Here is a 115343-nt window from a genome sequence, read left to right as displayed (position 1 = left end):
GATCACACCAATTTTGTTTAGAGTTGCGACAAATATTGTTTTAAGTAATCAATCTTTTTTGAAATTGGTATAAGTACCCTTTAAGAGGCAATCTTCAGTATTCCCACTCCTGGAAAGTGGGGATACTGGAGACTAACATTAGCAAAGTCTCAGACCTTGATACTTGTTAATTGCAAACTCTATCTGTAGCAACAATCGCTCTTTCTCAGTAGGAATACTGCCTTTGTGAAAACAGCAAGTGTCTCCTACAAATCCCAAACCAGCAGTTCCGCAAACAGTTACCTCATTTTCTGGTCCGTAATTATCCAAAATATTTTGGTCGCCCAGACCAGCACAGCGTTGACCCAGTAGCTGATGTAGTAACTTCTTATTTTTGTGTGTGCTGCGAATGTAAGCATGCGGCCCGCTTGAGAGATCTACATCTGTCAAGTAAAAGAAGAACTTAATTGAGCGATAATCATCCAGGTCATAGTGATATACCTGAGCTGCTTTCATTTGCTCAAACCAGCTCGCTTGAACTGGAAAACTCCAGGCAATTTCACTCTCTATACACTGAGGATTAGTGCCGAGATACTTAGCAGCTATTGCTAATAAAGTTGGGTCGTTTGCTAGTTTCCGAAAAGCTGACCAGTTTCTGCTGTAGTTCAGATAACTACCCAGCATGATTTTTTTGCCAATCTTCTCTTCTAGCTTTTCTTTTTCATTGTAATGAAAGCTAAAATTATGGTTTCTATCACCATAGCAAATTTCTGATTTAGTAAGTTTCCTTAGCTCCTGCACGAGATCTTGCGGTAGCTGAAGCCCTACATAATAGCCATCTTTTTTCATGGTCGAAACTACCTGATCTGCATTGATGTTTTGAAACATCGAAGCCTGATTTTCGCTAATTTCTGGTGATTTGTAGGATAGTTGGGAAAAACTTCTCACCAAGTCACGTATCAGCTCAAAACGACCAATTTTGCGCATCACAAATAAACCAAAATCTCGGCTGAGACATTGATAACTTTTGTGGCAATAATCAAAAAATCTTGAAATAAAGTCTTGGGGTTTTCTAGCTAAAGTTACCATTACTCAAAGTCTTCCTTTGAATTATTTTTGTTCGTTGCTTTGTGCCTAATTAAGAACTGAGTGATTCAACACAAATCTACCTATCTAGTCAACAGTCTGTAGTTAACTTCGGTCGATACAACCTCAACAAAGCTATAACTCACTGAACAACTATCAAAGTTATTCTTCTTCTCGATAAGAGCCGAGCCAAATTAAAAATTTTGATAGTTGTTTTTAGCTAAATCTACTTAACAGGCTTCGATGGACAATATCTCACTGCCAGCGATTGAAATAAAAATAATTTCAGAAAAATGCTGAGTTGCTACAGGGGATAAGACTTAACCAGGTCATTATTCACTTCTTCTGGCTGAACTGAAATGGTTTCTTTGCCGAGGAATTGAATTATCTAGGCTCCTTGTTGATTATGAAGCTCAACAAATTAAAGAAATTTACAATCTTTATTCTACTATTCAAGAATATCACAAAAATGAATTTACATTCAGTTATTTTCTGAGTTTTTAGCTGAACTTCATAAGATCTTTACAAAGTATCAGCTTGTGTACGAATAATTTCTTGATTTAATATATTTTTCACTAATTCCATAGTTCGTATTAATTCAAGAACTGATAAATTTCTGAACAAACTGTGTTTAACAATTATTGCTAATGTTGGTTGATGGTATGTTGAATTGCATAATTAATGCTAACACTAGTTTAGTCTTGCGATAAAAATTTGTTATATTAGTATTTATCAATATTCGTCAGTAAAGCGCCCAGCCTCATAGAAGACAATGAATTAGTGGTGAAACTTTGCTAACACTATTCTGGTTTCCTGTATAAGGAGAAAAATAACCAGAATAAGTTAGTTTTGACGACACTCAGGGTTAATCAGCGTGCCAAGTACTAGATCACATAAACCTAAAAACAACGTCCCTAGGAGTTACGCATCCTCCTCTGGTTTTAAAACCAAAAATCAGCCACCATTAGTATCTCCCCTCAAACGCCTAATCAATTACGGACATAACTATCGTACTCAAATCTGGCAGGCTACTGCTTGCTCGATCTTGAATAAAATTTTTGATCTGGCTCCACCAGCTTTAATCGGCGTTGCGGTGGATGTCGTCGTAGAGCAACAGAATTCATTCATTGCCAAGTTAGGGATAAAGAATGTATTCAACCAACTTGTGATAATAACTTTTCTGAGTTTAATTATCTGGGGGTTGGAATCAATTTTTGAGTATGCATACGATCGTTTATGGCGTAACTTAGCACAGCAGATTCAGCATGATTTGCGCTTAGATGCCTATGAACATTTGCAATCTTTAGAACTCGCTTATTTTGAAGATAGCAATATTGGCAACTTAATGTCCATTCTGAGTGACGATATTAACCAATTGGAACGCTTTCTGGATGTGGGAGCCAATGAAATTATCCAAGTAACCACAACTGCAGTAATTATTGGTGCTGCTTTCTTTATTTTAGCTCCCAGCGTAGCTTGGATGGCTATCTTGCCGATGCCTTTTATTCTTTGGGGTTCAATTGCCTTTCAGCACCGCCTTGCTCCTCGCTACGGAGCTGTTCGAGAAAAAGTGAGTCTACTTAATGGACAATTAGCGAACAATCTGACGGGTATTACTACTATTAAGAGCTTCACCTCAGAAGAATACGAAATATCAAGGATTGAAGCCCAAAGTGAAGCTTATCAGCAAAGTAACCGTCGAGCGATCGCTCTTTCTGCGGCATTTGTACCTTTAATCCGTATCATTATTTTGTTTGGTTTTATCGGTATCTTGCTCTATGGCGGGATGGAAGCTGTTAACGGGCAATTATCAGTAGGTACATACAGCGTCTTAGTCTTCCTAACACAGCGTTTGCTTTGGCCTTTAACGCGATTGGGAAATACTCTTGATCTCTATCAAAGAGCAATGGCTTCTACAGCACGGGTGCTGAATTTGCTGGATACTCCCATAGAGATACACCCAGGAGACATACTATTGCCCGTAGAACAGGTGAAAGGAAGTTTGGAGTTAAAGAACGTTACATTTGCTTACCGGGAGCGCTCTCCTATAATTGAAAATCTTTCTTTAAAGATCCCCGCCGGCAAAACCATTGCCATCGTTGGTTCAACTGGTTCCGGTAAAAGTACCCTAGTAAAACTATTATTGCGGCTATATGAAGTAAACTCAGGAAGTATCACCCTCGATGGCATTGAAATCCAAAAATTGCAGTTACAGGATTTGCGGCGTGCCATTGGTTTAGTGAGCCAGGATGTGTTTTTATTTCATGGCACAGTGCGGGAGAATATTGCCTACGGCAGTTTTGATGCTACTTTAGCAGAGGTGATGACAGCAGCAGAGATTGCCGAAGCTCACGAGTTTATCAGTAAACTACCCCAAGGTTATGAGACGATTGTTGGTGAACGGGGTCAGAAATTGTCAGGAGGGCAACAGCAGCGCGTGGCGATCGCTCGCGCCGTCTTGAAGAATCCCCCCATTCTTATTCTCGATGAAGCGACATCGGCGGTGGATAATGAAACGGAAGCAGCAATTCAACGCTCACTGGAGAAAATTACCAAAAACCGCACAACGATCGCGATCGCTCATCGTCTTTCTACTGTACGCAATGCTGATTGCATCTATGTAATGGAAGAAGGTAAATTAGCCGAGCAAGGGCAGCACGAACAATTACTAGAGCAACGGGGGATTTATGCCAGCCTCTGGCGCGTACAGTCTGGTTTAAGGTGATATTAGCAGAAGACGGAATGCACAGATGATTAGACTGGGTACGACTGAGCCACAAAAGCCAGAAAATAACTGGCAACGTCAGCTAGATGAATTTGTCAAGGCAAATCGACAAGAACTAGCTGCACTATCTTGGGGGCTTTATTTGGCAAAAGGAGAGAGTAAGGATACTTTAGGAATTGATTTGAAGCCGAAGCCGCATTTTGTCTATTGTCCTAAAGAAGCGATTGAGAAACTTAATCATAAGGTTAAAAACCAACTTCAGGAAATTTTAGGAGTTGTCGATGCTCATCAACCTGACAAGGAAGTTTTGATTATCGGCATTGGTACAGGAGAGCTAAAGCTGATTCAGTTTGAACCGCAACCAGCACCCCCGGATTGTTTTGAGCAAGTTGGCGAGGAAGTCGATACCTTACTAGACAGGCTGGAACAAGGCTTAAGTGAGCAGATTGAGGTCTAATGAAGCTGAGGCAATAATGCTGGTTAAACCCAAACTAGTTGTCTTAATAGGACTACCATCATTATTGTCTACGAACAGCAATTGTATAGGAAGGTCGCTGTTTAGCTTCTCGTCGAGTCTTCACCAGACGAAAGTCATGATCTATGTATAAGTGCTGGAACTCAGGAGTGGCTAAAAAGGTTTTTTTGAATCTTTTGGCAGTAATACTATCCACATTTTCCAGTTGAGGTGCTTTAGTAGAATCTATTATCTGAGAAGATTTGTTTAAGGTAGATTGAACAGCCGTGTTAAACCAATCCCCTGCTTTCTCAATATTTAGGGGTATTGCTCTGATTCTCCAAGCTTGTTTGATGCCAATATTCTGAATCAACCATTGACCATTTTGTACTTCAAATTTTTGAAGTATCATAAAATCATAAGCTAGCAGAAATGCTGATAACTTTTGCAAAAAAGGAAGCTTCTGCCCAGGTGCATAGCGCGCAATATTGGCATAGTAACCGTCATCGTGAAAAATTTGGTAAGACTGTTCACGAGAACGCCCTGGCAGGATGTCGTGAAAAGGTATTGTAGACCAGACAGGTGACCAAATGCCCATTACCAGTGGTATTTGTTCTTCAGCCTCAGGAAAAGGATTGCGCCTACTTAACTCCTCGAAAAAAGGTGCCAATTCATTTTTATAAAACAGCACTTTTTTATTGAGAGGTTCTGCGTCTCGGTTTTGGGTAATAACCAAAAGTTTACTTTTCAGTTCTTCTGTACTCCAATGACTCAGATTATCAGAACTTAATACTTGATTAATTGCCATTGTTTATAGCCACCTTGTGGGGAAATGAAATGGTCTAATTATCAGAATTACACTCAAAGATAAGTATAGCAAAACTAATTTTTGTACACGTCAGTCTAAGGAGGGGTTTGAGAAACTGATGACTTAGCTTCTGCTAAAAAATAGCCACCTTTAAATTGAAAAAAATTACGATCGTATACTCTCGGCAAACATAGCGAAAACACGATTAAAAGCATGGGTTTCTGAAACTGGAGTTATCAACTTCAGGGACTTAAGCCAATGTTTGCAGCAGATCAGAAACAAAATCAACCAACAACGCAAGAGCAAGAAATGCTCGAACTTATCAACCGGATGCGGATCAATCCGGTTGACGAACTTAACAACTTAGTTAACTCATCAAATAGCGAAGTCAACTCTGCACTAGACTTCTTTAATGTCAATCTTGATCTCTTAAAAACTCAGTGGAGTACTCTCACACCAGTACAGCCAGTAGCATGGTCTAATGAGCTATACAACGCCGCTATAGGTCATAGCTTATCGATGATTCAGGAGGATACGCAATCGCACCAGTTGTTTGGTAAGCCGGATCTGAGTCAGCGGATTACAGAGACTGGATATAACTGGTCTAACATTGGTGAGAATGTCTATGCCTATGCCGAATCAGTCTTTCAAGGTCAGGCAGGCTTTGCCATTGATTGGGGTAACAACCCTGATGGCTCAGGGATACAAGCCAATTCTGGTCACCGCAACAATATCATGAATGACCAGTTTCGGGAAGTCGGTATTGCCATTATTACCGAAAGTGATCCGAATACAAAGGTTGGCCCTTTTGTGATCACCCAGAACTTTGCCAACAGTCAAAACTTAGCTTGGTATGGTGGTAACTCTTGGCTCTTGGGAGTGACCTTCAACGACAAAGTTGTTGATGATAACTTCTATACTGCTGGTGAAGGACTTGCGGGCATAAGTATTACAGCAGTCAATACTACAACCCAAGAGTCTTTCACCACAACCACCTGGAACTCTGGTGGATATCAGATGCAGCTATCTCAAGGTACTTACAATCTCACCTTTTCCGGTGACTGGAACAATGATGGGCAAACTGATATTGAAACACGTCAGGTAACAATTGGCTTAGAAAACGTCAAACTGGATCTGATTACTGATCAATTAAGCAAATCTTCTTACTCTGAGATACTGACAAATTCTCCACAATCTTTGCTCAATCCCACTGGGGAAAATGACAAACTTATAGACACTACTTACACTCAAACCATCACAGAGGACAGTAGCAATGACCCAATTAATACTGTTGATACTGATATTTTTGAAGGCAGCACTAGCAACGAACAAATCCTTAGTGAGCAGGACAATAACACACTTGTAGGTGGTAGTAGTAACGAGACTCTTACCGAGAATAACCCAATTAATACTATTAATAATAATACTTTTGGCGGCAGCACCAGCAATGAGCAACTCCTTAGTGAGCAAGGCAAAAACACATTTTTAGGTGGCAGTGGTAACGACACTCTCAGAGGCGGTACAGACAACGAACAATTTATTGGTGGCAAGGGTAAGGATAAAATTTTCGGCGGTAGTGGCAATGACACTCTTGAAGGCAACGAACAAAATGACAAGCTATTTGGCAATGACGGCGATGATCAACTAATCGGCGGTGAAGGAAATGACAAACTCTACGGTGGCCAGGGTAACGACACCTTAATTGGTGTAAACTCAACTCTGGTTAATCCAGGATCTGGTGAAGTTGATCGCCTTGGTGGTAACACTGGAGCAGATACTTTTGTTTTAGGAGATGCTAACAGTGCTTTCTACGTTGATGGCGAAACGAGCTACATGTTAATTACTGATTTTAGCCTCGGTGAGGATGTCATCCAGCTACACGGCAGTGCTGATAACTATCGGTTAGTAGATACATGTTCCAATCTCCAGATATTTTACGGAGAAACTGGCTCAATTCAAGATGATCTGATCGGTATTGTTAAAGGAAATGTCTCTAGTTTGGAACTATCAGGGACTGAGTTTAACTACGTTTAGGCTATTTCTGATCAAAGGTTACTCTAGCTGGTAAGTAAGAGATTTGCTGAAAAGTGAGATCTTTCTCTAGAGTGAAGGCTTAAAAGTGAAAACCGCTATAAGATAGAATCTACAGCTAAAAAAATTGCTTAAGCAATCATTCAGAAGATAGATGTGCCTCATCTACGTTGTTTTCGGACTAAGCACAGAGAATGGGTAACTGTGCCAATGTTCGATAAACATCAACAAATAAAGCTAGACTCCAATTATCTGAATATTTGACTACTTTACTGCTTCTTGTTAAGAGGAGCTAAAGGATTTTTCAGGGGAATTGCGTTCAGGCTATATGGAGTCAAAAGTCAAGTTTGCTTAAGTTTGAAATTTAATTGCATTTACTAGTATTTAGGGTGTCTTTACCAGACGGGTGCGCTGATACCGATTTGAGTTTAGACATTTTCTAAGGAGCAACAATTATGGCTCAGCCTACTGCACAAGAGCAGTATATGCTCGAGTTGATTAATCGGTCTCGTGAAGAGCCCAACGCTGAGGCAAATCGCTACAATATCAGCCTCAACCAAGGACTATCCCCAAACACAATCTCCAGTAATGCTAAGCAACCTCTGGCTTTTAACTTCAAGTTGATTGATGCAGCAAGAAGTCATAGCCAATGGATGCTGGATAACGATACCTTCTCTCATACTGGAGCTGGGGGTAGTGATGCAGGTGAGCGGATCGCAGATGCTGGATATCAGTTTACTGGCAGTTGGGCATGGGGGGAAAATATTGCATGGCGAGGGACAACTGGTACACCTAACTTAACCAACTTTGTCGCTATGCAGCATGAGGACTTGTTCCTCAGTCCCAGCCATCGTACCAATACCATGGCAGAGGAGTTCCGCCAGATTGGGATTGGCATCTTAAGCGGCGACTTTCTGGGCTACAATGCGGTGATGACTACCCAGAACTTTGCCAAGTCGGGTAACTCTGTGTTTTTGACGGGGGTGGCTTTCGATGACAACATCCTGGATGATGATTTTTATACTGTAGGCGAAGGACTTGGCGGCATCTCAATCAAAGCGGTTCGTCAGTCAGACAACAAGGAATTTACTACCAAGACTTGGAACGCTGGCGGCTATCAAATAGCCCTAGATAAAGGAACTTACGATGTTACCTTCTCCGGTGACTGGGATAAAGATGGGCAAAACGATACTAAAACCCATCAGGTAACTATTGGGTCGAAAAACATCAAACTTGACTTGGTTGCCGATGACTCAGGAAATACAGATAACTCTACACCTCAATCTAATCTTGAGCCTGCTGTAGCGAGCGACGAATTGAGCAGTAACTCTACTGCTGATAACAGCTACCTGGTTGAGGGTACACAGGGAGACGACATTCTGATTGGCGGTGCTAGTAATCAAACCCTCAAAGGCTACAGCGGCAATGACATGATCGAGGCTGCTGCTGGTAATGATACCCTCAGAGGTGGTCAGGGCAATGATCAACTGATAGGCGATGAGGGCAATGATCTACTTATTGGTGGCAGTGGGAACGACATTTTGATTGGTGTCAATCCTACTCTGACTAATCCAGGAGTCGCAGAGGTGGATAGGCTGCGGGGTAATGCGGGAACTGATACTTTTGTACTGGGGAATGCTAGTGGTGCTTTCTACGTCGATGGCAGTACAGGCTACGCAGTAATTAGTGACTATAGTTTTGGCGAAGATCTGATCCAGCTACACGGCAGTGCTGATAAGTATCAGCTAGTGGAGTCAGGTTCGCAAACCCAGCTACTCTACACAGAAGCAGGATTAGCCCAAAATGAACTGATTGGCATTATCAAAGGAGATTTTGCCGGATTAGAGCTTTCGGGAGCTGATTTTACCTACGCTTGATCTATCAGTTTGAGAGCCTCGTAAATTCCTTAGTCCACGAAGTTACGAGGCTCTTGACCAACTACTGTAAAGGTTAGTAGAAATTAGTAGTGCCAGAAAACGCTGATCTTTCAGCCTTGTTATCTCTTAAAATTAGAAACTCCCCAGGCCGGATTCGAACCAGCGACCAATCGGTTAACAGCCGACCGCTCTACCACTGAGCTACTGAGGATTACTTAGCCAACCTTTGTCAGCCTTATCAATTATAAGTACAAAAGGAAGAATCTAGCAAGTATTATCTCAAATTTTCATGAACATAAGTTTTCTGGGCCCATCTTGGCAAGAGTAGCGAAGATATACTACCTAAGTTCCTTCCTCTCTTGATGCTCTATGCTAACAAATCACAGCTTGTCCGTTCGTCTTTCCTTTATTTCCGTCGATCTACCGATTTGGTCTACTATCGAAACTAGCGCCACACTATACCAAAAGGATCAAGAGCGGTTTCACCTACTTTTGACAGAACCAAATCTTCGGGGGGACGAACCAGAACTGTCTGATAGTAAGGACTCTCAGCAAGAGAATTCGGAAAATTTTCGCCTTCTGTGGTTAGAAATCTCGCCTTACCGAGTGATGCTGACAATGCAGAGACACGGTAGATTAAGCTATCGCCATATCTGGGAGCAAGGAATCTACGGTATAAGTCGCTATTGGTTGCAAAGTGACTCTCTAGAAGGACATCAGCTATTACAACTGCGGAATTACACTCGGAGTTTACAGCTAACAGGTCGCCCCTTTCCCCAAAATCTGCGCTTGGAATACGAATTGTGGTCAGAAAAAGTCCCACTCGGTCGCTATGTATTAAATCTAGAAATTGATCACTAAGAAGGTTTTGTAGTATATTGTAATTTCAAGTGTTACAAAAACTGACTGGTAGAGACTCTCCTTGAGATCATGCCAGTCCTGTTTTGGTCAGGGTTATCATGGCAACATTTCAGGATATTCTCAACTACTACCGCCCCTACCGGGCAATATCTGTTTTTAGTATCACAGCAGCCAGCGCCTTTGAAATTATCGATCTAGTTGTACCTTACACGATTGGGCAGATTCTCAATGTTCTGTCTGATCAACCCTTGGATCAACCAATCCAAAACCTAGTAGAGAGTCTTGGCCTTATTACTCAGACTCAGGCTAGTCAATCCTTGTCCTTAGCAGTACTCATGGGGATTATTTTCCTGGTTACTGTAGTCAGAGCACCAATTCAACCCTGGTTGGGGACTTGGTTTCACTGGGATATTGCCCTGCGTTCTCGTCGTGACCAGTCCCAAAAAGCCATTGAAAAAATCCTTACCCTGCCTCTAGAATTTTATGACGAAAACAATCCTGGACGGATTGCCGGACGAATTGCCAAAGGTATTGCTAATCATACCTGGACTTACCCAGAAATTGCGGGACAACTGATGCCAAAACTGGCACGGGTGTTGGGTATTTTTGTAATCATCTGGTTCATCGAATGGCGCATTGCCATTTTGTTCTTAATTTCCTTTGTGTTTATCTTAGGTTTCAGCCTCAAAGATTTGAGAGAACTGATTGCCGAGGAAGAACTATTAGATAAGCATCAAGAAAATACGGAAAGTCGATCTTCAGAAATTGTCACCAACATCAAAACTGTCAAAGCTTTTGCCACCGAAGCGGCAGAACTGAAGCGACAACAACAGCGCTTAAACCGTGAACTCAAGTTTGTTTTGTATCGCATCCACTTAGGCTACATTAAGCTTGCTACCTGGCAAAGAGCGGTCATTCAAACTTGTGTTTTTTCGGTGCTGGGTTTAAGTTTGCTCGCTACCTTACAAGGGCAGATTTCCTTAGGACATTTTGTGACAACTCTAACTGTTTCCAGCATTGCTTACTCAGAACTGGAACCAATTAGCGAGTTAGCTGAAACTTTTGCCCGTCGTTATGCCTCAATGATTAGATTTCATGAGTTTATGCAGCTTCCCATCGGTAGGGATGCGGCGGGGATTTTGCTTAATGCTGCCGATACCGCGAAGTCTTACCAATTTACGGGCAAAGTAGAATTTTCTCATATGAGTTTTAGCTACGACTCTAGACGCCCAGTATTACAAGACGTTCAGCTATTAATAGAACCCTACGAAACTGTAGCACTCGTGGGTCGTTCTGGTTCCGGTAAGTCTACTCTGGTAAAACTCTTGTTCCGGTATTTTGAACCGAATCAAGGTTGCATTCTAATGGATGGCAAAGACATTCGCCATTTGGATATTACTGGCTATCGCCAGCGTCTAGCAATTGTTCACCAGGAAGTAGATGTTTTTAACGGTACTCTTTTAGATAATCTTACCTACGGTAACCGCAAGGTTAGCTTTAAAAAAGTTCAAGAAGCCTGCCGTATTGCCAGAGTAGATGATGTGATTGAGCAACTACCCCAAGGCTACCAAACCGTCGTTGGTGAGAGAGGTGTAAGATTATCCGGTGGACAAAGGCAGCGTCTGGGAATTGCCAGAGCACTATTAGTAGAACCAGATGTACTGATTTTTGATGAAGCAACTTCCAGCTTGGATTACGAGTCTGAGCGCTCAATTCAATTAGCAATGAAGAGTATCCAGGGTACTCGCACCACGATTGTTATTGCTCACCGACTTAGTACAGTGCGAGACGCCGATAAGATAGTAGTTCTTGATCAAGGTCAAATTGTTGAAGTGGGTAACCATTGGGAATTACTAAATCGCCAAGGGATTTATCAGCGTTTGCATTCGTTGCAAGAAACTGGTGAGCTGCTGTAAGTGATTTTTTGCCCAAGTGGTGAGTACAGTAAATCTAATAGCGATCGCATTTGCAAAGCGTCTCTTATCTTGCGATTAGATGACCAAGTTTTGGGATGCAATCGCTTTTTTCTTTAGCTTGTCTTGTCACTAATCCTTATGGGATTGGCTGAAGACGCAGCAAGGTAAAACTCTGCCAAACCCAGGTAACGAATCCCAACTGGGGTAATTTCAAAACGGCAGGGCAATACCTCAACTCCTTGAGCAACTGCCTTACGTAATAATTGACCGTATTCTGCGTCATAGGCATCGCCAGGGCTAAATTGAGTGCAGTCACCACGGTTAATAAAATACAGCATCACCGCCCGCGCCCGGGGAATTAGTGCCATCATTTCCCGTAGGTGTTTTTGTCCGCGAGTTGTTACCGTGTCGGGAAACAACACCATGTCTGAGTCAGCTAAGGTTGCACTTTTGATTTCCAGATATGTCGGAGGTAAAGATTCGTGACCAGTGAGTAAAAAATCTACACGGCTTTTTAGTTCCTTGCCATAGGGAACCTCGCGGCGAATTTCGCTGTAGGTACTGGTTAATTCAGGAATTAGTTGTTGCTCCAATGCTAATTTGATCACCCGATTTGGTAGAGCAGTGTTAATACCAACCCAGGTTGGTTGGTTTTCCTTCACCTGAATCATTTCCCAGGTATAGAGTAACTTCCGCTTCGGGTTATTACTCCGAGAAACCTTTACTAGGGAACCGGGAGTGCAAACACTAATCATGGGACCTGTGTTGGGGCAGTGGGCGGTGATCACTTCCCCAGAAAGCAGTTCGATATCAGCAAAAAAACGTTTGTAGCGCTTGAGTAAAATCCCAGTTTCTAGGGTTGGGTAATAATAAATTAGATCTGGCATTATCGCCTTATTCGCTTACCCACGGAGTTGAGCCGCTTGCTTGAGTTTCATCGACAAGATAATCACTGTGATTATTGCCAGGTTCTGTGAACACTTCTGGTGAAAACATACTCATTAAAGCTAGTAAATAGGGCTGAAAGATTTCTAAGTTTTCTCGACCTAAAACACCACGAATTTCCTGATTTAGCAGCGAAAGCATCAATCGCACCAATTCCCAGCTTACTTTTAAACTGGGGTAAATCATCAGGCATAAGGGAAATAATTCTTGCTGAATAGCCAGTGTGTTTTTTTCCAGAATGCACACCCAGAGGTAAACCTGGAACATCTCTATATCTCGGATACTGGAGACTTGAACAGCAGGATTGCTCAACAGCCCACTGTAAGATCGATAACGAGGATATAGTTCGGTGACTCGTTGGTGGATTGTTTTGGCAAGCTCACTACTAACTGGTAACAATTTACGTACCGCCTTTAGGTTAGGCGAGTCGTAATCATGTTTTGCTGCTGCTTCGTAAGCTCGTTGTAGTGGCATGTAGAGATGATCATCAATTACTTTAAAGTAGCCACTGACGAGAGAATTTTCTAATACAGGCAGAGGCTCTAGCAGCAGTTTTCCTGTGTAGTGAAACTGCATACTGACAAAGCTAATTAGTCTAGGATCTTGCTTAGTGTATTTCTGTCGAATGCGACCGAGATCAGAGGCAATTGAGACACTCAAACGTCGTGGTTTTACATTATCTGCATAGGCAGATAGTGCTTTTTTATATATTTCGTAAGCATCTCTAGAAATTTCCCAGGGGTCAATCAGCCTGTAGTCTATGTCGTGCCGTTTAACTTCACTGGCTAAGAAACTTTCTGTTCTGATCCAAGCATGGGCGCTTAGGGAACGAAGAGAACTCAGCATCTTTTGAGCTGTGGCTAGTCTCCCATCCTTAGTTTTATCTAATTCTACAAGGTTTTGAATATATTTTTTTGCCCATAATTTGGACAAATTGTCAATAGATACTGCTGTCGGTTCTTCCAGTTTCTGAAGTAGTTTTTGGTAACCATCGTCATTGTTATTCATAACTTGGTCTTTTTTTGGGGGGAAAGTTGCCAGAGAGATTGTAGAACGAATTCAGTTGGTTATTTAATATTTTTTGGTTATTTTAAAGATATTTGATTAAGGAATTAAGGGAAAAACACAGTTTTTTTATTAATTATTGTCTTTTAATGACTGCAATATATATGGATATATAGAATAGCACTTCAGGTATTTAACTGTTATTTTATGTGCTAGAAATTACTATCGGTAAATTTTTTGCGTGATTTATTTTTGATTAAACTAACATTAAAGTATTAAAGTACACCCTACTGTTTTTTATTGTGACAAATTCATTACACTCAAGTGATACGTATCACAGACTAGCAGTACTCTTTGGTTATCAAAAGGCTTAATTAAGCTAGTTACCCAAATAGTTTAGAGATTACTATTAATCAGACTACACACAGAAGTAAAAGAGAGTACTCCGTCAATAGTTCACCTGTTTGCTTTTAATTCTTTGCTTAAGTTCTTTAGCTGCGGCTGCGTAGCCTCCATCAGCACCATCAACAAAATGCACTTGTCTGCCATGACGCTCAAATATCAGACAAGTGATCAATGTCCGATCCGAGGTATGTAATCCATAAACTAACTTACCTTCTTGATAGCTTCTTTCTAAGAAGCGAGTCAGTTTTTTTGTTTGCACAAAATTACCATCAATGATCATCCGTAACGTATCATCAAATTTTTGATAATCCGTAGTGGCAACCACCATTTTTTTATAAATTTTCCAATCACCATCTGGCAGTTTAACTTCAAATGTCATTAAGAACCATCCCAAGAGATTCTCGATCCAGATTTTGCAAAAGTAGAGTAATTTATGAAGAAAACTGCCAGATTTAGCCCGTAAGCGAGTTTCTGATTTTAAATACTTATAACTAAAAGCGAGTTTTAGGTGTTCCTTAGCAATAGGTTTAAAGTAGTCTTCACTGCCGTAAATAGATTTAATTAGCAAGATCACGGCTCGGTAAATATTACTATCTTTTTCTCTATTGCCCGTTGTAGCACTGACAATCAGACTAACAGACTCTCCGTTTTTGGTGGGTATTTCTTGCCAACGGCATTCTAAACCAGAAAAATTCGCTTGTACACCATCAGCAGCGATTCCATAACTGTAGAGATGAGCACTTTCTGGGTTTTTAATCAATTCAGTGGCATAGTTCACACCACCACCAGCAAAAGCCGCCTGGTAATATTGTTCCGAAACCTTGAACTTTGCTACCTTAACCTCATGGTTAGTTTCTATAATATCGGAAACCGGAACCGCTCCCACCCGCAAATCTAGGTTAAACTCTTTTCTGGCTCGCTGACTAGTTCCTAAGAGTGCTTGCCTAGTTTTGGCAAACAGAGAAGGAGGAATTAAAATCGACGCACCATCACCGCCAAAAACAAAGGGAATTTCTAGATTACCAGCTATATTGAGTACAGCAGCAATTGAACAAGCTCCTAAAAGATTGACATCTTTGTAGAGTCCTGATTCTATAGCCTTCGTTGAACCGATAATGTCAGTAATTACAATGTACCAGTCACTAGGTACAGCATGAAAGTTTGTTGGGTCAGTAACATCTAAGAAATTGTCTAAAATCGGTAAATCTGCATAAAAGTATTCTGTACTCATAGTTGGTAAACTGACTTTCAGTCGAACTGATTTCTATGACTGGAATACACTATATTTCAGACTATAAGCAAAAATAAAATTGAAAAGCAGCTTTTAGTTTGCCTTTTTTGGCTTTATTTTCACCAAGTAATTAGATGAATATAGCAACTCAACTCTTAAAGCAACAATTTCATAGCACTCCTGAATGCTTCATGGGAAAAATAAACCACAGATAGACATAGATAAAATATGCGGTTCTCACAATTCAGCCAAGATTGCTAGAGACTATGTATATCGATTGCCAATCTGTAGTTTCAAACTGCTAAATACAAAGCAAACAATTTCCACACTTTGGTGCAGAATCTTAGTTTTACTAAAAATTTTTCTCGAATTGACTTAGCAGATCTACCCTAATGCTTCAATGGCAGCGTCACAGTAAATGTCGTGCCTTCTCCCATAAGACTAACAAAAGTAATCTTACCTTGGTGTAAATCAACGCAATGCTTGACTATAGCTAGCCCTAATCCCGTTCCTCTGATAGTTCCCACATTCCTAGCGCGATGGAAAGCCTCAAACAAGCGGGGTTGGTCTTCAGGAGGAATCCCCATTCCCTGGTCTTTAACTTTAAATACTACCTGATCTGCGAAATATGTGAAGCTTAACTCAACTCTACTACCCCTGGTAGAATACTTTAGGGCGTTTGAGAGTAAATTACTCAAAATTTGTTGTAGTAATTTACTATCTAGTGAAGCGATGTGCGCAGATAGACAAGGGTTGAGTTCTAAATTGTCTATTGCCAAAAATTCTTGATGGCTGCTTGATATTGCTTTGGTGTCGTTGCCTTGAGGGAAGAAAAGTATCTGATGCTGGTTGTCGTCGGCTAATTGCAGTGTTTCTACCAACTCCCTACAGAATTTCATCAAGTCTAAAGGTTTTGGGTTGAATTGCCGTTTGCCAGCTTCCGCTTCTGCAATAGTCAGGATATCGTTTAACATCTGGTTCATCTCGTCAACAACCCGTTGAATGCGCCACAGATGAGTCAGCTGTTTCTCCTCTGACAATCTCTGGCGGTAACGTTCCAAAATGCCCGCAGAAGACAGAATAATTGTTAAGGGAGTGCGGAATTCGTGGGAAGTCACGGCAACAAAGCGAGACTTAAGTTCATTGAGTTCTCTTTCCGCTTGCAGCGCCTTAAGTATTTCGGCTTCCACCTGTTGCCGTTCGGTGATGTCGCGCAATAACCAACGTAAACCAACTAACTTGTCTTCCCCACTAAAGATAGTCGCCACCTTAACAGCATTAGCGATTGGTGCTTGGTTCGGCGGCTGGAACCTAACTTCCCACTCCTGCAACTTTTCTTCTTGCCTTTGGGATAGCTTATTTAATTGACTGTAAAAAGCAGAACAATCTTCGAGTACCACATAACTGATTAATGATTTGCCGACCAATAACTCCTGCGGAGTATTGAGTAAACTAGCAGCAGCGCAGTTAGCTTCCTGAATTACCCCATGAGGATCGGTTACCAGGTAACCATCTGGCGCAAACTCGAAAAGTTCCTGGTAGCGCTGGCTTTCTGCTGCTACCGCCTGGTAAGCAACTAACAAATTCTCATTCTGCTGGTGCAGTTCTTCATTAGCGACTTCCAGTTCTTCTAAGGCAATGCTGATTTCCTCAAAAGCGATTTCCGTCAACTCCGGCTGTTGTCGCTGGGTAAGTGTGGGAGATTCCTTCGCTTGTCCTTCGAGTTGAACCACCCGCTGGCGCATCTGTTGTATTTGCTGGGCAAAGTTGTCTAAATTCATTTCAGTTGCTTTCCTGTAAAGACTTTTTTGACGAGGCTTATCTGAAATCGCACACTTTAAATCTTCATAACTTGATTAGCCTTAAGGCTGAACTTTGCACCAATGGCTTGCGGATTATCTGTCTAACGAACCGGATTAAATGTTATGACTTACTAGAGTAAATATTAACGACTTGTGTCTGAAAACCAGAAACCTTCTCGCTCCCTAGTTAAAATTGCTGGGATTGTGGCAGTTGCTACCTTAATTAGTAAACTGTTTGGCTTAGTGCGTCAGCAGGCGATCGCTGCTGCCTTTGGTGTTGGACCCGTTGCCAATGCCTACTTCTACGCTTACATTATTCCTGGTTTTTTGTTTGTGCTGCTAGGAGGTATTAATGGGCCCTTTCACAGTGCCTTAGTTAGTGTCCTCGCCAAGCGCGACAAATCAGAAGCCCCACGGTTAGTAGAAACGGTAACTACTTTAGTTGGTGGTATTTTGTTGGTGGTGGCAATCGTCCTGATACTGTTTGCCGGAGTCTTTATCGACATCGTGGCACCAGGTTTTCAGGATACACCAGAAGGTTTACAAACCCGTCTCATCGCCATTAGACAGTTGCAAATTATGGCCCCAATGGCAGTACTGGGGGGGTTAATTGGTATTGGTTTTGGCACCCTTAACGCTGCTGATCGCTACTCAATACCTGCCCTTAGTCCTTTATTTTCTAACATCACAGTCATCGGCGGCTTGGCAGTTTTGGCACTGCACCTAGGTAATCAAATTAGCGCTCCCCGATATGCCCTTTTGGGTGGATTAGTCTTAGCAATTGGCACCACGGCAGGGGCAATTCTTCAGTGGGTAGTGCAGTTGGGAGTACAATGGCGCATTGGTATGGGCAAGTTACGCCTCAGATTTGACTGGCGGATACCAGGAGTAAAAGAGGTGATGCAAGTCATGGCACCAGCAACCCTCTCTTCGGGGATGCTGCATATTAACGTCTATACCGACTTATTTTTTGCTTCTTATATTCCCGGTGCTGGTGCTAGTTTAAACTTCGCTAATCTTCTGGTTAATACGCCACTGGGAATTATTTCCAATATGATTTTGGTGCCATTATTGCCAGTATTTTCACGCTTAGCAGCCCCGGAAAATTGGCCAGAACTTAAGCAAAGAATTCGTCAGGGAATGATGCTTACCGCCCTAACAATGTTGCCTTTGAGTGCTTTGATGATGACGTTGGCAATGCCTATTGTACGGGTGGTTTATCAGCGCCAAGCCTTTGATGCGGAAGCCTCCGGACAGGTTGCCCCCGTACTGATGGCTTACAGTATTGGTATGTTTGTCTACTTAGGGCGGGACGTGTTGGTGCGAGTATTTTACGCCCTAGGAGATGGACAAACACCGTTTCGCCTCAGTGTACTTAATATCTTCCTTAATGCTGTACTCGATTATTTCTTAGTTCGAGCCTTTGCTACACCGGGTTTGGTATTAGCAACGGTTGGTGTCAATATCACTTCAACTATAGCGCTGTTGTGGATCTTGAACCGTCGGCTCAATGGTTTGCCTTGGCGGGAGTGGATTGTGCCGTTTTTTGGTTTAACTGGTAGCAGTATTGTAGCTGGTTGCGCCAGTTGGGGAGTTAGTTGGGGCTGTGAGCAAATTCTCAATACTAATAATCTTCTATTCGGGCTGTTGCAATTGAGCTTAGCAGGGATAGTTGGTTTGGGAATTTTTGCCTTGTTAGCAACACGCCTGAATTTGCCAGAGGTGGATATTTTTGTTGCCCGTCTCCGTCAGAAGTTTGGTAGGTAGACGCACTTTTTGATCTAACTGATGGACAAAGAAGATAAGTAGGGGAAAAACTTCCCCCAGTTTTTGCTAATTAATCATCTAGAGTTGTCATCTAAGTTTTTCACCTATCAGCCTAAATCCCTTCTGAAGCGCGTTCAGCCATTTTCGCCCTAGTTACCGGACCAACAATTCCGTCTTCCGTAATGCCATAGTCCTTTTGAAAACGAATCACAGCAGCTTTGGTTTTGGAACCAAATATGCCGTCGATTGCTCCAGGGTTATATCCTGTTGTGGTCAGGAATCCCTGTAGTTTTTTCACTTCTTCACCTTGGGAACCCTCTTTTAATACATTATTCATTGGATGGCTTTTTTCAATGAAAGTTTGCTACTCAATTATATGTATTTGACTAGATTGGTGCGGTAAATTGGCAAGGAAATATAATTTTCTTCAATAATTTTTAATAGAAACTAAACACAGATAGATTTTGTAAATGCTTGCTATCTTAAAAAATACCTTATAAAGCTCTATATATAGTTATTAAAATTATTTACTAATAATAATGTAATCTAAGACTCGGAATTTAGATTTAGTTTTTTAGATCAACATTAAATACTTTCCCCATAACCGTAATTTCTCGGATAATTCTTTTCCGTAGAAGCTCTGATTACGCCAAAGCTAAGGGAAAGTTAGGCTGAGCAGATTAAATTTCAAATCGGCTCAATATAACTATGGTTACTCCTACTGCGGCGGGGGCTTTTTCGCATGTCTCTTTATTTGGTAGCAACTATATTGATAGCCTACTTGCAGGAACTAAATGGGGAAGTATTACGGGAATTCCTGCTAATTTGACCTATAGCTTTGGTAGCGCTAACTCAAATTATAAAAACAACTATTACAGTGGCGAACCTTTGTCTAACTTTGCTCCCTTCACAACTATCCAAGAAAATGCTGCCAGAAAAGCTCTCGCAGCATGGGGCGAAGTTGCTAATATTCAGTTTACGGAAGTCATTGATTCTCCTTCCCTAGTCGGTGACATTCGCTTTGCCAAATCTAATAAACCTTCTACAGGTTGGGCTTATAATCCCTCAGGTTCGCCTGAAGGTGGAGATGTCTGGTTCAGCCACCGCGATATTTACAACACAGACATAAAAGGAAGCTATGGTTATTCTGTATTTCTGCACGAAATTGGACACGCTTTGGGACTAAAGGAGCCTCATGATCCTAACTTTGGTGGTGTTGCTGACATCAACATAGACACTACTGCTTATTCAGTAATGAGCTACAAATCTTACGTTGGTTCACAACTCAACCATCTAAGTCAGGCATTTTACTCCAGCACACCAATGTTGCACGACATCGCCGCTATCCAGTATCTTTATGGTGCTAATCTAAACACTCGCAGCGGCAATACAATTTATTCCTGGGAACCAGGACAACAGCTACTAGAGACAATTTGGGATGGGGGTGGAGTAGATACAATTAGCTGGGCAAATCAATCCTCAGCTGCCAAAATTAATCTGGGCACTGGTCAATGGAGTGAACTAGGGCCGGCATATTGGAACGGAGTAAAATGGGAAAACCAAACGTTAGCGATCGCTTATAACGTAACGATTGAAAATGCGATTGGTGGCTCTGGAAACGACACACTTACTGGTAATAATGTTGCCAACACTCTCCAGGGTGGTGCTGGCAATGACATCCTGGTGGGAGGCTTTGATAGCGACATACTAATTGGTGGCGGTGGTGCAGACTCGTTTGTCTTCAATTCCCCAGCTGAAGGAACTGACACAATCGCAGATTTCCAGACATACGAGGGCGATCAAATCCTGGTTTGGGCCAGTGGTTTCGGCGCTGGATTGCCAATAGGTACGCTAGGGGCCAGTCAATTTACCATGGGTGCTGCTGCTACTGACGCCAGCGATCGCTTTATCTATAATCCCTCAAGTGGCGAGCTTTTCTTTGATGCAGATGGTACTGGTGCTTTAGGGGAAGTGAAATTTGCCAGTTTAGCAACCGGTCTTAATCTTAACAGCAATGACATTTCGGTATTTGCTTAGAGGAAACTACTGAGCGACATGTCGTTGTCAGTGATGAGGAGGTATCAACTTAAAGATAAAATAGGAAACAAACTCAAATCACCTTGAGCGCGATGAAAACATCAGCATTTCAGCAAGCCATTGAATCAGTAGAAAGTTTACCCTTAGAAGATCAAGAAATTTTGCTCGATATCCTGCAAAAACGATTACGAGAACGGCGAAGAACTAACTTATACCTAGAGGTTAGCGAAATTAAACAAGAATTTGCTGAAGGAAACGTAAAATTTGGTTCAGTAGATCAATTCTTAGCAGAATTAGATCAACCATGAAAATTGGTTGGACACCAAAATCTCTTCGTGCTTTTAAAAGCGATCGCACTAACTTTCAACGATCAATAGAAAAACAGGAATGTGTGCTTGAAAACTCTGAAAGTCTTTGTCAGTGGTGAGGATGCTGTAGCTTCGACGATGGGCAACCGCACAAATCAGAAAACAGTATTTGAGCCTTGGATGCCATTGCTGCGACAGGTGTTGAAAAACTCTGCGGCGAGTTCGTAGTCTTCAGGGACGAGTTCTAAGTCTGTAAAGGCTCGAAGGTAATCCCGCAGACGGGTAAACTGTTCCGAACTGCGAATTCCAGACAGCATTTCTTGGCGAATTGCGCCTAGCATTGCAACTTGGTCATCAGTGATTAAATCCCGCAACAGTGTAACGACAGGGGGAGAATCGGGTGGCGTTCTCCGACGCAGAGCCAGTGACCAAACAGAGGTATCAACAATGACGCTCATGTCTGCTGACGTTGCTGCTTGTAGTCGTAGTCTTCATGATAATCAATGGTGCCAAAGAGGTCTAATACTTTGAGCCGCTTGCGACGTTGAATATATTCACGAAGCGCTGTTTCAACCAGAGCATCAATGGTTATCTGGTCATCAAGTGCGAGTGCTTCTTGCAGCAAGGCTTCGTTTATGTTGAGTGGTATAGCCACAATCGCTCCTGACCCAACGACTGACTAAATTAATGTTATCTCACTTTCTCTTCCTTACTTCTTCCCAAAATCAGGAGCGTCAGCGCTGAGGCTATCGCACTCTTGTAATCGTGAGAGAATAGAATAAAAAGCAAAAGCAACTAATCATGAAGCGAGAATTTAATGTGATTATCGAGCGAGATGCAGATGGCTACTTTGTCGCTTCCGTACCCAATCTAGCTGGATGTCATACACAAGCCAAATCTTTAGATGAGTTGATGGAACGTATCCGAGAAGCGATCAAACTCTGTTTGGAATTTGAGGAAGAACAGGATTTATTGGATTTTGTGGGCGTCCAACGAGTTGCGGTTGAAGTATGAGCCAACTGCCAAGTTTAACAGGACGCGAGGTCATAGCAGCACTTGGTAAAATAGGTTTTGAAGTTGCGAGGGTGCGCGGAAGTCATCATATTTTGATACATGATGACGGGCGTCGAACAGTGGTTCCAATACATTCTGGTGAAACAATTGGTCGGGGTTTGCTAGCACAAATACTGCGTGATTGCCAGATAACCCGTGAAGAGTTTAAGTCCCTGTTATGATATGAAGCGATCGCATTCCTTTTAAGACTACCTCTACAAAATTGGCGATCTGCTTGCAGTAGTGCTGACGCTATAGCACTCTTGAGAACAGACATCGCATGCTCATCGACTTCATACATGGGTGATCGCCTGTAGAGTCATCCTTAAATCCATAACGGACTTCTCATCTGCAAAATGAAAGCTTAAAAAGCGATCGCACTCCTGAGAACAGACGTGAAGCGAGCGCACTCTTGTAATCGTGAGAGAATGGAATAAAAATCAAAAGCAACTAATCATGAAGCGAGAATTTAATGTGGTTATCGAGCGAGATGCAGATGGCTACTTTGTCGCTTCCGTACCCAATCTAGCTGGATGTCATACACAAGCCAAATCTTTAGATGAGTTGATGGAACGTATCCGAGAAGCGATCAAACTCTGTTTGGAATTTGAGGAAGAACAGGATTTATTGGATTTTGTGGGCGTCCAACGAGTTGCGGTTGAAGTATGAGCCAACTGCCAAGTTTAACAGGACGCGAAGTCATAAAAAAATATTATTAAACTAACGTCTAATGGGTTAGACGGTAATAAGCATTCAAACTAAACTAGAAATTATTAATCTGTCGTAACCCATCTTTTTCAATCTGTAACTATATTAGCGATCGCGAGATATTTTATTTAGTGCATTACACTCACTTCGTTAATGCACCCTACAAGATCTGCGATGGCTACGCCCGCCGCAGGCATCGCACTAGTGCAGCTCCGCTAAACAAAAGTCTTGCCTGCGTAACCACCATCAACCCATATCAGCTGTAACCTGGGTTTCCAAAATTTTGACTTTCTCTACCAATGCCGTCATAGTTTTCTGTTGCTCTTTCACAACTTGAGTTAATACGGCTACGATATCCATAGAACTCACTCCTTTCCTATCAGATGTTGCCAATAAATCTGGGACATCTTCGGCGATAAATCCCACATGCAAATTTCTTTCTCTATCGGCTTTGTAAAAGAACTTAACAGGATTGAGTTTTTCCAATGCCGCCATCGCTTCTTGCTCAGGAAGCTCGACAATACTATCCTTTAGCTCTCGTGATGACGCCTCAATTAATTTACCCTTGATAGAAAGATCTCCCTTAGAGTTTATGGATGCGACGTCTGTATATGAGGATAAATTGTTAAAGTCACTTACCATCCTGAAAAAGAATGAAGGAATTGAATTACTAGCAGCGTTTTTTGTAGCGTTAAAAACAATATCTCTTGCTGACGAAATATGATGTACATCTCCACCATTACCACCAAACTTTATTTTGGCATCGGCAAGAGTGCCATCAATTTGTAGATTTCCTGTTGGTTCTGTTGCTCCGATACCAACGTAACCATTAGATTTAAGTGTTACGTAATTACTTAAATTAAGCTCTGACATTGTTTGTTCCCTCCATTTGAGATCTATATGTATCCAGTCGCTAGCTTTTTGTCAGCAACTTCTGCATCGCTTATGACTTAATAATGCGGATTTTCTGCCTCCAACACCATCAAAATTTGCAACTTTAAGAAAAAAGTTAGTGATTTAGCACCAGCATTTTACCAAAACCATTCCCCACATTGGTTTCAGCTACTAAAAAGTTAAGAAACTCGCAACCATTAATTAACGCCGTTCTTAACTTTGGAAAAAACTCTAAGTTAAGAACTATGCTTACGTTTACCTTTTCCAGAACAAACCCCAACTCCGAAACGCGTTAAAAATAAACTTCTTGAGTTGCATTTTTAAGATTTGTAACTGTAATACGTAAAATTGCCCATTGCATAAGTTATCTATGATTAAGAAGCAGATTACTCAGCATATTTTTATACTTTGTTTAGAGTAAAAAATGCAATTACAATCGAAAAATCATCTCCGGCGGCGGGGTGTGACTTTGACGGCTCAAGGTATAAGAAAACTTACTCAGGCAAAAGCTGAGGTAGAAATTGAGCAAAACTTTAAGCGATACACTCTCAAAGACTTCAGTGAGCAAACAGGTTTAACCCCCAATACCCTCAGCAAAGTCTTTTCTGGCTCAGTAGGAGTCGATAAGCGAACCTTGGAGTGCTGCTTCAATACTTTTAATCTGACCTTGTTAAAGGAAGATTATTTCTACCTAGAACCTCACCAAGACAATCTTACCGAGATTGACTTAATGTCTCCTGCCCAAACCGGCTGTTCTATCGAATCTTGCAGCAATACAGGGCAAACCCACAACATGGATCAACCACAAGACAATCGGCAATCTCGTCCCCCAACCACACCAGGAGGGCAAATGCCCCTGGATTCAGTCTTTTATATTGACCGTCCCATCCTCAAATCTCTCTGTTACGAAGCCATCGAACAACCCGGTGCGTCGATCAACATCCGCGCCCCCAAGCAAATGGGCAAAACGTCCTTAATGGCACGCATCCTGGCTTATGCTGAAACTATTGGCTATCGCACTGTTTCCGTGAGCTTGCAACTTGCCAACAACGAGATTTTACAGAACCTAGAGAGCTTCTTACAATGGTTCTGTGCCAGAGTCAGTAAGCAGTTAGACTTGCCAAATACAATCGCCAATTTTTGGGATAATTCCTTGGGCAGTAAATCAAATGCCACTGATTACTTCCAGGATGTTATCTTAATTAACCTTGTTCGTGGAGCACGGGCTGCGCACAATCGCGAAGCGTCTCGAAGGGAGAATCACCCCCTAGTCATTGCCATCGATGAACTCAACCAGCTTTTTGCCTACCCCAACATTGCTCGTGAATTTTTCCTACTGTTGCGAACTTGGTCGGAGCAAGCAAAAGAAGACGATGCAGACATTAATCCTTGGCACAAATTACGACTGGTGACGGTTCATTCTACTGAAATCCTGATGCCTCCCTCAATCAATCCTTCCCTGTTAAATACTGGTCTGGTTATTGAGTTACCTGAGTTTACCCCAGCTCAAGTACAGGAGCTAGCAGAGCGGTGGAAACAGGAAATAACCGTGCCACAAATCCAGCACCTAATCACTCTGTTGGGAGGACATCCCTATCGGTTGCAGTTAGCTTTTTTTTCCCTAAAGCAGCAGAGAATAACCCTAGAAGAACTGTTAGAAAATTCTGCGAACACCGCCGCCATCTATGCAGAACACCTAGAACAACAATGGTGGAACCTGCAACGCTATCCCAATTTATTGTCATCTTTTAAAGAAATCGTCAGGCAATCAATTCCTGTAGATTGTGAGGCTGTGCAAGCCTCCCGGTTGCACAAGATGGGGTTGGTGCATCTACACAGCACAAAAGCAAGTCTCGCTTGTGAGCTATTACGTCCGTTTTTTTGCGATCGCCTGGGGCAAATTAACAGTTAGAGATTCCCAGAACTGACCAACAATGCTAGTACAATGCAACCGGGAATAGCAATCCTAAATGAGAAGCGAACACCTCCCCCTTCTCACCTTTGTCTCCCTTAGAATGAAAATCAAATAGAATTCCTATCTGTCGGGAGAGTAAGATTGCTATCATTTTGAGGAATTACAGACGTTCACTTCACATATTGCGTTGATATTCCTCAAGCAGTTCCATAAGATCTTGCTGAACCTGTGTAGGAAGCAAATCTGCCAGAGGTACTTCCCGTTTACCGCCTCCTAGTTTCACGGAGATGCTTTGGAGAAGCTGCCGCACTCGGTCTTGATCTAGGCTATTTTCTTTGAGCATGGGATAGATTTGCTCTGCCAAAGTCGTATGTAAATGGGCATCCCTCAAGTAGAGGTGCCACTTCGCAACATCCATATAAACGTTTTCGCCAATTTCGGCAGCGAGAGTTTCGATTGCTTCTGTGGTGTTAGCCATAAAAATCACCTGGTTTCTACTTGAGTTGATGCTTATGCCGTTAATCTTAACCGTGGCTTTTGGTTCAGTGAGTCTACCCTTGAGGGGATTTCCCCTGAGTATCTTGAGCAGTTAGCGGAGAATAGTCTGCGATCGCAAAAATATAGAGGGCGTGTCCTACCAAAATTAAGGCCCAAATTCCCGTGAACCAGTAAGACCAAGACCATTCGGCGTACTGTAGTTCACGGAAAAACCAAACACCAGAGTTACAAGCTGCAAAAAGAAAAACATGTACAGCAAAGTTCATGCGATCGTCTAGACGGCGGAAGTCCGGATCACGCCGGTCAGGTTTGCGAGGCCAACGAGGAGGCATAGATAATTGTTACTAGTCAGTGATCAGTAGTCAGTGGTTAGAGGTCATTTGTTGTGATCCAAATTACCAGTAGCATCTGACAACTAACTTGATTTTAAGTCTCTAACCGACTTCTTCCCATCAACTTTGGTAATCACCTGACTTTCCTCCGGTTTTGCTCAAGAGGCGAATTGCTTCAATTTGCATAGACTTTTCCAGGGCTTTCGCCATGTCGTAGAGGGTAAGTGCGGCGACGGAAACTGCTGTGAGGGCTTCCATTTCGACACCCGTTTCAGCTTTGGTACTCACTGTAGCCTGAATCTGATAACCCGGTAACTCCTGATCGGGAATTATTTGTACTTCCACTTTGTGTAGCGATAAGGGATGACATAAGGGAATTAGTTGGGCGGTTTGCTTGGCTGCCATAATCCCGGCTAGTCTGGCCGTACCTAGGACATCACCCTTTGGTGCATTTCCGGCTTCAATCGCCTCAAAAGTCGCAGCTTTCATCCGCACTTGAGCAGCAGCAACTGCTTGACGCGGTGTAACTGGTTTACCAGAAACATCCACCATCTGGGCTTGTCCTTGCTGATCCAGATGGGTTAACTGTTGAGATGGGGAAATTTCTTGCTTCATTTGGTTAATATGCGCTATGATGATCACTCGGTGAGCAAATAAGAACAAGGGCTTGTAGCTCAGTGGACTAGAGCACGTGGCTACGGACCACGGTGTCGGGGGTTCGAATCCCTCCTAGCCCGTTAGAAAAGGCAAAAGAAATAACTTCTTTTGCCTTTTTTTATTGTCTAATAGGCATTGCTGATTTGGAATAGGATCTTGCTTTTGCCATGGTGAATGGAGCGTTAGCGAAGTGTAGCATCTAGCCCGATTATTTACTTACGTTTACAATGGCAATTCATACCCTGATTCAGCAACACCGTCTAACTAGATGATCAATATGATCAATGTTGGCTAGAAGAGTACGTTGTTTCTTCAGACGATTGAGAACGTGCATCGAAACTAACTGGCCCTGCGCCAAAGTAATACACCATCATTAAAGCACCAATAAGAGCTAAGTTTTTCAAAAAACTATTAGTCTCACCGGGGTCAGCTAAAAAATTATGGAAAACTAAGGTGGTAGGAATTAAGAACAAAATCAATAAAATAGCTCCCCAACGGACTTTGTAACCTACTACTAATGATGTAGCGCCAACCAGTTGAAAAACAATATTGCCAACTAATAACAAACCAGCAACGGGTAGTCCCCGTTCAGTCATCATCTGCTGAGTTTCCGCAAAGCCGAAAAGTTTGCTTATGCCAGAGTTAAGAAAGACAATTGCTAGAAAAATGCGTGCAAAGAGGGGAATATAATTCATGTCAGCTTGCCTAGAGTAATACTAATTCACGAAATGCTGGACAAATAACTTACGTACTTGATGCTGTCGAATTTTCGGGCAGGATTTCTAATCCAGAATCGACTGATAATTATCCACTTGCAAGGGTAATAAATAGTACAACTCAGTATCCTTTGAGAAAACGGCGTGTTTTGATGCAAGTTTTGACTAAGGCAAAATTTGCCGAACAACGCGATCGCCTCGAACGTAGTCAAAAATCCAGTTGCAGATTACACCAATGCGGTTACGCCAGCCAGGAAGATAACACCAATGAATACCTAACCACAATAACCAAGCAGGAAAGCCAGTTAAAGTTAGCTGAGGTGTGTGAGCAACACCAGCATTACGCGAAATAATTGCGGCTCTACCTTTGTCCTTATACTTAAAAGATTGAGGCTCTTTACCACGTAGCTGTAGCTTAATATTGGCGGCTACTGCTTCCCCCTGTTGGATTGCTTCTGGCGCAACGCCGATTAACGGTTGTCCCTTGTATTCGACATAGGCTACATCCCCCAGCGCATAAACTTTGGGGTGTCCTGGTAACTGGAGAGTCGGCTCAACAACTATTTTGCCCTTAATAGCAGTAGAAAAATCTCCGGAGATCACAGGAAAATTAGCTTCCATACCTGCCGTCCAGACGATTGTTTGAGTGGCAATACTATCGTCATCATGTATATGTACAGTATCTGGAGTAACGCTACTCACCTTAGTTTGCAAGTGTACCTTAACACCCATCTTTCGCAAGTGGTTTTGGGTATACTCACCTAAGCGCTTGGGTAAGTCTGCAAGGAGTCTGGGTCCAGATTGCAGTAAGATGACCCGCACCTGTTCCCCTTGCAGGCTAGGATAATCCTGATGCAGTGGCCCACCAATCAGTTCCATTAAGGAACCAGCTAACTCTACACCTGTAGGACCACCGCCGACAATCGCAAAAGTAAGTAGCTTTTGGCGTTTTTCGGGGTCTAGTTCCTGTACAGCTTGCTCAAAACACCGGAGAATCTGGTTACGTAAAGCGATCGCGTCTTCTAAGGTTCTCATCGGCAGAGTGTATTCCTGGGCTCCCGGCACTTCCAAATAACGAGACTGGCTACCCGTACCCAGAATCAGGAAATCGTAATCGATGAGTTGACCTTCAGTTTCTACCACCTGAGCGGTGAAATCAACACGCTTGATGTTTGCCTGGAGGAAACTAACCCCTTTGAGTCGTCGCAAAATGCTACGCACTGGGTAGGCAATTTGCTCTGGTTGCAGTTCGGCAGTTGCTACCTGATAGAGCAACGGAACGAAAGTGTGGTAGTTGTTACGGTCAATCAGCAGAATATCAGCTTCAGAACTATTCAGTAGCCTAGCCGCCGTTAAACCGCCGAAACCTGCTCCAACAATTACTATTTGAGGGCGTCTCTCCATTTTTATCTTTTTGAGGGGGCTTGGGGGAGCTATAAGCATGTCCTTGAACGAAGTGAAGGAACCCACGCCGTACTTGTACCCAGGTCGGCGTTGGGATGCTTCGACAAGCTCAGCAACAACATGGACTCCCCCAGTTAAGTTTACGGGACTCAATGTTCTTAAACTTAACATTTAGTGCAGCACTATTATCCAGTAAATCTAGTATAGTACTGGGATGCTGACACTTACTCACCGCTACCGAATCTATCCAAATACCACTCAGGAGCAACAACTCATTGAGTGGATGGAAATTTGTCGCAATGCATTTAACTATGCATTGCGAGAGATCAAGGATTGGTGCAACAGCCGTAAGTGCTTGGTTGATAGATGTTCCCTGGAAAAGGAATACATCCTCTCTGCCGATCAGAAGTTTCCTGGCGAAATTCAACAGCTTAATAACTTGCCAAAAGCTAAGAAAGAATTTCCTAGATTGGGTGAAGTTCCTTCTCAGGTTCTTCAGCAAGCCATTAAGCAGTTGCATAAAGGTTGGGAGTATTTTCAGAACAGAGGATTTGGTTTTCCACGCTTCAAGAAATACGGGCAGTTCCAGTCGTTGCTGTTTCCTCAATTTAAGGAGAATCCAGTAACGAACTTGCATATTAAGTTGCCCAAGATTGGAGCAATACCAATAAACCTGCATCGACCCATTCCTTCTGGATTTGCGGTCAAGCAGGTGAGAATCTTGAGGAAAGCTGACAGATGGTATGCATCTATCTCTCTTCAGTGTGATGTCAGTGTTCCTGACCCAACTCCTCATGGGCATCCAATTGGGGTGGACGTGGGGCTGGAGAAATTTTTGGCAACGAGTGATGGTGTTCTTGTAAAGCCTCCTAAGTTTTTCAAAGAGTTGCAAAGTGAGCTGAAATTGCTGCAACGCAGACTCTCTAGGAAACAGAAGCGGTCTAAAAACTACGAGAAACAACGTATTAAAGTTGCTCGACTTCACCACCAAATCGACAACACGAGGAAAGACTTCCATTACAAACAAGCCCACGCTCTTTGTGACGCGGGTGATATGGTTTTCATGGAAGATTTGGATTACCGAATCATGGCTAAAGGTATGTTTGGGAAACATACTCTTGATGCTGCATTCGGACAGTTTAGAACCATCGTCAAATATGTTTGCTGGAAACGAGGAAAGTTTTTTGGTGAAGTTGATGCCAGGGGGACTTCTCAGCAGTGCCCTGAATGTGGTGGGGAAGTCAAAAAATACCTGAGTGTGAGAATCCATAATTGTCCTCATTGTGGATACAAAACTGATCGAGACGTAGCCGCAGGTCAAAATATTAGGAACCGAGGAATTAAACTCATTAGTACCGTTGGACAGACGGGAAAGGAAACTGCCTGTGCAGACGTTCTACCGGGGATTGAGGTAACTCAGTCTAGGCAAGTGTCGAAATCCCGCAAGGGGAAAACCAGGAAATCAAAGAAGTGATTCTTTGGAAGCCCACACTGTAATCTTTGATTCAGTGTGGGAGGATGTCACTATTTCCAATCATTTTCTGATGGTTGGCACTGTCTAAATGGAATAAGTCAAGGATGTTCGTGCAGCCTTGGTAGTGGTTTGACTCAGCTTGACTACTTTAAAAGTCAACTAATCTAGGCTTCACCCAGTTATTGATTAATTTTTTATCCTGTCTTTACTATATTTGGCTTGGATAAAGTATCAACAAGCGATACCCCAACCCGTAACAAGAAGAAGGTATCAGCCAATAACCTTACCTTTCCCACTTGCTTGTGCTGTTCCCACCACTATCCATTCCTTTAACTTGGTTTAGCTACAGTCGCCGCGAAGCTAAAATAGGAGCCAGTTTAGCTTCAGGGATGATTTTGATGGTATCACTATCTAATCAGCCGCAAATTTCTCAGGTTACTGAGCGACTCTTCTCCAATTCTTCCGTAGTTACTGCTTCTGAGACATCAACTAAAACATTGGTAAAGTCAACAGCCCCAATAAAAACACAGTTTACTAAAGCTGAATTTGGTGAAAAGTGGCCCTTTACCGTCGATCAAGGAGAAGTTGACTGTGTTCTTCTTCCCAATTACGACTCTCTAGGAGCAGCAATTTTTCGCACCAGCACAGGTGTCTATGCCCTCAACGAAACCGCTCTAGCCATCGGTGAAGCTAGCAACTACAAACATGTGGGAGAGATTTGGAAAGATCACCCAAAACTAACGGGAACTAAGATGTCGATTTTAACCATTATCCAGGCAAGTTCCCAAGTCTGCCGTCAAAAGACAGAAAAGGCAAATTCTCACGAGTAGATTAGGACAAAGCGTGCTTTATAGTTAAACTTAGCTTTATTAGCTTTAATCGTAATAAATAATTTTGCAATTTCCTGATGGGGATTTATTCAACCGGGAGAGTGATTCATCAAGAGCAATTTTAGGATCGATATCCTAAAATTACTTGCTTCCCAGTTATTTTTTAATTGATCGTGAGAGTACTACTAACACTTTACTTATCGACTGCTCTTAACTTTTTCATCACCTGGTTTGCAGCTTTCCAACATGAACCTGGCTTATCTGTTAAGCAAATCCGTTTTTCTTGGCTAGTTTTGTTGTTGGCAACTATTTTCTGGCCGATTGTTGTGCCAATTTCTTACTGGATGGGTAGTTTAGACAACTCAAAAAACTGGTTACCCAATCACTTCACTAGCAGCAAATAACCGATGAGATTACTACAGAGACTTAAACTAGGCATTTGGTGTAGTAGGTATGCATCTCCAAAATATAAATCATCAGATAATTAAGGAAGAACTGATTGACGTTTGGGGTGCAGAAGCTGTGAGTTATACCTGGGAATACTTGCAACGTAATCAACATGCTGATTATGTCGTTGAATAAAGCTGAATCTGTCTAAGTCAGTTTAAGGGTTAGAAAGCAGTCAGAGAGGTGCTTTTGCCTTTCTGGAGATGTCCAAAGAGTAGGGATTTACGTTTGCCGAAGACGAACTCTACCCACCAAATGATACTGAATTTATAGCTGATCAATTGCACCCGACGCTTGTAAAAGTACTACTGAGATAGCACTCTGTACATTCTAAAAAACGGAAGCCCTTTTCTAGAGAGGGTTTCAACTGCTTAGGCTCTCAGCAAGTTGTTCTGCTCTTTCTGGCTGAAGAACAAACTGCTGCAACGGCTTAAATTCCTGGTATAACTAGCTAGCGATCGCACTAGTACCTACATACAGCCAAAACCAATTTGCGCGATCACTGCTTATGTCACTGCCATTCAGCTTAGCCCTAACATCCTCTAGCTCTAGTTAATTTTATGGCTAGTCTAGGAATATTCAATTTTTGAATGTTGTATTACAGTATGGGTGAGTCAACTGGGCATTCTTTAAAGTACCTAAGCCACCATCTGCTTTTCTTATTTTATGGTCTATAGAGCTAAAACCAATAGGAAGATAGCCCTCACAAATTTTACATCGTGGAGAACCAGGTAGAGTATCTCTGATATGTGCTGCTGATTTGGTCTCTCGTGAAAAGTCTTTACTTACAGCTTCACTGGTATTTCCTTTGATTTTCCTTTTTAAAGAACCAAAAGTTTTTTCCGCAACTATCTCCTTCATGACATTTTTTTTGTCTACTTCTTGAGATAATTTATCAATGATTTGTCGGTAGAAATCTTTAACCTTGCCTCTTGCCTTTATTGCACTGCTTTTACTAACAATCTGTGGAATCATATCATCTTGCCAAATCACCCATTCAAAATCTTTTCTAACCTGTATGAACTTAGAAAAAGATTTAGTTTTTTCTAAATCTAAAACCAAAGTAACAATACCGTAAAATGAGCCAATTTTAGGCTTTCCGGCACTGGTGTAAAAATATATTATTGGATGAAGACCAAGAGATGAAGGGTCTTTGCTATTTATTCTTTGAGCTACTTTTTTGCATTTTATTAACAGTTTTACTGTCTTGTCTCCCGTTGAATCGTTTCCCAATTGATTATCTTCTTCTATACTATTAACCATATTGACAAACTCTAATATTAATTCGAGTTTTTCTGAAGATGAGAGATTTCCTACTATTGGTACATCTAAATTTTTTATAGGATTTTTGAGCTTAGGTTCAAAAATCAGCTGATGTATTTCTTGAGCTAATTTCTCAATATTTACTTGCTTTTCTTGGGGAAAATCTGACCAATATTTGTGTCCGCTTCCACTTCTCATGATCGCACGAGCAGCAACACCATTAGGTGTTTTTCGAGCTTGCAACAAACGTATCTCAGTTTCACCGATTGGCGCTGCTTTTTGGTTGATTTTGAAGAAAGAATCTTCCGCTTTGCGTACATCACCTTCAACCCACTGAAGTTGTATACCTAAAGCGCCTAAGTTTCTTGATCTATCAATTATTTTGGGGTCTACTTCTCCTCGATTCTGCGTTAAAGATTGATAAAATTTGTAAGAACCTATCCTCTCCTTAATTAGTTTTTTTACTGTCTGAGCAGCACTTTTTTGCTCATCTACTATATCTCCATCATAAAATTCTTTGGAAATTTTACCATCACCATAGTCATCATTTATCCAAGCGATTAAAGAACTAAGTCTATGTGAGCCATCAATAACAAAGTAGTCACTGCCAGCACTTCTCCAAAGAATAACTGCTGGAATTAAATCCCCATCCAAAAAGCTTTCTATAAATTCACATATTTTCTCAGCATCCCACTCGTTAGTTTCTCTTTGAAAATCGGGTTTCCTTAAAGAAGGATAAAAGAAAGAATTTTGTTCTAAATCTCGAATTGATATCGTATGAACGTTTCTTCCTATGTTTTGGCTTTGCTCTCCTTGAATTTCAAATGCTTCTCTCGGTATCAGCGCATCTAAGCTAACATTTTGAATTTTCTTTCGCATCTTTACTCCTTGTATGGTGTTTTGAAACAGAAAAATAGAGATACTATTATCTTACTAAGCATACCAATATCAGTAATGGTTTGCATAATCTACTGGCTGAATCTTATTCTAATCGTAACTTGCTAAGCCATCATCAAGTGCGATCGCGCAAGCACCACTTACTCACTCGCCATCATTATTGTCTGCCCTCTAGTACGAGACATAAGGCAATAGTGCGATCGCTTCTGGTCTACAACAAACAATACTATTGAATTTTGGGTAGGGGCATAAAGTTGTGCGTCCCTACAAAGATTTGAATTTAGTGCAGCTTCATCAAGAATTGCTATTAAAAATTATAGAATGGGCATCCTGATTAACGAAGATGTTGTTGTCTTCGTGAGGGTTCTCCATCATAAAGAAGTACGCAGGTAATTTCCTTAATCCATTATCCTAGTCTTGCCTAAGTAGGATTGCCAAAAAAATCCATGTTATCCCTAAGATAGAAGCTTAAGACCAATAAAATAGCTAATAATTCTGATGGGTTAGGAAAAATCTAGCTTAGCTACAATCAATCGCCCTTCAGGTGGTGCATTTCACTCAGCGTCTCTCCAGAGAGAAGCAATCGCACCTGGCTGACTTCTGACAAATTAAATTATTTGGAGACTCTAGTTTATGCGGTGGGAATTTGGTCGTAGAAGCAATAATGTTGAAGACAGGCGCGGTAATAGTGTTTCAGCACCTTTAGTTGGAGGTGGTATTGGAGCACTGATTCTTTCTGTGATTGTACTCCTTCTAGGGGGCGATCCTAGCATCATCTGGGAGCAGGGAGAAGCACCTAGCGGTTCCCGTACTGAGTCTCCTCAAACAGAACGTTCGGCGCAAGAAGATAGTATGGCTGATTTCGTTTCAGTTGTCTTGGCGGATACAGAGGATACTTGGAATAAAATTTTTCAGCAAAGCGGAGAAACCTACGTAGAACCTACCTTAGTTCTCTATTCGGATGCAGTAGAGTCTGCTTGCGGTTTTACGCGATCGGCAGTTGGTCCTTTCTATTGCCCCCGCGATCAAAAACTCTACATTGACTTAAGCTTTTATAAGGATCTCAAAAATCGATACCAAGCACCGGGAGACTTTGCCCAAGCCTATGTGATTGCTCACGAAGTTGGACACCATGTGCAAAATTTAACAGGTGTTTTTGATCAAGTTCAGGGATTGCAGCGTCGCACTAGTCAAGCAGAAGCAAATCAACTTTCTGTTCGGCTAGAGTTACAGGCGGATTGTTTTGCTGGAATTTGGGCGAACCAGGCAAATCGATCACGGCAAATCCTAGAAAAAGGTGATGTTGAGGAAGCGCTAAATGCTGCTAGTAGTATTGGGGATGACCGCTTGCAACGCCAGTCCAAAGGCTACGTTACTCCAGAATCCTTTACTCATGGTAGTTCAGCACAGCGAGTCCGCTGGTTCAAGCAGGGGATTCAGACAGGCAATCCTGAACAATGTAATACTTTTGCCGCTGCAAGTCCTTAGAATTTTGCAGCAAGCGTTTTACCAAAGATAGAGCAATAATTCCCAAATCGAGGTTTTGAGAGACCGTTAGGAAATTGGTATTATCAGTTGCGGACAACAGCAACTTGCAAAACGGCAGCGTGATCAAACGTTGTCTGGTAAGTTTAAGCAGCACCTGCAAAAAAAAGTGCGACTGCTCCTTGAAACCTCTATAATCTCTTGAATTATTACTCTCAACAACCCAACGTCTTCCCCATCAACTACCTTAATGAGTTGCGAGGGGAGATTTTGGCATCTTCTTATCTGGCAATCAACAACCTTAACCGCGACTTTATTAGCACCAAAGGGTTTTCTGTGGTGTTTCAACGTTCGGAACTCATGAGAGTAGAAAGGCAGTTTCCTTTCTTTAAACCCTATCTCGACCAAGCGTTACAACCCACTTGCAATGCTTTCTACCTCAACCCTTTGCTTCTCCAAGAAGGTTCCCGCGTTGATCCACATATCGACCGTTCCCTGCGATCTTACTGCAAAACTGTTGAGCCTCCTATGGTAGTTAGTGTTCTCTATGTGCAGGTGATACCTAATCTGCAAGGCGGAGAACTAGTGTTGCGTTGCCACAAAAGGCAAGTTGGACAGATTAAACCAGTAGTTAATACACTATTGCATTTTCGGGGCGACCTTACCCATTCGGTCAATGCTGTTAAAACCACTGGGACTCGTCTTAGTTTAGTTTGTGAACAATACAGCTTGAGCGAAATTGAACTACAAGATATTCCACCATTCACAATAGAATCTAGGGCAACGAAGGTAAAACAGAAACGGGTTGGCTGTTCCAGAAAGTTATTAATCTAGAAGATTGAAAAACTCAGGCTTGCCAAATTTGATAGGTTCCCCAAAAAACAGCAACTACAGCCAAAATTGTAATCCAGATGGGGTAATTAGCCCTGGCTATCTTACCCTCCTGAGTGCTTAAGGTTTCAACATCAATCCAGGGTGTTGCACCCCGACGAAACCAACCAGTGAGAGTCACTTTCTGATCTACTAAATCACTAGCGCGAGTAGTTTTAGGCAGAATATTACCCAATGGCCCAAACCAAGAAGAAAAATGGAGTTTGACTAAACCTGTCGAAGTTTGCAAAATTAAATCCTGTCCCAGCCAGTTAAGTAAGCTGCGCCTTCCCAAAAGTTTGCCGCTTAACTGGATTGGCTGACTATCTGGAGACAGAGTGTAGGGATTAGCAAAAAAGTCTCCTAAGTTTGGTTCTCTCCAAAGATTACTCCGTTTAATATCGGGAAAGTAACTATTAATCCAAACAAATACGCAAAGACTGAAGGCAATCATAATGCAACCATCCAGAAAAGGGGTGGCATTGTACATCCAAATTAGTTGCCAAATATTCAGCCAGTCGCTAACCTTGCCAACTCCCCAGAGAAGACCTCTGAGTATAACTCCTAGCATTAAGCCAAACAACACGGCACTTTGCAATAAAGGCAAGGCTTTATAACTGTTTCTCAGTTTAGCAAACCGCGCAGCGTTATCTCGAATTGGGGGAGTTGATGGGGGTAAATTGAGCTCGGTATCAAGTTGCAAAAATTGGGCGTAGCGATTGGGTAAGTGCAATCTTTCGCCGATCAGTGGGTGAGAACTACTGATAATTAACCAATCGTGATAAGGGTTGGTACAATCCCATTTTAAAAGTTCTTCAAAGTGGATCCGAGGAGAGCAACTACCTAAAGTGATTGCTTGTCGGTATCCCACAGGCAACAAGAAATTAAAGCTTTCCAACATCCCACTTGTTGCCCTAAAAGTCTGGATGTCTTCGGTAATTCCTAGGGCAATTTTGAGTAAAGCGCGGGTTAGTCCATTGGGGTTGCCTGTAGTTTCAATGGCAGTGCGATCGCTGTAGTATAATCTTACTCTGGAAAACCAATTTAACGGCAAACTAAGTAACCAATAAATGCCGTAACTTAGAGAAGAAACTACACCGCTAATGCCCAAAATAGTTGATGGTAAAAATCGATGAGATGAAGGGAATTTACGCTGTGCCAATTCTGCCAAGTTTTCTCCCCACCGAGCAACTTGCCAATATATTTTGTAGGGCAGTTGGATAATTAATGCCCCCAAAGACATTAAAATAAAATCCCAGTGGACAATATGCCCTAATTGACCAGCGTAGATGGTAGCAATTTCATTATCTGCAAGTTGCTCTAATAAACCTTCACTGACCACAATCCGAGCAGTCCAAGGAAGATTACCATAAGTCATGGCTACTGGGGCGTCGGTGGGCAAAATGCCAAGTTTGGGCAGGGGAAGGCGTCGTTGGCGGCAAAAATCTGGCAGCAGTTGTGCTGCTTCTGGGGAACGAGATGCTAGCTGTGTGAGAGATAATGGTTCAAGGCCATCAAACCACTTCAGCAGTCCATCAATTAGCCATGGAGAGAGAATCAGCAGAGTTCCCAGAAAGAAATATATGGCTATGGTTGGGTCACGGTAGAATAGCTGAATTGGCTGGAAAAAGGGCAACTTTACCAGAAGAGTATTGGTTGTCCTCATGGCGAATTGCACAACAAAGCGCAGCAGCCAAAAGAAAGCGATCGCAGTGGCAATTTCTACTAACCACAGGCGTACAAATTTAGGCCGTTTGAGAGGACGCCAATTTTTGGCACGTTTACTGTTACGCCATCTGGGGCGAGGTGTAAAAATTGAGGGAACAGCACCGGAAGATGGCGAGTAGGGGACAGGAAGTAGGGATGAGTTTTGAGGTGTAGGGTTGGGGGTTTTCCCCTGGGAAAATAGACGCTTGGTCGAATTTGCCAAGCGCTGGAAGTTAGAAGATGTCTTGGTTGTCGAGGTTCTGTGCTTCGATGACGGCAGTTGGGCTGCTGTACCATCCAGCGGCACAAATCCTGTAGAATTTCTAGCTGAGGGGGTATCTGGGGCTGGATACTTAGCAGTAAGTTCAGGTAAAGTTTTATCTGCCCATTTCTTGACCTTGGGGTCAGGATCTTGAGTGAGATTTCGGCAAAGCGCGATCGCCTTTTCCCCATCGCCAATGCCATGATAAGCCTTAACTAGTCCGAGCGCAGCGCGTGAGACTACAGAGTCGTCCAACTCCATTTCATAGACGCCTTTGAGGTGTGCGATCGCTTCTGAGTAATTGCCCTGCTTTAAGGCTACTAGACCGTCATTCAGCGAAGGATTGGGGATAGATGCCATAAATTATTCTCTCTTTTCCCTTAGAGTACCCACACCAAGGCTCTATGCTATCAGCATTTCAGGAAGAATAAGGACATAGTTAACCTTGAGTGGTTAACTATACCCTTACTTCCTAATCTTGTGAAGAAATGCGCAAGTTCAATGCACCCTAATCAATCAACTAAGAACGGTTAGGTAATTTTGAGCAATTGCTGCAATTTTACTAGCAACATTCAAGCCATTGACAATGCGTCTGGCGTTGTAAAAATCTTGCCGTGAACCATTAATATAATTACTCAAACCAACACCAGTAAAAGTGCCATCGCGCATTCCTTGAACCAAAATTTTGGCAGCAATTTCAGGTTCTGATGCTTTTTCTGGGTTAGCCACTAAATCAATACCTAGTCGGTTTGACCAATCTTGGTAATTAGAACGTCCTGTGATTTGCACATAGCCGCGTCCTTTAAACCGCCGTCCATCTCCTGGATAGATGTTACCTAAATCCTTTCTTCCTTCATATTGGGAACCACTGGCCAATTCTTCCATCCACCTGCCTAGTAAAGATTCATGCTCAGTGGTTGCTAAGATATAAGCAATTTGCGCTGGATCAGTAATGCCACTGCGCTTAGTTTCAGCAAGAATTAAGGGAATTGATGTCTGAGCATAGGGTAGTAGGGAAGGCGTAACTACACTGTAAATTTGGTTGAGATCAAAGGAACCAATGTTAGTTAGATCATTATCCACTAAATAGACTACCTGACCAATCTCCAAACTTCGGGCTTCAGTCTCAGTAAAGGTGCTACCATCTTCCTGTTGAATTTCCCGCCAGCGATTAGTATCTCCCAGTTCTCTTTTGGCGATCGCAGATAGTGTATCTCCTGGCTTAACGGTATATGGGCGAATAGTGCTAGTTGGTGGTGCTACTGTAGGATTTTGATCAACTAAATAGACTACTTGACCAACCTCCAAATTTCTGGCTTCAGTCTCAGTAAGAGTGCTGCCGTCTTCCTGTTGAATTTCTCCCCAAAGATTAGCATCTCCCAGTTCTCTTTGAGCGATCGCAGAGAGGGTATCTCCTGGTTTGATAGTGTATGGCCGAACACTATTCAAGGTTCCGGTTGCCAAGCTTAGAGTTTGACCTGTTATCGGATCTATTGACAATGTATCAAGCTCAGTTTGGCTGTTGTCAGTATTCAGTTGTAAGGTTGTAACATTCTGAGGGACGGCCACAGTTTCTAGTGAAGGTAGACTCTCAGCAAAGGCTGAGGAACTATTGAATGCTGACGGTGGAGTGATTAAGTCAGAAGGTTCTGTAGTGGAATTGGCGTTAACAGATAAACCCAGAAGGCTAAAAATATCTGTTCCAGAAAAATCAAACATGGAATGTCCTATAACTATCTATTAGGGGGGGTCGGAAATACCAAATCATCAACACCCCTTGAAATGGGCATTCATTCGCTGCCCAATTTCCGTACCCTTACTTATACCAAGTTTACTCAAATAAAATAGTATTGCCGACCGAGAAAACTTGCCTATTCCAGCTACAATGAGCTTTTCCGCTTTTCATAAGCCATTCTCTACAGGAGAGGCGCTACCTTTCTTAGATACCGGAAGCTACAGGCAATTGCGCACAGATGTAAATATTTATAATAAGAGAAAACTATTTTCCAAGAGTGATATTTATCAACATAAGAAAGAAGCACATATGCAAAATTCTAGACTGAAGAAACGTCATCATATAATTCCAGAAGTTTATCTCAAACAATGGAGAAATTTAACTCAATCGAAGCGTATCATTGTTTGGTATCTGGAGAAGAAGACTCTAAAAGGAACTGGTGAGTCACCTAAAAATATTTTTATAAAAGGACACTATTTTACAGAAAAGGAACTTAATGGAACACGGAATCACCCTGTTGAGGATATTTTGAGTCAACAAATTGAAAATAGAATTAATCCACTCATATCTATTCTTGAATCTAGTCAGCCGCTGACAGAAGAAGTACGAAGAGATCTTTGGTATTTTGTTTCAACAATATTTACTCGCACAGCTTGGTGGAGAGAGACTTTACAGAATTTAATTGAGCCAGCCTTTGAAAAAGGTAAACGGCAAGCAGCAGATAAAGTAATACAAACTTCTACGGAAGGCAAGAGTCGAGCTTCTCGTCGTCAAGCACAGACAAAAGCAAATCGTAGAAAAATTTTAATGGATATAGAATAGAACAGAAATCCCTCGCGATACTAAATTGGTGATGCCATCACTTACGCTTGAGGACTTACAGGTATATCCCATGAACTACGTACAGCCGCTATTGCTGAGCTGTACGTAGTTCACCAAATTATTAGTTTACAGGATGCCTTAAAGAAGATAACCGATCACACAAAACCAAGCACTACACCAATAAAAATAGTGGGTTATCCTAACCTAAAAGCAAAGCCAATAGAAGTTAAACCCACCCTACAAGATTGGGCGCATTAAAATCAAATAAGATGACTATATCTGTGGCTGATTCTGTTTCTTGAAAGAGAGTTACTGCCGTCCTGATTTTCGATGAGCGATCGCTGTAAAACCAATGGCTTCCAGCAGATCCCCTTGATTGACAACTCCATAAACTAACCAGCGATCACCAGCATCGATCCGCTGCTGTACTGTACATTCTAGATAAGCTAAGGCTTCTTTGAGGATCAAACAGCCATTAGAAGCAGTTTGCGTCTCAAGTTGGGAAAAAGGATTACTATCTCCACTGCTGCGCTCGGAAAAATGTTTCCTGACGTTGCGCCCTTCTTTGAGAATATTCACCACAAAAGAAGTCTCTAAATTAAAGAAAGCCTCTGTCCATTGTCTTTTTTCAATAGCAATCATCACCCCTGGTGGATTAAACGTTGCTTGAGAGATCCAAGAAGTTAAAAACCCTTGGTGATTATCTCCTTGATGGGTGGTGATAACGCATATAGAACCGATAATGCGCCCAATTGCCTGTTCAGTGCGATCGCTTTGAGCCTCTGTTAAGCCAGATCGAGAAATCCCTTGTTTTTGCCGTTTTTTAAGGGTTTGGGCGAAATTTACTCCCGCTTGTCGGCACTGCTGCAACCCCGATTCAGTAGGACTGAAGAGGATCCGGATAGCTTCAAAGCCAAAACGATAGTTACCATCGCGCAATTTCCCCTCAATCAAATCAATGGCTTCTCCACTCCAGCCATAGGAACCAAATACCCCTGCTAGTTTCGTTTTACTAGCAGTAGCGAGGACAATTCCTAACGCTGTTTGCATTTGCACTGGTACATGGCCACCCAAGGTGGGAGAACCAATAATAAACCCATCACACTCTTCAATCGCACGGCTAACTTCTTCTGGATTAGTCAGTTCACAGTTGATCGATTCTACCGCCACCCCACTGTCAATCAATCCTTGGGCGATCGCCTGAGCAATAACGGTGGTATTGCCATAAGCTGAGGCATACAGTAACGCCACTTTAAAGTCTTGGGATTTCTGTTGTTGACACCACTGACGGTAATCGTAATTAAGGCGACTGAGACTGTAGCGAACCAGCACCCCATGGCCTGGGGCATAATATTTGGTCGGAAATTGCTCGATTTTGTCTAGGATAGTTTCGACTTGTTTCGCTTGAGTAGCATGAAGGCAGTCAAAATAGTAACGGCGATCCTCATCTAACTGTTTCCAGTCTTCGTCAAAAAGGGCATCATTACATAAGTGCAAGCCAAACAACTTATCCGTATAGAGAATGCGAGTTTTGCAGTCGTAGGTACACAGTCCATCTGGCCAGCGAGGGGTGGGAGAGAAGCTAAACCTTAACTGATGACCTTGCCCCAAGTCTAGGGTATCTTCAGAACGAACGGCGTGAATTTTAGCTTCCCAGTCAGGAAACGTGGCTTTTAGTGCCTTGGCTCCTGGTTTAGAACATACTAGCTGCACTTGGGGAGCTTTTTCGACTAAAACCTTAAGGGTTGCCATACGATTGGAATTGACATGACCCAAAATCAGGTAATCTAACTGGGATAGATCGAGTTGTAGTTGCAATTCTTCGAGGAAAATGTGAGTAAAAGACTCACCAGGCGGATCGAGTAAGGCCGTTTTATCCCCTTGAATTAAATAAGAATTAGCGGTGGTTCCTTTAGAAAGGGCGTATTCCACCTCAAATTTCAGTCGATCCCAAGTTCGCGAACGAAGAATCGTCGTATTTGTATCCAACGGAGCAACTTGCACATCGCGGGGACGGTTTGTAATTAGGGTGGGAGTTTGCATGGTTAGGAGTTAATTTTTGCTTAAAATTGGACGATCGCCATTTGATTCTGTTGTTTTTGGCGTTAATCGCTGTTTATGACGTTCAGAGACGACTTGTTCGGGGTCGATACCTTCAAAGGTTGAGGGAAGCCAGACCCGAATTACCATTAATACGCCGAGAACCAGCAAAAAGGCACAGGTAGCTAACATTTGTGTCCAATGGGTATCGAATACGCCTCTGACAATGACTTCTCGCAAGACAGAAACAATGGCAACCTCAACGGCAACTCCGATGGAGATGCGCTGTTCTTTGAGGTAAATAATCAACAGACGAAACAGTTCTACCCAAATGAGCAATGACAAAATATCGGCTGTGACGGCATGGAATTGCACTGGGGGCAATAAAGAAAGCACCATCGCTTTAATTTGTAATACCATGAAGCAAAATAGCCCCAAGCACAGGGAAATAACGATCCCATCTTGAATAAGTTCTAGGGCTTGCACGATTCGCTCTAGATTTAGCCAGCGACTTCGGCGCACTGAGGGGTTTTTCACAGATTCATACATTGTGGTAATAGGTAATTGATTTAATAGTGATTTCCCACCTTGCGATGGTGTACTGCTGTCAATCCTTCGACTTTGGCTACTCGTCCGGTTTGCACCGTGCTGTAAATAATCCAGTGATCGCTAGCTTCGGCGCGACTGGTGACTTCGCATTCGAGATAAGCTAAGGCCTCAGCTAAAATGGGAGAACCATTGGTGGCTTGATAGGTTTTAATCCCGGCAAAGCGATCCTCTCCTGGGGGAAAGCGTTTGAGGAAGTGTTTCATTAACCCTTGGTAGTTGCCTTCCTCAAGGATGTTGAGAACAAAGCGATCGCCTGGATACATTAAAGACTCGATCGCTCTTTCTTTGGCTACAGCGATCGCTACTCCCATCGGTTCTAAACTGGCTTGTATTACCCAAGAAGCGAGCATTGCTCCTGAAATTTCCCCTTTCTGGGCTGTAATCAAATACAGTCCACTGCTGATGCGTCCTAATGCCCGATCTAAAGTGGAATCTAGAGATTTCATGATTTTGATCGAGCGGTCACGGGTCAACCACTGGCCGAGATCTGTCCCCGCTTCATCAGCTATCTTTTCTGTGGTAGGAGTAGGAGCGGTTTTCAGCAAAATCGGCGGAAAACCTTCAGTCAGTCCAATTTCTTGAAACTTGTTGCGCAGGGGATAAATGGGCTCATCTTCTCCCCCACCCGACTCGAATAAACCGATCGCTTGCTTGCTATGTGCCGCCGCTAAAATGGTACTAACAACCGTTTGCGCTTGAGCGTTGCTCTGGGAGGGCATGCCAATCACCAATCCTTTGGCTTGATGGACGAGTTCCCGCGCTTCATGAGGATCGGTGGTGGATAGATCGACTAAATCAACAGCCACACCAGTTTTCAGCAATCCTTGGGCAATATTTCTGGCAATTTGCTCACTATAGCCATAATCTTCGCTATAAAACAGCCCTACCAGATTATCGGTTTTGGCTTGTTCTTGACTCCACTGGCGATAACTATCGACCCACTGAGGGATATGCTGTTGTAATAAAGGGCCATGGCCAGTAGCAATAGTTTCGATATCAAGTTTTTGAATGCGTTTGAGGGCAGCGAGAACTGAACGGGCATTAGGGCCCATCAAACAGTCATAATAGTATTTGAAATCTTCCTGTAATAAATCAGGTTCTTCGTCATAGATGTAATCGTCGCAATAGTGCATGCCAAAAACATCGCAAGTATAGAGAATGCGAGTTTTCAGATCGTAGGTGAAAATGGTATCGGGCCAGTGAAGATTAGGCGCAGAAACAAATTCTAATTCGTGTCCGTTGCCTAAATCCAAGCGATCGCCACTTTTAACCATTAAGGTTTTAAAGGGTTGATGCACCATATTTTCTAGAAATTTGATCGCAACTTTCGAGCCCACCACCGTCACTTGGGGGGCAAGATCAAGGATCTCTTTGACTAATCCACTGTGATCCGGTTCGGTATGGCTGACAATGAGATAATCCAGGGCGGAAAGGTCTACTAATCCGAATAAATTTTCTAAATACAATTGCTCAAATTTGCGATGGGAGGTATCAACCAGCGCATTTTTTTCTCCCTTAATCAAGAAAGAATTGTAAGTCGTGCCATTTCTTAAGCCAAATTCGATGTCAAAGCGATCGCGATCCCAATCTAAGGAGCGAATCGCCGTTGTGTCTTCGCTAATATTTCGATTTTGTAGGGTTAAACGACCTGACGGAGTAAGATTTTCCGACCGAACACCGAACGCAACCATAGACTAATGCCTCCAATGAATTTATCTTTCATGGCTAGTGGGCTTAGTTCTTATGATTGCTTGGCTTCACTGGTTTTGTAAAATGTCAATACTTAAAGTAATTCATAAGTAAGTTTTATAATTTAATTACTTATGCTTAAAAAAAACAAATCTAATTTTTTTGAAGTAAGCACTCGCATGAACCAGTTTTCTGGGTTGTAGTTAAATTCAGTAGACTTTTTGTCGCATGAATCATGAGGCATGTGCCAGTTCGTAGTTCACTAAGCCAGCAATCAGGTTTAAGCTCAGATCTTAGACTATTCTCAGTAAGCCCGATAACCCGCCAAGAACTTACCGAAATTAAGCAAGACGAGGGCGATCGCTCATTGTCAGTAGCACTTCACCACCGAGCAGCAGCAAGTGTTGGAACGCTATTATGAGGCTAATCAGTTGCTCATCGATTGTCTTAATAGCAACTGTGAGGTGACGGCTGCTGTGGGGCAGGAAATTGAAGCTGCCTTATTGTTACCCCGCAATAAACTTGAGGACAGGGAATAGCAGTAGAAGAGTGTAAGTTCTTAAAATTTGGTGGCTAGTCTTTCTGCTAAAGCAGATAAGTTTAAACTGTTCAAGATACTAGACTTAATTGGACGTTTCTCATCCCAAAAGATTAAAGAAGAATAGAAATCTATTGCTGGCGCAGAAGTTAAAAGTGTAAGGATTTGGTAAGCTACTTGTTCATTTTTAAAACTGAGAAAGTAAACGGTATCATCAAAAACAATAGCTTTACCATTCATTTTGCCAACCAGCCGAAAATCTAGTTTCTTATAGAGTCCGCAAATTGCAATTTTCCAGGGCGCGAATGTGTACGATCCGACTCCAAATATAGAAAACCGAGAACTCTTTTTATGAATTTTGCTTTTTCTGTTAACTAAATAGCTTGAATGAGTCTCTAAATAGTTCCAAGTTTTAGGAGCTAAGTTTTGTATGTATTCAGTTGGCTCACCAATAAATCTTTGAGTAACTAAGACATATCGATTAATGCTTTTTGTACGATTTTGAGCTACATCAGAACCTTTGATTAAAGGAAACAGGCAAGTCTCTTCAATATCGATAACTTCCCCCAGTCCATTTACGAATGCATCATCAACTTTACGAAATTCCATTACCTTTGAGCAATCGTGCTTGATGCCAGAGCGCCATTTGGCTCCCATCTTTGGATTATGTAAATCTTTTAATTTATCAAAAGAGCTTGTATCTCTAACTGGAATATTGTTTCGATAACCTGTCCGGTAATGAGTGTCAGCATCAAGGCTACTGAATACATCACAGAAGTAGTTTTGTGAATTAGAGTCAAATTTGCAGAATAAAAGACAAGCATCAACAGCCGCATCAAAATATTTTTTTGCATTTATTCTGTAAGTTGCAGAGTAAGCAAGATTTAAGTTTTTGGAATGAATGTAATTCACTACTTTTCTTGAAACAGAAGTTTTGCATAGCATCGCTAGATAGGCTTCGTGCTTTTGCAAACATTGGATAGACTTAATCAACATCCACTCAGAAACATCAAAATTGCTTTTACCTGTGATTGCATCTAAACCGTTATGATTTTGGAAGTTAGTTTTTTGGGGCAGATTCTCCCCCCCAATTATGCCTTGTTGAGAGTTAGTAATCCAAGGAAAATTTCCCAATACCAGAATCTTATCGCTACGCTTTTTTGTCTTTATTAATGAAGACAAATCAAACTTAAAAAAATCTCCTTGTTGAACTTGAATTCTTTGATCTTGTGTAAGCTGATTGTTTTTCTGGATTTCTTGTAAATAGGTTTTATTTATTTCGACTCCGATGATTTTGCTCGCTACTTGAAACGAATGTGCAGAAGCTTGAATAAAGTTGCCAATACCGCAGGTTGGCTCAACAATAATGTCAGGACTTACATTAAGTTCTAACAATTTATGGCATATTTTTTCAGCTAACTCCAATGGTGTTTGAAAGTCTCCATACTCCATTTTTACCTTAGAGGTAACCTGTATCATAAGATTGACCTATAAACAGCAACTACACCTTTTTCTTGCCCAGCCCTTTCGATGACTCTTCTATATTGAAGCCGCCATTGCAAAGCATTGGAAATCGTTAAAAATCCCTGGATAGGAGGATTGCCAAGTATTTCATCTGCAATATTGGATACCTCAATTTCATCAACAGGCAGATTTCGATCAAGCATAAATGCAATTAAGTCATCTTTATTTCCTTGATTGTCCAAAATACTACGAATTCCACGAGTCATTTGAAAATCTGCTGTTCTCTCAGCAGCTACATAAATCGTGTGCAGAATACTTAAAGTCGCTGTTCGGTTTGTGCCATCGTCTGCCTTGTCGTAGACAAAAACGAGCAGCGAATATCCAAGACCAAAAATCTTTTGTCGTGCAGATTTAAAGGGACATGACGACTGAGGTTGTCTGACACTGGTTACTTTTATGTCAACAAGCAAATCTGGAAAGTCAATTCCACTTGCTGAATTGCCTTCTAAAAACTCATATTTTCCCTTTAGATAAAGCCTGAACTTTTGTTCCAGGTAGGTTCCAACAGCTTTGCCGTCTGTGACGCCGTAGAGAATAGGTTCTGAATGCTGAGACTCAACTGCTGAAAAGATTCCTGCTTCAGAGCATAAAGTTTCTACCGTCAAAATTGGCATGGACATATCTAAAAGTTGTGCCAAGTATCATATCGCAATCCTTGAGTCATTGACCGAAAATAATGGGATTCAAGCCTCCCCCCTTCCAGGGGGACTTTGTTTATGATATGTTTTTGATGTAGGTTTTTCCACGTCAAATGATTGTCTTAGAGTTCAAGGCTAAGGGAAAAACAACTCAATACGCTGCTATAGATGAGGCGATTAGAACCGCTCAATTCGTCCGCAACAAAGTTATCCGTCACTGGATGGATAATCGAGGTGTAGGACAAAAAGAGCTGTATCGCTACAACACTAAGCTCAGAGCTGAGTTTCAATTCGTGAAAGCCTTGAACTCTCATGCTTGTCAGGTTGCAGTTGAAAGAGCCTATAGCGCTATTGCTCGGTTCTACAGCAATTGTAAGAAGGCTATTCCAGGGAAGAAAGGCTATCCAACGTTTAAGAAAAATTGTCGATCACTCGAGTACAAAACTTCAGGATGGTCGCTTTCTGCCACCCGAAAACAAATCACTTTCACGGATAAGAAAGGGATTGGCAAGCTTAAACTCAAAGGGACGTGGGATTTAAACTACTACCAGTTAGAACAGATAAAACGAGTTAGGTTAGTGCGTCGTGCCGATGGGTACTATGTTCAGTTCTTGGTAAGTGCCGAGAACAAAGTAGACATTAACCCAACAGGTAAAACTATTGGATTAGATGTTGGACTCAAAGAGTTCTACACCGATAGCAATGGACACACTGAAGCTAATCCTAGGTTTTATCGAACAGGCGAGAAGCGGCTGAGGTTTAGACAACGCCGTGTTTCTCGCAAGAAAAAAGGCTCAGCCAACCGTAAAAAAGCCATTAATCGACTAGGACGAGTACACCTCAGAATAAGTAGGCAACGTGAAGAACACGCCAAAAGACTGGCGCGTTGCGTAATCCAATCTAACGATTTGGTAGCCTATGAAGATTTGAGGATTAGAAACTTAGTTAAAAATCATTGTCTTGCCAAATCTATTAATGATGCAGGTTGGTATCAATTCAGGAAGTGGCTAGAGTATTTCGGGGTTAAGTTTGGCAAGATAACTATTGCGGTTAATCCTTCCTACACTTCGCAAAAATGCTCTAGTTGTGGCACTCTTGTCAAAAAGTCCCTATCGATGAGAACCCATATTTGTCAGTGTGGGTTCGTGTTAGATAGAGACTGGAACGCCGCTATCAACATCCTGAAATCAGCCTTGAGTACCACAGGGCATGTGGGAACTTGGGTCATCAACCCGAACGCTTTGGGAGATTCGACCTCTACTTTGATTGGAGAAATCCTGTTAAAGCAAGTTGGGTCTATGAACAAAGAATCTCCGCACTTATAGGACGGAGAGTGTCAAATCATACCTCCATCGCGATGGAGAGATAACAACGCGGTGCAGCCAACTGTAGAGAATCTTTTGGTTGAATCGTTGGGCATGGCGTTGTAGAGGCGCTCAAACTCGTAACGGTTTAAGCGATCTGCGCAAATGCAGCAGCGCTTCGCTATCGCCATTTTCTAAAGGGGGAATTGTCCAATGCTGGGAAGGTGTTTTAACCATAACAGCCGCAGTTGAGGTAAACCTATGCTCATCCTACCGAAATTAAGCAACCCGATCGCACAGTACTGCCCCCTTATACTAATTTCCTACATGTCTGCTACAAACACCTGAAAGTAGCAGAAGAAGCCGAAACTTAGGGGAGAACTGGACGCTTTTGCCCATAAGGATGAGCCATCTCAAAGCTGCTCGCTGCTTTGAGAATTAAGGCATCGCTGTATAGAGGGCCGGCAATTTGTAATCCTACCGGAAGTCCCGCTTGAGTAAACCCACAAGGAATAGAGGCGGCTGGTTGTTCTGTCAAGTTGAACAGATAAGTATAGGGAACCCATGACCAATCATCAGTAAAACCCTCTGGTTGCATCCGTCCCGCCTCGAATGCTACTAAAGGCATCGTGGGAGTTAGCAGCAAATCGTACTGGTTGAAGAGTGCCTGTATTTGCGAACAAATCACACTGCGACGATTCAGCGCTTCTAAATAATCCAGTAGGCTGAGGCGGTTGCCTTCAGAAGCGATCGCAAGTAGCCCCGGATCGATTAACTGCAATTGTTCCGGCGTATATAAACGTAGCGTATTGGCATAATGAGCATGCCAAATTGGGAGGAAGATCTCCTGGAGATCAAAAGACCAATGCAAGTCTACCGTCTCCACATAAGCGCCCAGTTCTGCAAACCCAGCAGCAGCACTGGCCACTAATTTACTCACCTCTGCATTTACTGGACAGGGTTGACCTAAATTGGGACTAAAGGCAATGCGTAATCCTTTGACTCCTTCTTCTAGACCCGCTAAATAGTTGCAGTGATCACTCGGTAAAGCAAAGCAGTCTCTAGAATCTGGTTGAGTAATCACACTGTACATTAAAGCAGCGTCACTGACAGTACGCGCCATTGGCCCAACGGTGGACATCCTACCAAAGCTACTGACAGGGTACACAGGCACGCGCCCCCAACTGGGCTTTAAACCAAATACACCACAAAAAGAAGCCGGGATGCGAATTGAACCCGCGCCGTCTGTGCCGAGGGCAAGGGGCCCCATGCCACTGGCGAGGGCTGCTGCTGCACCACCACTGCTCCCTCCTGGTGTCTTCTGCAAGTCCCAAGGATTGCGAGTAATGCCGGTTAGGGGACTTTGGGTAACCACTTTGTGTCCGGATTCTGGGGTGGTGGTTTTACCCAAAAAAACTGCTCCTTGCTCCCGCAATCGCGCCACTGCTGGGGCATCTTCTAACCATTCCTGATTGGGGTCAATTGCCCTGGAACCCCGTAAGGTACTCCATCCCTTAGTTATGACTAAATCTTTAATCGAAATCGGCACGCCATCGACTAAGCCGCAGGCTTCTCCTTTAAGCCAACGTTCCTCGGAGGCTTTTGCCATGGCCAGGGTAGTTTCTTCGTCAATCAGACGGAAGGCATTGAGGTGTGGGTTATGTTGAGCAATCCGTTCTAGAGTGTACCGTGCCACCTCAACTGGAGAAAGAGTGCGATCGCGATAGTGCTTCGTCAGTTCTACCGCAGACATGTAGGCAAGTTCTTCCCCTGCAACCGTGCCCCCCTGAGAAAAACGAGCATCTTGGCGCACTACTATACCAGGTTGCTCAAAACTATCAAGCCAGCGCCGCAAAAAGGCTGCCCCCTGTTTTTCTAACTTAGCGCTCCATTTTTGGGTATCCTGCCGCAGTTGAGTAACGCTCAAACTAGGAGTAGTATTAATTTCCAGGGTGTGGCCAATGAACCAGTTTTCTAATCCCTGTTTCGTTACTTCTGGGTGGAATTGCAACCCTAAACAGTGCTTACCCCAAGCAAAGGCTTGATGTTTAAATTCCTCAGTTGCGGCGAGGTGAATTGCTCCCTGGGGTAAGTCGAAAGTGTCACCGTGCCAGTGGAGTACTGGGGTCAGTTCTGGTGCTAATTCTGCTAGGGGGCTTTGTTTGCCGGCCTCAGTTAAAATTAGTGGAGACCAGCCGATTTCTTTACGACCACTGGGGTATACTGATGCTCCCAAGGCCTTAACCATTAACTGGCTGCCGAGACAGAGTCCCAGGGTTGGCAAATCTGCCGCCAGTCGCTTGGCTAGTAGGGCAATTTCAGTTTTTAAGAAAGGATAATCATCCAGTTCATAAACCCCAATTGGGCCACCCAAAACTACCATAAGATCAGGTGCCAAGGGGTCGATTTCTCGTAACTCACTCGCTCCCGCTTCTAAATAAGTTATTTTGTAGCCGTAACTCTTGAGAATTGGCTCAAAGTTGCCTAAATCCTCAAAGGCGACATGGCGTAGGCAAAGGGCAGTTTTGACGGTATGAGTCGTCGGCTTGAGGGGAGTGAGATTGACTTCTACCGAATGTACGCAGGAACTTTCAGCTAAATCAGTCTTATTACCGGGATTAAGCACATTAACATTAGCACGGTTGGGGTCGAGTTTCGGCCAGCGCCCTTTGTAGACTAAGGCAACTCCACAGGGAACGTCTTTTGAGAGGGCGACTTTCAGGGAGAGTTCTCCAGTCTCGTTAGATAACCTTACGGGAGTACCTGCGGTGAGTCCCCGTGATTCGGCTTCTTGGGGGTTAAGCAGCACTTCGGCTTTACCCACGCGATCGCTAATCTTACCATCATTGCCATAGCTACTATTCATTAACCAGGGTGAAGCGGGAGACAAGACTCTCAACTTACCATTTGTTGGTCGTGTGTCGGCGAGAGGTTGGGGAGCACGGGGTAAACCAACTGCCTCAAAACGTTCTGAGGCAATTTCTATCTTGCCGGTGGGGGTAAGAAACTTCAGGTCAGCAAACTGAATTATTGGTTCTGCTGTATAGTTAACTGTGCCAATTTTGGCAAGGCTGGCAAAGTCTAAAACTGTCCCGGTTTGCTTAAGTAAATTGGCAATAATTGCAGCATCACTCTCAAATAGTTCTGCCTCAGTGAATCCCATTTTTTCTGCCAGTCTTCGGCAGATTTCTTGATTGGGTAAGGCTGTACCCGGCGGTTCTATGGCTTTGACTTGAGCGGAAATTGAATAATTAAAATAAGAAAATACTAAGTCATCAAATTCTAGGAAGTTAGCCGCTGGGAGAACTATATCGGCATAGTCGGTGGTATCGGTGGCAAATAGTTCTAAGGAAACGGTGAATAAGTCTTCCCGTTCTAAGGCTTGTCGCAGGCATTTTTGCTCTGGACTTGAGGCAACAATATTATTATTCCAGCAAAATAAAGCTTGAGTATTCACATCTGCCAAACGCGTCGCCAAATCCATGTGGGAAACTGACGCTGGTGTCCCTTGATGGAGATGGGGTGCAGTAATGTAGTCATTGTCAATACCTCGGCTGGCTGTCCCGTTCATGTACAGGAAGCCCGTCCCCGGTTTGCCAATATTGGCTGTAAAGATGGGCAGGAGGCTACAGGCGCGGAAGACATTACCGCCAGTGGGTTGTCGCTGTAACCCTTGCCCTAACCATAACAAAGAGGGGCCTTGACCATAGATTTTCGCCGCTTCTTCAATCAGATTAGCCGGAACACCGGTAACAGCTTCTCCCCAAGCAGGCGTACATTGAGGCAGCAGGGGTAAAACTTCTTCCCAGCCTAGGGTATAGTTGGTAAGAAACTGCTGATTAATTAGTCCTTCTCGTTGGATAACGTGCAGCAGGGCAAAGGCTAAGGCTGCATCACTACCGGGAAAGGGTTGCAAGTGTAAGTCGGCTTGGGCGGCAGTAGGGTGGCGGATGGGATCGATGACGATTACCTTACCCTGTGCTTCCCGCAACCAATGTTTGTGGGCGTGGGGGGCAGCAGCTGAAGGGTTTGCCCCCCAAACTAAGATACAGTTGGCATCTTGGGCAGTACATGGGTCGAAGCCGCTGAGGGAATCGCCAAAGATCATCTCTAAGGCAGTATGTCCGGCTTTGTTGCAAACAGTATCAGGGTCTACTTCCGTGGCACCAAGGCGGTGGAAAAAGCGCATCGGGAAACCCCCGGCAATTAGGGAACAGGTGCCGGTGTAGTGGGTTTGCAAAATGCGATCGCTTGAACCTGTGGCGAGAATCTGCTTCAGTCGTGTAGTAATGATCTCAAGGGCTTGGGACCAACTAATGGGTACGAACTGACCTTGTCCTTTTGCCCCTACTCGTTTTAAGGGTTGACTCAAGCGCTGTGTTTGGTCACGCCAAGCACCGTTATAAGCAATGGCACATTTACCGCAAAGGGTTCCTCTACTGACTGCGTGGTCGGGATCACCTTTGACCCTGACAATCTCTCCTTGGCGCTTAACTACGACTAGACCACAGGCATCATAGCAATCACGAGGACAGGTAGTACGGACGGTTTCTTTGACTGAAGACATAAATTCACCCTGTGCTGGAACACTTTAAGTGTTCATTAACCAAACTTACTAACAGCCAGACTACAACTAGTTAGGGCGTATCTTCGGTAACTAGATTAAATAGTGCCTATGCCGAAGCAACCTCAACATTGCTTGCTTCGGCATAGGCAGTTATAAGGATTCCGGTTCTTGGCCCGAAACCACGGGTGCTGTCGTATTTAACTTCAAGTCTGGGTGATCCTGTTCTACTTGCTGTACATTCCACTCATTGCGAAATAAGAGTACTGGACGGCCCCAGTTATCCTTCACTGCTACAGTGTTAAATAAACGTCCTGCCTTCTCTAGTGCACTCCAGCCGCCCGCCACCCAACGAGCCACACTGTAAGGTAAAATCTCTAATCTGGTTTCTACGCCGTACTCGTTTTGTAGACGGAACTGTACCACCTCAAATTGCAGCTGACCAACTGCTGCCAGAATTGGTTCCCGCTTAGACTCATCTACTGAGTACATAATTTGCACTGCCCCTTCTTCTCGCAACTCTTTGACCCCTTTTTGGAATTGCTTGAACTTGGAAGGGTTGGGATTTCTTAAATAGGCAAACAGTTCAGGAGAAAAACAGGGAATGCCTTCGTACTCTAATTTCTTGCCGTTGTAGATGGTGTCGCCAATGGCAAAAACGCCGGGATTATTCAAACCAATGACATCACCTGCATAGGCAACATCAATTGATTCCCGGTCTTGAGCAAACAGTTTTTGAGGTCTTGACAAACGTATTACTTTGCCAGTTCTAGCATGGCTGACGGTCATGTCTTTTTCAAACTTGCCCGTGCAAACTCGCACAAAAGCAACTCTATCTCGGTGCTTGGGATCCATGTTGGCTTGCAGCTTGAAGACAAAACCTGTAAAATCCTGATATGTTGGCGGGATTGCGCCTTCTGTGGAATTGCGAGCCTCTGGTTTAAGAGCGCACTCCAGGAAAAAATCGAGGAATAGCTGGACGCCAAAGTTGGTCATGGCGCTACCAAAAAACACAGGCGTCATTTGACCAGCATGAATTTGTTCTAAATCTAAGTCGGGACTGAGACCTTCGAGGAGTTCTATGTCTTCTTTTAATTGGTAGTAAAGGTCTTGTTCTAGGAGTTCCTCAATCCGGGGATCGCCCAACTCAACTACTGTATCTATTGCTTCGCGACTACCGTGGGCGCTGCGTTCAAACAGGTGGATCTGCTTTTTGCGTCGGTCAAAAATTCCCCTGAAGCGATCGCCCATGCCGATTGGCCAGTTAACAACATAGGTTTGTAGCTTCAGTTCTTGCTCAATTTCATCAAGCAGTTCTAACGGTTCACGACCTGGGCGGTCCATTTTGTTAATGAAAGTGAAGATCGGCATTGATCGCATGCGACACACTTCAAACAACTTCCGCGTTTGTGTTTCTAGACCTTTGGCGCCATCAACCAGCATCACCGCATTATCTGCTGCGGCTAGAGTACGATAGGTATCTTCGCTGAAGTCTTGGTGACCAGGGGTATCCAGTAAGTTAATCTGGCACTGCTGATAGACAAACTGCAACACCGTCGAGGTGATGGAAATACCCCGTTGTTGTTCCATTGCCATCCAGTCAGAAGTTGCCTTGCGTTGCGCCCGACGTGCCTTCACCGCCCCCGCTTCGTGAATGGCACCTCCGTATAGTAGTAGTTTTTCTGTAAGTGTTGTCTTACCAGCGTCAGGGTGGGAAATAATTGCAAAATTGCGTCGGTGTTCAACAGCAGTTTGCAGTTCAGTCTGAAGTTCTATGGACATTCAAAAAGCGTAATTAGGTGACTCTCTTGTAGAAACATTATACGAAGAGGAGATTCCTGAGTGTTGAATAGGGTTAGCTTGAACTCCTTGAAGGGGAAGCAAGAAGAGTTAGAAAGCTGAACGAACCAGAAAAATCTTCACCTATTAGATCTTTCAGCTTACAAGCTTGTTTCCCCTGAAGGTACAACTCCGGCAATTCCTTGACTAGCAACTGTCCCCACACTACTACCACCGCCACCGATTACAATTGGATCGATGAAACCGATGGTTCGGTTATCAGCAAGGTTGCCTGTACCAGGATTAAAGCCACCAAGTGGTAAATTACTAGTAGATTCCGCTGCCAGCTCTAGAGTGTAGCTGCCAAATCAAGCAATTTCGTTCAACCAAATAGGTGCCAGTATTGCCCTAAATTGTAAAAGTGCATCCTCACCATCGATGGAATTGTAATTCCATGCTGAAGGCTTACCTGTAAAGCCACCATAAAGGATAACACAAGGGTCTGCTAGAGTTCCGCCATTATGTTTGAACTCCAAAGGCTCCTATGGCATAGTCTACTTACCCAACTAGATCAACATGGTATAGATTGGAGCCGCCCGGAAATAAGATTGCGTCTTGAATCCCATAAATTAACATATAACATAATTTTTGCTATCGAAAATTTTTACCAGGAGTCATACTCTACAAAAAGCATATTTTTTAATAAGATGCATAAAATGTTACATTCCCTGGTGTCGGTTTTAATTCTAGTTGCTGAGCGCAATTATTGGTATTGCATAGTTGCTGGATAATTTAATTTTGTGTAGCTAACATAAATTAGCAAGAAACAGAGCTAATTATAGTTTTTATCAAGGTCAATTAAAAATGGTTGACCACCCGACTACAAGCAGTAATCACCGTCCCTAGGTTTGGGGGTGTTCACCACCAAGAGATATTGGGCTACATGTTAATCTTGTATTGATAATTTAGTATACCTTGATTAAATTAGGAGTCTCTTTATGACTTACGATCCAAACAACTCTGCAGCTTACGACCCTGACAAACGCAAGCTTCTCTCAAGCCTATGCCACGGTTCAATTTTCATTAGTGCCTTGTTGGTATCAGTAGGCATACCAATTGCAATTTTAATGGTTTCCGAGGATCCAATTGTTAAAGATAATGCCAAAGAAGCAATCAACTTCCATCTTAATGTTTGGCTTTACGGAACAGTTATTGCCACGCTAAGCTTCCTTACTTTTGGTTTACTAGGGCTAATTTTAATGCCGATATTTTTACTGTTTAATTGGGTGCCACCAATTCTGGCAATTATTAAGTCTCTGGGCAGTCCTGAACAGTCTTACCGCTATCCGTTTATCTTTCGTCTGCTATAAAGCAAAGAACACCTTAGAAAAGAAAATGGAGTCAGGAAATAGAAATTGGCAAGGAAAAATCGAGTAAAGGCAGCATTGGCAGCTGTGTATTTTGACATCCTATTTGTCCTTCCATTGCGGTGATTCTCTATCTACTCACACAAGGAAACGCTTCATAAATACGGGGTAATATCCCTCAAACCTGAAGGAAATAACAAGGTTTCTATATAGAGCCTGACAATTAAGAGAGTCACTTTTTGGGACTCTCCATTTTTTTGTGATTTTTTAAAGTCGTGTAAATATATCCATTGATGCACAGTGTCCCTTCAGTTAGCTTCAATTAGAATAACTTCAACTTAGCTTAGTCTGATGTGATCTATGATCAACCCCCATCTGAATTTTAGGGTTACTCGAACCTAGCTGTGGGGAAGTTAAGCTAATGGGTTTTTCACCACAGAGTGCTGATCCAAAATCCATGTTGGAGTAGTTTCACAAAACATACAAGTTCCAGGGAATGCCAAGGTAAAGTAACTTTTTGAACTGTTAAGCAACTACTGGTCTAATCTGCTTTCAACTACCACCTCGCTTTGATAATAATAATCAGTAACTAGGAGGCTTTAATAATTTTTAGGATGGGTGACATCCTCCCTTCCCAAATCAAAGATTATGGAAAGGGCTTCCTAAAATCGCTTCTAGGAGATTCCTGTCTCTTCCGGTGCTACCTAGACTGAGTAACTCAGTCCCCAACGCATCCCGTCCACAGGCAATTTCCTCCACCGTCTGTCCAACGGCAGAAACACCCCGGTTTCTGACAATTTGAGCGGCAGCGACATCTCGATCCGTCTTGTACCCACATTCGGGACACTCATGCACTCGAACCGATAAGTTCTTGGAAACATGAGTATCGCATTCTGGACAAGTCTGCGATGTGCCAGCCGCTACCACTTTGGCAAAATACACCCCACGTTTCCAGCAAACCCAAGATAATAGCTGCAAGAACTGACCCCATCCAGCATCTAAAGTGTGCTTTCCTAGCATTCCTTTAGCCATGCCTTTGAGGTTAAGTTGTTCGGCAAATATCATCCCAGCCTGGTCACAAAGGTGATGCGCCAACTTAAAGTGAAAGTCTTTTCGGGTGTCGTGTATTTGTTGGTGAATTCTCGCTATCTTTTTAGCTAACTTAGCTTGATTTTTAGACCCTTTTTTCTTGTACTTAAGTCGGCGTTGTAGCAATTTAAGCTTAGTTGCCAAAGCTTCAAAGAACTTGGGTCTTTTGATTAGCTCACCATCAGATGTTGCCAAGAATTTTTTCAGTCCAACATCAATCCCTAAAGGGTGTCCTGATGGTGGAGTGTCTGGCAGATTAACGTCTAACTGCAATGACAGCATGACGTAATAGCCTGACGCTTTTTTGACGATTCGAGCCTGCTTCAATTCAAATCCACTAGGTATAGGTCGATGCATAATTACTTCGACTTTGCCTAACTGCGGAAGCTTTACCCAGTCTTGCCCTAATGGGTCTTTCAGCATTTGGGGATATACAAAAGACCGCATTTGTCCGAACTTCTTGAAGCGAGGGAAACCGAATCCTTTTCGCTTCATGTCTTCAAATGCGGTATCTAATTTCCTCAGTACTTGCTGCAAGACTTGAGCGTTAATGCTTTTCAACTCTTCATTCGTCTTTTTGGCTACAGTTAGCGCTTTCTCCTGAAGACTTTTACTGGGATAAGGCGTATCTGCTGGAATGATATATTCCGAATGAATTGAGCAAGCATCTACTCGACACTTACGCGAATTAATCCAGTCCCTACGTTCCCGTAAAGCATAATTCCAGACTTTACGGCACACCTCTAATGTCTGATCAATAAGTGCCGTTTTACCTGAATTTAGATTAATTTTATAAGCGTAAGTTAGGTTGAGCATTTTATTATTTTAGAGTATCTACCAGAATCAATCAATACGGTAGACTGCTAATTTAAGAGGTGTTGAACCCCTTAAATTAGCTTGGGTGAGTCCAGGTACCTACGCCCAACCCTAGGGGTATGGACGCAGCACTATCGCTCCCCCAAACCCCCTCATTTAGGTAGATAATACAGTCTGTGGATAGATGATATTTATGGTCTCAATCCCTGGGAAATGTGCAGGTACCAAGGTCAAACAGTTTTATCGAGTTGCCGACCAGATTGATTAAAAACCCTGTAAATCTTATCAGTCAACCATCGTAGTAATTTTGGGCTTCTATGTAGTTTTCAGTTCTTCGTGAAAAATTAAGTGCAAAATGTAACAAAATGCAAACTATAATGAAACTGACCGTTAAACAACAAATAAGCGATTAAGAGTAGTACTATCACATGCGAGTTGCGATCGCTGGAGCGGGTCTGGCAGGACTTTCCTGCGCCAAATACCTAGCCGACGCTGGACACACCCCAATTATTCTGGAACGCCGAGACGTACTCGGTGGTAAAGTAGCTGCCTGGAAAGATGAAGACGGAGATTGGTACGAAACCGGCCTCCACATTTTTTTTGGTGCCTATCCCAATATGCTACGGCTGTTTAAAGAACTCGGTATCGAAGATCGGCTGCAGTGGAAAGAACACACAATGATCTTCAATCAGCCAGAGAAACCTGGCACCTACTCCCGGTTTAATTTTCCCAACTTACCAGCACCGCTAAATGGCATTGTTGCGATTCTCAGCAACAATGATATGCTAACCTGGCCAGAGAAAATTCGCTTTGGTGTGGGTCTGATTCCAGCCATGATTCAGGGTCAGAAGTATGTCGAAGCCATGGACAAGTATTCTTTCTCTGAGTGGCTAAAAAGACAACATGTGCCACCGCGAGTGGAAAAAGAAGTATTCATTGCCATGTCTAAGGCGTTGAATTTTATCAACCCTTCTGAGATTTCGGCTACAGTAATACTCACCGCTCTCAACCGCTTCCTACAGGAAAAAAACGGTTCCAAGATGGCGTTTTTAGACGGCTCGCCAACGGAGCGACTCTGCCAACCGCTGGTGGATTATATTACAAAGCGGGGGGGAGAAGTGCGACTCAAAGCGCCCATTAAGGAATTTTTGCTAAACTCGGATGGTACAGTCCAGGGATTCTTAATGCGTAGCTCTAATGGAGCTGCGGATGAAGTCATCAAGGCTGATGCTTACGTGTCAGCAATGCCCGTTGACCCATTAAAGCTAATGCTGCCTGAACCATGGCGCGGCATAGATTACTTCAAACTGCTGGATGGTTTAGAAGGGGTTCCCGTTATAAACTTGCATCTGTGGTTCGACCGCAAGCTGACGGATATTGATCATCTACTATTTTCGCGATCGCCGTTGCTCAGCGTTTATGCCGACATGAGCAACGCCTGCCGGGAATATGCCAATCCTGATCGGTCTATGCTGGAATTGGTGCTCGCACCTGCCAAAGATTGGATTAGTAAATCCGATCAAGAGATTGTTGAGGTGACAATGGCGGAACTAGAAAAACTTTTCCCCCGGCACTTTGGAGAAGATGCTCCCACCAACCTGCTAAAATATCGTGTCGTTAAAACACCTCTTTCGGTCTACAAGGCAACTCCAGGGCGTCAACAGCACCGTCCATCCCAAAAGACACCGATTGCTAATTTCTACTTAACAGGCGACTATACAATACAGCGCTACTTAGCAAGTATGGAGGGTGCCGTACTTTCTGGTAAGCTGACAGCGCAGGCAATAAATAGCAATCAGCATTTGTCCTGCGCAAATGCTACGCCGACAGAGCTCAGCGCTAAGCAACCACAAGCAAATCGGCAGTCAGGGATTGACCGTCATCTGCCAACTCCCGACTCCCAACAACCGGTACTTAGAGCTGAAAACTGATGGCTGATGGCTATAACTCTCCTGGCCTGCTACGAATGCTCCAACTGTCTAAACCTTCCCGCATGAGAACGCTGGCTTCCCGGTCTGATTCTTACGAATTCTGCCGCCAGATTACAGCAAAGTACTCGAAGACGTTTTATCTGGGCAGCTTACTGATGCCAGAAGAAAAACGCCGAGCTATCTGGGCAATATACGTTTGGTGTCGTCGTACTGACGAACTCGTAGATGGGCCCCAGTGTGCTTCAACGACGCCTGAAACGCTTGCTCAGTGGGAACAGCAGCTAGAATCAATCTTTGCAGGTCAGCCGATAGATGACCTAGATGTGGCTTTGGTAGATACGTTGCAACGCTTCCCGATGGAGATCCAACCATTTCGGGACATGATTGCTGGTCAGCGTATGGATTTGTACCGCAGCCGTTACGAAACATTTGAAGAACTCAGTCTCTACTGTTACCGGGTGGCTGGTACGGTAGGTCTCATGTCTAGTCCGGTACTCGGCTTTGACACCTCTTGTAGTCCAGCCCCCTGGGATCATTATTTAGAGGAAGATGAGCCTGTCGCAGAAGCGATCGCCCTAGGTATAGCTAAGCAGTTGACAAATATCCTCCGAGATGTTGGAGAAGACGCCAGACGAGGAAGAATTTACCTTCCCCTAGAAGAATTAGCTTTATTTAACTACACAGAGAAAGACTTGTTCAATGGCGTTGTTAATGAATCTTGGCGGGAATTAATGCGCTTCCAAATTCATCGAGCTCGTAAGTATTATTATCAGGCAGAAAGAGGTATTAGGGGACTCAGTCGCGACTCTCGCTGGCCTGTATGGGCTTCTTTGATGCTTTACCGTGGCATTCTCGATGTTATTGAATACAACCAATACGATGTCTTTAGCCAAAGGGCATACGTCCCGAGAGCAAGGCAACTGCTGTATCTGCCTGTGGCATGGCTGAGAGCCCAAGCTCTTTGAGTTTAACTTTCAATCGTAAGAAGTCCCACGCCTACCTGCAAGGAGGTGCGGGATGAATCGCGAACAGGATATGCGGTAGAATACGAGATGTAGGTGTAATCAAAATAAATGCAGAAATGCAGCCTACAAACACAACAAATATATCTCTCAAAGTCCGTGGGACGCACGGCTTAAAAGCTCAGTTAATGTCTTCAAAGAAGAGTCGCTGAGAAGCCGACACCTACTCGTTAGAAAAGCATAGGTACGTCACAAGGGAAAAGGTTAGCTTCTCCCTTACCCTCTCAGCCGGTTTTTGGGACACTAGCTTCTGGAGCTAGATTTCTCTCCTCCACAAGAGGAACCTGTTGTGGTTCGGCTTGCATCTCTAATAGTTCCGGCACTGTCACAAACTTGTAGCCTCGCTGTTGGAGGGCACTAATAATTTGCGGTAAAGCCTCTACCGTAGCTCTGCGGTTGCCTCCACCATCGTGCAACAGCACAATGCCACCCGATTCGACGCGGCTGAGTACATTGTCAATTAATATTGGTGCAGAGACAAGGTAATCCTTAGAATCTGCAGACCACATCATAGTGGCATATTTTTGCTTTTTGGCATAAGGCACAATCCCACCACCTAAGTGACCACCAGGTGGTCTAAACAGAGAGGTTTTGACTCCTGTAACTTCGTAGATGAGTTTCCCTGCATTTTCAATTTCTCTAGCTGCGGTTAATTCGTCTAGGTCATGGGTCATATGGCTCCATGTATGGTTACCAATGATATGACCTTCAGCGGCAATCCTCCGGGCAGCCTCCGGATAACGTTTGAGGTGCTTTCCTACCAAGAAAAATGTTGCTTTGATATCATTTTTTTTCAGGATATCCAGTACCTGGGACGTCGTATTCGGCCAGGGACCATCATCAAAAGTCAAGGCAACGACTTTCTCGGTGCCAACCGGCTTAACTTGATAAATGATTTCCCCTTGAAACTGTTCGGGAACTGTAACCACAAGTGTACGAAGCCGCTCTAACTCTTTATTTGCCATCTTCAAGATCTCTTGTGCTGGCAAATAATCGAACTGATCCGTTGCGGGAGCGTTTGTTTGTACGATCTCAAAGGGCCATTTTGTTGTCTGATAGCTAGTTGCTGTGAAGTAGGGTAACCATAAACCGATCAAAAGACTAGCGAAAGCTAGATTGCTCAAGAAAAGGGAACGAATAATCTGGAAGGTTAACCAGTTGATTTTTCGGTTCCGCAGAGACAGTTGACGGGGTTGACGAAGTCTTTGGGCATTAGCAGGAGTGGAAATCCGAACAGACTGCTTCCAAATAATCTGGGGAACTCCAGCAAGTCTGGCAACAATCTTGACATCTCCAATCCATTCAGAATTGAGAGTCCACAGTCGATAACAGATGAATCGCACCAAAGGCGTACGTAAGCTCAGACAAAGCTTTTTGCCTTGGGGTTTATGGAAATAAACAGAAATTTGTAAGTCTCCAGAGGGAGTATCTTCAACCCGCACATAAGTGCCTTTAGGCACCAGGAAGCTGTTGAGCCAATAAGTAAGAGCCTGACAGTTTCCATTGCGCGCCAGTTCTAAAACCGAAGGTTGATACAGAGCATTTGAATAGGTCATCTCAAGTTCGGTTGATTAGCTCTTGTTTTATATAGTGTTGGGTTAGGTGTCAGTTGGATACTCAATTGAGGGAACTCCCATAACAGCCAGAGTAAATATGTCTTTATGAGTTTTACAGGTGCTACCGGACTAGATATCATTGCTTTCTCAACCTCAACTACTTTTAAGCCTTCTGGAGAAAATAGCAGAAAGCTAGCCACCAGATTAAAACAATTGTGTCCCTTAGTAGTTGCACAAAACAAAACTTATCTGTACAGGGGAACAGGAAACAGCAAGAGTTTGCCTGATTTTACAATCTTTAATACAGACAACAAAATTTATTCGCTTCGCAGTCGGGAAGAAGGTGATAGTGGGACTTAGACAGATTTCAAGCCCAAACAAAGCCCAAAGCAGCTTTGTGAGCAAAGAATACGTCCCGATTGTGGTTCAACCACTCCATAAAACGGAAAGACATCGCTGTCCGAAACGCCTCTAATGCTTCAGTAAAGGTGTTTAAAGGTTTCGATGCCCAACGCCGTCTTAATCCTCCGGTTAAAGTGTGCCATAAAATAAATGTATAGGCACAAAACACAAGCATGAAATGTCTTATCAGGCTTCTATAATCTCTGACTTGATATTCAGATAAACCCAACCAGCCTTTGGCTTCCCGATAGAAAACTTCTACCCAATTTCTTTGAGAGTAGGTAGTTACTATCCAATCGGCTGTGGCTTTTGTTGATTCAACATTGGTAATAAAATAGTCAACATCACTAGCTTGGTCGAAGGTTGAGGCATTCATGACGATAGCAATTGTTCTCTTTCCTTCAAGCTGTGAGAGTTCAACTTCTACAGGAGCTCACCCAAACGGTTTTCAGTTTATCTAGATTGATTTGAACAGGGGTAAAATCTTTTGGCGACAAGGATTCGGCTAACTTATCTAGGCGAATCTCTTCTCGTTGACTTATCCCTATTTCAATTATCACCTTACGGTTTTTGGCTAATCCTCCTATATACTTGAGTTTCCTTTTTTCCAGTTCCAGCAAAAACGTTGTGTTATTTCCATACCCAGCATCAATTAATACGATACCCGGTCGATATCCTCTGTTCATGCTGCGGTCAATTAATGCTAAGCCTAACTCCGGCTTTTTCTGGAATTCAATATCTTTTTTTCCTTCAGCTAAAGAACTAGCGTGTTGAGATAACTCTATATCTAACGGTAGGCTTTTTTTCCCATCATATAGATGAGTTGTTACCACTACTATTCCGTTGTCTGTCTTCCCGATTTCTCCAATGTACTGTCGTCCTACTCCCGCCGTGAAATTGCCACTTTTCCTATGTCCTGAGTCATCTACAATTAACGTGAATCCTCTACTTATTCGGGTTGGGCTACACTGATTCATCACCAGTAGACGCCGCTCATTTACCTGTTGAGCATTCCAGGGGGCTTCCGTTAAAAAATGATGTAATCGGTGGTAAGTCACTCCCACCGCGTTATCCGCCATTTGAGACAGGTTTTTTCCTTCACTTTCCCCTAATAATCCCCCAATATAGTTCCTAAACTCCCTTTTTTGCGCTTGATGTCTCCAGACATCATCAAAGCGTTTGCACCATCTATCGAAGCAAGGAGGCATGGCGGCGGGGGTTGTCTCTTTCCTGTCTTACACTCTAATGTCAAATGACTGCCATGCCTAAATTATACCTTTATTAACTCTTTATTTTCGTTTAAGTCCCGATAGTAATCCTCAAGAGGACGCTTTGGTCACTTGTGCCAATGTCAGCCGCTCGAACATGTAAGGATTGATTAAACTTGAAAACGCAAAAGTGAAGGCTCAGCAAAGATTTCACTACTTAAATGCAGCTTAACTGTACGTTTACCTCAACCTGTCAAGGTGTTTGTGGGTTATTCAATTTTGACGGTATTTAGCACCGTCACAGGAATAATCGACGCAGTGTTTAGCTTGGGTAAAATTTAGTCCCTGATGATCAAGCTGCACATTGCCAAGACACAAAAGCATTTACCCTAACCCCAATCTACGAGATTCAGGGTGAAGGGCATATCTCAGAATTTGTCAGTCAGTCCATCCCAACTACTGGCATTGTGACAGCTATTGACCAAAAATATGGGATTCAAGCCCCGTCCTTCCAGGACGGCTTTTCTTGATTCTTGATGTACTGGATAAGCACTTCAATAGGAGCGCCACCAACAGACACGGCAAAATAGCTGGGACTCCACAAAGCTGTTTTGCCGTGCGGTTTTTTAAAGCCAGCCTGTCCATAACGACGACTTGAGACACCTTTTAGAGCATTCACAATTTTCGATACAGAGAGCTTTGGTGGATACTCAATCAATGCGTGTACGTGTTCGTTCTCACCACTGATTTCTAGAATTTGAAAGTTCATCTGTGTTGCTACGTGGCGAAATACTTCTTCGATTAATTTCAACTGTTCACCACTAAAAATCTCATCCCTATATTTAGTCACGCAGACCAAGTGAATCTTGAGGTCTGTAACGCTATGTCTTTCGCTCCGGAATTGAGTAGTCATTTCCTGTAGACCAATGTATAATCCAAACACAGACCAATCCTATCACGGAGCATGAAAGCAAGATACCAGTATCGTTTTTACCCAACAGACCAACAACAGCAGAGTCTAGCTCGGTTGTTCGGTTGCGTCCGTGTTGTGTATAACGATGCGCTTGCAATCTGTAAGCAATCTGTTAGTGTTAGCGTTAGCGAAGCGAGACCGTTAGGTCTAGCGGGCGAGCGTACCGCAAGGGCAAAGAAGCCCAAGTCGGCTGAACTTCAAAAGATTGTTATTACTCAGGCGAAAAAGACTGAGGAAAGAGCTTGGTTAAGCGAGGTGTCGAACATACCGCTACAACAGTCTGTAGCTGATTTAGAGATAGCTTTCAAGAACTTTTTCGATTCCTGTAAAGGCAAGAGAAAAGGTAGAAAGGTTGGTTATCCAAAGTTCAAAAAGAGGAATAATAGCCAATCGGCACGGTTCAGGATTGGGGGTTTCTCCATCAAGAAAGATGGTGTTTATCTTGCAAAGATAGGTGTTGTCAAGCCTGTCTGGTCAAGGGATTTACCTACGAGTCCTAGTTCCGTAACCCTTATTAAGGACTGTGCCAACCGTTACTTCTTAAGTTTTGTAGTAGAAGTAGAGCCTGTTCAGGCTAATGCTAAAAACCAAAGCATTGGCATTGATTTGGGTATCAAAACCTTGGCTGTGATGAGTAACGGTGAAAAAGCTTTCAGTCCTTGCTACAAACGTTTAGACCGTAAAATGCGTAAATTTCAACGGAAGTTGGCGCGACAACAGAGAGACTCAAACAGAAGACATAAGACCAGAATTCAGATAGCAAAACTGCACAATCAAATTGCAGACACTCGCCAAGACTTCCTGCACAAATTGTCTACCAAGGTCGTTAGTGAAAACCAAACTATCGTCTTAGAAGATTTAAATGTATCAGGAATGGTCAAAAACCGCAAACTCTCTAGAGCAATTAGTCAGCAAGGCTGGCGAGAATTCCGGGTCTTGGTTGAGGCAAAATCTGAAAAGTACGGAGGCAAGTTTGTAGCCATCAACCGTTGGGAACCAACTAGCCAAGCCTGTCTGATTGTGGCTATAAATGGGGCAAGATTGATTTATCGGTGCGTTCAATACTCTGTTTAGGTTGTGGCAGCGAACATGATAGAGACGAAAACGCATCTGCAAATATAGAAAAAGTCGGCACGGGGCATCGGCACGACTCTAAATGTACGTCCAGACAGAGTAAGACTACTTCGGTAGCATTAGTCAATGAAGCGTAAATAATCCCCGTCGCTTCAGCGCGGGGAGTATGTCAATCCAATGGCTTTTACTTGCAAGACGGCAACGAAGCCACCTCAGATGGTATTTTTGTCTTTACCGAAGCAGCACCGCATTTTAATTGGGTATCAGTTGCGACCACCTTGGTTGCACTGCAAGGATTTTGCCATTCTTGATCATCAGATTTAAATGACGAACAGCTGAGAAGTAACCGAAGGGTGATTCAATACCCCTTAGTTGCTTGTATGTATTCCAATTTTCAAGCTTGATAGTACCCAACTGGGTACTATCAAGCTTGGAGAAAATAAGTGACTATGGTGGTGGATTCACTTCTTCTGGTTGCCCTCAGCGTGCCCTCCTCGCTGAGGTTTTTTAATGAAGACTAAAGGGTCAGGGAGGTAAATATAAATACCTAAGTCCTATAAAGCAGATTGATCTAAAGCCAAAGGCGGATCTCACGACAAGAAAGTTGCAAGAAGCCATCATCGCTAGCCTCTCTAAATCATGCTCAGATCGCAGTTTTTTTAAGTTATCTGAACTACCAATTTAGCAAAAAATTAGCACAAAAAATGTCGTCCTGGAGATTAGTGATTACAAATCAAGTTGAATTATCGGGTGGGGTTTCTGGAGAAATGGTTATTTGCCAGTAAGTTCAAGAGCTTATCTTGCCAAAAATGATTCCTCTGATATACCTTATTTCAGATGTTTAACTGCTAAACATTCTTAAAAGTTTATGCCATTTATTCGCTCTAAACCTCTTGTCGGCTAACATCCAGACTCCATGATTACTTCTAATAGCTACAATCCAGGATATTGGAGACTTATCTAATGCTTTGAGAAATCAGCTACTTTCTCCAGATAAACTATCAGCTAGTACTAATTCAATCTTGAATCCCTAAGTAGGTGCGCTTAATTAAGCCCACCTACTTACTTATTCCGTTGATAATACACTCTGCCTCTAGGACAACTAAATGATCTTGCTCAAAAACAGAACAAGTATTCATCAAACCTGCCAAAGCTGGAATGCTTCCTTGTTTTAATCCATTTTGTGCTTCCTGTGCTTCTGGTTGAAACTGTCTAAGCCATCGGTGATTATCGACATATTCCGGTGTAAAAGCTGCCCTATCCAACAGCAAAAAGTTAATATTATACTTCTCAATAAATTTCTTAACTTCTACTATATTAGGACTGTACTGAGCCTTGATTAAGTCAATTGCTCGTTGACGAAAAGGTTGATAGTAACCAGTGTGGTAAGGTATGGCATGTTCTCGGCTGACTAAGACAGAACGTCCAGAAAAAGAAGGTAAGTTATCAGCTTCTTCTGTCAGCGAAGCAATTAAGCCGTTTTTAGGTTGCTGAGCAAAGAATTTGTAAAGCGCTGGAGCTTGACCTACCTTATAATTAAGGTCGGGGAAATCTTCTAAAAACCTGGGATACATAATTAAAGCAATCCCTACTAAGCCAGTTATTCCTAACGCCACAATTTGCTGCTTTGGTGGTTGGTTATGCTGTTTTGCCCAGTGAAAAAGACCATCTAACAATATAGTAATAGCGATCGCAGCCGCTAAAGCGATGACAATTTTTAGGCTGTGGTGCGTGTAACGACTAGGCAGATATAGGGTAAACAAGACAGCATGAGCAGCAAAAAATAAGCCAAAGGATGCCACTATTAACTGTACTAAAAAGATAGCCTCAGACTTGACTTTTTTTACTAAAGGTAATTGGGCGGTAAACTGCAGTAAAATGGGCAACAATAGACCAACACTAAGGGTTGCTGGCGTTAAAATGGTTTTGGGAAACATGCCACTGCGTTCTCCGTTAAACCAAAACTTCCAAGGGTCATCACTAAAAAAGCTTGTCCTACCCCCAGGAAGAAATTCAGCCATTGTCTTGGCTTGGGCTAATTCAATAGTTGGACTAAATTGAGAGTCAATTAAGGCGTAGGGTAAAAGCATTAACAGTGACACTCCTAGCCCCGCAGCAACAAACCAATAGTCTTTTTTTTGTCGTGAAAATTTGATGCGTCTATTTTCCCACCTCAGAGGTTGTAGCAGCAAAACAGCCGCAGCGATGAGAATGCAGGGAGGATAAAATAATCCTTGCAGGAAAATTATTACTAAACAAGGCAGCCAGGAACGCCGCAGCAGATAGTAAAAAAATGCCCCTAGCAAGGGATAAAGAAAAGCCCTAGGAGTTCCCGAACTTACGTCATCAGATATCCAGAGGTTTTGGTTGAGTAGTAAGGTGGCGATAAATCCGGCTGCTGGTACAGGAAACATCTCTAGACAGACACCAAAAAAGTAGCCTGTGGTGATTAATAACAGTACTAGGGGCAGAAATTTGTTGAAGAGCATCGGATTAATACCCCCAACTGCCATTAATTGATAGAGTGCAGTATATCCTGGTGGCGCGACTGACTGAAAATAGTCGGCAATCAAATCATTAGGAAACAAGGTGGAGTCAACAAATCGCTGCATCCAAAAGACATGCTGTCTGGCATCATCCTGTACCACGTACTCTCCAGCGAAGGCTTGCTGTAGCCCCAGAATGCCGTAAATTAAAGCAAAAGTCAGGCTTAAGCTGAACCAAAACACCACTTGGCGTTTGGAGATTTTGCCACCTGGGTTGGTAAGAAATTGATGTACATGAGTAATTAGCATGCCTGCACAAGAATCGATGACTGAGATACTATAAACCTTGATTGAAAATTAGTACCTTGGAAATCCTACAAGGGAAACAAGTTGATGCGGAATACTTTGCTGCATTAAATCGAAACTTGCAAAAGGGTGTGGGAGTGGACTTATGAAAAGTAAATTAATCCAAGGTTGGAAGGTCAATCCAGTTTGGTTATTGGATTGGAAGCTACAGGCAACTTGGCTAAAGTTGTTCGTAAGTACCGTATTGATAATCGGTATATTTTTTCGATTCGTCAATATTGACCGCAAAGTCTACTGGTACGATGAAACTTTGACTTCATTACGGGTTTTTGGCTATACCAAGACAGAGTTAGTCGATGAAGCCTTTAAGGGAAAAGTAATTACTGTTGCAGATTTACAACAATACCAGCACCCTAGTCCTGATAAAAGCCTCAGCGATACGATCACGGCATTGAGCGGTAATGCAGAACATCCACCCCTCTATTATTTGATGGCCCGCCTTTGGGCGGAGTGGTTTGGTTCTTCCGTAGCGGCAATGAGAAGTCTTGCTGCTGTAATCAGTTTACTAGCTTTCCCTTGCATCTATTGGCTATCTTTAGAACTCTTTGGTTCTTCCCTCGTAGGGTGGATTGCCATTGGCCTCTTGGCAGTATCACCGTTTCATGTACTCTACGCCCAAGAAGCAAGGGAATATAGCTTGTGGACTGTCACAATTTTATTCTCTAGCGCCTCTCTGCTGAGGGCAATACGGCTGCAAAACAAGTTAAATTGGGGCCTATACGCTGTCAGTGTCGCCCTAGGGATTTATTCTCAGTTAATCGCAGTATTAGTTAGCATTGGACATGGCATCTACCTGATCCTTAATAAAAGCCTCCGCACTAGCAAGATACTCAAGTCTTATTTAGGGGCATCAATATTAGGCTTTTTGGCATTTACGCCTTGGCTACTAATTGTGGTCATTAATTTGCTCAAAATCCATGAAACTATTGCTGGATCTCGTAAAGACTTATCATTTTCCAGTTTAATTGATAAGTGGTTCCTCAACTTTAACCGCCTTTTCCTCGATCATGAACTAGGTGCTCTCAACCTAATTTTTGTCATTCTGGCAATTTATTCTATTTATTTTCTCTGTCGTAAAACTCCCCAATTAGTTTGGTCATTTGTCCTAACCTTAATTGGTGTTACAGCCTTAACTTTAGTTGTACCAGATTTGGTTTCTGGCGGGCGACGCTCTACAATTATGAGGTATGTGGCTCCTTGCTGTCTGGGAATTCAGCTAGCTGTTGCTTACTTTTTGGCAAACCAAATTAGTTCTACTAAAATCTGGCAACAGAGATTAGGAAGAACTCTTGTTGCTCTCTTAGTTACTGCTGGAATTATCGGTTGTACAATTAGCTCTCAAGCAGAAGTTTGGTGGACAAAAAGCCGCACGAGAACCGGGCATTATCCTGAACTTGCTCGTCTAATTAACCAAGCCAATCATCCGCTAATAGTTAGTAATAGTGGGGCTATTGGTTTGCTCTCTTTGAGTCATCTTCTTGATGCCACCGTCCGATTTCAGCTAGTAGTAGATTCAGACATGCCCCAAATTCCTGATACTGATGGAGACTTGTTTTTACTTGACCCTTCTGATGGCTTAATCAAAAGAGTGGAAAGGCAAGAAAACTCTCAAATAGAGCCTGTATTCCAATGGAAAGGCAACACTCACCTTTGGAAAGTAGAAAAACAGTAATCATTGGTTATCTTGAAAATCGGCGTTGCCTAATCAGGGTGTAATGTGGAATTTTTGACCATTTTTTCCCCCTTGTCTCCTCCATCTCCCTTGTCCTCCTTATCCACTTGCCAAGCAATACTCACCAAAACTTGACTATCTAACTGCTGACTTTGTACCCCTAATAAAGAAGGCAAATACTCTTCAGGACTAAAACTGTCAGCACTAGCAACATGACGCAAATTTTGTCGGGGACTCGGCATTACTTTGGCACCTGGAAAAGCACCAATACAATCTTTAATAAAAACTCCCTTACTATTAATCTCTACCAAACGCTCAAAGGAAGGACCATCAGCACTACCTGGTCGAAAAATCATAATACGCTTTAATAGAGAAATTAGCCTTTCTCTCAAGCCAAAAGCTAAAACTCTCAACAACAAATGTTTATAAGGATTGGCAACATGAAATTGAGTTTTTTGGCATAAACCATTAATACGGATCGTACTCTTTTCTTTAACAACAACCCAGTTTGTTGACCACCAATTATTCGTCCAAACCTGAGTAGCCTTGTTAACACGCCATCCATGCTCGACAATGGGAGGTAGTCCCCCTTGACGGTGAATTCGTACTAGCCCCCCTTTACGAGCCGCAACATAGGCATTCCACTGTTTATCGGGTGACCAATATATCCAAAATCCGCAACCTTCTAGCCAAATCGCATCTTTGAAAGACGGTGCTTTACTAACTTGCATCTCTTGGAGATAAGGCAAGCTACGCACGACACTAGCAAAGATATAGTGCAAGTGATAGCGGTCATCAGTACTCCAAAGAAAATGGGATGGTGCCTCAATATCCCTGAACAATTTCTCAACCAACCAAGCAGCTAAGGGGTTACGGGCAGCAGTTCTTACCAAGCCGTAAGGGACTACATAATCTGTGTTACGACTGTTTAAAGTTGAGGGCAAGCGATGATCCGCACCTACCAGTTGAGCCAAGAAATTAACGGCTTGATCTATTGCCACCAAAGCACGACTATCACTAGTCACTTGATGATAGTCAACTAGAGCATCTAGGGTAACAGTTAAATAGCCAAAATCTGGCCCACCATACTCATTAAACCATCCTTCTGGATGCTGTGAGTTAAATAAGCCTGTGGCATGTGTCTCGATGCTGCTTGATGACTCAGGTAATAAACCTAGTTTAGTAGCTAAAGCTAATCCTGCCAGTCCTGCGGCTTGTTGGTTAGTCGCCTGCCGTTCAGTGCGGCTTGCTACCTGATTTGCTAATAATTTTAAGGGAGCTAAATTAACTGATTTGATTAACTGTGGCGCACTAGATTGCCATTCAAAAAGTATCTGACACACTGCATAAAGACTAAAAGCAGCAGCAGGATAACTCGCTTCAAAAGGATAGTATTCATCAACTCTGCCTCGATGATCTATCTGTCTAGCAAGAGCGTTAACCGCAGCAACACACCAATTTTCGATTACAGTGGTGGGAGTGATGTCAGTAATATTTTGCTGGCGAATTGCCTCTAAAGTAAAAACTCCTTGTTGCAGAATAGATGAAGGAAAATCGCGAATTTTATAATGCCAGTAATTGCGGTCAAAACATCCAAAGGTAGGTGAGTCGGGGTCTCTATCTAGTTGCGTCAATACACGAGGTAATTGAGCCTCGACATAAGTCTGGAAGTTAGCCCGCAAATTCGTTGATTTGGCTTGCATTAATTCACTTTTTTAGTGTTAGAATAACTTGATAATTCTTGCCAGCGATTTGGATCACCAGTTACAACAAAATTAGCTTCAGCTAAACCTTTACGTTTGGTTGGCTTAGATAAAGACTTCCAGCTTTTCCGCAGGGTGTTAAAAGCCGGGCCAACTAAACCAAGAGGCAACTGAGAAACCAGCCATCTTGCCCATTGAAAACGACCAATAGTAAAAGAACCACTTATCACCAATTCTACCAATCTGCGTCCTAAAGTCATCGATTCTGGTCGATAACCAAACTGGGGAATTGGTTTACCTAATTTCTGTTGGGCTTCGAGGCGAATGAAACTGCCTCGTTTCTTGAAATCCAACATATGACCATGCATTTCTAAAGCTTGATTAAGCTCAATTGGCTCTAAAGTAAGCTCATTTAACTCTTGCATTTGTGTGAGAATTGCTGTTGCTTGTTGGCTACGGGCTACCACTACCGAATGTCCACCACCAGCTTGCTCAAACTGAGGTGACCAAGCATCACCCACTGATAAATCGGTCAACTCATTAGTAAAGTCTGGTGTAATCTGACAATTACGAGAAATATAAAAAGGAATCAGATAATTATAATAGAATTTTTGAGCTTTAAAGATGCGACCATCAGAGGTTTTTACCTGTAAGTAACCAGGCCATTCTCCAGCACGCCATTGCAAAGATGCGATCGCAATTTGGTCAGCTACTCCCTGAGACTTCAAGAAAGCCCGTACCGCCCCCAGATACATGTTAGTTCCAGTATAAGGGCCCGCAACAAACACCACCTTTTGCGCCGCTGGGTGTCCTACTACCTGCAACATGCGCAGTGTCGCCACCTGTTCCGGTAACCCTACGAAGGCAAGGCGACCTGCAAAAGCTGCCATTTCTGGTAAGATAGTCAGAACTGGCGTGACAGCATAAACACTTTGAGCTGCTGCTAGCACCTGTTCACGGTTAGTAGCAATTACAGGAGAAGCCGTTTCCGGAGAGTGTCGCCCCTGTTGCAAGACTACAGCACCTTCTACTTGACCACTTTCCAACAGATGAATTAATACTCGACTAATTACGCCCCCCGAAGCACCACGACGGCGGATGGCTTGATTAGTCGCAAAACCAGTGAATACCTGACGGTAGGAACCAATTAACCAATTTTCTGGATTGTGGCTAAACTTATCAAATATTTCTGGATAAGGAACACCGCGTCCTGAACAAACAGCCCAAGCTAAGCCAAGAGAATCATCCTCTTCCTTAGTTAAAGGGCGACGGAGGTAAGGTAAAGGGCCAGCAGCAGTTTCTTGAAATTCCAGTAATTCAGGATGTAGTCCTACACAAGCCCCACAATGGGTACAGTTTCCTGGTTTAATTACTTCCTGCTGGAAGCAGTGCCAATAACTCATATTTTTTAGATAAACTATTAAAATTACTACTCTTAAAAAACAAAATCACTGACTTTTTGGCAACTCGCGAACCCTAACAAAATATTGTCCCACAAAAGGCAGACCACCAATTGCTGGCAACAAATAACGTGAAGTACATAATACCCCCAAAGCCGCAGCAGTAGGAGCGTCAAAGTAAGGTTGATAGAAAGCAATTAAAGCAGCATCACGAGTACCCACACCTGCAAAAGTTAGAGGTAAAAGTCCTGCGAGAATTGCCAGTGGAGAAAGGGCTAAGTTGGCAAAAAAAGGCGTCCAGGCTTTAAGAGCGAGAATAAACAACCAAATTTGTAATAAGTGCAGAAACCAAATAAAAATTGAAGTAATACTAACTTTCAATAACTGGGCTTGGTCACGCCAGAAATAATTATGCATTTCCCCCCAAGCAGCTTGCAGTTTTTCCAATTTAGAGCCAACTTTTTGCGGCGCGATTCTCCTGACCACCCGAAAAAAAAACTGAGCAAACTGGCGAGAACTCAGCAGTAATATTCCTGTCACCAGTCCCAAACTAACACCCATACTCATCAGCCAAAATAGCCAATCCTTCTGAGGATAGAGCATTAGACCAAAGGCACACCATAGTAGCAACGAGAGCAAATCACAAGCCTTCTCGAACACTACCACAGACAAAGCTAAAGAACCATCTAAATGTCCCCGTTGCTTGATAAAATAGGCTTTGGCAAGATCACCCATCTTGGAAGGCAACACCATATTGAGTACACAAGCCGCTAGAATCAGACGATTGGCTTCGCCAAATCCTAAATTTACCCCGCAAGGCATCAACTGTCGCAGTCGCCAAGCAGTCAGCATGGTCAGTGGTACTACCATACCGAGGCTAATTGCCATCCACCAACCATTGCAGTTTTGAAGTACTTGTATTAAACCCTGAAAGTCGATTTTCCAGTAAATAAGAGCCAGGATAATCAGGCTAATGGCAAGGGAAATTAATCGTTTCATTGACTAAATTTACTGGAATTTCGCTAAATTATAGGAAATGGTTAAATTTTTAAATTGTTAATTGAGTTGCATAGAGCAGAATCTAACTCATACTCTCAATTTTCCCTTTGCCATTTTCAATTAACTAACTATACAGTTTTATTTAAGCCTGATTATCCAAAGCATAAGTGTCCCTTTCCTGACCTGTGGCAAACCGTAGAGAATGGGAGAAATTTTTACTGCACTGAGTGATAAAGATCATTAGTGCCAGGACAATTAAACCAATAGTAATCGAGAAAATGCCTCGATAGCCTAGTAAGTCGGCTAGAGAACCAAAAATTGGTCCAGCTAGGGCAATCCCTAAATCAAAACCGCTAATTGATACTGAGAAAACCCGTCCGCGTTCATTCGGAGACGAACGGTCAGAAATTAAAGCAATCATCATCGGCAATAGCGTCCCCGCCCCAATTCCTTGGGCGATACTTGCCAGCAAAAACCCTTGGGGACTTTGAGCATGGGCAAGAAGGAACATCGCCAGCCCATAGAAGACTAGACTACCACTAATAAACACTCCGCGCCCGAAACGGTCAGAGGCTCGACCAATAAAGAAGCGTGCCATAAAATTAAAGACCGCAGCGGCACTGAAATACAAGCCAGGATTGAAATCAACGCCAGTTTCTCTGATAAACAAAGCGACGAAAGTACTAATTGCCCCAAAACTCAGACCAGCTAGTAATAGAACCAAGGCAGGAATTCGCAAGCGGGGACTGCTTAATAACTGCCAGAAGTTTTTCCAAGAAGGTTGTGAATTACCCTGGGAATCTACCTCACTCCTCTTGTTTTCCTTAACCTGGCAGGCACAAAGCATACCCAGTAAACCCAACCCTCCAGAAACGAGAAATAAAGTTGGGTAGTTGGTCTCAACTAGCAGGAAGCCACCCAATGCTGGTCCCAAACCCAAACCAATCGGAGTCACAAGGCTCATATAGCCAATTAATTCACCCCTCTGGTGTACTGGTGATAAATCCGTTACCAGTGCTATGTAGCCAGTCGTAAAAGCGGCAAGACTAATACCGTGGAATACCCGAATCAGCATCAACAAGCCAATCGAATCTACCAAGAGATAGCCCAAGGGAGCAATGGCAACAACCAGAGTACCAATAACCAAGACCAACTTGCGGCTGTGTTGGTCTGCCAAATTTCCCAATGTTGTTCTGGAGAGCAACAAACCAATGGCAAAGCAACCCATCACTATTCCTAGTTGCTGCTTGGTTGCTCCCATATCCTCAATATAAGGCGGCAAAGTTGGCAGCATCGAGGCCAAACTTGACCAAAACAGCAGACCAGCTGCAAACAAAATCAGTAAATTTTGGCGTCGTTCCGCCCCCAATGTTTGAAAAACTTTCACTCAACAGCATCCCTGTAAAAATTTCTCAGAATTTTATTCTTCTTCTTTACTATTGTTAACATTTATTGCGATTACTTCCCTCACCCGATAGATGGGTCTTCCCTGAGATTCATGGTAGGTACGCATCAGGAGTTCTCCCAACAAACCGAAACAAAAGAGTTGCACACCAGTTAAGAGCAAAACTACTGCTAAGATCAGTAAAGGGCGATCGCCAATATCTTCACCAAAGCGCAGCTTGAGAAAAGTAAGATAAGCCCCCGTGATTATTCCTAAGCTCATGGAAATAATTCCTAACAGCCCAAACCCATGCATCGGCCGCGTGAGGAACTTTTTCATAAAAAAGATCGTGGACAAGTCCATAACCACCCGGAAGGTACGTCCTAGTCCATACTTACTGCGACCATGACGACGGGCATGGTGCCGCACTGGTAACTCCGCAATTCTTGCTCCTTCAATAAAAGCCAAAGCGGGCAAAAAGCGATGTAACTCACCATAGAGGTTCAGGTCAGCAACCAATTCTTGGCGGTAAGCTTTCAGAGAGCAACCATAGTCATGCACTTTTACCCCAGTAATCCGCCCAATTAGCCAGTTAGCAATCTTAGAAGGCAATAATCGAGTGATTGCTGCATCTTGCCGTTGTTGACGCCAACCACTAACCAAATCATAGCCCTCGTCAAGTTTTGCCAGTAACCGGGGAATATCAACCGGGTCATTTTGCAAGTCACCATCTAACGTCACAACAGCACGACCCTTGGCATACTTAAACCCGGCTGCCATTGCTGCTGTTTGACCATAGTTGCGACGCAGTAGCACTGCCTTCAGATAAGGCTGAGTCATGGCTTGCTGTTTGAGCAGTTCTGCCGAACCATCTTGGGAACCATCATCAATGCAGATAATTTCGTAACTTAACTCAGTACCGCTCAAGCTAGTATTAATCGCCTCAATCAACAGGGTCAAACTCTCGACCTCGTTGTAGATTGGCACCACTACCGACACTTCAGGAGTTACAGGATTGAAGAGAGGAAATTGCTGGCGTTCTTCAGAAAATAAGGAAGTGTTCATCGATCCGTCAGATAAGTTTAAAACCAAAGCACCTGATGATTAAAATATGCTAAATCAGTGCAACCGATCTAACGAGCATGAAACTTGTTGCCTAGTTGAGAAAAACTTGGAAATTTAACACTACTTTTGCTTAAATACCACTGAATTAAAATAATTCATCCTTGTGCAGGGGGCTTGGGGGGAAGTTCCCTCAAACAGGATTTTTAACGACAAACGACTATTTCCCCCTTCAGTCAGTGCCATTTCTGGTTCCTTGCTAATCGTTTCTGGAGCGATTAATCCCAATTTCCCCCAACCAAGCCAGACCAGCACCGCCAGCTTCTGCCACAATACTAACGAGACGATATAAAGCAACAGTACTCAGGACAATTCCCGAAGCAAACTGCTGCTCTAACAAAGCTAAAGCCGTTGCTTCAAAAACCCCAAGCCCTCCGGGAGCACCAGGGATCACCAAACCCAATAACCAAGCCAGACTAAACGCACTCAGCAACAACGGTATCTGAACAAGAGAAATCTCCTTTAAAGCCAACATTGTTAATAAGAAGCCGATGCCTCGTAGTGCCAAAAAGCACAATTCTCCGAGCAATGGTCTGAGGGGATAGCGCTTGACCAGAATCATCTGGTCGTCTACTGGCTGCGTTCCTTTTGCCTTTCCCTTCAACTTGCCTAAGTACTCAACCAAGGGATTTAAAACCCTGGGATGAACCACCATCAGGACTAGACCAAGAATTGGCAATTGCCATGCCCAACTTGCTTGGGGAAAACTCAGCAAAGTGACCAATAAAGCCGCAGCTGCCATTAATAAGGGTTCCATTAATACAGAAAGACTTGCCACTGCTAAGGGAACTCCTACCGCTTGTGCTGCCCGCACCCGACCATAAAAGTGCCAGACGTTACCAGGTAAATACTTAGCTATGTTAGTTTTCAAATAAACTTGAATGCTCCACCAGCCTTGTATCGGTTGGTTAAACTCTCGCAGAATCCAACCCCAAACCCAGCCACACCAGATATGGGCTAGTAACGTTACTGCGAGGGCGAAGGCTAGACTTACCCATCCTGCACCGCTAATCCGAATTGCCACTACTTCTTGCCAGTGGTCTTTTAAGTTTTTCGCTAAAAAGAATAGGGTGCCACCAAGAACCAACCAGCGCAAGTAAGGCTTTAGCCGTGCCACAATCTGCTTTCCTCAGACAATAATTTAGCTACGGTGACTTTTCCCCCGCTTGAGGTGACACCGGGAATAGCTAAATAGAAAATAGTTAATTGAAAATTGCTAACAGTTCTCAGGTTGATAAGTTTCTACGACTCGCCCGACTCCCCGTAGTTTCTGATAATAAGATTGTGCGATCGCATCTGCTTGGTCTGATAGCTGGTCAATAGCAATGCCATTGCGACCAGTGTCTTTACTAGAACTATGGATGTAAGAGCCGTCTCCCAAATATAAACCGACATGATCCACTTTTTGGGCTGTGGCAAAGAAAACAAAATCACCTGGTAACAACTGCGAAAGCTCGATTTTTTGGGTAAAATCTTCTTGCTGATAGGAATCCCTGGGCAACCAAATTCCCGATGCCGCAAAAGCTGCTTGCATCAGTCCTGAGCAATCATAGTTGGGGCCAACTGTTCCACCCCAAAGATAGTAGTTGGGCTGTTGCATTGCTTTTTTGGTAAAAGCAATCACTGCTGGGAGTTGCTCTCGGATGTAGTCGGTTGTTAGGGGGAGCGCCTGATATTTTTTGGCTGCTGGCTCCAGTTTTACCACATCTGCAATGGGCAACCAACCAGAATAACCATCCTCAGCTAAATACATTTCTATCGCCTCACCCACAGGTGTTAGCGATAATATCCTAATCTGCCGCCCAACTGCTGCCTGAGTTGCCAGACGCTCACAGATGGGAGAATCATAGAGGTTTAGATTAACGCGGCAGTAAAACTCACCACTAGGGGATTTTGGTAATTGCTTAGGCAGAACCATTTTCTAGGTAGCTGATCACTCCTTGAGAGAAATAAATATAGCAGTTGCCAGATTAGTTAGGACATAAACTAGCAATCAAACTCACCATACCAAGATATTTTTAATACCGTTCCCTGTTCCTCGCCATAAGCAACCAATGACTTTTTTCCTTAAAGACAAAGCACTCGAACAGCTAGGTACACAAATCCTGGAAGCAACTTGGGCGGAGTTTCCTAATCTAGCTCGCAATCAAATTGCCCTCACCTGGATAGTTTATGATCCACCAGTTCCGGTAAATACTGGCGGTGCACTCTCGGCAGAAGAATTCTGGAAACATGCAGTCCGAGGCTTTAACTACCGAGGTGTTGAGCGGATTTATCCAGCTAGTGTGGTGAAACTGTTCTACCTCGTTGCTGTTCAGGAATGGTTGGAAACTTCCATGATTGAACCTTCCGCTGAGTTGGACAGAGCTGTGCGGGATATGATTGTTGATTCTAGCAATGATGCCACCAGTCTGGTTGTTGATGTCTTGAGTGGCACTACTAGTGGTCCGGAATTACCACCAGGGCCTTTTGAAACTTGGCAGTTTCAGCGTAACATCGTCAATCGTTACTTCCGGTCTCTAGGTTGGCAAGAACTCGAATCAATCAATGTCAATCAGAAAACCTGGGGTGATGGTCCCTATGGTCGAGAACGTGCTTTCCTAGGGGAATTAATGGAAAACCGTAACATGTTGACGACTAATGCCACCGCAAGACTACTCCATAGCATTATTGGAGGAGTAGCAGTTTCCTCAGTGCGATCGCAAGGGATGATGAGTTTCCTAAAACGCTCCCTCAACCTAGCTAATCTGACCAACGAAGAGGAAAATCAGGTAGCAGGCTTCCTTGGTGGTGGTCTTCCCCAAAATGCTCAGTTATGGTCTAAAGCAGGTTGGACTTCTCAAGTACGTCATGATGCTGCCTATATTGAGTTACCTTCTCTGCGACCTTATTTGTTAATTGTGTTTACTGAGGGCAAAGCTCACAGCAAAAATCGAGCCATTCTACCCTTTGTTTCTCGGCAGTTTGTCACTGCAATCAGTAACTTAACTTAGAGAATCTTCAATTTACAGACGTTGGCTGTGAAGATATCTTGCTCTTAACAGTATTGTCGCTGAAATCCACTCCTAAATAGGTAGCGCTAAATCCCAGAATCTTTTAAATTTGAAGTGATATCAGGGATTTTTGTTGTTAGATAACGAAAGTCATTGATACTGGGCTAACAGATTTAACTTTTTTTATTCTTTAAGATCATTGTTGAGGAGTGAGCGTGAAGAGTACCATTTTCAGACCCGTCTCCTGTCTACTCGGTCTTGCGGCTTTGACAATTGTTAGTAGCACTTTGTCCGCTCGTGCCGAGACGCCTAGCAGTAATTCAAACATCTTAGAATCGGAATCTGTTCAGGCAACCAACAGCGTGTCTACTTCTGCTGAAGTGCCTAGCACCGATTATTCAGCCGTTGGCGTGGGGGCATCTGAGCCAACAACAGTGCAGACAGAAACATCAGTTTCTACTGCTCAAGTACCCGTCAACAGTCCCAGTGTTGCCCAAAATACCGAAGACACAACCCAAGCAGCTAATCAGCAACAAGTTGATTTCGCCTCTCTTAGCGAGTCTCAAGCTGATTTCTCGATTCAAGGACCAACCACAACTGCTCAAGAGCAGCAAACAGCGTCCGATGCTGTGGAGGCTGCTTCTAGTGTCGCTCAAACAAATTTAGAGGCGTCAGAAGCATCTGCTACCTCTTTGAGTTCACAGCCAGCAGAGGCTAACACTGAGGAGACAGACGCCAGCGTTGCTCAAAGAAATTTTGATCCCGGCCCACCTACCCGTGGAGGCGAAAGCTATATCGGGGTCGGTCTCAACATCGGCGTTAGTGACGATGGCACACCCTTGGGTGATACTGGCTTTGTGATCAACAGCAAACTTGGTCTCAATAGAAATCTCTCATTTCGACCAAGCGTCATCCTAGCCAATGACGCTGCGTTTCTGTTACCCGTCACCTATGACTTTGTGCTACAGAGTAGCGATCCTTTTGAACCTGCTCTGTTTGCTCCTTTTATTGGTGGTGGTCCTGTCATCAGCACTGGCAATAACAATAATTTCGGTGTTCTGCTCACTGCTGGCGTTGATTTACCTATCTCCAGAGCATTAGTTGCCAACGGTACGGTTAATTTAGGTTTCATCGAAGGTGCGACAGATGTCGGAGTTGTCGTAGGTATTGGTTATACCTTCTCTGGCTTCTAAAGCTGTAGAGACGTTCCGCCCCAAGGAACGTCTCCATATCTCTATTTCCCGCTAGTGAAAGCAGAAAGCGCCGCTAGCGATAATGAGCTTTGTGAGAACCTTGAGCGACAAACCCTAACTATTAACGAAACTTAATTCCTCGTTTTCCTATTGCTCTGCAACAGAGGCTAATAGCAGTAAATTAGCACCTTAGATATCCGGGCTGACTTTACCCGTTACTTTGGGCTTGCCGTCTGATTCTACGAGCCAAGTATCGTAGTCACCAATAACATCACCGTTTTCATCAATATCTACGTTGCTACTAGCTCCTTGGTAGTTGATATCCTCTCCTTGACGTAATAGTTCCATCGCTTCGCACACATCCGTTACTTCCTGACCAGGAGAGTTAGAAACTTCACTAATTTTGCTTTGAATGCCTTCGCCAGTGTTTGCCTTCGCGGCTTCCGCTGCCAGCATCAGCAACACAGCAGCATCATAGGTGTGCGGCACGTAGGCAGTCACTGGCTTGCCAGTTTTTTCCTTCCAGAGGTTGGTAAAAGCCTCTAGACCCTCACCGTGGGCTCCAGGCACAGTGCCAACTGCTCCAGTAAGTAAGAACTTGCCATCAGAAGTTTTGCCAACTTGCTGGGGGAAGTCGTCTGAGTAGACACCATCAGTCAACATCACTGTCTTACCATCAACTAAACCTTGCTGATAGGCAGACTTCAGTAGCAAAGAGCCAGTTTCTGCATAAAGAACAGCAGCCACTGCTTGTGGATTACCACTAAAGGCTGATGCGGCTTCTGTTTCAAAGGTTGTGGCTTTGGGATCGTAGCGAGTTGGTTTATCTTTGTTGACTACAGTGCCTCCTAACTTCTCGAAAGCTGAGACAAATTCTTTTTCAAAGCCAACACCGTAGTCATTATTAATCACAACAGTAGAAGCACTCTTAAAGCCTTTCTCAATGGCGAGTTTGGCCAAGGCCCGCGCTTGGTAGGTATCTGGGGGAGCAGTACGCGCCCAGTAACCATTAAAGTCTCCGTCCTTAGCCTGTTGAGTAAAGACAGGGCTAGTGCTGCCTGGTGAGATCATCATCACCTGATTGCGTACAGCGATTGGTAAAGCAGCCGAGGATACACTACTAGCAAAAGCACCGATGACGCCAGCAACTCGATCAACCTCAGCTAGCTTAGTCATTCCCCCTGCACCAGCGTTGGGGTCAGTTTGGCTGTCTTCTATCACCAAGCCGACGGGTTTACCGTTGACACCACCACACTGGTTAACCGTGTCCACTGCTAACTGGGCTGCATCAGGGAAGACGGCACCAATTGAAGCTAAGTCTCCAGTAGAAGGTGTTAGCGTGCCAAGTTTTAAGCCATCTTCTGCGCCACCGCTAGAGCTAGTAGTGTCTTGACAAGCTACTGCCAACACCCCCGTCGTCAAGGTGGTAATTGCTAAAGCGAAGGCACTTAGCCTTCTAGGTAACTGATTTGCCAATCGCGCAGGCTTCTGTAAAGCAAGACCATAACTTAGATCATTATTTGAAACTGGTTTCTTCATCATGCAAAGAACTTATCAGTCAAAAGATAGTCAAAACATATAATTTTATTATGATCTTGACCGAATTGATTTATCTAATTCTTCTCTGAAGCCCGTGGGCTAGAGCAAGAAAACTATAATTGATTTTTTGAACGGAGAGGGAGGGATTCGAACCCTCGGATAGGACTTACGTATCTATCAACAGATTAGCAATCTGCCGCTTTCGACCACTCAGCCACCTCTCCAGGCGGACAGTTCCTTATAGTAACAGCCATTGTTGCGAGTGTCCAGCATTTGGCTCAAATTCACGCATTGACAGGGTTTGTGGAAAGCTTTCTCTGGTTGTGAGAGTGAGGTTATTTCTCTAGCCAATCTATGGGCAGGGGTAAAGATTCTTGTGAACTAGCAGCCTAAATAACGGTATCAAATTATACTTGAGGCCAAAGGTTACTTACCTCAAAAGTGATGAAACCATACCTTCCTCAAGATGATCCTAACGCCTCACCAAGACAAGATTGGCTGAAGAAAAATCGTGAAGATTACCAGTTTAACTTCAACTATTTGCCGCCATTGCCGATCATCAAAGACGTACCTTTAAAGGAAAACTTCTCACCTGAGTATATTGCCGAACGATTACCACTAACCATTAAACTATTGTCTGCCAATGACTTGGCTATACGACTTCAGTCCTTGTGGGATCCTTTTGATGACCTCCAAGATTATGAGGACTTTTTTCCAGTTCTGCCACCTCCCAATGTCATCAAAACCTACCAAACCGACGAATACTTCGCTGAACAGCGGCTCAGTGGGGTAAATCCCATGGTACTGTCCCAAATCAAAGAATTACCACCGCATTTCGCTTTTACTCTCCAAGAGTTCAGCCAAGACTTGCAAAACAAGTTTGGGCCCTCCTTGAATCTGGAGAAAGAACTTCAAGAAGGAAACCTTTACCTAGCTGATTACACCAGCCTTTCCTTTGTTCAAGGAGGTACGTACCAAAGGGGCAAAAAATATCTGCCCAAACCACTTGCCTTTTTTTGGTGGCGCAGTTCCGGTTACAGCGATCGCGGAGAATTAGTACCCATAGCTATTCAAATTGTGCCAGAGTTGGGTAAATTAAGCCCAATTTTGACCCCGTTTGATCCGGCTCTAGTCTGGTTCTACGCCAAGACTTGCGTTCAGATTGCTGATGCCAATCACCACGAAATGAGCAGCCATCTATGCCGAACTCACTTGGTGATGGAGCCAATCGCTGTTGTCACGGCTCGACAACTAGCCTATAACCATCCTCTTGGTGTACTGCTCAGACCTCATTTTCGGTTTATGCTCTTCAATAATGACCTAGCTCGCAAACGCTTGGTCAATCGGGGGGGTATTGTCGATAATTTGCTAGCGGGAACCTTGAAGGAGTCTCTACAAATTACCAAAGAAGCCTACTTCAAAAATGCTCAAGAACACTGGAGTCTCGATCAGTTCGCCTTGCCTACAGAAATCAAAAATCGTGGCTTGGATAATCTAGAGAATTTACCCCACTATCCCTATCGAGATGATGGCATGCTGCTGTGGCAAGCTATCAAAAAATTTGTCTCTGACTACCTCAAACTCTACTACAAAACCCCGGAAGATTTGAGCCGAGACTACGAATTGCAAGCTTGGGCTGCTGAGTTGGTTGCCGCAGAAGGTGGCAGAGTCAAAGGTGTACCAGAACGGATTGACACTGTAGAGCAATTAATTGAAGTTGTTACCGCAATTATCTTCACCTGTGGTCCCCAACACTCTGCTGTGAACTTCACCCAGTACGACTACGTAGCATTTGCTCCTAACATGCCCTTTGCCGCCTACCGACCAATTCAAGCAAATCCCACTATCGACCAGAAAAGCTTCTTATCGTTTCTGCCACCCCCAAACCAGGCGGTTGACCAACTCAAGATCATGTTCGCACTCTCGGCCTACTATTACGACAAACTAGGCTACTACGATTATCCCTTTGAAGATCCCCAAGCAGAAGCTATTGTTAAGCAATTTCAACAGAATTTGAACGGAATTGAGCGAAAAATTGAATTACGTAACAAGAGTCGCTTAATAGAGTATAACTACCTTAAACCTTCGTTAGTTCTTAACAGTATTAGTATCTAGAGCAATACCGCAGGAGTGAACCTAAAGCTCCGATAAACAAAGCCAACTCAGACTAGATTCTGAGAATTAGTTCTCTGATTCTAGGTGCAAAAATAGGGAAAAATCATGGACAGTAAAAAAATCCTCCAGGCCCACAAAATACAACTCCAGGTTTCGTGGTTGATAGATAAAGTTGGTTATGATAGCCCCCTTGGTAAAAGTATCCGTTTTATTACTTACCTAATGGACGGCTTATTGGTGCTCAATGCCTGGAGGGATTTTCTTGTAGTGCGCCAGCAACAAATAGGAAACAAATTTCTCGCTGTGGATCAGGCAATTATTCATAGCTCCTACTCTGGTGTAAGAAAACTGATGCAGACTGAACCGCAATGGCGGGGAAATGATTTGGGTATCATCAGAATCTATGCTCCCAGTTACTTGCTCGATAATCCCCTGAGTTTAGGGACTAACGGAGCAGAACATACAGGGGTTCGCGCCGTGTTGGAATACGCTTTGCCAGAACCATTAGAAAGAACGGAAGTTATCGGGCGTCTAGTAGATCAATTACTCTTCAATGCTGCCCAACGAGGAAGATTGCATATTGGCGAAGATCTACCAAGGATGATCATTGCTATTCTGCACCAACTTATCTTCCAGATAACCCTATCTGAACAAGAAATCTCTGCATCGCTTGACTATACAAAAAATTTGTTTTTTGCCTCCTTACCAGAACCTATTCTAAAAACTCTTCTCAAAGGCAAAATTCAACCACAAATTGAACATCGACAACGTTTAATTGCAAAATATAAGCAATCGCCACAATGGCAATCTTATCGGGAAATTGGCACTCAATATCGATTAAACGAACACCAGATTGTTAATAGCATTTTTGATATGATTCATATTGCTGGAACCGCTGGCACAAGTGCACTTTTAGGTTCTGTAATTGGCGTTTTATGCCTAGAAGAAACCGTGAGGAATAATGTCGTCTCAGAGGTTAACTCCCTCTGGAACGGAGAGGTAACTCCCAATGCAGGGGCGATAGAAAACTCGGAACTCATAGGGAAAGTTATTCTGGAAACAGCTCGTCTTTATCCTCCAGTACGATTCGTCAGTCAACTTGCTCCCGAAGCGGGAGAAGTCGAGATTGGTGGTAAGCAATGTCCATTCCAAAAAGGGACACGCCTGCTTGGTTCAGTCTTCACTGCCAATCGTGACCAGAATAAGTATCAAAGACCAGACAGTTTTGACGTTACACGAGATAACTCTGATATTTTATCCTGGAACGGCGAAGGTCATGAGCGAGCCTGTCCGGGCAGATCCTTGTCTATTGGCTTAATTAAGATGTTCTGTTTCTATCTGTTCAAAAAATACCAGTGGAACTCTTTTTCTGAAGTGAAGTGGGACATGGAAAAGGTACGCGCCGTTACACCCAATGACTTAGTGTTATCTGGCTTTTCTCAACGCTCGGTGTAATTGGCTTATTCTGGCAACTAGAGTATCAATAATCAACTGAAACTTTTATCTTCTGAATAATAACTACTCTACAAGACTTTTTGGAGCATGAACTAAGTTGTCAATCGAAAAACAGCAACTCAATAACATTGCGACTTGGATGATCAATGAACAACAAACTAAATTGCCAGAGATACTACAAGGCGTATTCTTTATGGACGGGAATCCCCTTCCTGACGATTGCTTAACCATGTACGATTCACGATGGGATGCTGATAGGCTAATTTTATATCTAGCCGTCTTTGCTCCCCGAAAATGGACATTTCATGACTCAATTCCTGGGTTGATACTACTTCGTTTAGTTCAATTTTCACAGTTGATCTACGAATTTCAGTTCGAGGATGAAACTTTACGACGTGCACAAATCACACCTGTGATATTAGGATGGCGTGTACCCAAACAAATTGCCGATTTCTCCCTGTGTCGAGAGAACAATAGTAACGGAGATAGTTGGCAACGCCGCACCTCCTTGTTGGGTGGACTTATCCCCAATAACTATACACTCCGGCGGATTGTAGACAAAAACGGTCAATACACACCAGCATTCCCAGACATGCTCTCTAAAGTTAACAATAAGTGTTTAGCGATCGCCAATCAAAGGATGATGAGCTAATAAATGTGGTCTCAAGCGACCATACATACAATAGACTATGTGGTCTTGTGAGACCACATAGCACTTTCTAGTAATTCCTGTATTTCAATTATCATTACTCCTCTAAAATTCTCTCAAAGTCTTGCCAACTAATATTTTTTAGTAACAATTGACGTCCAGGTGGAACTATTAATTGATTCAGTTCTAATTGCATAATCTGATTGACTTGAACCTTAAAATATTTACTCATCAACTCGTTCGGCAAATCTCAACTTAGCGGAACGAGAACGAGGATTTTCTGCTTGTTCCTCTTCCTTTGCCATAATTGGCTTTTTCGTCAGAACTCTTAATAGGGAAGAACCTCGCAAAGTATGCTTAACAATTCGATCTTCTAAACTATGAAAACTAATAATGCCAATTTTGCCTCCTGGTTTTAACCAATTAGGTGCTCTAGCCAAAAACTTTTCTAGAGAATCAAGTTCTTGATTAACTACAATACGCAAAGCCTGAAAGACACGAGTTGCAGGATGAATTCTGCCATAGCGGTATTTACGCGGCACACTATAGGAAATTACTTCTGCTAATTCAGTAGTACTTTGAAAAGGGCGTTTTTCAACTATTCGTCTAGCAATCCTACGCGATAATCTTTCCTCTCCATACTGATAGAAAATATCTGCTAGTTGTGCCTCTTGCCAGTGATTAATTATTTCTGCTGCTGTCAGAGACTGATTCTGATCCATGCGCATATCTAAATCAGCAGTATGACGGAAACTAAAGCCTCTCTCTGTAATGTCTAGCTGGGCAGAACTAACCCCTAAATCGGCGATAATGCCATCAAATAAAGTATTACCTGGCTCGTATTCGGCAAAATTACCCCGCCAAAATTGCACGGTATCTCCGTAGGCGGCTAACTTTGCTTGGGCAGCAGCGATCGCATTTGCGTCTCGGTCAATTGCTGTAAGCTGTACGTTGGGTGCTGTTGCCAAAATCAACTGGCTATGTCCACCCCCGCCTACTGTAGCGTCTAGGTAATAACCACCGGGGCAAATAGCTAAACCTTCAACTAACTCCTCACTCAACACGGGGACATGTAAAAACTCCGATGTCTTTTGCATAACTCCTGATCCTCCAAGTTTCAGAACGGCACTTTTGGCTTAGTAGTTCTCAGTTATAGTTTGAGTGTGTTTCTTTTTCTGGATGTATTTGCCGTAGAGTTTAGTTAAAGGAGTAGCACTCAAGCCTTGGGCAAAAATCGAAGCACAAATCATCAAAGAGCAAACTAACCAAACCTCTTCTACACCAGTTCGACGTAGAGAATAACCAGCATAATAGATAGCAGCCACACCAATTGGACCAAACCAACCGACAAACATTGCCTCTGGAAAGTTTTTGATGGGTTTGATCAATCGATGGAGTAATAAAATTGCCGGAAGTCGCCGCAGGATTAGTACAGCTAGAACTAAAACTAAATTCCACCATCCTAGAGACCACCATTGTTGCCAAGGGATGGTTAAGCCAAGTAGAATGAAAATCGGCAAGGTAAAAAAGCGATTTATTGCCTCTTGGAAGTTTTCTTCCTCTGCTCTTTCACTACCCTCAATTACGTGATCAAAAGCTAGTCCGGCGATAAATACAGCAAGGACGCCATCAGTACCTATTAGCTGAGCTCCGCCTAGTACGGTGAGGCTCAAGGCGACAGTATAGCCGAGAAAAGACTGACGTTCAATTGTTTTTTTGCGTTCCGCCAATTTCAAGAGACAACCTGCTAAGTAACCTAAAAGTACACCACAGAAGATAGCCACACCAACTTCCCACAAAATCACCCGAGTAAACCAATGGGATAGTAAGTCTGTTAGGGAAGCTTGAGCATCTCCAGAGGAGAATTGTTCCAGCATCAGGATAGATAACAGCACTAAAGGATAAGCTAAGCCATCATTAGCACCCGATTCAGCCGAGATCAGATGTCGCAAACGTCGGGGGAGATTATCTTCAGCAACAACGCCCGTCACAATGGAAGTTGAGACAATTGGGTCAGTTGGTGTAATTGCTCCCCCAACTAGCATTGCTTCCCAAAAAGGTATTTTTAAAATCCAATAAACAAGCAAACCACTAGCAACCCACATTAAGGGCATAACTAATCCTAGGAGAATAGCAAGAGGTCGCCAATTTCTGAAAAAGTAGCCTTTCGGTGTTCGTAGGGCAACCCCCATCAGTCCGATTGCCAACGTAAAGCGGGCAGTTTGTTCAAGAAGATGCTCCTGTGGTATACCCCAGTTGGTAGAGTTAACTACTCCTAAGGCAACTGGACTAAGTAAGATCCCCAACAGCAGTGCTGTTAGAGGGTCGGAAGTCCACCAATTACGCCGGAAATAGTCCGATACAAGTCCAAGGAAGAGAACTATTGCACCGATAACCGTTATTAGGATATTTAGTTCATTCAAGGGTAGTACTCCTATGCTCGAAAAGTTTAAAAATATCCTGGATGAGGCTCACTTGGTTGTCATAGCTACAAAAATGCAGACAACCTGGATTGATTTGTTCCCATGTAAGCATGGTGTCTCCGCTAGCAGATAATCAGATCTATCCCACGAGTTAGGAGATTGTCTTAACAAGCACATTTCCACAAGTATTATCTAGTTCAGTCAAGAAATCAGCCACGAAAGTGACTTAAGGTTGTTCCTGAACTTATTTCTGACGAGCTTCCCCAACTAATGGTGTAAGTCAGGGAATAACAAACTATTGTAAATCTTGCCAAGTTCTTGACAATTATTGCCTAGAGTTTCATTTGCTTGCTATTTTTCAGAACATAATTAACTCTAGAGAATTTGGTGCTGTGGTTAGTTCAAAGAAGAATCTACTTGCTGTAGGTCTCTCAGTTGCAATACTAGGGAGCATTTTGGGAAAGTTGGCAATTGATAATTACCTCTCTTGGCAAATTGCTGGAACCAGCAGCGATATTGCAGAAGCAGAAGAGACTGGTAAGTCAGAAAATAACGAAGTTGATGCTAAAGCTGCTGAAAGACAACAGAAGTTAAAGATAATGCTTCAAGAAGCTTTACAAATTTCTGAAACGACTATTGATGGTAAAGCCTATGGTATAGAGTGAGAAATCGAAGATAATAAACCTGTTATCGAAGTATAAATTAATGGCAAAGAAGTTTTTGTCGATGCTGAAAACGGCGAAATTTTTGGTATAGACGACGTGATTTATTGAGTAGTACTTGAGACAGAGATAATGCTTGATTGAGTAGTGCGATCGCACTGTAATCTTTGCCTGCTACCTATCGCAAATCCTCTAACTTTCTCAGTAAAAGGTTTACAAAGACAACAAAAGCTCCTCCTTCTTCTGGGGTTGGATCGACAAAACGATGGGCGGAAGGATTACGAAAAGTACCAACAATCCCTGCATACAGATCTCGATATCCCTGCCTCTCAGCATCAATTGAAAATTTGGATGCTAAAGTACCCTTGTCAGTAAAAACCTTATTGACAAGAGCTAGACCAACACAATTAGCATCTAATACACCGCCAACATCTCTCAGGCGATTTTCTAAAACGCGACAAGCGTTATTTACAGCAGAATCCCACATCTTCGAGTCAGCACTTCCAGCACCTAAAATCGGTAAACATCGCTGTTTTAACTCCTCATCTAGATTAGTGATATCAGCTAGTGGTGTTAGATGCTTAACAAAAGATGTGTCTGGGGCGCTAAAGTTGTTATCCACAGCTTCATAAGCTTTGCCAGTGAGGGTACATCTATCGACATTTCCTAAATCTTCGTACTGAAGCAAGCCCTCAGCATGAAGTGCCTGTATAGCTCCCTTTTTCATATCTGGCAGCGTTCCACTGTAACCAGAAATGGACGGACCGTGCAGAAGCCGAGAGATTATAAATTCTTCAGATAGGTGTCCTTGATTGACCTGTTGGACGAACCATCGTAGAAGGTCTTTTTGGGTAGGCGTCAAGTTATACATTGGCTTGGCTTTCAGTATCTCTTCACAAAGACCATTGTAGTGAGCAAACTAATGTTCCTACTGCTCTGCCAACTATTCTACAAAGCTTCCATGTTCCCCCGAAGCTAAACCTTAGATCGTATCTGCTATTACCCCAAGCCATACAAAGCGGCTGGGTATGCTGTTGTGAATCGTGAAAGAAGGATAGCAGGGATACATAACGCCACAAAACTACCTTTACGACAACTCAGCCTGCAAAAAAGCGATCGCACTCTCCCAACTAACAGTTTGACCAAGCAGGGAGCGGGTGAATAGCTCTTTTGCAGCTTGGTTTCGTGCTGATGCTGACGGCTAAAGACACGACAACAGACGAAATTATTGGGCTGGATGCTGGTGCAGATGATTACCTCGTTAAGCCTTTTGAACTAGAAGAACTTACGGCGCGTATTCGTGCCTTGCTGCGTCGTCCTCCCCAGATGCAACAGCCTGTCTTGAGGCGGGGTGAACTGACCCTTGATCCGGCTTGCCATATCGTGACTTATGCCGGAAACTCGCTAGATTTGACTCCTAAAGAGTACTTAATTTTAGAGTGTCTGTTGCAAAATTCGGGTCAGGTTTTCACTCGGTAGATTGTATAGCTCTTCTTGATCAGCCATTCCCCTTCAACGCCAATACAGATACCAGAGCCGATATTCTCGTCTGTTGCCCTCAGTCTCCATATAATTATAAATAGTGCAACAAAAATAAACATAATCTGAGCAATTAGCTTAGTCAATACCAATGCTCTTTAAATCTAATAGAGCAATACAAAATGAACACACCAAGAGACAATAAGCTAATTGCTAGCAGCTAAAAGCTAGCAGCGAACCGTTAAGGGAACCGAATCATCAGTAATATATGGCACAACTCGAGACTAGAACCGAACCCATGGTTCTCAACATGGGTCCCCACCACCCCTCTATGCACGGTGTTCTTCGCTTAATCGTCACCCTAGACGGTGAGGATGTAGTCGATTGCGAACCGGTGATTGGTTACCTACACCGGGGTATGGAGAAAATTGCCGAGAACCGCACGAACATCATGTATGTTCCTTACGTTAGTCGGTGGGACTATGCGGCAGGGATGTTCAATGAAGCAATCACCGTCAATGCGCCAGAAAAATTGGCTGATATTGAGGTGCCCAAACGCGCCAGCTACATCCGAGTGATTATGCTGGAATTGAACCGGATTGCTAATCACCTGCTGTGGTTAGGGCCATTTTTGGCTGACGTTGGTGCTCAGACGCCTTTCTTCTACATCTTCCGTGAACGGGAGATCATTTATGATTTGTGGGAAGCTGCTTCAGGGCAACGATTGATCAATAACAACTACTTCCGCATCGGTGGTGTTGCTGTTGATTTACCTTACGGTTGGGTAGATAAATGCGAAGACTTCTGTAACTACTTCGATCCGAAAGTGGACGAGTATGAGAAGTTAATCACCAACAACCCAATCTTCCGTCGCCGTGTAGAAGGTATTGGTACTGTCAGCCGCGAAGAAGCAATTAACTGGGGATTATCTGGCCCGATGCTGCGCGGTTCCGGTGTTAAGTGGGACTTGCGTAAGGTTGACCACTACGAGTGCTACGACGACTTTAACTGGGAAGTACAGTGGGAAACTGGTGGTGATTGTCTAGCCCGATATTTGGTGCGAATTCGCGAGATGCGCGAATCGGTCAAAATTATCCGCCAAGCCTTGAAAGGATTACCAGGTGGTCCTTACGAGAACTTGGAAGCCAAGCGTATGGCAGAGGGCAAAAAATCCCAGTGGAACGATTTCGATTACCAGTTTATTGCCAAGAAAATTGCCCCCACTTTCAAGATTCCTGCGGGTGAACATTATGTTCGCCTCGAAAGCGGTAAAGGTGAACTAGGTATATTTATCATCGGAGACAATAATGTCTTCCCGTGGCGCTGGAAGATTCGTGCAGCAGATTTCAACAACTTGCAGATTTTACCCGAACTCCTACGGGGTGTAAAAGTTGCTGATATCATGGCGATTCTCGGCAGTATTGACATTATCATGGGTTCGGTAGACCGTTAACTCAGACAACAGTCAACAAAATTGATTGAGGACACAGGCAATGTCTGTGTCCTCACTGCTATTTCTCCAGAATTAAGGGGTATTTTTCAACAAGCCACACCTTGGATAAAAGATTTTGGGAAATTTTCCTTGCAATATAAGGACTTATCAATCTCAAGATATCTTTCGTTTAAGTTTTCGGCAACTAATTTAATTATTTTAATCTGTAGAGTTCGCAGTAAATTGAGTTTACTTGATCAAGCCAATTTCTAGTTTATTAAAGCTTGATTTTTTCAGATCTGTAAAGCCAATAGCTCTACTCTTCTTCATTCAGTTTAATCACCATCTTAAAAAACAACTAATTTCCCTAACAATCTATCAACCCTTCCACAAACATTCCATGTTCCCCCGAAGCTAAACCTTCCTGCAACACTGACAAAACTTTTGCCATATTTCCTGCTAACAAATCAGCTGCGGCTAACCACAATCCCGGAAACACTCGACTCCGCATCACATTATCTTCATCCACTAGCAGAGAAACATACTCACCCTGCTGCAAGTAAAACCAATCAAGTTTCTGCTCGAATACTTGCCAAACAATATACTCTTGAACTCCATTGCGACGATACGCCCGTTTCTTATCATGCAAGTCGAGCGCCACACTACTTGCTGCAATCTCTGCCACTAACTCCGGCGCACCCTAAATATAATCATCATCACTCAGTCTTGTCTGTCTTGTCTGTGCACCAGAATTTTCGTTAATCAGCAGCACGGCATCGGGTTGGGGTTCATTGTCCAAATCTAAACGAACAGTGGGTTCAATAGACCTCTTGCAAAAGTCCAGTAAAAAAGAGATAAATAGGTCAGTATGAGGGAAAATAATGACCTATGAAAAGGTGAAAGACCTAAAACCCCAAGAGTTCAAACGCCTTTGTGGAGTTAGAAAAGAGACGTTTGCTAAGATGGTTGAGTTAGTGGAAACAAATGAAAAACAGAAGATAAAAACCGGAAGACCGTCCAAATTAAGTCCAGAAAATCAAGTATTGATGACGCTCGAATACTTACGAGAGTACAGAACTTACTTTCATATCGGTCAACATTGGGGACTTAACGAATCAACAGTATATCGAATAATTCGTAAAATAGAAAATATTTTAATCAAGTCAAAAGAATTAAGGATTCCGGGAAAGAAACAACTATTGAAATCGGGAAACCCAATAGAGATAGCAGTTATCGATGTAACTGAAACTCCCCTGGAGCGTCCTCAAAAAAACAGAAAAAGTTCTACAGTGGCAAGAAAAAAAAGCACACTTTAAAATCTCAACTTATCGTTGAAAAAAACAGCAAAGAGATTATCTGTATTGCATGCGGCAAGGGTAAAGAACACGACTTTAAGTTGTTTAAACGGAGTAAAACCAATCTAAAGACAGAGATACAGTGTCTCGGAGATCGAGGATATCAGGGAATAGCGAAAATCCACAAACAAAGTCGGATACCCCATAAAAAACCCAAGAAGAGCAAACTATCAAAAGAACAAAAAAAAGAGAATCATAAATTAGCTTCAGAGAGGATAGTGATTGAACATGTTTACCGTCGCCTCAAAATATTTAGAATTTTATCCGAGCGATATCGCAACAGAAGAAAAAGGTTTGGTTTACGCTTTAATTTAATTGCAGGCATCTATAATTACGAACTTCGTTTGAACTCAAATTAGTTAGCTGCCGCTACTTTTGCAAGAGGTCTAATAATCAAATTGGGCAAATCAAGCTCACTCCACTGATGTTTGCAGAGTGAGGAGGCTTGTTCCTGCGTCTAGGCGTAGAAATCAGTTTCGTAAAGGCTTGATGCCGATATTGCTATTTCTGAGTTAGTTCTAGCACCTGGATGGGTGTTTCGCAACTTCAATCTCTCTAGTGTAGACCTGAATTCCACAATAAACCTTTTGCATAAATTGAATCAATTTACTCTCTGAAGTTGGGACACTATTTATCAGCCCATAATAAATAATCTGACCTAAACTAGGGAGCAGTATCCATCCGTGCAATCTTTAACACGCGTTCTGGGAAGCCTCAACTCTTACCGCCTAATTGCTAGTGGCGCATTTATTAGTCTACTGCTGCTGACGGCTGCTAATGCCATAACCCCACAGCTATTCCGCTGGGGTATTGACCAAGGTATTGCCAGCCAAAACTGGATAATTATCCAACAAGTTGCAATTGCTATGGTCTTAATTGCCTTGGGGCGGGGTATATTCAATTTCGGTCAAAGTTTTTGGGCAGAAAAAGTTTCTCAAGGTATTGCTTACGACTTACGTAACCAAATTTTCCGCAAAATTCAAAACCTTAGTTTCAGTTATCACGACCAAGCTCAAACTTCACAGCTATTAACCCGTATCACTAGTGATGTAGAACAAATCCGCACTTTTATTGGTACAACTTTAATTCAGGTGGTCAGTTCAATAGCAGTACTGATTAGTGTTGCAACTATTTTGCTAATTATGAATTGGCAACTGGCACTGATTACCTTAGCCTTAGTGCCAATTGCAGGAATTTTGCTGGCTCAGTTTATCATTAAAAACCAAAGGCTTTTTGGCAAGGTACAGGAGCAACTTGGTGACCTCAATGCTGTTTTGCAGGAGAACCTTATTGGGGTTCGTGTCGTCAAAGCTTTTGCCCGTGAGTCTACAGAAACATCTCGCTATACCAGGCTGAATGATGAACTATTGGCAGTTAATATACAGACAATTAACGCCATCGCCAATACCTTTCCTCTAATTTTTTTGTTGAGTAACTTAGTTACTTTAGCTGTTGTGGGCTACGGTGGCGCACAAGTTATCGGTGGCTCCTTTTCAGTAGGTGAATTAGTGGCATTTAATTCCTACTTATTGTTCATCCTTCAGCCAGTTTTGCTCATTGGTTTTGCGGCTCCGGTAATTGCCCAAGCAGCAGCTTCTGCAGAACGGGTTTATGAAGTAGTTGATACGGAGATTGAAATTCACGACCGCCCTAGTGCTACGCCTTTTAATAAATGTGGTGGTCGCATTACCTTTGAAAATGTACATTTCCGCTATCCGGGAGCGATAACAGAAGCACTTAAAGGTATTTCTTTTGAAACTAAACCACAAGAACTAATTGCTATTCTGGGAAGAACTGGTTCTGGGAAAAGTACGATTATGAATCTAATTCCCCGCTTCTACGATGTCACAGGTGGGGCAATTCGTATTGATGGCCGAGATGTACGGGATTTGACTTTAGAAAGTTTGCGATCGCATATTGGTATTGTCTTTCAAGAGACTACGCTGTTCTCTGGCACAATTCGTGATAATCTCGCTTACGCTTCCCCAGATGCTTCCCTAGAAAAAGTAATTGAGGCGGCAAAAACAGCTCAAATTCACGAGTTTATTACCAGCTTACCCGAAGGCTATGAAACGATTGTCGGTGAGCGTGGAGCGGGTTTATCGGGTGGACAGAAACAAAGAATTGCCATCGCGAGAACTCTCCTCACTGACTACCGAATATTAATTCTAGATGACAGTACCTCAGCCCTCGATGCCAAAACTGCTGCTCAGATTCATCAAGCCTTAGATGAACTGATGCGACGCCATACCTGCACCTCATTTGTGATTGCTCAACGCATTACTACTGTACAGAAAGCTGACCGAATTTTATTAATTGATCAAGGACAATTAGTAGCCCAAGGAACTCACGAAGAATTGATGGAAATTAGTCCTCTTTATGGCTCAATTTTGGAATCGCAAGTTAAGGTATCTAGTGCTGTGTAATTTGAACTTCTGATACCAAGTTGATAGCATTTTCTATTTTATATTTGGAACTTCTCCATAGTTACCTCAAGTGTGGGAGAAGTCAAACTAATCCCAGCTTCAGCAGCGCAGCTTCAGCAGCTCTTTTTTCTGCTCCTTGCTTGCTACTATCTTTGCCAACACCATAAACTTTGTTGTCAACTAATACTTGCGCAGTAAATTCTTTAGCATGATCTGGTCCCGACTCAGCAAGAATTTGATAATTCGGGGGATTACCACGATGTTTTTGTGCCCACTGTTGAAATCGAGTCTTAGGATCTATACGAGATTGATTGAGAACTATATCATCAGCTACTGGCGTGAACAGAAAATCTATAAATTCACGAACATCATCAATTCCTGAGTCGAGAAAGTAAGCACCAAGAATGGCTTCAAAAGCGTCACTGAGTAATGCTGGCGATTTTCTTCCCCCTTCGTTTTGAACTCCTTTACCTAATCGCATTTGACCACCAATATTAAGATTCTTCGCTAAGATTGCCAGTTGCTTTTCGTTAATTAATTGAGATCTTAGCCGTGATAGATCACCTTCTTTCATCTTGGGATAACGTCGGTAGAGCAATGCTGTAACCAGGAATCCCAGCACTGCATCACCTAAGAACTCTAGACGCTCGTTATCCCCTCCTTCTTCTGGACATTCGTTGGCATAAGAGCGGTGAGTTAAAGCCTGATGCAAGAGCTGGCAATTTTTAAAATTAGGTAGTTTAACTATTGTTAACTCCCTCCATAATTAATCTGGGTAAATCATCGATGAAATAACACTCATGGGCAAGTTTTTTGAGTTTTTTACTATCTGAAAGATGTCGAGCAAAAATGATAATTTGCTTGCCCCGACACTTCAAAAGACGAATAACATGAGCATAGTCTCCATCTCCAGCTACGAAAATAAAAACATCAGGTGGTGAGTCACTCTTAACCGCATCAATGCAGTCAAACATGCACCTGTAATCTGCGCTGTTCTTGATATCTAGTAAAGCATCGACTAAACAAAAATTATGTTTTTTCAGTATATTTTTCGCAGAGGCAAATTTTTTCCAGCGCTTAGCGTAAGCCTTTTTATTAACCAAATCCCCCCTAAGCTGTCCAAAAATAATTAAATTTTCGGCTAGGTTTGTATCTGAGATGTTTTCATAATCCCAATGGATAGACACAGAGAACTTTGACTTCATTGTGGGCTGAACTGAGGTTGCTTGCATGACTTTTTTCATGGCTAAAAATTAGTGAACTAATAAGTCACGCAACTAGCGCACATCTGGAGATTAGTTAAAAACCTAAAATCTCCTCAGCAAGATTTGATAGGAAACACTTGCCCAACTACGTCAATCTGGCTTAGCTAAATCCTTAACACGGTCAGCAAGCCAATTCTACCTTCAGTTGTGGCAGCAATAACTATGCTTAGAATATTTCCTCCTACTCCCACCGAGCTAATACTCAGCGCGAGTAGGAACAAATGTGCTAAATATAGTTGCTACTTAGTGTATCTACTCATCCCTTGCTCAATGCAGTTAGATGCGTATACACTTATGCAAACCTAAATTTCCTCAATTGTCAACTAACTCGATACACTACCCGTCAGCGTGAAAATAGTTGACGGCTTTGCTAAAGGGATGACCATACTTTTTACTTGAGCTGAGTTAGGGCAAAAAATGAAGAATCAAAAGCTTGAATCGGATTTATCCGGATTGGGTTAATTTTGCCGCGAAAGTAAAACAGTTGAGTAACTTCAGTATCGCCCCATCTTCCGGATGGGGTTTTTTCCTGATTCTCAAACTATACGTATCAATCTCGTATCCACCTAGGGTGGCAAATCTCTATTTCAGTTTTCAGATAAGCTCTAATTGAACCTTTTTCATTGAGAGCCATTCCATGAGAGGCACTACCGCCGTTGTTGCATCAGAGCAAAAAGCTAATGAGCAACTTCCAACTCTGCAACGCCTATTTCAGTATCTGCAACCCTATCGCCAAGAAGTCCCTATTGCTCTGGGTTGTGTGATTATTGGTGCTGCTACCCAGGCAATCGGCCCTTTCTTAATCGGCTGGTCAATTGACAATCTGATTCGTCCTGGCAACCTTAGAGGATTGCTGGTGATGCTAATTATCCTAGGTTGCGTCTACTTGGGTGGTATTTTGGCCATCCGTGCTCAAATTTATCGCGTCGGCTCTATTGTACAACGGGTACTTGCTCAATTACGTCAAGACATTTTTCTCAAGGTGCAAAGCCTTCCTATTAGTTACTTTGACCGCAGTGAAGCTGGTGATTTAATGAGTCGCCTGCTTAATGATGTGAGTGTAGTTAACCAGGCTTTTGGTAATACAATACCGCAAATTCTGGGCAATACTTTCAGCTTGTTGGGAATTATCTTAGCGATGTTCTTGATCAATCTACAACTGGCTTTAGTGAGTAACTTGGTTGTGCCTCTAATGATTATTGCCACGGGATTATTTTCTCGTTGGGCAAGAGCTAAATTTCGTCTAACTCGTCAGACAGTTGGCCAACTTTCCACTAAGCTGGAAGAGGACATTGGCAGTGTCCGCGAAGCCCAAGCCTTCAATCGGGTGCAACTGAATATTCAACAGTTCGACAGCCTCAATGCTGCCAACCGGGATGCCAACATGCAAGCGGTAGCAATTACCTCTGCTTTTTTACCTTCCATTGATGTGCTAAATACCCTGGCTACAGCAGGAGTGTTGGCCTATGGTGGCTATTTAGCCGTTACGGGAGCGGCTACAGTGGGGACTGTAACAGCCTTCTTACTCTACGTACAGCAGTTTTTTCGACCCATCCAAATCCTGAGCCAATTTTACACCCAGGCACAATCAGCGATCGCTGGATTAGAGCGCATATTTTTGTTACTTGATGAACCTTCCCAACTGAAAGATGCACCAGACGCGATGGAAATGCCCTCAATTAAAGGTGAGGTAAGTTTCGAGAATGTTGCCTTTGGCTACAATCGTGATCAGTTAGTGCTCCAAGGGGTCAATCTCTGTGCTCAACCAGGACAGATGATTGCCTTGGTAGGGTCTACTGGGGCAGGTAAAAGCACGATTATTAACTTAATTCTGCGCTTTTATGATGTGTCCGGCGGTGCAGTCAAGGTAGATGGGATTGATGTACGTAGCGTTACCCAGAGAAGTTTACGCTATCAGATTGGCATCGTCCTACAGGACAATCTTTTATTTGGGGGTACAATTGCTGACAATATTGCCTTTGGCCGCCCTGAAGCGACACATGCCGAAATCGAAGCTGCGGCTCAAGTGGCCAATGTCCATGAGTTTATCACCCAATTGCCAGAAGGCTATTGCACCCAAGTAGGTGAGAGGGGTGTTAGCCTCTCTCAGGGCCAACGACAGCTAATCAGTATTGCCCGTGCTGTTTTAGTCGATCCCCGCATTCTGATTCTGGACGAAGCCACCAGCAGTATTGATACTCACACTGAAGCTTTGGTACAAGCTGCGATCGCTAAATTACTTCAAGGCCGTACTAGCTTCGTAATTGCTCACCGCCTCAGTACTGTCACCCAAGCAAATCAGGTTTTGGTAATTCAGCAGGGTCAAATTGTAGAAAGAGGAACCCACGCCGAGTTAATTGCTCTGGAGGGAGTCTATGCCAAGCTTTACGCCCTACAATTGGGGATGGCTGCTCCTGTATAACTATAATCAATTTCTACAGAGCTATTCTAAAAATATCTTAACTTTGGGGTTTTTAAGCCAAGAAGTTGGGGAAGCGAGAGAGAGAAGAACTCTACTTTTGTTGCCAATAATAAGCATCAAGTTTCTTCCCTTGCCTTTGGGAAAACAAGTAAAGTCGTTGATAAATTAGTTCAAACCCGAAACTAGTACTTTTGTTAAGTTTGTTTTCTTCTTTAGACTAATGCTCAACAATTATTATTGCTAAGAGTTGGATTCTTTGTTTGCCTACTGAGAATAATTAGAGAAAAAGTTATTTTGTAGATTTAAACAAGTTGTTTGTTGTTTATTAAGTAACTTTATCGTCTTGAGATATTAGATGATTACAGAAAGATACAGCTACTGAACTTAATTAATTGATTTACAAAAAAAAGCTGAATTTTTTCAGATTACTAGAGAATATATGGTGAATAATATAAATATAGTGCCACAGGAAAGCTAAATTCTTAAGTTTATTTAAGCAGCCACGAGTTAACCAAAGCTGTCGAGTTCTGCCTATATACATTGGAAAAACCTCTAAATATTTACCTGTATAGGGATTGTAAGGAGAAAACGAGATTACTCAAAACCAGACACTCTCTTAAATAAGTAATTAATATAACAACTTATACTGATTCAGAGAAAGAATTAACTATAGGTGGACAACAGATACACCGAGATAAAATAGGCAGTTCTCACAATTTATCTAGGATTGCTATAACCCTAAACCGCTAACTAAGACTTATGACCTCAACTAACCTTAAGCCTGAATTAGAACAAAAATCCCAGGCTGAAGCCACCAAGAAGACAACGAAGCAAAAACATCCGAGCGGCGATAAGCGTTTCAAAGTCCTCGACATCACTATGAAACGCAATCAGTATCGCCCTGATTCCCTCATTGAAGTACTCCACAAAGCACAGGAAGCTTTTGGCTACTTAGAGGAAGATGTCTTGCTCTACGTTGCACGGGGGCTCAAACTGCCTCTGAGTCGTGTTTATGGTGTGGCCACTTTTTACCACTTGTTCTCCCTGAAACCGAGTGGAGATCACACCTGTGTGGTTTGCCTAGGCACCGCTTGTTATGTCAAAGGGGCGGCAGAGTTACTGGATTCATTAGATCAGCACACCCACCTCAGCCCAGGCAAAACAACCCCAGATGGCAAAATGTCGCTACTGACGGCCCGTTGTATTGGTGCTTGTGGGTTAGCGCCAGCCGTAGTCTTCGACGGTACAGTAGCTGGCAAACAGACGTCGGATTCGGTAATCGAAAAAGTTACAGGATGGTTGGATTAGGGTTGAAGGTTACAGATTATTGAGTCTAAGTTCTGTAATGCCTCTGCTTTGATTGATCACATTTCCCGAGTAAGAGAAGAGAACAAGATGGATTTAGTTGAACTACTCGAAATTGGACAGCAAGAACGCGATCGCCAAAAGGGTATTCGTGTTCGCTGCTGCACAGCGGCTGGGTGTCAATCCTCCCAGTCGGAGGCTGTTAAAGATGCTCTAGAATCGGCCGTCAAAGAAGCTGGTTTACAGGAAGAGGTACAAATCTCTGGCGTCGGTTGCATGAAATTTTGTGGCCGAGGGCCACTGGTTCAAGTTGAGCCAGGAAATATCCTTTACGAAGAGGTTACTCCTACTGATGCTGCTTCAATTATTGCGGCCCTCAATGGTGGTGCAGCTACGGCAGAAAAAGGAGATCCCAATCATCCATTTTTTACCCGCCAGCAGCCCATTGTCCTGGAAAATAGCGGCAAGATAGATCCAGAGAGGATTGAAGAATATATTGCTGTCGGCGGCTATCAGCAGCTATACCACTCCATCCAGGAGATGAAGCCAGAGGACGTGGTAGAGGAAATTACCAAAAGCGGCTTGCGAGGACGTGGTGGTGGCGGTTACCCCACTGGCTTGAAGTGGGCAACAGTGGCCAAGATGCCTGGAGAACAGAAATACGTCATCTGCAACGCCGACGAAGGAGATCCAGGGGCGTTCATGGATCGTAGCGTCTTAGAAAGTGACCCCCATCGGATCATTGAAGGCATGGCTATTGCAGGCTACGCCGTTGGTGCCAATCACGGTTACATCTACGTCCGGGCTGAATATCCCCTAGCGATTAAGAACCTACAAACAGCCATTAAACAAGCGAAAAAACTGGGTATTCTGGGCAGCCAAATTTTTGATTCCCCCTTTGATTTTAAGATTGATATCCGCGTCGGTGCTGGTGCCTTCGTTTGTGGAGAGGAAACTGCCCTGATTGCCTCAGTCGAAGGTAAACGAGGTACTCCCCGTCCTCGTCCTCCCTATCCAGCAGAGTCAGGTTTGTGGGAATGTCCTACCCTGATTAACAACGTCGAAAGTTTTGCTAACGTCCCGGCGATTATTCGTGAGGGCGCTGCTTGGTATGCCAGCATTGGCACCGAAAAGAGCAAAGGCACAAAAGTCTTTGCCCTCACTGGCAAAATTCGCAACACCGGACTCATCGAAGTACCCATGGGTATCAGCTTGCGGGAAATTATCGAAGACATGGGTGGTGGCACTCCTAACGGTGAGGTTAAGGCAGTACAAACTGGCGGGCCATCTGGTGGTTGCATCCCAGCTGAGCTATTCGATACGCCGATGGAATACGACTCTCTGATTAAATTAGGCACCATGATGGGTTCTGGCGGCATGATTGTCATGGACAACGACACCAGCATGGTAGATGTAGCGAAATTCTATATGGAATTTTGCCGGGATGAATCCTGCGGTAAGTGTGTCCCTTGTCGCGCCGGAACAGTGCAAATGTACGAGATGCTCAATAAAATCCTCAAGGGAGAAGCCACCCTTAATGATTTAGAACAACTTGAAGCACTGTGCGCCGTAGTCAAAGCCACCAGTTTGTGTGGTTTAGGCCAGACGGCACCGAACCCGGTACTGAGCACTCTGCGCTATTTCCGGCATGAGTATTTGGAACTACTTAAAAATAACTCAGATAGCTTGAACCTAAATGGCACCAGTAAAGAGGCATCTGCACTCAGCCGTTAAGTCGCTGGGTAATCGGTAAAAAGTTCCCTGTTTTCTTTCACCCATTACCCAAAATAAGAGGAGAACAAGAGATATGTCAGTCAAGACTCTAACAATTAACGGAGTCCCCGTGGCAAGTCCCGAGGGGACGACGATTCTAGAAGCGGCCAAAGAAGCAGGTGTTTGGATACCTACTTTATGCCATTTGGAAGGAATTTCCGATATTGGTGCGTGCCGATTGTGTTTGGTGGAAATTGCTGGTGTCAATCGGCTATTGCCTGCCTGTGTCACCCAGGTAGCAGAGGGGATGGAAATCTACACCGACACAGAACAGCTTCAAGAATATCGACGCATGATCCTGGAGATGCTGTTTGCCGAAGGCAATCACTTCTGTGCAGTATGTGTGGCTAATGAGAATTGCGAATTGCAAGATATGGCCATTGCCCTGAAAATGGATCACACCCGTTTCCCGTACCGCTTTCCTGTACGAGATGTTGATCTTTCCCACCCCCGCTTTGGCATTGACCACAACCGCTGCATCATGTGTACTCGGTGTGTGCGGGTTTGTGACGAAATCGAAGGCGCTCACGTCTGGGATGTGGCCGGTCGTGGTGCAGAGGCTCGTGTAATTACGGGTATGAATCAGCCTTGGGGAGCAGTAGATGCTTGTACTTCCTGCGGTAAGTGTGTCGAAGCTTGCCCCACAGGTGCCATTTTCCGCCAAGGCTCAACAGTAGCAGAAATGACACGCGATCGCTCCAAACTGGAATTTATCGTCAACGCACGGGAGAAAAAAGAATGGACAAGATAAGATTGGCAACTGTTTGGCTAGCTGGTTGCTCCGGCTGTCATATGTCCTTTCTCGACTTAGATGAGTGGCTGTTTGAATTGGCAGCTCAGGCAGACATGGTTTACAGCCCTTTCGTGGATCCTAAAGAGTTCCCGAAAGACGTTGATGTGGTATTGGTTGAGGGTGCTGTGGCCAATGAGGAAAATTTAGAAATAATCCTGAAAGTCAGAGAGCGTAGCAAATTCCTCGTTTCCTTTGGTGATTGTGCCGTAACAGCCAATGTCCCAGCAATGCGGAATATGTTGGGGGGTACAGAACCCGTCCTAAAACGCTGTTATCTGGAACTGGGAGACCTCAATAATCAGTTGCCCAAGGAAAAGGGTATTGTGCCAGAACTACTCGAACGAGTCATGCCAGTTCATGAAGTTGTGAAAGTAGATATGTACATACCAGGTTGTCCACCCTCAGGGCCTCGGATTCGAGATGCGATCGCTCCCCTACTCAGAGGCGAAAAACCTAAAATGGAAGGGCGACACATGATTAAATTTGGCTAACTCTTGATTGATGTTTTGTTCTTAGTCATTCGTCATACTGTCACAGACCAGCTTTAGTCATTGACCACTAAAAAATGATCAATGGAGGTTCTTACCATGATGAAAGCAGCAGAGATTATGACCAAAGATGTCGCTACGATTCGGGGTGCGGCGACGGTGGTTGAGGCAGTAAGAATGATGAAGGAAAAGAACTTGCGTTCTCTAATTGTCAACCGTAACCACGAGCAGGATGCGTACGGCATAGTAACTGAGACAGATGTCGTTTCTAAGGTAGTAGCTTTTGGGAAAGACCCTAAGCAGGTGCGTGTTTATGAAATCATGACTAAGCCCTGCGTGATTGTCAATCCTGACTTGGGTGTAGAGTACGTGGCGCGGTTGTTCGTCAATGTCGGCATCCGTCAGGCACCAGTGATCAAGGACGAACTACTAGGAATTGTCTCCATGAGTGACATTCTGCTCAGAAGTGACTTTATCGAACAGCCCAAAGCCCTGATCCTAGAGCAAAAAATTCAGGAAAGCATTGAGTATGCCCGCACCATCTGCACTCAGAAGGGACCAACTTCACCAGAGTGTGCCGTTGCTTGGGATGTGGTGGAGGAACTCCAAGCAGAAGCTGCTCATCAAAAAGTCCAAAAACTGGAAAAAACTGCCTTTGAAGAATACTGCGAAGAATATCCCGAGGCAATCTCAGGGCGGCAATATGAGAATTGGTGTAGTGGATAGTGCCAAAAAGGTTTGGGTCAATCCGAGGTAATCACTCCCCAATTCATAGATACAGTAGTTTTTATTTCACTGAAATACAACTATCTTAAGTTGTCAGGCAAAAGAGTACTTTAAGGCGAGCAAACTAACAAAAAAGATTGTAGAGCATGCAGTTGTTTACTAATGCAGGAATCCTAGATAAACGGCAAAAATTGCCTATTGCATCTCTTGTCCATCTGTAGTTAATCTAGCTTGTCAATCATTGAGGAGTGATAGATGAATATCCTCAATCCTTGAGAAAACTAAACGTTCCTGTTCGTAACGAACAAAATTATGGCTGGTTTTGTGTCAAAGCTAGAGTAATGCCTGCCGCCTGACCAACGCCCTAAAAAGAATTGATATTAATTAAAACGGAGAGCATCTTATGTCAAAAACAGTCGTTATTGACCCAGTAACTCGTATTGAGGGTCATGCGAAAATATCTATCTTTTTGGACGATACCGGGGAGGTATCAGACGCCCGTTTCCATGTCGTGGAATTTCGAGGCTTTGAAAAGTTCTGCGAAGGTCGCCCGATGTGGGAGATGGCAGGGATTACGGCGCGAATCTGCGGCATCTGTCCCGTTAGCCACTTGTTGGCGGCGGCAAAAACGGGCGACAAAATCCAGGCGGTCAAGGTTCCCATTGCTGGGGAAAAACTACGGCGGATGATGAACCAGGGGCAAATTATCCAGTCCCACGCCCTCAGTTTCTTTCACCTCAGTAGCCCCGATTTTCTCTTGGGTTGGGACTCTGATCCTGCTACCCGTAACGTGTTTGGCTTAATGGCTGCTGACCCAGATCTCGCCAGGGGCGGTATTCGCTTGCGGGAATTCGGTCAAACAGTGATTGAATTGCTAGGGGCGAGGAAGCTGCATGCTGCTTGGGCAGTTCCCGGAGGTGTGCGTACACCTTTATCCGACGAAGGAAGGGCATGGATTAGCGATCGCCTTCCTGAATCCCGCGCCACGATCCTTAATGCCATTGAGTTGTGTAAACGGCTTCTTGATCAATTTACCACCGAGGTGCAAACCTTCGGTAATTTCCGCTCCCTGTTTATGGGTTTAGTCGGCAAAGATGGTCTCTGGGAACACTACGATGGCCACCTGCGCTTTGTTGATTCCGACGGCCAGATTGTAGCTGATAACCTCAGCGAAGATGACTATCTGGACTTCCTGGGTGAAGCAGTGGAACCTTGGTCTTACCTCAAATCCCCCTACTATAAGCCACTAGGTTATCCCGATGGTATTTATCGAGTCGGGCCTCTAGCGAGGGTCAACGTTTGCTCAACTATGGGTACACCCTTAGCGGATAAAGAGTTGCTGGAGTTTCGCCACCGTGCTGGTGGGCCAGTTGCCAATTCCTCCTTCTTTTATCACTATGCCCGCCTCCTGGAAATCCTGCGCTGTGTTGAAGGAATTGAACAACTAGTCGATGACCCGGATGTTGTCTCCAAACATACCCGTGCTACTGCTGGGATTAACCAACTCGAAGCTGTCGGCGTGAGTGAAGCACCACGAGGCACTCTGTTTCACCACTATAAGGTAGACGAAAAAGGTCTAATTGAGAAAGTCAACCTGATTATTGCCACTGGCCAAAACAACCTGGCGATGAATAAAACGGTGGCTCAAATTGCCAAGCACTATATCCACAACAATAAAATTACCGAAGGCCTATTAAACCGCGTAGAAGCAGGAATTCGTGCCTATGACCCCTGTCTAAGCTGTTCCACCCACGCCATTGGCCAGATGCCTCTCCATGTCCAGTTAGTTGGCACATCGGGAGAAATTTTGGATGAAGCCTTACGTAATTAAAACAGTAACCGAGGACTTTGGGGCATGAGCAGTTCCACCTTTGCTACCAACTTGAACAACCAAGTCGAGCCAAAACCGATATCATTCTTAGTCATCGGCTATGGTAATACGCTACGGAGTGACGACGCTGTCGGTCAACAGGTGGCCACTGAGGTAGCCAGGTGGGAATTGCCCCTAGTGTACTCCCTGGCGGTACATCAACTAACACCTGAACTCGTAGAAAAGATCAAGATTGCCGAATGCGTAATCTTTGTTGATGCCTGTCCAATTACTGAGGAGGCAAGTGTAGTACAAGTACATCCCCTAAAGCCAGTTACTACAGGTAATTTCTTACTTGGTCATACCAGTGACCCCCAAGCCCTCCTAGCTATGAGCCAAGCAGTTTACTGTTATGCTCCTCTAGCTTGGTTAATCACTATACCAGCGATTAACTTCGAGTTGGGCGAAACTCTTTCGCCCATTGCTCAGCAGGGGGTAATTACTGCCCTGGAAAAAGTTCGCCTCTTAGTACAGCCTCAGGCAAAAGAGAGTCAAGATGCATGAAGTCGGGATTATGGAAAGTACCCTGGATATAGCCTTAAAACACGCCCAGCAGCAAGGTGCCAGCAAAATTCACCAACTAACCATGCGTGTCGGTGCTATGTCCGGCGTTGTACCAGATGCTTTAGAGTTTGCTTTCGATATCGTAGTCAAAGGCACTATAGCCGAAGGCGCACGGTTAAAAGTAGATTATCTTCCCCTCAAATGCTACTGCCCCCACTGCCGCCTAGAGTTCCAGTCTGACAACCAATTTTATGAGTGCCCCCACTGCCACTGCATCAGCAGTGAGATTCGACAAGGGAAGGAGTTGGAATTGAGTTCTCTAGAAGTCTCTTAGTTTATCAAAAATAGCGAAATAGTATAAGCAGTAGTTCTCTAAAAATATACAAATATTGTTCTTTTGAAATAGCAAAATAAGGTCAATTATGTGTAAAACTTGCGATTGTGCTACTACTCCTGGCGAAGTTACCATTCATAGCCACGACCATCACCATCCTCACGATCATCACCATCACGATCATCACGGCACATCTACTATCAAAGAAAGCCGTACCATTGACATCCATCAGGGGATTTTTGAGAAGAATGACCGATTGGCAGAGCGAAACCGTGGCTACTTTATGGCCAAAGGTGTTTTTGTCCTCAATGTACTCTCTTCTCCCGGTTCCGGTAAAACAGCCCTCTTGGAAAGAACCTTAACTGAATTGGGAAGTCGTCTCAAAGCGGGTGTGATTGTTGGAGATTTAGAAACCGAAAATGACGCCATCCGTCTGCGTCGCACTGGCGCACCAGCAGTGCAAATTACCACAGGAGGCATTTGTCACCTAGAATCGGAGATGGTGGCACGAGCAGCCTCAACTTTAGACCTAGATGCCTTAGACTTGTTAATTATTGAGAATGTCGGCAACTTAGTTTGTCCAGCCGCCTACGATTTGGGAGAAAACCTGCGAGTAGCCCTATTATCGGTTACAGAAGGGGAGGATAAACCCCTCAAGTATCCCACTCTGTTCCACAGCGCCCAAGTTGTCGTGATCAACAAAATAGACATTGCTGAGGTGGTAGGATTTGACCGAGAAGGTGCGATCGCTAATATTCAACGTGTTGCTCCTCAAGCGAAAATATTTGAAGTCTCGGCACGAACTGGGGAAGGCATGCAACCTTGGTATGCTTATTTAGAAAAGCTGATGCACTTGGTCAACGGGACACACTCACAACAAGAGCAATTGAGGGACGAATCGGGTCATTCTGAGCTGATCTCAGCAGAGGTTTAAATCGCTAATTGTTAATAGAAAATGGAAAATTGAGCTGTAGGCACTCCTCTTCTGGCTTACAGTCTCAATTTTCCATTTTTCGTCTACGCAGCAATAATGAAGTTAAAATCGCTCTGCCCTGACTATCTTGGGCATTCCTTACCAGAACTAAAATTAGAGGAGATGACCAATATGGCTGATTTTTAAAATTTTGTGAAACTCAATAGTAAACAGCCAACTCCTACTATGGTTGATGGTCTCATGCTAGATGATATACCTCCAGTTTCGCCAGCACACTGGACAACAGCTCGTCAAGAGATACGTGATTGGTTGCACGAACAGTCTCCGTCTTTAGCAGAGTTATATGAGAGTGCAGTGAGTTTAACGTTTGAAGTCCAGCTTCCCGGTCGGGTTCGACTTGTTGCTCATTGTCTTCGTGAAATCTGCAATCGATTACCTGATCGTGTGGTCGTACTTGATAAAAAGGGTAGTCAAGTGGATTATGTCAAAGAAATGAACAAAATTGCAGATATTTGGCAGAAAAATGGTTTCAAGCTAGATGGAACACTTCCCAACTCTGGAATGAGTTCTGAGGACAGTCTTCCTTCCTCTTTGCCTGACATTATGATACCCCGTGAGCTTTTTCTTCCCATTGCAGAACTACTCAAAGAACATGTGGAGAAAAGTTCCACACTTGAACGCAGAGCAAGAGACTTTTTTGAAAAGTGTATTCCTGACAATCAGGATTTTCCCGACAGGTTGTTTCCCATAGGAAACCAATGGAAAGATCTCACGAATTGTCTTGCAAAGAAAGCACACGATAATGGTACAGTCGATGCCGACTACGATGAGCAGGAACTCCTGTCTCGGTTTGAGTTGTTCGAGTCGTTGCTTAGCCCATTGGCTCGAAGTTTCTACAGCACTACAGATAAACTCGATGAAATCTTGGAAGACACCAACTCCTGAACAAGTTGAGAAAGCCATAGCCCTGATTGTTCACCCTCAGCAAAGCTCTTACTTTTTCAACCGTCTCCAAAATCCTAAGTGGATTTCCCCACTAAAGAAAAGAGATGTCTTTAAACATCCTCCCCAAGTCATTCGTGATTCTAGCGAGGGTACTGTTAGCTTCCCACCTTGGGCTGAGTCTATTTATCTGGCGCGAATGGCTAAGCACGACCCCAAAGCGGTTTTAGAAATTGCTAATTCGACAGAAACTGACAACCATAGAATCCACGCAGATTTTGTTGAAGCCGTGCTTCAGATGCCTCCTGAAGAAGCGGTGAAAATGGTTACTAAAATTAAAGCTTGGATAAAGTCTCTTGACTCGTCATTTGCCCTTCTGCCAGACAAAGTGGGCGCTCTTATTGTGCATCTTGCTAAGGGAGGTCAAGTTAAAAAAGCACTCGAACTAGCTCGGTCACTACTTGCAGTTATGACAGACTCTATAGCGGAAAATGGAGAAGCGAACGAAGGACGAGTTTACCATCCCCGTCCTAAACCACGAACACATCTAGATAACTGGCAATACGAACAGATTCTCAAAAAGTACGTGCCGGAGTTGGTGACAGTAGCGGGTGAATTAGCACTAACGATGCTTGGCTACCTTCTCTATGATGCTATTAAATTTTCTCAATACCCTGGAAAAGGAGAAGAACAACAAGAAGACTCCTCTATATGGGATGATGGTTCAATTTACTGGCGACCTTTAATTGGGAAGCATCCCCGAAACGGCCATCCTTATGAAGTCAAAGAACTTTTGGCAATTGCAGTCCGGGATGCAGCAGAGCAAATTGTAGAAAGCGATCTTTCAAAGATGCAATCGCTAATCCTAATGTTGGAAAAATGGGACTGGCGAATCTTTCATCGCATTGCACTTTACCTGATTCGTAAGTATCCAGACACTGACCGCCATCTTCTCACTGAGAGATTAGTTGATCAGAAGCGTTTCAGCAATTCCAGTAGTTACGAAGATTATGAATATGTTTTCTTAGCTAAAGAGTATTTTGGCGATTTACCAGAAGAAGAACAAGAAAAAATCTTGGATTGGATTGAAAATCCTAATTTTGACTTGTCTTGGTGCAAAGATCAAGAGAGAAGAACACAATGGCTGCAGTATTGGCAGCTAAACAAGCTGACTCCAATAAAAGATAGTCTTCCAGTCAAGTGGCAACAGCGATATCAGCAGCTAGTAAAAGAGTGTGGCACTACTGTTGAACTTTCCGATATTGTTTTTGGTGGGGTAGGTGGCATAAGAGAATTAGGCATTGAGAGTCCTAAGACTTACTCAGAATTGGAGTCTATGAGTATTGAGGAGTTAGTCTCCTTCTTAAGGACATGGCAGCCTGACTCTAGGGACCCTTTTGAGCCTGGTTCATCAATTTCAGGAGTAGGGTTTCAACTATCTAAACTAGCCGAACAAAATCCTGAACGCTTTGCACTGGCAGCTGAACAGTTCCAAGAACTACACCTAACGTATTGTTGGCAGTTGGTTCGAGGACTACGTAGTGCGCTAGCTAACAACAAAGGGCAACAAGGAGAACTCAGAGAATTTTCTTGGTCATCAGTTCTAAAACTCTGTAGTTGGATAGTACAGGAATCTCAACCAAGTCCTGAGTGTGAGACAACTGATGATAGCCGTGATTCAGATTTACGTGAAGCTCGTCGAGCAATAGCAGATTTACTAAGAGTTGGTTTTACTATTAAAGGCAATAGTAAAATTCCATTCCATCTTCGCAGTAAAGTTTGGGATACATTAGAACCTCTCACTCACGATCCAGATCCCACGCCTAAACAAGAAAAGGATTACAGTATCCCAACTGATAAATCACCTAGAGATTTGAGTAATCTTTCAATTAATACTGTTCGCGGTGAAGCCATGCATACAGTAGTACGCTACGCTCTCTGGCTTCGACGATACTTTGAGCAATTGCCTGATGGCTCAGAACTAATCAAGAAAGAGTTTGACGAGATGCCAGAAGTTCGACAAGTACTTGATGAGCATCTTGACATAGACAAAGAACCATCTCTAGCAATTCGTTCAGTATATGGTCAATGGTTTCCTTGGCTCATGCTGTTAGATGGAGATTGGGCAACTCAAAATGTGGCAAAGATTTTTCCGCATGATGAAGCTTTGAGCGACCTACGCAGCGCTGCTTGGGAAAGCTATATCAGATATTGCTCTGCCTATGATAATGTCTTCGACTTACTACATGAAGAATACAGCTATGCTGTTGAACGGAGTAACATAGCCTGTGGTGATAAACAATTGACAGAAAGTCTTGCCGAACACCTAATGACTTTCTACTGGCGTGGGAAGCTCCATTTGGATGAACCAAGAGGCTTGCTAGCACTGTTCTATACCGAAAGTTCTGATGTTATTCGAGGCTATGCTCTCAAATTCGTAGGGCGAAGTTTGCGTAACACAAAAGAAGCTATAGAACCACAAATTCTTAATCGACTTCAGCTACTTTGGGAAAGACGGCTTCAGGCAGCACACGCAGCAACGCTACCCGCTTCCTATACTAATGAGCTTGCTGCCTTTGGCTGGTGGTTTGCCTCGGCGAAGTTTGAGGACTCTTGGGCGATTGCTCAGCTCACAGAAGTTCTTCAGCTTGTCGGTCAGGCAGAGCCTGAGCACCTGGTATTTGAGCGCTTAGCTGCACTTGCGGATAAAATGCCAGAGTCAACTGTTGAGTGCCTCAAGCTGATTATTGAAAAAGACCAAAAGGGGTGGGGCATCTATAGCAGTCACGATGAGATAAAAAGCATTCTTGCTACTGCTATTCAAGGGAGCAACGATACAGCGAGACAGAGTGCTATAGAACTTGTTCATCGCCTAGGTCAGCTTGGTAACTGGGAGTTTCGGGAACTACTTTCTCTCAGGAGCTAATCATTCACCATAAAGCTAACAATAGAATAGTACGCTCTAGCTCCATCCACAGTAGTTACTTTTCCTGCGATCGCTGACATTAGGCTTTGTACCTGGTTTCCAGCAAACTCCCCTCGCTCCATAATCTTTTTGTAAACTGGGCATCCTCCCTGCCAAATATTTCTAAAAAAAACCAACAACAAACGACCAATGACCAAATTCTGTGTACTGTTGGTAGATTGGACATAAGCGACTGCAAACTATAGCCAACAGACAGAGGTGGTCCTGATGAAGCGAAAAAATCCAAATATTTTCAGATTAGTCTCGCAAAGCAGTATCTTCCTTTCAATTTTATTCCTACTGTCTGTTAGTGTTGCTAAAGCCCAGTCTCCCGGAGCTAATGCTTCAGCGCTGACGATTGCCCAAGCACTCTCTGCTCAGGAACGGCAAGAACTTGAGCAATTACGACAACAGCAGCAATTACAAGGACAGGTTGAAGCTGAGGCTAATCAAATCTTTAGTCGCACGACTACCCTGTTCAACATTTTACTCATCACTCTGGCTCTGCTGATAGCTGCCACGCTCATTGCTTTGTGGCGGCTGCGACGGGCCGTGGTTTTGCAGGTTGCAGAGCTTGTCAGAACCCATCTAGAGGAGTTAGGTGGCTTAGAAAGTCAAATTGCTAGTGCTCATCAAAAAGTTAACAAAATCCTGCGAGAAGCTGAAGGCATCACCGATCAAGTAGACAATAAAGCCAAAGCCTTTCAACAGGAAGTCGGAATCCACAGAGAAACCCTTTCGGGACTACTTTCTGAGCTTTCTCAGTTCAAAACCCAGACTGTAGAAGAACTCAGAACCCAGCTCTTAAGGGCGCAACAAAAGCTAGAACAACTGGAATCA

Annotated in this window: 93 protein-coding genes, 3 tRNA genes and 6 pseudogenes (1 of these 102 only partly in view); 55 read left to right on the top strand and 47 right to left on the bottom strand. The window is 43.4% G+C overall.

The window, feature by feature from the left end; genetic code table 11:
• Nucleotides 1–138: 138 nt before the first annotated feature.
• On the bottom strand, nucleotides 139–1068 hold the full coding sequence (locus ACT7WV_RS11445) for a phytanoyl-CoA dioxygenase family protein (RefSeq protein WP_445103018.1): 930 nt from the start codon (nucleotides 1066–1068) through the stop codon (nucleotides 139–141).
• 985 nt (nucleotides 1069–2053) lie between these two features.
• On the opposite strand from ACT7WV_RS11445, the gene ACT7WV_RS11440 reads away from it, so the two are divergent.
• Together ACT7WV_RS11440 and ccmS are read left to right on the top strand one after the other, a co-directional pair.
• Nucleotides 2054–3790 carry an ABC transporter ATP-binding protein gene (locus ACT7WV_RS11440; protein WP_445105627.1) on the top strand — a complete coding sequence of 579 codons (1737 nt, stop codon included), beginning with the start codon at nucleotides 2054–2056 and terminating at the stop codon, nucleotides 3788–3790.
• Nucleotides 3791–3815: 25 nt separating this feature from the next.
• Nucleotides 3816–4247 carry a beta-carboxysome assembly chaperone CcmS gene (gene ccmS, locus ACT7WV_RS11435; RefSeq protein WP_445103017.1) on the top strand — a complete coding sequence of 144 codons (432 nt, stop codon included), beginning with the start codon at nucleotides 3816–3818 and terminating at the stop codon, nucleotides 4245–4247.
• Between the two features lie 61 nt (nucleotides 4248–4308).
• Here the strand turns inward: ccmS and ACT7WV_RS11430 are convergent, their stop codons facing one another.
• Nucleotides 4309–5052, bottom strand: a complete 744-nt coding sequence (locus ACT7WV_RS11430; RefSeq protein ID WP_445103016.1) for a hypothetical protein — start codon at nucleotides 5050–5052, stop codon at nucleotides 4309–4311.
• Between the two features lie 258 nt (nucleotides 5053–5310).
• Here ACT7WV_RS11430 and ACT7WV_RS11425 point away from each other — a divergent pair, with 258 nt between their 5' ends.
• Both ACT7WV_RS11425 and ACT7WV_RS11420 read left to right on the top strand, forming a co-directional pair.
• Nucleotides 5311–7086: a CAP domain-containing protein gene (locus ACT7WV_RS11425; RefSeq protein WP_445103015.1), complete on the top strand. Its 1776-nt coding sequence runs from the start codon at nucleotides 5311–5313 to the stop codon at nucleotides 7084–7086.
• 452 nt (nucleotides 7087–7538) lie between these two features.
• Nucleotides 7539–8960 carry a CAP domain-containing protein gene (locus ACT7WV_RS11420; RefSeq protein ID WP_445103014.1) on the top strand — a complete coding sequence of 474 codons (1422 nt, stop codon included), beginning with the start codon at nucleotides 7539–7541 and terminating at the stop codon, nucleotides 8958–8960.
• Between the two features lie 139 nt (nucleotides 8961–9099).
• Here the strand turns inward: ACT7WV_RS11420 and ACT7WV_RS11415 are convergent.
• Nucleotides 9100–9171: transfer RNA gene (locus tag ACT7WV_RS11415), tRNA-Asn, on the bottom strand.
• A gap of 158 nt (nucleotides 9172–9329) precedes the next feature.
• On the opposite strand from ACT7WV_RS11415, the gene ACT7WV_RS11410 reads away from it, so the two are divergent.
• The gene (locus ACT7WV_RS11410) at nucleotides 9330–9821 is read left to right on the top strand and encodes a hypothetical protein (protein ID WP_445103013.1); all 492 of its coding nucleotides are present in this window, start codon (nucleotides 9330–9332) and stop codon (nucleotides 9819–9821) included.
• A gap of 98 nt (nucleotides 9822–9919) precedes the next feature.
• Nucleotides 9920–11737, top strand: a complete 1818-nt coding sequence (locus ACT7WV_RS11405) for an ABC transporter ATP-binding protein (protein WP_445103012.1) — start codon at nucleotides 9920–9922, stop codon at nucleotides 11735–11737.
• Nucleotides 11738–11850: 113 nt separating this feature from the next.
• Here ACT7WV_RS11405 and sfsA read toward each other — a convergent pair whose 3' ends face one another.
• The 4 genes from sfsA to ACT7WV_RS11385 all read right to left on the bottom strand — a co-directional run bounded on the left by sfsA (nucleotide 11851) and on the right by ACT7WV_RS11385 (nucleotide 17104).
• A complete protein-coding gene (sfsA, locus tag ACT7WV_RS11400; RefSeq protein ID WP_445103011.1) occupies nucleotides 11851–12624 on the bottom strand; it encodes a DNA/RNA nuclease SfsA in 774 nt (257 codons plus the stop codon).
• Nucleotides 12625–12631: 7 nt separating this feature from the next.
• Entirely contained in the window at nucleotides 12632–13690 is a 1059-nt protein-coding gene (locus tag ACT7WV_RS11395) for a hypothetical protein (protein ID WP_445103010.1), read from the bottom strand.
• Between the two features lie 445 nt (nucleotides 13691–14135).
• Nucleotides 14136–15323: a DUF3095 domain-containing protein gene (locus ACT7WV_RS11390; protein WP_445103009.1), complete on the bottom strand. Its 1188-nt coding sequence runs from the start codon at nucleotides 15321–15323 to the stop codon at nucleotides 14136–14138.
• 389 nt (nucleotides 15324–15712) lie between these two features.
• Nucleotides 15713–17104, bottom strand: a complete 1392-nt coding sequence (locus ACT7WV_RS11385; RefSeq protein WP_445103008.1) for a PAS domain-containing sensor histidine kinase — start codon at nucleotides 17102–17104, stop codon at nucleotides 15713–15715.
• Nucleotides 17105–17278: 174 nt separating this feature from the next.
• Here ACT7WV_RS11385 and murJ point away from each other — a divergent pair, with 174 nt between their 5' ends.
• Entirely contained in the window at nucleotides 17279–18892 is a 1614-nt protein-coding gene (gene murJ / locus ACT7WV_RS11380; protein ID WP_445103007.1) for a murein biosynthesis integral membrane protein MurJ, read from the top strand.
• A gap of 112 nt (nucleotides 18893–19004) precedes the next feature.
• Here the strand turns inward: murJ and ACT7WV_RS11375 are convergent, their stop codons facing one another.
• Nucleotides 19005–19229, bottom strand: a complete 225-nt coding sequence (locus ACT7WV_RS11375; RefSeq protein ID WP_445103006.1) for a peptidoglycan-binding domain-containing protein — start codon at nucleotides 19227–19229, stop codon at nucleotides 19005–19007.
• A 371-nt stretch (nucleotides 19230–19600) separates the two neighbouring features.
• Here ACT7WV_RS11375 and ACT7WV_RS11370 point away from each other — a divergent pair, with 371 nt between their 5' ends.
• A complete protein-coding gene (locus ACT7WV_RS11370; protein ID WP_445103005.1) occupies nucleotides 19601–20929 on the top strand; it encodes a M10 family metallopeptidase in 1329 nt (442 codons plus the stop codon).
• Nucleotides 20930–21021: 92 nt separating this feature from the next.
• Nucleotides 21022–21237, top strand: coding sequence for a hypothetical protein (locus ACT7WV_RS11365; RefSeq protein ID WP_445103004.1), 216 nt, complete (start codon nucleotides 21022–21024; stop codon nucleotides 21235–21237).
• A 48-nt stretch (nucleotides 21238–21285) separates the two neighbouring features.
• Here ACT7WV_RS11365 and vapC read toward each other — a convergent pair.
• Both vapC and ACT7WV_RS11355 read right to left on the bottom strand, forming a co-directional pair.
• Nucleotides 21286–21695, bottom strand: a pseudogene (gene vapC / locus ACT7WV_RS11360) (type II toxin-antitoxin system VapC family toxin).
• The gene (locus ACT7WV_RS11355; RefSeq protein ID WP_445103002.1) at nucleotides 21692–21892 is read right to left on the bottom strand and encodes a type II toxin-antitoxin system VapB family antitoxin; all 201 of its coding nucleotides are present in this window, start codon (nucleotides 21890–21892) and stop codon (nucleotides 21692–21694) included. Before ACT7WV_RS11355 ends, vapC begins: the two are co-directional and overlap by 4 nt.
• Before the next feature lie 146 nt (nucleotides 21893–22038).
• Between ACT7WV_RS11355 and ACT7WV_RS11350 the strand changes: the two genes are divergently transcribed.
• The 3 genes from ACT7WV_RS11350 (at nucleotide 22039) to ACT7WV_RS11340 (ending at nucleotide 22959) form a co-directional block, all read left to right on the top strand.
• Nucleotides 22039–22251 (top strand): type II toxin-antitoxin system HicB family antitoxin, encoded by a 213-nt coding sequence (locus tag ACT7WV_RS11350; RefSeq protein WP_445103001.1) that lies wholly within the window; start codon nucleotides 22039–22041, stop codon nucleotides 22249–22251.
• Nucleotides 22248–22472: a type II toxin-antitoxin system HicA family toxin gene (locus ACT7WV_RS11345; RefSeq protein ID WP_445103000.1), complete on the top strand. Its 225-nt coding sequence runs from the start codon at nucleotides 22248–22250 to the stop codon at nucleotides 22470–22472. The genes ACT7WV_RS11350 and ACT7WV_RS11345 overlap by 4 nt, the downstream gene beginning before the upstream one ends.
• A gap of 274 nt (nucleotides 22473–22746) precedes the next feature.
• A complete protein-coding gene (locus tag ACT7WV_RS11340; protein ID WP_445102999.1) occupies nucleotides 22747–22959 on the top strand; it encodes a type II toxin-antitoxin system HicB family antitoxin in 213 nt (70 codons plus the stop codon).
• Nucleotides 22960–23244: 285 nt separating this feature from the next.
• Here ACT7WV_RS11340 and ACT7WV_RS11335 read toward each other — a convergent pair whose 3' ends face one another.
• Complete coding sequence (locus ACT7WV_RS11335; RefSeq protein ID WP_445102998.1) at nucleotides 23245–23871, bottom strand: tail fiber domain-containing protein; 627 nt, start codon at nucleotides 23869–23871, stop codon at nucleotides 23245–23247.
• Between the two features lie 445 nt (nucleotides 23872–24316).
• Here ACT7WV_RS11335 and ACT7WV_RS11330 point away from each other — a divergent pair, with 445 nt between their 5' ends.
• Nucleotides 24317–25804 carry an AAA-like domain-containing protein gene (locus ACT7WV_RS11330; RefSeq protein ID WP_445102997.1) on the top strand — a complete coding sequence of 496 codons (1488 nt, stop codon included), beginning with the start codon at nucleotides 24317–24319 and terminating at the stop codon, nucleotides 25802–25804.
• A 178-nt stretch (nucleotides 25805–25982) separates the two neighbouring features.
• Here the strand turns inward: ACT7WV_RS11330 and ACT7WV_RS11325 are convergent, their stop codons facing one another.
• The 3 genes from ACT7WV_RS11325 to moaC form a co-directional block, all read right to left on the bottom strand.
• On the bottom strand, nucleotides 25983–26285 hold the full coding sequence (locus tag ACT7WV_RS11325; RefSeq protein WP_445102996.1) for a DUF3181 family protein: 303 nt from the start codon (nucleotides 26283–26285) through the stop codon (nucleotides 25983–25985).
• A gap of 73 nt (nucleotides 26286–26358) precedes the next feature.
• On the bottom strand, nucleotides 26359–26637 hold the full coding sequence (locus ACT7WV_RS11320; RefSeq protein WP_445102995.1) for a 2TM domain-containing protein: 279 nt from the start codon (nucleotides 26635–26637) through the stop codon (nucleotides 26359–26361).
• A gap of 120 nt (nucleotides 26638–26757) precedes the next feature.
• Nucleotides 26758–27252 carry a cyclic pyranopterin monophosphate synthase MoaC gene (gene moaC / locus ACT7WV_RS11315; protein WP_445102994.1) on the bottom strand — a complete coding sequence of 165 codons (495 nt, stop codon included), beginning with the start codon at nucleotides 27250–27252 and terminating at the stop codon, nucleotides 26758–26760.
• A gap of 48 nt (nucleotides 27253–27300) precedes the next feature.
• On the opposite strand from moaC, the gene ACT7WV_RS11310 reads away from it, so the two are divergent.
• A tRNA-Arg gene (locus tag ACT7WV_RS11310) sits at nucleotides 27301–27374 on the top strand.
• Between the two features lie 201 nt (nucleotides 27375–27575).
• Here ACT7WV_RS11310 and ACT7WV_RS11305 read toward each other — a convergent pair.
• Together ACT7WV_RS11305 and ACT7WV_RS11300 are read right to left on the bottom strand one after the other, a co-directional pair.
• Nucleotides 27576–27989, bottom strand: a complete 414-nt coding sequence (locus ACT7WV_RS11305; RefSeq protein WP_445102993.1) for a DoxX family protein — start codon at nucleotides 27987–27989, stop codon at nucleotides 27576–27578.
• Between the two features lie 186 nt (nucleotides 27990–28175).
• A complete protein-coding gene (locus ACT7WV_RS11300; protein ID WP_445102992.1) occupies nucleotides 28176–29414 on the bottom strand; it encodes an NAD(P)/FAD-dependent oxidoreductase in 1239 nt (412 codons plus the stop codon).
• A gap of 37 nt (nucleotides 29415–29451) precedes the next feature.
• On the opposite strand from ACT7WV_RS11300, the gene ACT7WV_RS11295 reads away from it, so the two are divergent.
• The 5 genes from ACT7WV_RS11295 to ACT7WV_RS11275 all read left to right on the top strand — a co-directional run bounded on the left by ACT7WV_RS11295 (nucleotide 29452) and on the right by ACT7WV_RS11275 (nucleotide 32300).
• A complete protein-coding gene (locus tag ACT7WV_RS11295) occupies nucleotides 29452–29589 on the top strand; it encodes a hypothetical protein (RefSeq protein ID WP_445102991.1) in 138 nt (45 codons plus the stop codon).
• 39 nt (nucleotides 29590–29628) lie between these two features.
• On the top strand, nucleotides 29629–30888 hold the full coding sequence (locus ACT7WV_RS11290; protein ID WP_445102990.1) for an RNA-guided endonuclease InsQ/TnpB family protein: 1260 nt from the start codon (nucleotides 29629–29631) through the stop codon (nucleotides 30886–30888).
• Between the two features lie 398 nt (nucleotides 30889–31286).
• Complete coding sequence (locus ACT7WV_RS11285; RefSeq protein WP_445102989.1) at nucleotides 31287–31718, top strand: DUF2511 domain-containing protein; 432 nt, start codon at nucleotides 31287–31289, stop codon at nucleotides 31716–31718.
• Nucleotides 31719–31891: 173 nt separating this feature from the next.
• The gene (locus ACT7WV_RS11280) at nucleotides 31892–32122 is read left to right on the top strand and encodes a hypothetical protein (protein WP_445102988.1); all 231 of its coding nucleotides are present in this window, start codon (nucleotides 31892–31894) and stop codon (nucleotides 32120–32122) included.
• A 49-nt stretch (nucleotides 32123–32171) separates the two neighbouring features.
• A complete protein-coding gene (locus ACT7WV_RS11275) occupies nucleotides 32172–32300 on the top strand; it encodes a hypothetical protein (RefSeq protein WP_445102987.1) in 129 nt (42 codons plus the stop codon).
• Between the two features lie 444 nt (nucleotides 32301–32744).
• On the opposite strand, the gene ACT7WV_RS11270 is transcribed toward ACT7WV_RS11275, so the two are convergent.
• On the bottom strand, nucleotides 32745–34307 hold the full coding sequence (locus ACT7WV_RS11270; RefSeq protein WP_445102986.1) for an HNH endonuclease family protein: 1563 nt from the start codon (nucleotides 34305–34307) through the stop codon (nucleotides 32745–32747).
• A gap of 80 nt (nucleotides 34308–34387) precedes the next feature.
• On the opposite strand from ACT7WV_RS11270, the gene ACT7WV_RS11265 reads away from it, so the two are divergent.
• From ACT7WV_RS11265 to ACT7WV_RS11255, 3 genes are all read left to right on the top strand, one after another.
• Nucleotides 34388–34558 carry a hypothetical protein gene (locus tag ACT7WV_RS11265; RefSeq protein ID WP_445102985.1) on the top strand — a complete coding sequence of 57 codons (171 nt, stop codon included), beginning with the start codon at nucleotides 34388–34390 and terminating at the stop codon, nucleotides 34556–34558.
• A 400-nt stretch (nucleotides 34559–34958) separates the two neighbouring features.
• Nucleotides 34959–35813, top strand: coding sequence for a KPN_02809 family neutral zinc metallopeptidase (gene ypfJ / locus ACT7WV_RS11260; protein WP_445102984.1), 855 nt, complete (start codon nucleotides 34959–34961; stop codon nucleotides 35811–35813).
• Nucleotides 35814–36011: 198 nt separating this feature from the next.
• On the top strand, nucleotides 36012–36644 hold the full coding sequence (locus ACT7WV_RS11255; RefSeq protein WP_445102983.1) for a 2OG-Fe(II) oxygenase: 633 nt from the start codon (nucleotides 36012–36014) through the stop codon (nucleotides 36642–36644).
• Nucleotides 36645–36657: 13 nt separating this feature from the next.
• On the opposite strand, the gene ACT7WV_RS11250 is transcribed toward ACT7WV_RS11255, so the two are convergent.
• Together ACT7WV_RS11250 and ACT7WV_RS11245 are read right to left on the bottom strand one after the other, a co-directional pair.
• The gene (locus tag ACT7WV_RS11250) at nucleotides 36658–39009 is read right to left on the bottom strand and encodes a zinc metalloprotease HtpX (protein WP_445102982.1); all 2352 of its coding nucleotides are present in this window, start codon (nucleotides 39007–39009) and stop codon (nucleotides 36658–36660) included.
• Nucleotides 39010–39165: 156 nt separating this feature from the next.
• The gene (locus tag ACT7WV_RS11245; protein WP_445102981.1) at nucleotides 39166–40368 is read right to left on the bottom strand and encodes a LysM peptidoglycan-binding domain-containing protein; all 1203 of its coding nucleotides are present in this window, start codon (nucleotides 40366–40368) and stop codon (nucleotides 39166–39168) included.
• A gap of 148 nt (nucleotides 40369–40516) precedes the next feature.
• On the opposite strand from ACT7WV_RS11245, the gene ACT7WV_RS11240 reads away from it, so the two are divergent.
• The gene (locus ACT7WV_RS11240; protein ID WP_445102980.1) at nucleotides 40517–41206 is read left to right on the top strand and encodes a DUF4238 domain-containing protein; all 690 of its coding nucleotides are present in this window, start codon (nucleotides 40517–40519) and stop codon (nucleotides 41204–41206) included.
• Between the two features lie 309 nt (nucleotides 41207–41515).
• Here ACT7WV_RS11240 and ACT7WV_RS11235 read toward each other — a convergent pair whose 3' ends face one another.
• From ACT7WV_RS11235 to ACT7WV_RS11225, 3 genes are read right to left on the bottom strand one after another with little or no spacing between them, the layout of a single operon-like run.
• Nucleotides 41516–43249, bottom strand: a complete 1734-nt coding sequence (locus tag ACT7WV_RS11235) for a diflavin flavoprotein (protein ID WP_445102979.1) — start codon at nucleotides 43247–43249, stop codon at nucleotides 41516–41518.
• Nucleotides 43250–43258: 9 nt separating this feature from the next.
• Complete coding sequence (locus ACT7WV_RS11230) at nucleotides 43259–43795, bottom strand: phosphate-starvation-inducible PsiE family protein (protein ID WP_445102978.1); 537 nt, start codon at nucleotides 43793–43795, stop codon at nucleotides 43259–43261.
• Between the two features lie 20 nt (nucleotides 43796–43815).
• The gene (locus ACT7WV_RS11225) at nucleotides 43816–45546 is read right to left on the bottom strand and encodes a diflavin flavoprotein (RefSeq protein WP_445102977.1); all 1731 of its coding nucleotides are present in this window, start codon (nucleotides 45544–45546) and stop codon (nucleotides 43816–43818) included.
• 378 nt (nucleotides 45547–45924) lie between these two features.
• On the opposite strand from ACT7WV_RS11225, the pseudogene ACT7WV_RS11220 reads away from it, so the two are divergent.
• Nucleotides 45925–46083, top strand: a pseudogene (locus ACT7WV_RS11220) (NACHT C-terminal helical domain 2-containing protein); the annotation flags it as partial.
• 20 nt (nucleotides 46084–46103) lie between these two features.
• On the opposite strand, the gene ACT7WV_RS11215 reads toward ACT7WV_RS11220, so the two are convergent.
• Nucleotides 46104–47561: an SAM-dependent methyltransferase gene (locus ACT7WV_RS11215; protein WP_463424163.1), complete on the bottom strand. Its 1458-nt coding sequence runs from the start codon at nucleotides 47559–47561 to the stop codon at nucleotides 46104–46106.
• On the bottom strand, nucleotides 47558–48220 hold the full coding sequence (locus tag ACT7WV_RS11210; protein ID WP_463424245.1) for a type II restriction-modification system restriction endonuclease: 663 nt from the start codon (nucleotides 48218–48220) through the stop codon (nucleotides 47558–47560). The genes ACT7WV_RS11215 and ACT7WV_RS11210 overlap by 4 nt, the downstream gene beginning before the upstream one ends.
• A 137-nt stretch (nucleotides 48221–48357) precedes the next feature.
• Between ACT7WV_RS11210 and ACT7WV_RS11205 the strand changes: the two genes are divergently transcribed.
• Complete coding sequence (locus ACT7WV_RS11205) at nucleotides 48358–49569, top strand: RNA-guided endonuclease InsQ/TnpB family protein (RefSeq protein ID WP_445101400.1); 1212 nt, start codon at nucleotides 48358–48360, stop codon at nucleotides 49567–49569.
• A gap of 11 nt (nucleotides 49570–49580) precedes the next feature.
• Here ACT7WV_RS11205 and ACT7WV_RS11200 read toward each other — a convergent pair whose 3' ends face one another.
• From ACT7WV_RS11200 to prfC, 3 genes are all read right to left on the bottom strand, one after another.
• Entirely contained in the window at nucleotides 49581–49739 is a 159-nt protein-coding gene (locus ACT7WV_RS11200; RefSeq protein WP_445102974.1) for a hypothetical protein, read from the bottom strand.
• A 179-nt stretch (nucleotides 49740–49918) separates the two neighbouring features.
• Entirely contained in the window at nucleotides 49919–54115 is a 4197-nt protein-coding gene (locus ACT7WV_RS11195) for an amidase (protein ID WP_445102973.1), read from the bottom strand.
• Between the two features lie 150 nt (nucleotides 54116–54265).
• Entirely contained in the window at nucleotides 54266–55894 is a 1629-nt protein-coding gene (gene prfC, locus ACT7WV_RS11190) for a peptide chain release factor 3 (RefSeq protein ID WP_445102972.1), read from the bottom strand.
• Between the two features lie 995 nt (nucleotides 55895–56889).
• Between prfC and ACT7WV_RS11185 the strand changes: the two genes are divergently transcribed.
• Nucleotides 56890–57261 carry a DUF4870 domain-containing protein gene (locus ACT7WV_RS11185; protein ID WP_445102971.1) on the top strand — a complete coding sequence of 124 codons (372 nt, stop codon included), beginning with the start codon at nucleotides 56890–56892 and terminating at the stop codon, nucleotides 57259–57261.
• 636 nt (nucleotides 57262–57897) lie between these two features.
• Here ACT7WV_RS11185 and ACT7WV_RS11180 read toward each other — a convergent pair.
• Complete coding sequence (locus ACT7WV_RS11180; RefSeq protein WP_445102970.1) at nucleotides 57898–59163, bottom strand: RNA-guided endonuclease InsQ/TnpB family protein; 1266 nt, start codon at nucleotides 59161–59163, stop codon at nucleotides 57898–57900.
• A 428-nt stretch (nucleotides 59164–59591) separates the two neighbouring features.
• Here ACT7WV_RS11180 and pds point away from each other — a divergent pair, with 428 nt between their 5' ends.
• Entirely contained in the window at nucleotides 59592–61094 is a 1503-nt protein-coding gene (pds, locus tag ACT7WV_RS11175; RefSeq protein ID WP_445102969.1) for a 15-cis-phytoene desaturase, read from the top strand.
• Nucleotides 61095–61129: 35 nt separating this feature from the next.
• Nucleotides 61130–62059 carry a 15-cis-phytoene synthase CrtB gene (crtB, locus tag ACT7WV_RS11170; RefSeq protein WP_445105626.1) on the top strand — a complete coding sequence of 310 codons (930 nt, stop codon included), beginning with the start codon at nucleotides 61130–61132 and terminating at the stop codon, nucleotides 62057–62059.
• Nucleotides 62060–62340: 281 nt separating this feature from the next.
• On the opposite strand, the gene ACT7WV_RS11165 is transcribed toward crtB, so the two are convergent.
• The 3 genes and pseudogenes from ACT7WV_RS11165 to tnpA all read right to left on the bottom strand — a co-directional run bounded on the left by ACT7WV_RS11165 (nucleotide 62341) and on the right by tnpA (nucleotide 66195).
• Nucleotides 62341–63672 (bottom strand): polysaccharide deacetylase family protein, encoded by a 1332-nt coding sequence (locus ACT7WV_RS11165; RefSeq protein ID WP_445102968.1) that lies wholly within the window; start codon nucleotides 63670–63672, stop codon nucleotides 62341–62343.
• Between the two features lie 367 nt (nucleotides 63673–64039).
• Nucleotides 64040–65282, bottom strand: a pseudogene (locus ACT7WV_RS11160) (IS701 family transposase).
• A 496-nt stretch (nucleotides 65283–65778) separates the two neighbouring features.
• Entirely contained in the window at nucleotides 65779–66195 is a 417-nt protein-coding gene (gene tnpA, locus ACT7WV_RS11155) for an IS200/IS605 family transposase (RefSeq protein WP_445105625.1), read from the bottom strand.
• Nucleotides 66196–66246: 51 nt separating this feature from the next.
• On the opposite strand from tnpA, the pseudogene ACT7WV_RS11150 reads away from it, so the two are divergent.
• Nucleotides 66247–67466: pseudogene (locus ACT7WV_RS11150) on the top strand (RNA-guided endonuclease InsQ/TnpB family protein).
• Nucleotides 67467–67506: 40 nt separating this feature from the next.
• Nucleotides 67507–67653, top strand: coding sequence for a hypothetical protein (locus ACT7WV_RS11140; protein WP_445102965.1), 147 nt, complete (start codon nucleotides 67507–67509; stop codon nucleotides 67651–67653).
• Between the two features lie 734 nt (nucleotides 67654–68387).
• Here ACT7WV_RS11140 and ACT7WV_RS11135 read toward each other — a convergent pair.
• Nucleotides 68388–70124, bottom strand: coding sequence for a hypothetical protein (locus ACT7WV_RS11135; RefSeq protein WP_445102964.1), 1737 nt, complete (start codon nucleotides 70122–70124; stop codon nucleotides 68388–68390).
• 142 nt (nucleotides 70125–70266) lie between these two features.
• Here ACT7WV_RS11135 and ACT7WV_RS11130 point away from each other — a divergent pair, with 142 nt between their 5' ends.
• Nucleotides 70267–71853 carry a glycosyltransferase family 39 protein gene (locus tag ACT7WV_RS11130; protein ID WP_445102963.1) on the top strand — a complete coding sequence of 529 codons (1587 nt, stop codon included), beginning with the start codon at nucleotides 70267–70269 and terminating at the stop codon, nucleotides 71851–71853.
• Between the two features lie 29 nt (nucleotides 71854–71882).
• On the opposite strand, the gene ACT7WV_RS11125 is transcribed toward ACT7WV_RS11130, so the two are convergent.
• The 7 genes from ACT7WV_RS11125 to ACT7WV_RS11095 form a co-directional block, all read right to left on the bottom strand.
• Complete coding sequence (locus ACT7WV_RS11125; protein ID WP_445102962.1) at nucleotides 71883–73556, bottom strand: hypothetical protein; 1674 nt, start codon at nucleotides 73554–73556, stop codon at nucleotides 71883–71885.
• Nucleotides 73556–74959, bottom strand: a complete 1404-nt coding sequence (locus ACT7WV_RS11120; RefSeq protein WP_445102961.1) for a Coenzyme F420 hydrogenase/dehydrogenase, beta subunit C-terminal domain — start codon at nucleotides 74957–74959, stop codon at nucleotides 73556–73558. The genes ACT7WV_RS11125 and ACT7WV_RS11120 overlap by 1 nt, the downstream gene beginning before the upstream one ends.
• Nucleotides 74960–75004: 45 nt before the next feature.
• Complete coding sequence (locus ACT7WV_RS11115; RefSeq protein ID WP_445102960.1) at nucleotides 75005–75955, bottom strand: lysylphosphatidylglycerol synthase transmembrane domain-containing protein; 951 nt, start codon at nucleotides 75953–75955, stop codon at nucleotides 75005–75007.
• Nucleotides 75956–76097: 142 nt separating this feature from the next.
• Complete coding sequence (locus ACT7WV_RS11110; RefSeq protein WP_445102959.1) at nucleotides 76098–77342, bottom strand: MFS transporter; 1245 nt, start codon at nucleotides 77340–77342, stop codon at nucleotides 76098–76100.
• A 33-nt stretch (nucleotides 77343–77375) separates the two neighbouring features.
• Nucleotides 77376–78404, bottom strand: coding sequence for a glycosyltransferase family 2 protein (locus tag ACT7WV_RS11105; RefSeq protein WP_445102958.1), 1029 nt, complete (start codon nucleotides 78402–78404; stop codon nucleotides 77376–77378).
• A 256-nt stretch (nucleotides 78405–78660) separates the two neighbouring features.
• A complete protein-coding gene (locus tag ACT7WV_RS11100; protein ID WP_445102957.1) occupies nucleotides 78661–79578 on the bottom strand; it encodes a UPF0104 family protein in 918 nt (305 codons plus the stop codon).
• A gap of 99 nt (nucleotides 79579–79677) precedes the next feature.
• Nucleotides 79678–80379, bottom strand: coding sequence for a C40 family peptidase (locus tag ACT7WV_RS11095; RefSeq protein ID WP_445102956.1), 702 nt, complete (start codon nucleotides 80377–80379; stop codon nucleotides 79678–79680).
• A 136-nt stretch (nucleotides 80380–80515) separates the two neighbouring features.
• Between ACT7WV_RS11095 and ACT7WV_RS11090 the strand changes: the two genes are divergently transcribed.
• Together ACT7WV_RS11090 and ACT7WV_RS11085 are read left to right on the top strand one after the other, a co-directional pair.
• Entirely contained in the window at nucleotides 80516–81454 is a 939-nt protein-coding gene (locus ACT7WV_RS11090) for a serine hydrolase (RefSeq protein WP_445102955.1), read from the top strand.
• Nucleotides 81455–81669: 215 nt separating this feature from the next.
• Nucleotides 81670–82647, top strand: a complete 978-nt coding sequence (locus ACT7WV_RS11085; protein ID WP_445102954.1) for a hypothetical protein — start codon at nucleotides 81670–81672, stop codon at nucleotides 82645–82647.
• Nucleotides 82648–82836: 189 nt separating this feature from the next.
• On the opposite strand, the gene ACT7WV_RS11080 is transcribed toward ACT7WV_RS11085, so the two are convergent.
• On the bottom strand, nucleotides 82837–84186 hold the full coding sequence (locus ACT7WV_RS11080) for an ABC transporter substrate-binding protein (protein WP_463424244.1): 1350 nt from the start codon (nucleotides 84184–84186) through the stop codon (nucleotides 82837–82839).
• Between the two features lie 132 nt (nucleotides 84187–84318).
• Nucleotides 84319–84410: transfer RNA gene (locus ACT7WV_RS11075), tRNA-Ser, on the bottom strand.
• A gap of 220 nt (nucleotides 84411–84630) precedes the next feature.
• Here ACT7WV_RS11075 and ACT7WV_RS11070 point away from each other — a divergent pair.
• The 3 genes from ACT7WV_RS11070 (at nucleotide 84631) to ACT7WV_RS11060 (ending at nucleotide 88408) form a co-directional block, all read left to right on the top strand.
• Entirely contained in the window at nucleotides 84631–86301 is a 1671-nt protein-coding gene (locus ACT7WV_RS11070) for a lipoxygenase family protein (protein WP_445102952.1), read from the top strand.
• Nucleotides 86302–86406: 105 nt separating this feature from the next.
• Nucleotides 86407–87756, top strand: a complete 1350-nt coding sequence (locus ACT7WV_RS11065) for a cytochrome P450 (RefSeq protein WP_445102951.1) — start codon at nucleotides 86407–86409, stop codon at nucleotides 87754–87756.
• 97 nt (nucleotides 87757–87853) lie between these two features.
• Nucleotides 87854–88408, top strand: coding sequence for a hypothetical protein (locus ACT7WV_RS11060; RefSeq protein ID WP_445102950.1), 555 nt, complete (start codon nucleotides 87854–87856; stop codon nucleotides 88406–88408).
• A gap of 221 nt (nucleotides 88409–88629) precedes the next feature.
• On the opposite strand, the gene rsmH is transcribed toward ACT7WV_RS11060, so the two are convergent.
• Nucleotides 88630–89502: a 16S rRNA (cytosine(1402)-N(4))-methyltransferase RsmH gene (rsmH, locus tag ACT7WV_RS11055; protein ID WP_445102949.1), complete on the bottom strand. Its 873-nt coding sequence runs from the start codon at nucleotides 89500–89502 to the stop codon at nucleotides 88630–88632.
• Between the two features lie 39 nt (nucleotides 89503–89541).
• The gene (locus ACT7WV_RS11050; protein WP_445102948.1) at nucleotides 89542–90828 is read right to left on the bottom strand and encodes a cation:proton antiporter domain-containing protein; all 1287 of its coding nucleotides are present in this window, start codon (nucleotides 90826–90828) and stop codon (nucleotides 89542–89544) included.
• Nucleotides 90829–91283: 455 nt separating this feature from the next.
• On the opposite strand from ACT7WV_RS11050, the gene ACT7WV_RS11045 reads away from it, so the two are divergent.
• The gene (locus tag ACT7WV_RS11045) at nucleotides 91284–91493 is read left to right on the top strand and encodes a hypothetical protein (protein ID WP_445102947.1); all 210 of its coding nucleotides are present in this window, start codon (nucleotides 91284–91286) and stop codon (nucleotides 91491–91493) included.
• 175 nt (nucleotides 91494–91668) lie between these two features.
• Here ACT7WV_RS11045 and ACT7WV_RS11040 read toward each other — a convergent pair whose 3' ends face one another.
• Nucleotides 91669–92361: a TIGR02391 family protein gene (locus tag ACT7WV_RS11040; protein ID WP_445102946.1), complete on the bottom strand. Its 693-nt coding sequence runs from the start codon at nucleotides 92359–92361 to the stop codon at nucleotides 91669–91671.
• Between the two features lie 165 nt (nucleotides 92362–92526).
• Here ACT7WV_RS11040 and ACT7WV_RS11035 point away from each other — a divergent pair, with 165 nt between their 5' ends.
• From ACT7WV_RS11035 to ACT7WV_RS11025, 3 genes and pseudogenes are all read left to right on the top strand, one after another.
• Entirely contained in the window at nucleotides 92527–92655 is a 129-nt protein-coding gene (locus ACT7WV_RS11035; protein WP_445102945.1) for a hypothetical protein, read from the top strand.
• Between the two features lie 17 nt (nucleotides 92656–92672).
• Nucleotides 92673–92966, top strand: a pseudogene (locus ACT7WV_RS11030) (response regulator transcription factor); the annotation flags it as partial.
• A gap of 271 nt (nucleotides 92967–93237) precedes the next feature.
• Nucleotides 93238–94422 (top strand): NAD(P)H-quinone oxidoreductase subunit H, encoded by a 1185-nt coding sequence (locus ACT7WV_RS11025; protein ID WP_445102943.1) that lies wholly within the window; start codon nucleotides 93238–93240, stop codon nucleotides 94420–94422.
• 346 nt (nucleotides 94423–94768) lie between these two features.
• On the opposite strand, the pseudogene ACT7WV_RS11020 reads toward ACT7WV_RS11025, so the two are convergent.
• A pseudogene (locus ACT7WV_RS11020) lies at nucleotides 94769–95224 on the bottom strand (Uma2 family endonuclease); the annotation flags it as partial.
• A gap of 58 nt (nucleotides 95225–95282) precedes the next feature.
• On the opposite strand from ACT7WV_RS11020, the gene ACT7WV_RS11015 reads away from it, so the two are divergent.
• Both ACT7WV_RS11015 and ACT7WV_RS11010 read left to right on the top strand, forming a co-directional pair.
• Nucleotides 95283–96115 (top strand): IS5 family transposase gene (locus ACT7WV_RS11015; protein WP_445101302.1). Its coding sequence is split into 2 segments (ribosomal slippage): nucleotides 95283–95667 and nucleotides 95667–96115, totalling 834 coding nucleotides; the frame shifts between segments, so codons are not numbered across the junction.
• 324 nt (nucleotides 96116–96439) lie between these two features.
• Nucleotides 96440–98182: an ABC transporter ATP-binding protein gene (locus ACT7WV_RS11010; protein WP_445102942.1), complete on the top strand. Its 1743-nt coding sequence runs from the start codon at nucleotides 96440–96442 to the stop codon at nucleotides 98180–98182.
• A gap of 82 nt (nucleotides 98183–98264) precedes the next feature.
• Here ACT7WV_RS11010 and rnc read toward each other — a convergent pair whose 3' ends face one another.
• Nucleotides 98265–98930, bottom strand: a complete 666-nt coding sequence (rnc, locus tag ACT7WV_RS11005; protein WP_445105624.1) for a ribonuclease III — start codon at nucleotides 98928–98930, stop codon at nucleotides 98265–98267.
• Nucleotides 98923–99426 (bottom strand): NYN domain-containing protein, encoded by a 504-nt coding sequence (locus ACT7WV_RS11000; protein ID WP_445102941.1) that lies wholly within the window; start codon nucleotides 99424–99426, stop codon nucleotides 98923–98925. Before ACT7WV_RS11000 ends, rnc begins: the two co-directional genes overlap by 8 nt.
• Before the next feature lie 658 nt (nucleotides 99427–100084).
• On the opposite strand from ACT7WV_RS11000, the gene ACT7WV_RS10995 reads away from it, so the two are divergent.
• The 13 genes from ACT7WV_RS10995 to ACT7WV_RS10935 all read left to right on the top strand — a co-directional run.
• Nucleotides 100085–101869: an ABC transporter ATP-binding protein gene (locus tag ACT7WV_RS10995; protein ID WP_445102940.1), complete on the top strand. Its 1785-nt coding sequence runs from the start codon at nucleotides 100085–100087 to the stop codon at nucleotides 101867–101869.
• 759 nt (nucleotides 101870–102628) lie between these two features.
• Entirely contained in the window at nucleotides 102629–103177 is a 549-nt protein-coding gene (gene hoxE, locus ACT7WV_RS10990) for a bidirectional hydrogenase complex protein HoxE (protein ID WP_445102939.1), read from the top strand.
• An 87-nt stretch (nucleotides 103178–103264) separates the two neighbouring features.
• Nucleotides 103265–104908: an NADH-quinone oxidoreductase subunit NuoF gene (gene nuoF / locus ACT7WV_RS10985; protein ID WP_445102938.1), complete on the top strand. Its 1644-nt coding sequence runs from the start codon at nucleotides 103265–103267 to the stop codon at nucleotides 104906–104908.
• A 73-nt stretch (nucleotides 104909–104981) separates the two neighbouring features.
• Nucleotides 104982–105698, top strand: a complete 717-nt coding sequence (gene hoxU / locus ACT7WV_RS10980; protein WP_445102937.1) for a bidirectional hydrogenase complex protein HoxU — start codon at nucleotides 104982–104984, stop codon at nucleotides 105696–105698.
• Nucleotides 105686–106231 (top strand): NADH-quinone oxidoreductase subunit B family protein, encoded by a 546-nt coding sequence (locus tag ACT7WV_RS10975; RefSeq protein WP_445102936.1) that lies wholly within the window; start codon nucleotides 105686–105688, stop codon nucleotides 106229–106231. The genes hoxU and ACT7WV_RS10975 overlap by 13 nt, the downstream gene beginning before the upstream one ends.
• Nucleotides 106232–106327: 96 nt before the next feature.
• A complete protein-coding gene (locus ACT7WV_RS10970) occupies nucleotides 106328–106954 on the top strand; it encodes a CP12 domain-containing protein (protein WP_445105623.1) in 627 nt (208 codons plus the stop codon).
• Nucleotides 106955–107357: 403 nt separating this feature from the next.
• Nucleotides 107358–108785, top strand: coding sequence for a Ni/Fe hydrogenase subunit alpha (locus ACT7WV_RS10965; RefSeq protein WP_445102935.1), 1428 nt, complete (start codon nucleotides 107358–107360; stop codon nucleotides 108783–108785).
• Nucleotides 108786–108809: 24 nt separating this feature from the next.
• A complete protein-coding gene (locus ACT7WV_RS10960) occupies nucleotides 108810–109328 on the top strand; it encodes a hydrogenase maturation protease (protein ID WP_445102934.1) in 519 nt (172 codons plus the stop codon).
• Entirely contained in the window at nucleotides 109321–109662 is a 342-nt protein-coding gene (hypA, locus tag ACT7WV_RS10955) for a hydrogenase maturation nickel metallochaperone HypA (RefSeq protein ID WP_445102933.1), read from the top strand. Before ACT7WV_RS10960 ends, hypA begins: the two co-directional genes overlap by 8 nt.
• A gap of 88 nt (nucleotides 109663–109750) precedes the next feature.
• The gene (gene hypB / locus ACT7WV_RS10950) at nucleotides 109751–110596 is read left to right on the top strand and encodes a hydrogenase nickel incorporation protein HypB (RefSeq protein ID WP_445102932.1); all 846 of its coding nucleotides are present in this window, start codon (nucleotides 109751–109753) and stop codon (nucleotides 110594–110596) included.
• A gap of 192 nt (nucleotides 110597–110788) precedes the next feature.
• The gene (locus tag ACT7WV_RS10945) at nucleotides 110789–111541 is read left to right on the top strand and encodes a hypothetical protein (protein ID WP_445102931.1); all 753 of its coding nucleotides are present in this window, start codon (nucleotides 110789–110791) and stop codon (nucleotides 111539–111541) included.
• Nucleotides 111513–114464, top strand: a complete 2952-nt coding sequence (locus tag ACT7WV_RS10940) for a hypothetical protein (protein WP_445102930.1) — start codon at nucleotides 111513–111515, stop codon at nucleotides 114462–114464. Before ACT7WV_RS10945 ends, ACT7WV_RS10940 begins: the two co-directional genes overlap by 29 nt.
• A 267-nt stretch (nucleotides 114465–114731) precedes the next feature.
• Nucleotides 114732–115343: the 5' end (the start) of a tetratricopeptide repeat protein gene (locus tag ACT7WV_RS10935; RefSeq protein ID WP_445102929.1), read on the top strand. 2055 nt of this gene lie beyond the right edge of the window; only the first 612 of its 2667 coding nucleotides appear in the window; it begins with the start codon at nucleotides 114732–114734; its stop codon lies off the right edge, out of view.

Source organism: Symploca atlantica LB2515, from assembly GCF_052546295.1.
The sequence above is the reverse complement of the archived record's forward strand: the minus strand, read 5'-3'. Positions and strand labels throughout refer to the sequence as shown.

Coding starts and splice junctions, on each gene's coding strand:
- ACT7WV_RS11445 (WP_445103018.1), bottom strand. CDS start 1,068: ATGGTAACTTTAGCTAGAAAACCCCAAGACTTTATTTCAAGATTTTTT.
- ccmS (WP_445103017.1), top strand. CDS start 3,816: ATGATTAGACTGGGTACGACTGAGCCACAAAAGCCAGAAAATAACTGG.
- ACT7WV_RS11430 (WP_445103016.1), bottom strand. CDS start 5,052: ATGGCAATTAATCAAGTATTAAGTTCTGATAATCTGAGTCATTGGAGT.
- ACT7WV_RS11425 (WP_445103015.1), top strand. CDS start 5,311: ATGTTTGCAGCAGATCAGAAACAAAATCAACCAACAACGCAAGAGCAA.
- ACT7WV_RS11420 (WP_445103014.1), top strand. CDS start 7,539: ATGGCTCAGCCTACTGCACAAGAGCAGTATATGCTCGAGTTGATTAAT.
- ACT7WV_RS11410 (WP_445103013.1), top strand. CDS start 9,330: ATGCTAACAAATCACAGCTTGTCCGTTCGTCTTTCCTTTATTTCCGTC.
- ACT7WV_RS11405 (WP_445103012.1), top strand. CDS start 9,920: ATGGCAACATTTCAGGATATTCTCAACTACTACCGCCCCTACCGGGCA.
- sfsA (WP_445103011.1), bottom strand. CDS start 12,624: ATGCCAGATCTAATTTATTATTACCCAACCCTAGAAACTGGGATTTTA.
- ACT7WV_RS11395 (WP_445103010.1), bottom strand. CDS start 13,690: ATGAATAACAATGACGATGGTTACCAAAAACTACTTCAGAAACTGGAA.
- ACT7WV_RS11390 (WP_445103009.1), bottom strand. CDS start 15,323: ATGAGTACAGAATACTTTTATGCAGATTTACCGATTTTAGACAATTTC.
- ACT7WV_RS11385 (WP_445103008.1), bottom strand. CDS start 17,104: ATGAATTTAGACAACTTTGCCCAGCAAATACAACAGATGCGCCAGCGG.
- ACT7WV_RS11375 (WP_445103006.1), bottom strand. CDS start 19,229: ATGAATAATGTATTAAAAGAGGGTTCCCAAGGTGAAGAAGTGAAAAAA.
- ACT7WV_RS11370 (WP_445103005.1), top strand. CDS start 19,601: ATGGTTACTCCTACTGCGGCGGGGGCTTTTTCGCATGTCTCTTTATTT.
- ACT7WV_RS11365 (WP_445103004.1), top strand. CDS start 21,022: ATGAAAACATCAGCATTTCAGCAAGCCATTGAATCAGTAGAAAGTTTA.
- ACT7WV_RS11350 (WP_445103001.1), top strand. CDS start 22,039: ATGAAGCGAGAATTTAATGTGATTATCGAGCGAGATGCAGATGGCTAC.
- ACT7WV_RS11345 (WP_445103000.1), top strand. CDS start 22,248: ATGAGCCAACTGCCAAGTTTAACAGGACGCGAGGTCATAGCAGCACTT.
- ACT7WV_RS11340 (WP_445102999.1), top strand. CDS start 22,747: ATGAAGCGAGAATTTAATGTGGTTATCGAGCGAGATGCAGATGGCTAC.
- ACT7WV_RS11335 (WP_445102998.1), bottom strand. CDS start 23,871: ATGTCAGAGCTTAATTTAAGTAATTACGTAACACTTAAATCTAATGGT.
- ACT7WV_RS11330 (WP_445102997.1), top strand. CDS start 24,317: ATGCAATTACAATCGAAAAATCATCTCCGGCGGCGGGGTGTGACTTTG.
- ACT7WV_RS11325 (WP_445102996.1), bottom strand. CDS start 26,285: ATGGCTAACACCACAGAAGCAATCGAAACTCTCGCTGCCGAAATTGGC.
- ACT7WV_RS11320 (WP_445102995.1), bottom strand. CDS start 26,637: ATGCCTCCTCGTTGGCCTCGCAAACCTGACCGGCGTGATCCGGACTTC.
- moaC (WP_445102994.1), bottom strand. CDS start 27,252: ATGAAGCAAGAAATTTCCCCATCTCAACAGTTAACCCATCTGGATCAG.
- ACT7WV_RS11305 (WP_445102993.1), bottom strand. CDS start 27,989: ATGAATTATATTCCCCTCTTTGCACGCATTTTTCTAGCAATTGTCTTT.
- ACT7WV_RS11300 (WP_445102992.1), bottom strand. CDS start 29,414: ATGGAGAGACGCCCTCAAATAGTAATTGTTGGAGCAGGTTTCGGCGGT.
- ACT7WV_RS11295 (WP_445102991.1), top strand. CDS start 29,452: ATGTCCTTGAACGAAGTGAAGGAACCCACGCCGTACTTGTACCCAGGT.
- ACT7WV_RS11290 (WP_445102990.1), top strand. CDS start 29,629: ATGCTGACACTTACTCACCGCTACCGAATCTATCCAAATACCACTCAG.
- ACT7WV_RS11285 (WP_445102989.1), top strand. CDS start 31,287: ATGGTATCACTATCTAATCAGCCGCAAATTTCTCAGGTTACTGAGCGA.
- ACT7WV_RS11275 (WP_445102987.1), top strand. CDS start 32,172: ATGCATCTCCAAAATATAAATCATCAGATAATTAAGGAAGAACTGATT.
- ACT7WV_RS11270 (WP_445102986.1), bottom strand. CDS start 34,307: ATGCGAAAGAAAATTCAAAATGTTAGCTTAGATGCGCTGATACCGAGA.
- ypfJ (WP_445102984.1), top strand. CDS start 34,959: ATGCGGTGGGAATTTGGTCGTAGAAGCAATAATGTTGAAGACAGGCGC.
- ACT7WV_RS11250 (WP_445102982.1), bottom strand. CDS start 39,009: ATGGCATCTATCCCCAATCCTTCGCTGAATGACGGTCTAGTAGCCTTA.
- ACT7WV_RS11245 (WP_445102981.1), bottom strand. CDS start 40,368: ATGTTTGATTTTTCTGGAACAGATATTTTTAGCCTTCTGGGTTTATCT.
- ACT7WV_RS11235 (WP_445102979.1), bottom strand. CDS start 43,249: ATGCAAACTCCCACCCTAATTACAAACCGTCCCCGCGATGTGCAAGTT.
- ACT7WV_RS11230 (WP_445102978.1), bottom strand. CDS start 43,795: ATGTATGAATCTGTGAAAAACCCCTCAGTGCGCCGAAGTCGCTGGCTA.
- ACT7WV_RS11225 (WP_445102977.1), bottom strand. CDS start 45,546: ATGGTTGCGTTCGGTGTTCGGTCGGAAAATCTTACTCCGTCAGGTCGT.
- ACT7WV_RS11215 (WP_463424163.1), bottom strand. CDS start 47,561: ATGATACAGGTTACCTCTAAGGTAAAAATGGAGTATGGAGACTTTCAA.
- ACT7WV_RS11210 (WP_463424245.1), bottom strand. CDS start 48,220: ATGCCAATTTTGACGGTAGAAACTTTATGCTCTGAAGCAGGAATCTTT.
- ACT7WV_RS11205 (WP_445101400.1), top strand. CDS start 48,358: ATGATTGTCTTAGAGTTCAAGGCTAAGGGAAAAACAACTCAATACGCT.
- ACT7WV_RS11200 (WP_445102974.1), bottom strand. CDS start 49,739: ATGGCGATAGCGAAGCGCTGCTGCATTTGCGCAGATCGCTTAAACCGT.
- ACT7WV_RS11195 (WP_445102973.1), bottom strand. CDS start 54,115: ATGTCTTCAGTCAAAGAAACCGTCCGTACTACCTGTCCTCGTGATTGC.
- prfC (WP_445102972.1), bottom strand. CDS start 55,894: ATGTCCATAGAACTTCAGACTGAACTGCAAACTGCTGTTGAACACCGA.
- ACT7WV_RS11185 (WP_445102971.1), top strand. CDS start 56,890: ATGACTTACGATCCAAACAACTCTGCAGCTTACGACCCTGACAAACGC.
- ACT7WV_RS11180 (WP_445102970.1), bottom strand. CDS start 59,163: ATGCTCAACCTAACTTACGCTTATAAAATTAATCTAAATTCAGGTAAA.
- pds (WP_445102969.1), top strand. CDS start 59,592: ATGCGAGTTGCGATCGCTGGAGCGGGTCTGGCAGGACTTTCCTGCGCC.
- crtB (WP_445105626.1), top strand. CDS start 61,130: ATGCTCCAACTGTCTAAACCTTCCCGCATGAGAACGCTGGCTTCCCGG.
- ACT7WV_RS11165 (WP_445102968.1), bottom strand. CDS start 63,672: ATGACCTATTCAAATGCTCTGTATCAACCTTCGGTTTTAGAACTGGCG.
- tnpA (WP_445105625.1), bottom strand. CDS start 66,195: ATGACTACTCAATTCCGGAGCGAAAGACATAGCGTTACAGACCTCAAG.
- ACT7WV_RS11140 (WP_445102965.1), top strand. CDS start 67,507: ATGGCTTTTACTTGCAAGACGGCAACGAAGCCACCTCAGATGGTATTT.
- ACT7WV_RS11135 (WP_445102964.1), bottom strand. CDS start 70,124: ATGCTAATTACTCATGTACATCAATTTCTTACCAACCCAGGTGGCAAA.
- ACT7WV_RS11130 (WP_445102963.1), top strand. CDS start 70,267: ATGAAAAGTAAATTAATCCAAGGTTGGAAGGTCAATCCAGTTTGGTTA.
- ACT7WV_RS11125 (WP_445102962.1), bottom strand. CDS start 73,556: ATGCAAGCCAAATCAACGAATTTGCGGGCTAACTTCCAGACTTATGTC.
- ACT7WV_RS11120 (WP_445102961.1), bottom strand. CDS start 74,959: ATGAGTTATTGGCACTGCTTCCAGCAGGAAGTAATTAAACCAGGAAAC.
- ACT7WV_RS11115 (WP_445102960.1), bottom strand. CDS start 75,955: ATGAAACGATTAATTTCCCTTGCCATTAGCCTGATTATCCTGGCTCTT.
- ACT7WV_RS11105 (WP_445102958.1), bottom strand. CDS start 78,404: ATGAACACTTCCTTATTTTCTGAAGAACGCCAGCAATTTCCTCTCTTC.
- ACT7WV_RS11095 (WP_445102956.1), bottom strand. CDS start 80,379: ATGGTTCTGCCTAAGCAATTACCAAAATCCCCTAGTGGTGAGTTTTAC.
- ACT7WV_RS11090 (WP_445102955.1), top strand. CDS start 80,516: ATGACTTTTTTCCTTAAAGACAAAGCACTCGAACAGCTAGGTACACAA.
- ACT7WV_RS11080 (WP_463424244.1), bottom strand. CDS start 84,186: ATGAAGAAACCAGTTTCAAATAATGATCTAAGTTATGGTCTTGCTTTA.
- ACT7WV_RS11070 (WP_445102952.1), top strand. CDS start 84,631: ATGAAACCATACCTTCCTCAAGATGATCCTAACGCCTCACCAAGACAA.
- ACT7WV_RS11065 (WP_445102951.1), top strand. CDS start 86,407: ATGGACAGTAAAAAAATCCTCCAGGCCCACAAAATACAACTCCAGGTT.
- rsmH (WP_445102949.1), bottom strand. CDS start 89,502: ATGCAAAAGACATCGGAGTTTTTACATGTCCCCGTGTTGAGTGAGGAG.
- ACT7WV_RS11040 (WP_445102946.1), bottom strand. CDS start 92,361: ATGTATAACTTGACGCCTACCCAAAAAGACCTTCTACGATGGTTCGTC.
- ACT7WV_RS11025 (WP_445102943.1), top strand. CDS start 93,238: ATGGCACAACTCGAGACTAGAACCGAACCCATGGTTCTCAACATGGGT.
- ACT7WV_RS11000 (WP_445102941.1), bottom strand. CDS start 99,426: ATGAAAAAAGTCATGCAAGCAACCTCAGTTCAGCCCACAATGAAGTCA.
- ACT7WV_RS10995 (WP_445102940.1), top strand. CDS start 100,085: ATGAGAGGCACTACCGCCGTTGTTGCATCAGAGCAAAAAGCTAATGAG.
- hoxE (WP_445102939.1), top strand. CDS start 102,629: ATGACCTCAACTAACCTTAAGCCTGAATTAGAACAAAAATCCCAGGCT.
- nuoF (WP_445102938.1), top strand. CDS start 103,265: ATGGATTTAGTTGAACTACTCGAAATTGGACAGCAAGAACGCGATCGC.
- hoxU (WP_445102937.1), top strand. CDS start 104,982: ATGTCAGTCAAGACTCTAACAATTAACGGAGTCCCCGTGGCAAGTCCC.
- ACT7WV_RS10975 (WP_445102936.1), top strand. CDS start 105,686: ATGGACAAGATAAGATTGGCAACTGTTTGGCTAGCTGGTTGCTCCGGC.
- ACT7WV_RS10970 (WP_445105623.1), top strand. CDS start 106,328: ATGATGAAAGCAGCAGAGATTATGACCAAAGATGTCGCTACGATTCGG.
- ACT7WV_RS10965 (WP_445102935.1), top strand. CDS start 107,358: ATGTCAAAAACAGTCGTTATTGACCCAGTAACTCGTATTGAGGGTCAT.
- ACT7WV_RS10960 (WP_445102934.1), top strand. CDS start 108,810: ATGAGCAGTTCCACCTTTGCTACCAACTTGAACAACCAAGTCGAGCCA.
- hypA (WP_445102933.1), top strand. CDS start 109,321: ATGCATGAAGTCGGGATTATGGAAAGTACCCTGGATATAGCCTTAAAA.
- hypB (WP_445102932.1), top strand. CDS start 109,751: ATGTGTAAAACTTGCGATTGTGCTACTACTCCTGGCGAAGTTACCATT.
- ACT7WV_RS10940 (WP_445102930.1), top strand. CDS start 111,513: ATGAAATCTTGGAAGACACCAACTCCTGAACAAGTTGAGAAAGCCATA.